The organism is Shewanella sp. S1-58-MNA-CIBAN-0166 (assembly GCF_040310085.1).
Taxonomy (GTDB): Bacteria; Pseudomonadota; Gammaproteobacteria; order Enterobacterales; family Shewanellaceae; genus Shewanella.
The window spans coordinates 1-91481 of record NZ_JBEOPN010000024.1 but is presented as its reverse complement, the minus strand read 5'-3'; the positions used below and the strand labels follow the sequence as shown (position 1 = coordinate 91481).

75 protein-coding genes, 2 tRNA genes and 1 pseudogene are annotated in these 91481 nt (G+C 41.3%); 54 read left to right on the top strand and 24 right to left on the bottom strand.

The features are described from left to right. The 6 genes from AAEY99_RS14930 to purF all read left to right on the top strand — a co-directional run. Window positions 1-2012: FimV/HubP family polar landmark protein (locus tag AAEY99_RS14930; protein WP_351011013.1), on the top strand; the 2012-nt coding region annotated here is incomplete at its 5' end. A 129-nt stretch (window positions 2013-2141) separates the two neighbouring features. Further along, on the top strand, window positions 2142-2927 hold the full coding sequence (truA, locus tag AAEY99_RS14925; protein WP_101086718.1) for a tRNA pseudouridine(38-40) synthase TruA: 786 nt from the start codon (window positions 2142-2144) through the stop codon (window positions 2925-2927). A 118-nt stretch (window positions 2928-3045) separates the two neighbouring features. Further along, on the top strand, window positions 3046-4323 hold the full coding sequence (gene folC, locus AAEY99_RS14920) for a bifunctional tetrahydrofolate synthase/dihydrofolate synthase (protein WP_351011011.1): 1278 nt from the start codon (window positions 3046-3048) through the stop codon (window positions 4321-4323). 71 nt (window positions 4324-4394) lie between these two features. Beyond that, on the top strand, window positions 4395-5033 hold the full coding sequence (locus AAEY99_RS14915; protein ID WP_351011009.1) for an SPOR domain-containing protein: 639 nt from the start codon (window positions 4395-4397) through the stop codon (window positions 5031-5033). Window positions 5034-5185: 152 nt separating this feature from the next. After that, window positions 5186-5674 (top strand): CvpA family protein, encoded by a 489-nt coding sequence (locus AAEY99_RS14910; RefSeq protein ID WP_101086721.1) that lies wholly within the window; start codon window positions 5186-5188, stop codon window positions 5672-5674. Window positions 5675-5707: 33 nt separating this feature from the next. Continuing rightward, the gene (purF, locus tag AAEY99_RS14905; RefSeq protein WP_011636872.1) at window positions 5708-7222 is read left to right on the top strand and encodes an amidophosphoribosyltransferase; all 1515 of its coding nucleotides are present in this window, start codon (window positions 5708-5710) and stop codon (window positions 7220-7222) included. A 333-nt stretch (window positions 7223-7555) separates the two neighbouring features. On the opposite strand, the gene AAEY99_RS14900 is transcribed toward purF, so the two are convergent. Then, entirely contained in the window at window positions 7556-8053 is a 498-nt protein-coding gene (locus AAEY99_RS14900; RefSeq protein WP_162023441.1) for a helix-turn-helix transcriptional regulator, read from the bottom strand. A gap of 187 nt (window positions 8054-8240) precedes the next feature. On the opposite strand from AAEY99_RS14900, the gene AAEY99_RS14895 reads away from it, so the two are divergent. The 5 genes from AAEY99_RS14895 (at window position 8241) to AAEY99_RS14875 (ending at window position 14384) form a co-directional block, all read left to right on the top strand. Continuing rightward, entirely contained in the window at window positions 8241-9482 is a 1242-nt protein-coding gene (locus AAEY99_RS14895; protein ID WP_335691465.1) for a metal transporter, read from the top strand. Next, on the top strand, window positions 9479-10510 hold the full coding sequence (locus AAEY99_RS14890) for an efflux RND transporter periplasmic adaptor subunit (protein ID WP_351011007.1): 1032 nt from the start codon (window positions 9479-9481) through the stop codon (window positions 10508-10510). The genes AAEY99_RS14895 and AAEY99_RS14890 overlap by 4 nt, the downstream gene beginning before the upstream one ends. A gap of 1 nt (window position 10511) precedes the next feature. Beyond that, window positions 10512-13565: an efflux RND transporter permease subunit gene (locus AAEY99_RS14885; protein WP_351011005.1), complete on the top strand. Its 3054-nt coding sequence runs from the start codon at window positions 10512-10514 to the stop codon at window positions 13563-13565. Continuing rightward, window positions 13562-13867 (top strand): DUF3240 family protein, encoded by a 306-nt coding sequence (locus AAEY99_RS14880; protein ID WP_101086726.1) that lies wholly within the window; start codon window positions 13562-13564, stop codon window positions 13865-13867. The genes AAEY99_RS14885 and AAEY99_RS14880 overlap by 4 nt, the downstream gene beginning before the upstream one ends. Before the next feature lie 97 nt (window positions 13868-13964). Then, window positions 13965-14384: a hypothetical protein gene (locus tag AAEY99_RS14875; protein ID WP_351011004.1), complete on the top strand. Its 420-nt coding sequence runs from the start codon at window positions 13965-13967 to the stop codon at window positions 14382-14384. A 150-nt stretch (window positions 14385-14534) separates the two neighbouring features. Here AAEY99_RS14875 and AAEY99_RS14870 read toward each other — a convergent pair whose 3' ends face one another. Beyond that, window positions 14535-15242: a tRNA (adenine(22)-N(1))-methyltransferase gene (locus AAEY99_RS14870; protein WP_351011002.1), complete on the bottom strand. Its 708-nt coding sequence runs from the start codon at window positions 15240-15242 to the stop codon at window positions 14535-14537. Window positions 15243-15413: 171 nt separating this feature from the next. Between AAEY99_RS14870 and AAEY99_RS14865 the strand changes: the two genes are divergently transcribed. Continuing rightward, complete coding sequence (locus AAEY99_RS14865) at window positions 15414-17375, top strand: DNA topoisomerase III (protein ID WP_182744992.1); 1962 nt, start codon at window positions 15414-15416, stop codon at window positions 17373-17375. A gap of 170 nt (window positions 17376-17545) precedes the next feature. After that, window positions 17546-18139 (top strand): peptide-methionine (S)-S-oxide reductase MsrA, encoded by a 594-nt coding sequence (gene msrA, locus AAEY99_RS14860; protein ID WP_351011000.1) that lies wholly within the window; start codon window positions 17546-17548, stop codon window positions 18137-18139. Window positions 18140-18405: 266 nt separating this feature from the next. Here msrA and AAEY99_RS14855 read toward each other — a convergent pair whose 3' ends face one another. Next, complete coding sequence (locus AAEY99_RS14855; RefSeq protein ID WP_182744990.1) at window positions 18406-19341, bottom strand: LysR family transcriptional regulator; 936 nt, start codon at window positions 19339-19341, stop codon at window positions 18406-18408. A gap of 122 nt (window positions 19342-19463) precedes the next feature. Between AAEY99_RS14855 and AAEY99_RS14850 the strand changes: the two genes are divergently transcribed. From AAEY99_RS14850 to AAEY99_RS14830, 5 genes are all read left to right on the top strand, one after another. Next, window positions 19464-20489, top strand: a complete 1026-nt coding sequence (locus AAEY99_RS14850; RefSeq protein WP_351010998.1) for a zinc-binding alcohol dehydrogenase family protein — start codon at window positions 19464-19466, stop codon at window positions 20487-20489. Between the two features lie 79 nt (window positions 20490-20568). Further along, complete coding sequence (locus tag AAEY99_RS14845; protein WP_182744989.1) at window positions 20569-20859, top strand: putative quinol monooxygenase; 291 nt, start codon at window positions 20569-20571, stop codon at window positions 20857-20859. A gap of 157 nt (window positions 20860-21016) precedes the next feature. Continuing rightward, window positions 21017-22486 (top strand): ATP-binding cassette domain-containing protein, encoded by a 1470-nt coding sequence (locus AAEY99_RS14840; RefSeq protein WP_351010997.1) that lies wholly within the window; start codon window positions 21017-21019, stop codon window positions 22484-22486. Window positions 22487-22708: 222 nt separating this feature from the next. Then, window positions 22709-23254 (top strand): thioredoxin family protein, encoded by a 546-nt coding sequence (locus AAEY99_RS14835; protein WP_351010996.1) that lies wholly within the window; start codon window positions 22709-22711, stop codon window positions 23252-23254. Window positions 23255-23592: 338 nt separating this feature from the next. Then, window positions 23593-24249: a nitroreductase family protein gene (locus AAEY99_RS14830; protein WP_350979453.1), complete on the top strand. Its 657-nt coding sequence runs from the start codon at window positions 23593-23595 to the stop codon at window positions 24247-24249. Between the two features lie 119 nt (window positions 24250-24368). Here AAEY99_RS14830 and AAEY99_RS14825 read toward each other — a convergent pair whose 3' ends face one another. After that, window positions 24369-25658: an alpha/beta fold hydrolase gene (locus tag AAEY99_RS14825; RefSeq protein ID WP_351010994.1), complete on the bottom strand. Its 1290-nt coding sequence runs from the start codon at window positions 25656-25658 to the stop codon at window positions 24369-24371. A 276-nt stretch (window positions 25659-25934) separates the two neighbouring features. On the opposite strand from AAEY99_RS14825, the gene AAEY99_RS14820 reads away from it, so the two are divergent. From AAEY99_RS14820 to AAEY99_RS14780, 9 genes are all read left to right on the top strand, one after another. Then, a complete protein-coding gene (locus AAEY99_RS14820) occupies window positions 25935-26579 on the top strand; it encodes an MBL fold metallo-hydrolase (protein WP_101086738.1) in 645 nt (214 codons plus the stop codon). Between the two features lie 123 nt (window positions 26580-26702). Beyond that, entirely contained in the window at window positions 26703-27725 is a 1023-nt protein-coding gene (locus AAEY99_RS14815; RefSeq protein WP_351010993.1) for an XdhC family protein, read from the top strand. A 21-nt stretch (window positions 27726-27746) separates the two neighbouring features. Further along, the gene (locus AAEY99_RS14810) at window positions 27747-28355 is read left to right on the top strand and encodes a nucleotidyltransferase family protein (protein ID WP_351010991.1); all 609 of its coding nucleotides are present in this window, start codon (window positions 27747-27749) and stop codon (window positions 28353-28355) included. A gap of 2 nt (window positions 28356-28357) precedes the next feature. Continuing rightward, a complete protein-coding gene (locus AAEY99_RS14805) occupies window positions 28358-28810 on the top strand; it encodes a (2Fe-2S)-binding protein (RefSeq protein WP_101086741.1) in 453 nt (150 codons plus the stop codon). A 2-nt stretch (window positions 28811-28812) separates the two neighbouring features. Beyond that, entirely contained in the window at window positions 28813-31056 is a 2244-nt protein-coding gene (locus AAEY99_RS14800; protein WP_182744981.1) for a xanthine dehydrogenase family protein molybdopterin-binding subunit, read from the top strand. Window positions 31057-31314: 258 nt separating this feature from the next. Further along, a complete protein-coding gene (locus AAEY99_RS14795) occupies window positions 31315-32760 on the top strand; it encodes a methyl-accepting chemotaxis protein (RefSeq protein ID WP_101086743.1) in 1446 nt (481 codons plus the stop codon). A 256-nt stretch (window positions 32761-33016) separates the two neighbouring features. Next, entirely contained in the window at window positions 33017-33691 is a 675-nt protein-coding gene (locus tag AAEY99_RS14790; RefSeq protein ID WP_351010989.1) for a cupredoxin domain-containing protein, read from the top strand. 2 nt (window positions 33692-33693) lie between these two features. Next, window positions 33694-36027 carry an EAL domain-containing protein gene (locus AAEY99_RS14785; protein ID WP_101086744.1) on the top strand — a complete coding sequence of 778 codons (2334 nt, stop codon included), beginning with the start codon at window positions 33694-33696 and terminating at the stop codon, window positions 36025-36027. Between the two features lie 53 nt (window positions 36028-36080). Next, window positions 36081-37316 (top strand): hypothetical protein, encoded by a 1236-nt coding sequence (locus AAEY99_RS14780; RefSeq protein ID WP_351000042.1) that lies wholly within the window; start codon window positions 36081-36083, stop codon window positions 37314-37316. 246 nt (window positions 37317-37562) lie between these two features. Here the strand turns inward: AAEY99_RS14780 and xthA are convergent, their stop codons facing one another. The 10 genes from xthA to AAEY99_RS14730 all read right to left on the bottom strand — a co-directional run bounded on the left by xthA (window position 37563) and on the right by AAEY99_RS14730 (window position 47050). Continuing rightward, window positions 37563-38369 (bottom strand): exodeoxyribonuclease III, encoded by an 807-nt coding sequence (gene xthA / locus AAEY99_RS14775; RefSeq protein WP_101086746.1) that lies wholly within the window; start codon window positions 38367-38369, stop codon window positions 37563-37565. Then, window positions 38369-38668 carry a YciI family protein gene (locus tag AAEY99_RS14770; protein ID WP_101086747.1) on the bottom strand — a complete coding sequence of 100 codons (300 nt, stop codon included), beginning with the start codon at window positions 38666-38668 and terminating at the stop codon, window positions 38369-38371. The genes xthA and AAEY99_RS14770 overlap by 1 nt, the downstream gene beginning before the upstream one ends. A gap of 35 nt (window positions 38669-38703) precedes the next feature. Next, a complete protein-coding gene (locus AAEY99_RS14765; RefSeq protein WP_162023420.1) occupies window positions 38704-39255 on the bottom strand; it encodes a septation protein A in 552 nt (183 codons plus the stop codon). 120 nt (window positions 39256-39375) lie between these two features. Next, window positions 39376-40245, bottom strand: coding sequence for a transporter substrate-binding domain-containing protein (locus AAEY99_RS14760; RefSeq protein WP_351010987.1), 870 nt, complete (start codon window positions 40243-40245; stop codon window positions 39376-39378). 91 nt (window positions 40246-40336) lie between these two features. Further along, window positions 40337-41140 (bottom strand): tryptophan synthase subunit alpha, encoded by an 804-nt coding sequence (trpA, locus tag AAEY99_RS14755; RefSeq protein ID WP_351010985.1) that lies wholly within the window; start codon window positions 41138-41140, stop codon window positions 40337-40339. Further along, entirely contained in the window at window positions 41133-42344 is a 1212-nt protein-coding gene (trpB, locus tag AAEY99_RS14750) for a tryptophan synthase subunit beta (RefSeq protein ID WP_101086751.1), read from the bottom strand. Before trpB ends, trpA begins: the two co-directional genes overlap by 8 nt. A 57-nt stretch (window positions 42345-42401) precedes the next feature. After that, complete coding sequence (gene trpCF, locus AAEY99_RS14745; RefSeq protein WP_335691497.1) at window positions 42402-43805, bottom strand: bifunctional indole-3-glycerol-phosphate synthase TrpC/phosphoribosylanthranilate isomerase TrpF; 1404 nt, start codon at window positions 43803-43805, stop codon at window positions 42402-42404. Then, window positions 43798-44841, bottom strand: coding sequence for an anthranilate phosphoribosyltransferase (gene trpD, locus AAEY99_RS14740; RefSeq protein ID WP_101086753.1), 1044 nt, complete (start codon window positions 44839-44841; stop codon window positions 43798-43800). Before trpD ends, trpCF begins: the two co-directional genes overlap by 8 nt. Before the next feature lie 2 nt (window positions 44842-44843). Beyond that, window positions 44844-45443, bottom strand: coding sequence for an aminodeoxychorismate/anthranilate synthase component II (locus AAEY99_RS14735; protein ID WP_182745063.1), 600 nt, complete (start codon window positions 45441-45443; stop codon window positions 44844-44846). A 29-nt stretch (window positions 45444-45472) separates the two neighbouring features. Next, a complete protein-coding gene (locus AAEY99_RS14730) occupies window positions 45473-47050 on the bottom strand; it encodes an anthranilate synthase component 1 (RefSeq protein WP_350979487.1) in 1578 nt (525 codons plus the stop codon). Window positions 47051-47505: 455 nt separating this feature from the next. On the opposite strand from AAEY99_RS14730, the gene rnm reads away from it, so the two are divergent. The 4 genes and pseudogenes from rnm to scpB all read left to right on the top strand — a co-directional run. Further along, window positions 47506-48366 (top strand): RNase RNM, encoded by an 861-nt coding sequence (gene rnm, locus AAEY99_RS14725; RefSeq protein WP_351010982.1) that lies wholly within the window; start codon window positions 47506-47508, stop codon window positions 48364-48366. Beyond that, window positions 48363-48983: an L-threonylcarbamoyladenylate synthase gene (locus AAEY99_RS14720; RefSeq protein ID WP_101086756.1), complete on the top strand. Its 621-nt coding sequence runs from the start codon at window positions 48363-48365 to the stop codon at window positions 48981-48983. The genes rnm and AAEY99_RS14720 overlap by 4 nt, the downstream gene beginning before the upstream one ends. 39 nt (window positions 48984-49022) lie before the next feature. Further along, window positions 49023-49811, top strand: a complete 789-nt coding sequence (locus tag AAEY99_RS14715; RefSeq protein WP_162023413.1) for a segregation and condensation protein A — start codon at window positions 49023-49025, stop codon at window positions 49809-49811. Window positions 49812-49833: 22 nt separating this feature from the next. Next, window positions 49834-50430 (top strand): annotated as a pseudogene (scpB, locus tag AAEY99_RS14710) (SMC-Scp complex subunit ScpB); the annotation flags it as partial. Window positions 50431-50567: 137 nt separating this feature from the next. Here scpB and AAEY99_RS14705 read toward each other — a convergent pair. Further along, window positions 50568-51494 carry a LysR family transcriptional regulator gene (locus AAEY99_RS14705; RefSeq protein WP_351010980.1) on the bottom strand — a complete coding sequence of 309 codons (927 nt, stop codon included), beginning with the start codon at window positions 51492-51494 and terminating at the stop codon, window positions 50568-50570. A gap of 191 nt (window positions 51495-51685) precedes the next feature. Here AAEY99_RS14705 and AAEY99_RS14700 point away from each other — a divergent pair, with 191 nt between their 5' ends. From AAEY99_RS14700 to AAEY99_RS14680, 5 genes are all read left to right on the top strand, one after another. After that, entirely contained in the window at window positions 51686-52765 is a 1080-nt protein-coding gene (locus AAEY99_RS14700) for an efflux RND transporter periplasmic adaptor subunit (RefSeq protein ID WP_351010978.1), read from the top strand. Window positions 52766-52768: 3 nt separating this feature from the next. Continuing rightward, entirely contained in the window at window positions 52769-55834 is a 3066-nt protein-coding gene (locus AAEY99_RS14695) for an efflux RND transporter permease subunit (protein ID WP_351011015.1), read from the top strand. Window positions 55835-56273: 439 nt separating this feature from the next. Further along, on the top strand, window positions 56274-57146 hold the full coding sequence (gene rluB, locus AAEY99_RS14690) for a 23S rRNA pseudouridine(2605) synthase RluB (protein ID WP_101086762.1): 873 nt from the start codon (window positions 56274-56276) through the stop codon (window positions 57144-57146). Window positions 57147-57340: 194 nt separating this feature from the next. Further along, window positions 57341-57670 carry a hypothetical protein gene (locus tag AAEY99_RS14685; RefSeq protein ID WP_101086763.1) on the top strand — a complete coding sequence of 110 codons (330 nt, stop codon included), beginning with the start codon at window positions 57341-57343 and terminating at the stop codon, window positions 57668-57670. Between the two features lie 214 nt (window positions 57671-57884). After that, window positions 57885-57970: transfer RNA gene (locus tag AAEY99_RS14680), tRNA-Leu, on the top strand. A 286-nt stretch (window positions 57971-58256) separates the two neighbouring features. On the opposite strand, the gene AAEY99_RS14675 is transcribed toward AAEY99_RS14680, so the two are convergent. Beyond that, window positions 58257-58532: an HU family DNA-binding protein gene (locus AAEY99_RS14675; protein ID WP_101086764.1), complete on the bottom strand. Its 276-nt coding sequence runs from the start codon at window positions 58530-58532 to the stop codon at window positions 58257-58259. Between the two features lie 293 nt (window positions 58533-58825). Between AAEY99_RS14675 and AAEY99_RS14670 the strand changes: the two genes are divergently transcribed. The 3 genes from AAEY99_RS14670 (at window position 58826) to rplY (ending at window position 61830) form a co-directional block, all read left to right on the top strand. After that, a complete protein-coding gene (locus AAEY99_RS14670; RefSeq protein WP_351010976.1) occupies window positions 58826-60247 on the top strand; it encodes a L,D-transpeptidase family protein in 1422 nt (473 codons plus the stop codon). Between the two features lie 253 nt (window positions 60248-60500). After that, window positions 60501-61052: a peptidoglycan L,D-endopeptidase MepK gene (mepK, locus tag AAEY99_RS14665; RefSeq protein ID WP_101086766.1), complete on the top strand. Its 552-nt coding sequence runs from the start codon at window positions 60501-60503 to the stop codon at window positions 61050-61052. Between the two features lie 490 nt (window positions 61053-61542). After that, complete coding sequence (rplY, locus tag AAEY99_RS14660; protein WP_011636915.1) at window positions 61543-61830, top strand: 50S ribosomal protein L25; 288 nt, start codon at window positions 61543-61545, stop codon at window positions 61828-61830. A gap of 113 nt (window positions 61831-61943) precedes the next feature. Here rplY and tamB read toward each other — a convergent pair whose 3' ends face one another. Both tamB and AAEY99_RS14650 read right to left on the bottom strand, forming a co-directional pair. After that, window positions 61944-65858: an autotransporter assembly complex protein TamB gene (gene tamB / locus AAEY99_RS14655; protein WP_351010974.1), complete on the bottom strand. Its 3915-nt coding sequence runs from the start codon at window positions 65856-65858 to the stop codon at window positions 61944-61946. Then, window positions 65855-67645, bottom strand: coding sequence for an autotransporter assembly complex protein TamA (locus AAEY99_RS14650; RefSeq protein ID WP_351001136.1), 1791 nt, complete (start codon window positions 67643-67645; stop codon window positions 65855-65857). Before AAEY99_RS14650 ends, tamB begins: the two co-directional genes overlap by 4 nt. Window positions 67646-67833: 188 nt before the next feature. Between AAEY99_RS14650 and AAEY99_RS14645 the strand changes: the two genes are divergently transcribed. From AAEY99_RS14645 to hrpA, 3 genes are all read left to right on the top strand, one after another. Further along, the gene (locus tag AAEY99_RS14645; RefSeq protein WP_351010972.1) at window positions 67834-68868 is read left to right on the top strand and encodes an isoaspartyl peptidase/L-asparaginase family protein; all 1035 of its coding nucleotides are present in this window, start codon (window positions 67834-67836) and stop codon (window positions 68866-68868) included. Between the two features lie 171 nt (window positions 68869-69039). Beyond that, window positions 69040-69456, top strand: coding sequence for a CBS domain-containing protein (locus tag AAEY99_RS14640; protein WP_182744032.1), 417 nt, complete (start codon window positions 69040-69042; stop codon window positions 69454-69456). 77 nt (window positions 69457-69533) lie between these two features. Further along, a complete protein-coding gene (gene hrpA, locus AAEY99_RS14635) occupies window positions 69534-73409 on the top strand; it encodes an ATP-dependent RNA helicase HrpA (protein ID WP_351010970.1) in 3876 nt (1291 codons plus the stop codon). 1024 nt (window positions 73410-74433) lie between these two features. Here hrpA and AAEY99_RS14630 read toward each other — a convergent pair. Further along, window positions 74434-74886, bottom strand: coding sequence for a nuclear transport factor 2 family protein (locus tag AAEY99_RS14630; protein ID WP_101086772.1), 453 nt, complete (start codon window positions 74884-74886; stop codon window positions 74434-74436). Between the two features lie 552 nt (window positions 74887-75438). Then, window positions 75439-76218, bottom strand: coding sequence for a hypothetical protein (locus tag AAEY99_RS14625; RefSeq protein ID WP_101086773.1), 780 nt, complete (start codon window positions 76216-76218; stop codon window positions 75439-75441). A gap of 389 nt (window positions 76219-76607) precedes the next feature. Here AAEY99_RS14625 and cysB point away from each other — a divergent pair, with 389 nt between their 5' ends. Continuing rightward, window positions 76608-77585 carry an HTH-type transcriptional regulator CysB gene (cysB, locus tag AAEY99_RS14620; protein WP_162023403.1) on the top strand — a complete coding sequence of 326 codons (978 nt, stop codon included), beginning with the start codon at window positions 76608-76610 and terminating at the stop codon, window positions 77583-77585. 97 nt (window positions 77586-77682) lie between these two features. On the opposite strand, the gene purN is transcribed toward cysB, so the two are convergent. Both purN and purM read right to left on the bottom strand, forming a co-directional pair. Next, window positions 77683-78327 (bottom strand): phosphoribosylglycinamide formyltransferase, encoded by a 645-nt coding sequence (gene purN, locus AAEY99_RS14615; protein ID WP_101086775.1) that lies wholly within the window; start codon window positions 78325-78327, stop codon window positions 77683-77685. Continuing rightward, window positions 78327-79364 (bottom strand): phosphoribosylformylglycinamidine cyclo-ligase, encoded by a 1038-nt coding sequence (purM, locus tag AAEY99_RS14610; RefSeq protein ID WP_101086776.1) that lies wholly within the window; start codon window positions 79362-79364, stop codon window positions 78327-78329. Before purM ends, purN begins: the two co-directional genes overlap by 1 nt. A gap of 241 nt (window positions 79365-79605) precedes the next feature. Here purM and upp point away from each other — a divergent pair, with 241 nt between their 5' ends. Continuing rightward, entirely contained in the window at window positions 79606-80232 is a 627-nt protein-coding gene (upp, locus tag AAEY99_RS14605; protein ID WP_101086777.1) for a uracil phosphoribosyltransferase, read from the top strand. Window positions 80233-80365: 133 nt separating this feature from the next. Here upp and AAEY99_RS14600 read toward each other — a convergent pair whose 3' ends face one another. Then, window positions 80366-81688 carry a Na+/H+ antiporter family protein gene (locus AAEY99_RS14600; RefSeq protein WP_101086778.1) on the bottom strand — a complete coding sequence of 441 codons (1323 nt, stop codon included), beginning with the start codon at window positions 81686-81688 and terminating at the stop codon, window positions 80366-80368. 390 nt (window positions 81689-82078) lie between these two features. On the opposite strand from AAEY99_RS14600, the gene AAEY99_RS14595 reads away from it, so the two are divergent. After that, window positions 82079-82684 (top strand): peroxiredoxin, encoded by a 606-nt coding sequence (locus tag AAEY99_RS14595; RefSeq protein ID WP_011636928.1) that lies wholly within the window; start codon window positions 82079-82081, stop codon window positions 82682-82684. Window positions 82685-82808: 124 nt separating this feature from the next. Here the strand turns inward: AAEY99_RS14595 and rnt are convergent, their stop codons facing one another. After that, the gene (rnt, locus tag AAEY99_RS14590; protein WP_162023402.1) at window positions 82809-83474 is read right to left on the bottom strand and encodes a ribonuclease T; all 666 of its coding nucleotides are present in this window, start codon (window positions 83472-83474) and stop codon (window positions 82809-82811) included. A gap of 187 nt (window positions 83475-83661) precedes the next feature. Between rnt and AAEY99_RS14585 the strand changes: the two genes are divergently transcribed. The 9 genes from AAEY99_RS14585 to AAEY99_RS14545 all read left to right on the top strand — a co-directional run bounded on the left by AAEY99_RS14585 (window position 83662) and on the right by AAEY99_RS14545 (window position 91481). After that, window positions 83662-84531: a flagellar protein MotY gene (locus AAEY99_RS14585; RefSeq protein WP_350979414.1), complete on the top strand. Its 870-nt coding sequence runs from the start codon at window positions 83662-83664 to the stop codon at window positions 84529-84531. Window positions 84532-85860: 1329 nt separating this feature from the next. Further along, window positions 85861-86262: a tol-pal system-associated acyl-CoA thioesterase gene (gene ybgC / locus AAEY99_RS14580; RefSeq protein ID WP_101086782.1), complete on the top strand. Its 402-nt coding sequence runs from the start codon at window positions 85861-85863 to the stop codon at window positions 86260-86262. Next, window positions 86252-86941, top strand: coding sequence for a protein TolQ (gene tolQ, locus AAEY99_RS14575; protein WP_101086783.1), 690 nt, complete (start codon window positions 86252-86254; stop codon window positions 86939-86941). Before ybgC ends, tolQ begins: the two co-directional genes overlap by 11 nt. Beyond that, window positions 86941-87369, top strand: a complete 429-nt coding sequence (tolR, locus tag AAEY99_RS14570; RefSeq protein WP_101086784.1) for a protein TolR — start codon at window positions 86941-86943, stop codon at window positions 87367-87369. Before tolQ ends, tolR begins: the two co-directional genes overlap by 1 nt. Next, window positions 87370-88332, top strand: coding sequence for a cell envelope integrity protein TolA (gene tolA, locus AAEY99_RS14565; protein ID WP_101086785.1), 963 nt, complete (start codon window positions 87370-87372; stop codon window positions 88330-88332). A 43-nt stretch (window positions 88333-88375) separates the two neighbouring features. Further along, entirely contained in the window at window positions 88376-89704 is a 1329-nt protein-coding gene (tolB, locus tag AAEY99_RS14560) for a Tol-Pal system beta propeller repeat protein TolB (RefSeq protein WP_011636935.1), read from the top strand. A gap of 23 nt (window positions 89705-89727) precedes the next feature. After that, complete coding sequence (gene pal, locus AAEY99_RS14555) at window positions 89728-90264, top strand: peptidoglycan-associated lipoprotein Pal (protein ID WP_101086786.1); 537 nt, start codon at window positions 89728-89730, stop codon at window positions 90262-90264. Window positions 90265-90319: 55 nt separating this feature from the next. Continuing rightward, window positions 90320-91057, top strand: coding sequence for a tol-pal system protein YbgF (gene ybgF / locus AAEY99_RS14550; protein ID WP_059745509.1), 738 nt, complete (start codon window positions 90320-90322; stop codon window positions 91055-91057). 366 nt (window positions 91058-91423) lie between these two features. Next, a tRNA-Lys gene (locus AAEY99_RS14545) sits at window positions 91424-91481 on the top strand.

Below are 91481 nucleotides of genomic sequence, written 5' to 3'. Positions count from 1 at the left end.
ATGCATTGTTAGCTGAGTTTGATATGCCTGCAGAGCCAGATGATGTGGCTGCCGAAACACCGGTAAAATCAGCTGAAGCAAAAGCGGATGACGATATCGATGCATTGTTAGCTGAGTTCGATATGCCTGCAGAGCCAGATGATGTGGCCGCCGAAACACCGGTAAAATCAGCTGAAGCAAAAGCGGATGACGATATCGATGCATTGTTAGCTGAGTTTGATATGCCTGCAGAGCCAGATGATGTGGCTGCCGAAACACCGGTAAAATCAGCTGAAACAAACGCGGAAGAGGACCTAGATTTATTACTATCAGAGCCTGATTCGGAACAAACTGATGTTGATGCTCCTACTGCAACGGATGAAGATATAGATCAACTCCTAGCCGGCTTATCTGCAACCAAGGATGAGAACGAAGAAGATAGCTCAACAGATAGCTCAACAGATGATGGGGATACAGACCTTCAGCCGCTAAACCGTGATTCAATTGACAACGATGATGACATAGCCGCGTTAATTGCAGCTGAGTTGCAAGATGATACTAACGAAGATATCCAAGATATAGAGTCGAGTGATGATGACATTGATGCATTGCTGTCTAGCTTGAATGAACCTGTTATTGAATCAGTGTTTGACGAAAAAAGTGATGAACTGTCAACCGGTGAACAGCAAACTTCCGATAGTGATGATTTAGCGGCGCAAATTGCTGCAGAGTTAAATGATGAGGATGTCGTAGATTTTATTGATGATAATGAAACCAGTGATGATGACATCGATGCATTATTAGCGAGTCTTAACGAGCCAGTGATTGAGTCAGATGCCGACATTCAGGAAAAGGCTGCCGTCCAAGCACAGATAGCTGCTGAATTAGATGATGATATTTCCGATGAAGAATCAATATCTGATGATGAGTCCCTCGATGATGACATTAATACTTTATTGGCAAGCTTTAAAGAAGATATAAAAGACGATACTCCATCAGAAAATGACACTGAAAACCCACAGTATGGCAGTGCTCCGCAGGTTGACAACACTCAGCCTGACAATGAAAGCATCGACGATAACGCATTATTCGATGAGTTTGATGAATATCTTAATGATACCGATTTAACTAACACAGATGATACTGCTGATATTGAAACGAACAAGTATATTGAGCCTGAAGCGGATGCTGATAAAGCAGCAGACAGCGATGACGAAGATAACAGCTGGTTAGATGCTGAACTTGAAGCCGCGTTAGCGTCAACGAGCAGTAATGATATTAAGTTAGATCATGATTCTACAGCTGCACAAGCTCCTACATCAGAAACGGATGATGGTCTTGATGCCTTGTTAGCACAAATGGATGATGAAGAGGCTGCTTCGTCTAGTGCGAAAAGTAAAATAAATAAAGATTCAGGCTTCTTTAATGACCTAAAATCAAGTAAACCAAAACCTGAACTTTTAGATTGGGAAAGCGATTTACTTAAAGCTGCCGAGTCAGCCGCTGACGAGATAGAAGTCGATGAAGCAGATGTGAGTGACGATGATCTACTGGCTGCATTTTCACAATCACTCAATGATGACAACGATGATGACTTTACCTCAGAAGATGAGTATATCCTTAGCGATGACAACTTAACTGTTGATGAAGCATTGGCTGCACTCGATCAAAAAGAACGAAGCCAATCAACAGAATATAAAGCCAGTGACGATGACTTAATGCGTTTTGAGCGTGAAAACGGTTATATCGACATTGATAAACTGTTGAACGATGCTGATGAAGATGACGATAAAACCGATCAGTATAAAGACGTTAATGTTGATATGGGCTCTGCAAGTTCATTAATGGGCAATCCGAATATGGTTGATGTTGATGATGAAGAAAACTCCGTTAATGCAAAACTTGATTTAGCCAGGGCGTATATTGAGATTGAAGATCAAGACAGTGCCCGAGCGTTATTAAAAGAAGTGCAAATGGACGGTAATGAACGTCAGCAATTAGAAGCCAAAAATTTACTAAAAAGTGTCAGTTAAGCCGATAATTTTTTGCCTGCATAGGTAAAGAAATAGGCTTATGTTAACCACATAAAAGCAAACGGCGCAGATACATGCGCCGTTTTTTTGTGATAAACTGCGCGCCATTATTGAGTAGAGGATATAGGCATGCGGGTCGCGTTAGGTGTTGAATATGATGGTAGTGGTTTTTGTGGGTGGCAGCGCCAACTCGAGGTCGATTCAGTGCAAGCCCAGATTGAAAAAGCGTTAAGTTATGTGGCTAATGAACCTATAACCGTTTTGTGTGCCGGAAGAACAGATACTGGTGTACACGGTACCGGGCAGGTGGTTCATTTTGACACCGATGTTCAACGTCCAATGACGGCGTGGACACAGGGCGTTAATGCTAATTTACCAGACAGTGTGGCGATACGCTGGGCAAAAGAAGTCGATGACAGTTTTCATGCTCGTTACAGTGCGACAGCCAGACGTTACCGCTATGTGATTTATAATCATAAACTGCGCCCGGGTATTTTAAGTGCCGGAGTGAGCCATTATCACGGTGATATTGATGAAACCTTGATGCATAAAGCGGCACAGCTTTTTGTTGGCGAACACGATTTTACCAGTTTTAGAGCATTGCATTGTCAATCTAAAACGCCGTTTCGAAACGTGCATCAAGTCAATGTGACTCGCCAAGGCATGTATGTGATGGTCGATATTCAAGCTAATGCATTTTTACATCATATGGTGCGTAATATTGTTGGTTCATTACTGCAAATCGGCTTAGGTAATCAACCTATAGAGTGGATAACAGAATTGTTTGCCCTGAAAAATCGTAAGCTAGCGGCACCTACTGCTAAACCGAATGGATTGTATTTGGTCGATGTGACTTACCCTGAACAATATCAATTGCCTAAGTTAGCGCTGGGTCCATTGTTTATGCTCGATTAAGCCCTTTAAGCTATCTATGTTATTTAAGTTAGCTAAGTTATCTTTATTGAAATGTAAAACCCATGTTCTGTATTCGCAGCGCCGAGTAAGGTTTGAATAAGTTAAATGGTATTGAATTATGTCAATCGTGTCTGAAATTACTGTACCCAATCAACAGTCAAGCTTAGCTCAATGGCTGGATTATTTGCTGGCAATTCATCCTAGCGAAATTGACATGGGCTTAACTCGAGTCAGCGCTGTTGCCGAGAAATTAAATGTGCTTGATTTAGCGCCAGCGAAAGTCATTACCGTAGCCGGTACCAATGGCAAAGGCACAACCTGCGCTATGCTTGCTTCGATTTTACGTCAAGCTGATTTGTCTGTCGGCGTGTATAGCTCGCCTCATTTGCTGCATTACAATGAACGGGTACAAATAAATCAACAAGATGCCAGTGATGACTCCCTTATCGAAGCTTTTTGTGCGATAGAGACGGCGCGAGGTGATATTTCATTAACCTTTTTTGAATATGCCACCTTAGCAGGTTTATATTTGTTTAAAGCTGCTAAAGTCGATGTGATCATTCTTGAAGTGGGTTTAGGTGGGCGATTGGATGCAACCAATATTATCGATTCCACTGCCACTATTTTGACCTCTATCGATCTTGATCATCAAGAATATTTAGGCGATACCCGCGAACTGGTTGGCAGAGAAAAAGCTGGCGTGTTTCGCTCAGATTGTGTTGCTATTATCGGTGAGCCAGATTTACCGTTGAGCGTCACTGAATATGCTAATCAACTCCGTACAACTCTTTATCGTGTTGGGCATGAGTTTGATTACCATAAAGATCAGACTCAACCAGCATTATGGCACTTTGAATCTGCGCAGCAGTCATATACTGGCTTAACGGTGCCAAGGTTACCGTTAGCTAACGCTGCAAGTGTTGTTGCGCTGCTAAGCCATATTTGGCCGCAAATAAGCCAACAGCACATTAATCGAGGATTACAACAAGCTCAACTGGCTGGACGACTAGAGCAGGTGAGTCAGCAACCATTAGTACTATTAGATGTTGCGCATAATCCCCATGCAGCCAGATATTTAGCACAACAATTACAGGCGTACCAAGGTCGGCGTATTGTAGCCTTGTGTGGCATGCTTAAAGATAAAGACATTAAGTCAGTATTGGCGACATTAGATCAACAAATTAGCCATTGGAACTTGGTGAGTTTAGATAATCCACGAGGCGCATCAGCACAAGTATTGCGTCAAGCATTGCCCAATGACAGTAGTCGTGAGTATGTTAGTGAGTTTGCTGACATCGCTAGCGCATGGCAAGCCATACAAACTACGGTAAATGCCGATGATGTGGTTATTGTCTTCGGTTCTTTTTATACTGTTGCAGGCTTTAAATCTTTATAAACACTATTTATGTCCGACGTCGGTTGTACAAGCCATCATTAACGTCATTTGGTTAAAAAAGGGAATTAGCTTTGAATCGTCAATTTCAAAATCGTTTGGTGGGTACCATCGTATTAGTGGCCTTAGGCGTGATTTTTTTACCCGACTTATTAGACGGTAAAAAAACGCAAGTGGTTGAGGAGTTCACTGAAATTCCTTTACGTCAAACTCAGCCAAGTGCTTCCAATAAAGTTAATTCTGACAATACCGCAGAACCAGTAGAAGAATTCCAAGTGTTAACGATTGCTGAACCACAAGATCTCAGTAACGATATCGTTGCATTAGGGGGAGCTGAACCGAACAAAGAGCCGACCAAAGAAGTCAGCCAAGCCGTTAAGCCGCCAGCTCCAGCTCCAGTTACAGTAGCAGTGGCAGTTAAAAAGCCTGAAACCCAGGTTGCAAATAAAGTGAAATCACCTATTACTGCTGGTTTTACATTGCAGTTAGGCGGGTTTAATAATATTACCAATGTAAAAGCGTTGATTACTCAACTGCGAAAAGCGGGGTTTAACGCTTACACACTGCCTAAAGTACCCGTTGAAGGGAAACTAACCCGAGTGTTTGTTGGCCCTGAAGTTTCAGAAGAAAAACTTAAAGCTCGTCAGCAACCTATATTCAAATTAACCGGATTAAAAGGCAAAATCGTAGCCTATAATCCACAGGAACAATAACCTCTTCAGACGGTATTTTGCATGCGTGATTAATATTTACAATTTGATTGTTCTTAATCACGCAAGAATAATTTGTGCAATCAGAGGTGAGAAACATCTCTGTCTCTGTTAGAATCCCGCCGTCTTGAACCCTATACCGGATCCCCATCTCCATGGTTTGGATTGATTACGCAATAATTATTGTCATCGGGTTATCAACTATTATTAGTTTGATCCGCGGATTTGCCAAAGAAGCCATGTCTCTTGTGGTTTGGTTTGCCGCTTTCTTTATCGCTAGCCAGTTTTATCTTGATCTTGCAGCTCATTTAACCCAAATGCAGGACGAGTTAGTTAGAAATGGTGTGGCGATTGCTATTCTTTTTATCATTACCCTGATCATAGGGGCACTCGTTAATTATTTATTAGGCCAGTTAGTGGCTAAAACCGGATTATCGGGCACAGACCGTGTTTTAGGCCTGTGTTTTGGTGCCATTCGTGGCGCGTTAATCGTTAGTGCATTACTGTTTTTTATGGATGCTTTTACGGCATTCCCTGACACTAAATGGTGGCAGGACTCTGTTCTTGTACCTGAATTTGGCGTGGTTATTCAGTGGTTTTTTAACTACCTTGAAAATACCTCTAGCTTTGTACCCAAAATATAAACATAAAACACTTTACAGTGAGGAACCTTACCCATGTGTGGTATCGTCGGAATAGTAGGAAAATCAACAGTTAATCAGACCATTTATGATGCGCTGACTGTGCTCCAACATCGTGGTCAAGACGCAGCAGGTATTGTGACGGTTGACATGAATGCGTTTCGTTTACGTAAAGCAAACGGCTTAGTCAAAGATGTGTTTGAACCTAAACATATGCAGCGTTTACAAGGCAATGCCGGTATTGGACATGTTCGTTATCCTACCGCTGGCAGCTCGAGTGCATCAGAGGCACAACCGTTTTATGTTAACTCGCCATTTGGTATTTCGTTAGCACACAACGGTAACTTGACTAATACGATTGAACTGGCTGCAAGCTTAGTCACAAAGCGTCGTCATGTTAACACCACCTCAGACTCAGAAATCTTGTTAAATCTGTTAGCCGATGAGTTACAAGAAACGCGCAGTTTAACCTTAAGTGCCGATGAAGTGTTTGATGCAGTTGCTAAAGTGCATGCACAAACTCGTGGTGCTTACGCGGTAGTTGCGATGATTATTGGCCAAGGTTTAGTGGCATTTCGTGACCCATTTGGTATTCGTCCTTTGGTATTGGGTAAACACGAAACCGCAACGGGTACTGAGTACATGGTTGCTTCTGAAAGTGTTGCTTTAGACGCTGTTGGTTTTGAAGTGATGCGTGACGTAGCACCTGGTGAGGCTGTTTATATTTCACTTGATGGACAATTGTTTACCCGTCAATGTGCAGCAGACCCAAGCTATGCGCCATGTATTTTCGAATTCGTGTATTTTGCACGTCCCGATTCGAGCATTGATAAAGTGTCTGTTTATGCAAGCCGTGTAAACATGGGCGCTAAGTTAGGCGAAAAAATTAAGAAAGAATGGGAAGATCACGACATTGATGTTGTTATTCCTATTCCTGAGACATCGTGTGATATCGCATTAGAAATTGCACGTTGCATGGATTTACCGTACCGCCAAGGGTTTGTGAAAAATCGTTATATTGGTCGTACATTTATTATGCCTGGTCAGCTAGAGCGTAAAAAATCTGTACGTCGTAAACTGAATGCGATTAATACCGAGTTTAAAGGTAAAAACGTATTATTGGTTGATGATTCGATTGTACGTGGTACTACGTCTGAACAGATCATTGAAATGGCGCGTGAAGCCGGTGCAAAGAAAGTGTATTTTGCTTCAGCTGCACCTGAAATTCGTTTCCCGAATGTGTATGGTATTGATATGCCGACGTCTAATGAGCTTATCGCTCATGGTCGTGATGCTGACGAAATTGCCAAAATCATTGGTGCCGATGGTATTATTTTCCAAGACTTAAGCGACTTAATTGAAGCGGTAAGAATGGAAAATCCAGAGATTAAGCGTTTCGAAACATCTGTGTTCGACGGTCATTATATTACCAACGACGTTGACCAAGCTTACTTGGATCATTTAACGCAATTACGTAATGATGATGCTAAAGCCAATCGCTCAAAAGACATTGGTACTAACTTAGAAATGCACAACGAGTGTCATCCATAAGTTAACCGGCCTTGTTAGCAATATTTGTTAACAACAAAAATCCAGCATGAAAATGCTGGTTTTTTTATGGGTTTAAATCATTAAATCATTAAGTCAAAAGTCAAAAGTCAAAAGTCAAAAGTCAAAAATCAAAAATCAAAAGTCAAAAGTCAAAAGTCAAAAGTCAAAAGTCAAAAATGGATCCCTCCCAATAAGGTATTTAAGCCGGGATCTAAGCATGTGCGGATAATGAAGACGAAGGGCAAAAGCTAAAATAATGATCCTGACTACTACGTTATTCACCCTGTAATATTTTTAAGCCGGGACCTATATATTTTTTGGGCTTAGTGAGTATTACTCTTGAATAAAATCTTCCATAAACCAGGCGCATAGGGTGTGGCGGCCGTCAACTTGTGCCTTGCTGTAAATTGTTGATGCTTGTTGGCGGACCGTTTTTTCTTTGGTGAGTCGTACCTCGGCAATTTCTTTAAAGCTGAGGCCTTTCAACAGTAATAAAGCGACTTGTTGTTCACTTTTTGTAAACTGCCATGCATCGAATTGTGTTGCGATTGTTACGCTATATTCTTGTCTTGCTGATCGCATTTGTGCTGACATGTGATCGATTTCTTTATCCGCTTTTTTAAGTTTCGATTTGAGTGCTTTGACTTGGCGAGAACTGCGGATCAGGTCATAACCTAAAAAAATACTCGCTGCAATCGTTAACAATACCAGCATGGCTTCTTGGGCAATGTGCCAAGCGGGAATGTCCAGTTGAAAATCGGCAAATATGTCGAACAACTTAAATAAGGTGATTAGCAGTAGCAGTATAATAATGAATACATCTTTTCTCATGACAGCTGTCCAAAAATGAGTGTGTTACGTAAATAAAACTAAAAAGGGTAAATGATTACGCATTAAAATCATGAGTTTACATTATGGTACATATGTACCATAGCGACATTTATGATACATACTCCCCATGTGTTCTCTACCTAAAGATAATAGTCTAACTATATCTTTTGGGTTAGTGAAATCACATATGTCTGCCGTGAAGTTTAGTATCAAAATATGTCTTATTATTGCGCTAGCGATTAGCTCTTATAGCTATGGCGCTACAAGCAATGACCTGTCACCACTGTTGCAGTTAAGTCAAACGCGATTAAACAAGACCACCTTTAATGCCATGCCACTCAACGATAACCGCTCAGTACAATTGAGCAGTTCGACTTGGTTGACGGGCTTACCGAGCATTAGTTTAAGTTACCTAGGCGATCTGGATAATAGTAACATTTATGAACAAGAAGTATCACTTAACTTACCCATTAAATCTTTTAGTTTGCACCAAAGCGATAACAAATTAAAACGGTTAACAAGCTCTCTGCTTGAGCAACAGGTGGCACTTCAAAAATTATATTTATCTGGTTTGCTTAGACAAAGCATGTGGGATTTTCGCATCGCTTTAGTTAAGTCTAACCAACTGCAACGTAAAGCATCACTATTAGAACAGTTACATGTGCAGCAAAAACAACTGTCTGCAGCGGGTGAGTTTCCTAAAGTCAATTTATTGCTATTAGATCGTGAACGCGTGGATATTGATTTAGCGCAGATTGAACTAAAACAGCAACAAGATGAAGCAATGGCATTATTTCAATCACTCACTGGTTTGAGTGAGATCCCCGAAAATATAGAAGAAAGTGGCCATAATATGGCTGAATTAGACGTGCAATCTATTCATGGTGCTGATGTGGTATTGATGCAGCATCCTTTGTGGCAATTACAGTCGCTGCAACAACAGTTTCAAGACGTCATGATGACAAGCCAGCAAGCGGGTGAACAAGATCCGTGGACTGTGTCATTAACCGCAAAGGAAACGGCTGGTGATCTCTCTAACGACCAACATTTAGGTGTTGGGATCAGTATTCCACTCGGTTTTGGCTCTGCTTTATCTCAACGTGAGCTGTCGGTTTGGCAGAAAGATTATCAAGATCAACGCATCAATAGCGAAAGACTTTATCTGGAACTCAAAAATCAATCACAAAAGCTGTTATTACAGCAGCATAATCTCAGAAAACAGCAGGCCTTGTTACAACGAGGGGTATCACTGAGTCGCACCATCACTGAAGATTTGGCCAAGGTAAAAGACCAAAACCAAATGGGTTATGAAATTTGGTTACGCCGCTACATGGATGCATTGGATACTGAATCACGTTTAGCACTTAACCAAGTGGCCCAGCAACAACTTCATTCTCAGCAACTGCAAGCTTTAGGGATTTCATTATGATGGCCAAATTTGGCACCAGCCTTTTATGTATCACAATCGGTTTATCATCGGCGTTTGTTCGTGCTGAAACCATATCTCTTAGCGAGTTAGGTCACTTAGACGTGAGTTATATGTCGCCTAAAAAAGTGGCCAGTTATGAAGGTAGTCCTCTTCCTGCACAAATAGCCCGTTTACCCGGTAACGATTATTGGGTTATGACGCCTGAAAATATTCAGCAAGTGACGTTTTTAGTGGGGCAGGGGCAAGTTGTCACCAAAGACCAAGCCATTGTCAGATTAACTGGACCAGAAGTGTTTCATTTTTTAGCTCAAATAGAGGCGGCCAAAAGCCTATACGACCTAGCTAAACAGCGTTATGACCGTAATCTGCCTTTATTAAAAAATGGCAGCATTGGCTCAGATAAGTGGCGCGAGATCAGCCAAGATTACTTTAGTGCTCACCTTGAATACGAACACATGCAGCACTTTATGGAGATGGTGCAAAGCATTGATGCAAATACTGAATCGCTGGTGGTCATGGCTCCTGTGGCGGGCATTGTTAATCTTAATTATCTCAATAGCCCCTACAGTGCTGGGGTGCAATTATTCTCGCTTATTCCTACCGATAGTATTCGGGTGAAAGTCAGTGTGCCTATGAGTCAGTCAACCTCGTTATCTGCGGTGAACATTAATCAATGTCATATTGCCATTGATGAAGTGTCTGCAATTGCTGATGGGGTATTTTTAACTGCTTGGTCTACCCCTGTACCACAAACGTGCAATTTACTCTTAGGGCAACAAATTACTGTGATACCTGAATATCAAAAAGCCGTGTATTTGGTGCCTAAAATTAGTGTGTTCACTTGGCAACAAGATAGCCAGATTTTTACCCAAAAAGACCAAACATTGTCTTCATTGAGTATCGATGTATTAGGCTCTACTGCAGATGATTATATTGTCGCGAGTGATCAAGATTTGAGTCAAATTAAAGTGTTGTCTCAATCTGTCGCGGCAGTGAAAGGTATACTGCTTGGTTTAGGAGGCGAATAATATGCTCGCTTCTGTGATTCGTTTTTCACTAACTCAGCGCTTGTTTGTGTTGATCGTAGCGTTGATTTTAATGTTAGCGGGTACTCGTGCCTGGTTTAATATTCCTCTTGATGCCTTTCCTGATATTTCGCCTACGCAAGTGAAGATTATTTTAAAAGCACCGGGTATGACGCCTGAAGAAATTGAAGCGCAAATTACTGTACCGGTTGAAACAGAGCTTTTAGGGATCCCAAATCAAGCCATTTTACGCTCCACTACTAAGTATGCCATTAGTGATATTACCTTAGATTTTACTGAAGGAACTGATATCTATTGGGCTAGGCAGCAGGTCAGCGAGCGACTAGCGGCGGTATGGGACAGTTTTCCTGAAGGTGTCTCTGGTGGTGTAGCACCGATGAGTACGCCGTTAAGTGAAATCTTTATGTTTACACTTGAAAACCCTAACTTATCGTTAATGGAACGTCGGCAGTTGCTGGAATGGGAAGTCAGACCCTTGCTGCGTACCGTTGCTGGTGTGGCGGATGTGAATATTTTAGGTGGCTATGCCAAAAGTTTTAGTGTTAGTCCTAATCCTTCTGCCATGGCTGCCGCTGGCGTCAGTTTTGCAGATCTGCAACAGGCGATTACTGACAATAATCATAATGAAGGTGCCGGTAAATTAACCATTGGTACTGATACCATTATTGCGCGTTCAGAAGGGCGAGTCGATGATATTGATGAACTAAAACAGTTAGTGATTAAGGCGGATGATGCGCAAGTTTATCGCTTGATAGATTTAGCTGACGTACAGATTGGCCATTTAGCCCGCTATGGCGCGGTATCAAAAGACGGTGAAGAGGCGGCTGAAGCCTTAATTATTGCACTTAAAGATGCCAATACTGCCCAAGTAGTCACCAATATTAAAGCAAAGTTAGCGCAAATTAATACTTCGTTGCCTGAAGGCAGCGAGCTTAACGTTTTTTATGATCGTGCTAATTTAATTAATACCGCGATTGATACCATTTCAAGTGCGTTATTTGAAGCCGTGTTGTTAGTGATTGTATTACTAGCGCTGTTTTTAGGTAATGTCAGGGCCGCTTTAGTTGTGTCATTGTCTTTGCCTCTTGCGGCATTAATGACGTTTTTGATGATGGATTTATTTAATCTGTCAGCAAATTTAATGAGTCTAGGTGGCTTAGTCATCGCGATTGGTATGTTGGTTGATTCATCTGTGGTAGTGGTTGAGAACATGGTCAATCTTATTGCGACTAAGCAACGTTTGCCACGTTTACACCTTATTTATCGTGCGACTAAAGATGTGGCTATTCCAGTTGTATCTGGCACTGTCATTGTGATGATTGTGTTTTCTCCCTTACTGACATTAACCGGCTTAGAGGGCAAATTATTTACGCCCGTGGCTGTCACGATTGTCTTTGCCATGTTATCGGCATTGGTGTTGTCGCTTACGGTTATTCCGGTCATTGCATCTTATCTGGTTAACGAAAAGTCTGCACAAGAGCCTAAAGCGATAGAGAAACTAAAAGCGGCTTATTTGAGCAGTTTAAAAAAGACGTTTACCTATAAAAAGCCGTTTATCATCGTGTCGTTTACGCTATTAGTAGTGAGTTTAGGGCTATTTAGTCTTGTCGGTAAAACCTTTATGCCGACATTGGATGAAGGCGATATTATTTTACAGCTAGAAAAATCACCTTCTATTTCGCTTGAGGCGTCGATTGCTATCGACAAGCAAATTCAAATTACCTTGCTTGAAAAGGTGCCAGAAATTAAACAAATGGTTGCGCGGACCGGTTCTGATGAAATTGGTTTAGATCCTATGGGGCTAAATGAAACCGATGTATTTTTGGAACTCGCACCGCGAGACGAGTGGCGCTTTGCTGACAAGACGCAACTGATTGATGCAATTCGCACTGAACTGCTTAATTTTCCTGGAGTAAATTTTAATTTTACTCAACCTATTCAGATGCGCGTCTCTGAAATGCTTACTGGCAGTATTGGTGATGTGGCCATCAAAGTCTTTGGCACCGATATTGATACACTTGGGCAATTAACGGCCCAAATTGAGCAGCTTGTCAGTGACACCAGTGGCAGTATCGATGTGAAAATGGCCATGATTGAGGGCAGTCCATTTATTAACTTAACCCTAGATAATGAGCTGGCACGTGGCTTTGGCATGAGCACCATGGAGTTTTCGCGGTATTTGAAAAGCCAACTTGAAGGTGTTGTTGTGACCGAAGTGCTGCAAGGTAAAAAGCGTACCCCAGTATTGATCGCCAATAATCAAGGCGGGTTGAGTAGTATTAATGAGCTGCAGAATCAGTTGTTGGTAATGCCTGATCATTCATTAAAACGCCTTACCGATATCGCTAAATTAACCTACAAAGAAGGCCCTATTTTAATTGAACGCGAACAAGGTGATCGTTTCTCGGTGATTACGACTAACGTGCAAGGCCGAGACATAGTCAGTTTTGTTGAAGAACTCAACGCGAAAATTGACGCTGAGGTTAAGTTACCTAGCGGTTACAGTGTCAGTTTTGGTGGCGAGTTTGAAAATCAACAACGTGCCACTAATAACTTATTACTGGTTATTCCCGTCGCCATTGCGCTTATTACTCTCATTTTGTTTACCACTTTTGGTTCGCTTGCTAAAGCGGGCTTGATTTTGGCTAACGTCCCCTTTGCTATGATGGGCGGGATCGTGAGCTTGTATGTTTCGGGCGAGTATTTATCTGTGCCTGCTTCGGTTGGTTTTATTGCATTACTCGGCGTCGCAGTACTTAACGGTGTGGTGATGGTGAGTTATTACGAGCAGACCAAACATATTTTTAGCAGTTTATTGGCGCGAGTCGAGCAAGGTGCAGCAAGACGTTTACGACCTATTTTGATGACCGCCACGACAGCCATGTTTGGCTTGATGCCATTGGTGTTTGCATCGGGCCCTGGTGCTGAAATCCAAAAGCCATTAGCCATTGTTGTTATTGGCGGTTTGCTGACATCAACCATTACAACCCTTTATTTGTTACCAATCCTTTATTACTGGCTGGAGAAACGTCAATGATCACGGAGCAATTGTTAGTGCTGATCGCCCAAAATGATATTAAGGACGACATCGTTGATACCTTGATTGAGCTTGAGTTTTTATCTGGTTTTAGCCTAGGTAATATTTGCGGTTTTAGCCGTGAACACAGCCATTTTAATATCAAAGAGCAAGTTGAAGGCTACAGGGAATTTTGTAAGTTTGAAATTATGCATCCTGTGGATCATCAAGATGCGTTATTAGGTGCCTTGTCTGCGGTTTGTAAACATAATCCGTGTCGATATTGGATTACACCCATCATTCATACAGGCACTTTGTGCTAGCCGCAAAAGAAAAGTACTAAGTCGATAAAGGAAATCGTTGCTGTGTTTGGACCATGCGGTCAGCTCATTAAATTTAGTTATAAGAAAGGATATTGAAATGAGAGTTTATCGTTGCCTAACCATGATCTTTTTCGCTTTGCTGGTATCAAATAATATATATGCTAGTGAGCTTTCTGCGAAGAATAGCGATGTGACGATTGAGTTTACTATCGAGCCTACGCGATCTTTGAAGGTAACGTTTGAAAGTAGTGTGACTTTGCATTCAATAGTCATTAGAAATAATGATGGTTATTTACTTAACTTAGATGTTCAAGTGCCAAAAGATCCTGGGACTATTTTTTATTTTAATCTTCCTAAGTTACCTCCAGCTAAGTATCTTGTTAGATGGAAAAGTCAGCTTAATGGTGGCCCAATAAGCCTTGGTGAAGCAACGTTAACCTTAAATGATGACACCTATCCACGGCCTTCTACTAAAAAACCAAAGTACGATATTTTACATAGAAAACTACATGGGTAGTCATACTGCAATTACGTCATTCCTGAGATGCAGCTGATCGGGAATCCAGCTCTTTATTGCAGGACGAAGTCCGTCCTTGTCATTTGCGGCGTAGCGTCCTTGATACTTTATATACCCAGAAATGGACTGCCAATTGAAGCGTTTTAGGCATTATTTTAAAGCGATGTTTACCTGTTGATACTCTTTTAGTGCTTGAGAGGTGTTTCCTGAACGAGATTGATTGATGCGACTGTAGTGCGCAATCGTTTTAGCTAAATAACGCATAGCAATGTCTTGCTGTACAGCATCACTCGCTTGCCAAATTACACTGCCTATAGGGTCAATGTCTGTAAGCGAATCATTAGCAACATTCGCGGGGAGTTTGGGATCACGTCTGATATAAAGGATTTCGTAGAAACGACGGTTTTCTTCAATCAGTTTTTCGTCAATTAATTCACAATCAAGCTTGATAAGTTGTTGGCGTAACTCATATTGATGATGAACTGGACACAAGATAAAATCGATTTTTCGGTTCGAATATTGCTGGCAAAGTGACCTAACAAACTCGATCACCAAATCTCCACCCACTCCGGCAATAATCACTAAGGGTGTATGCTCATCTTGATCCAAAGGGATCGCTGACACATCAACACAATGTACTTGCCATTTTGGTGGGTTTTGCTGTGGGTAAAAACGTTCGAGCTTGGCGGTTAACTGCTGCATCAATGCTGGCACAATGTCGACAAAATGAATCGTGGCAGCATGTCTGTCAAGCAACGCGGCGCCGAGTAATCCATGGTCGCAACAGCAATCCCAAATATGAGTGTAACCATTGGGGATCATCATGTTGATATGTGCTAAGCGGTGGCCGAGTTTCATCTGTTTGTCGTGTTTTAAAGTGAACTTGCGCATTGTAATGATTTAAGTGACTAAGTGGTTAATTATTTCATATTTGCAGCTTGGCGTATTTAACGCTAATCTATACTGTAAATTTATACAGTTAAGTGGCGCGGTTCATTTCATTGAATATTAGCGACCCACCAGTGGATTATGATTTTATATATTGCTGAAAAACCCAGTCTAGGTCGTGCTATTGCCGATGTTCTGCCAAAACCACATAAAAAAGGTGATGGCTTTATCACAGCCGCTAATGGTGATTGCGTCTCATGGTGTATTGGCCATTTATTAGAGCAAGCCGAACCCGATGCCTATGACGATGCATTTAAGTCGTGGAAACTCGAACACCTTCCCATCGTGCCGCAAACGTGGAAGCTACAACCTAAACCTAAAACGCGCAGCCAACTTACGGTGTTACGAAAATTGGTCAAGCAAGCATCATCGATCATTAATGCTGGCGATCCAGACCGTGAAGGGCAGTTGCTGGTCGATGAAGTGATTTCTTATCTGGGTGTAAAAGGAGACAAACTCAGTCAAGTTCAACGTTTGTTAATCAGTGACTTAAACCCACAAGCGGTAAAACGTGCATTAGGGCAATTACGCAGTAACCGAGAGTTTATTCCATTATCGACTTCTGCATTGGCCCGCAGCCGTGCTGATTGGCTATATGGCATGAACATGACCCGAGCCTACACGATTCAAGGTCGTAAAGTGGGTTACCAAGGTGTGTTGTCGGTTGGCAGAGTGCAAACACCTTTGCTGGGGCTCGTCGTTCGTCGCGATGATGAGATTGCCGATTTCAAACCTAAAGCTTTTTATGAAGTCTTAGCGCATTTACTCACCGACCAACAACAAGCCTTTACTGCCAAATGGCAACCTAGCGAAGCATGTCAGCCATATATGGATGAAGACGGACGAGTATTAGCTAAAGGTTTAGCCGAAAATGTCGTTGCCCGTATCAATGGGAAACCAGCGGAAGTCACTAAAATTGAAGCTAAAGATAAGCGCCAAAACCCACCATTACCTTACAGCTTATCGGCACTGCAAATAGATGCAGCTAAACGTTTTGGCCTGTCAGCGAAAGAAGTACTGGATACTTGCCAAAGTTTGTATGAGCGCCACAAATTGATTACTTATCCGCGCTCAGACAGTCGCTATTTACCTAAAGATCAGCATGCTTTGGCGCCAAAAGTATTGGACGCCGTGCTCAAAGGCGCTTCAGGCTTAATTGAGGGTTGTGAGTCTCCGAATAGTAAACTTAAATCTAAAGCGTGGGATGACACTAAAGTAGATGCTCACCATGCGATAGTGCCAACTGAAAAGGTGGCTAATTTATCGACATTATCAAGCAATGAAGCCAAGTTATATCAACATGTGGCAAGGCAATATTTAGCCCAGTTCTATCCCGCTTATATCTATGCAGAAACCGCAGTTGAAGTGACCATTGCCGGTGGGTTATTTACCACTAAAGCACGTCAAGATAAAACCTTAGGCTGGAAACAACTGTTTAAACGTTCTGCCACTGCAAATCAATCTAGTTCTAATTCAACTAGCAGCGACGACGACAATGAAGACGCGGTACAGTCTTTACCGCCACTGGTTAAAGGTCAAATTTTGCATTGTCAGCGTGGTGAATTACTACAGAAAATGACCCAAGCGCCGAAGCATTTTACCGATGCCACTTTATTAGGTGCAATGACCGGCATTAGCCGTTATGTGACAAACAGCGAGATTAAAAAAATCCTTAAAGAAACCGATGGCTTAGGCACAGAGGCCACACGTGCAGGAATTATTGAATTGCTGTTTAAACGCGGATATTTAATTCGCCAGGGTAAATCGATATTGGCCACCCCTGTGGGTACTGGCTTAATCCGCAGTTTACCCGAATCAGCAACCACGCCCGACATGACCGCATTATGGGAAAACAGCCTCGATGCTATCAGCCAAAAACGCTTAAAGTACGATGCCTTTATGCAGCCATTGTTGAGCCAATTAGATGGTCTTATCACTCAAGCATCGAGTCAATTACCCTCAGCATTACAAGGTGTTGCCAGTACTGCACCAAAACGAAGTTTTAAGAAATCGTATAAAAAGAAGGCTAAAGCGAAAAGCTAAATTGGCAAGAGTTACTTGCATTGCAGTCTAGGTATTTCGGGAATATAGCTGCCTTAACTCACCATTAGGAACTTTGTAAATGTCATTGTGAACTTTTAAACCATTAAGTTCATATAGTAGATATTTACAGACAAACATACTAATAACCTAGGAAAATAAAGGAGAGTGTTATGAAAAGCACACTAGTGTTAACGATATTTGCAGCAAGTTTATTGTCTTATGCATCGAATGCCACCGCAGATAAAACCATTTTAGCTGGCGGATGCTTTTGGTGTATGGAGTCAGATTTTGAAAAACTTGATGGCGTAACCGATGTGATCTCTGGGTTTACTGGCGGAAACATCAAAGACCCTACCTATAATGGCAACCACAGTGGTCATTATGAAGCGGTTGAAATAACATACGATCCTAGCAAAGTGAGCTACACCGAGCTGTTAGAACATTACTGGGTCAACATTGATCCTTTTGATGCAAGCGGACAGTTTTGCGATAAAGGTTCTAGCTATTTAAGTGCGATTTTCGTGGCAAACGACACCGAACGACAAATTGCCCAACAGTCTAAAAAAAAAGTAGAAAAGCAGTTTCCGAATAATAAAGTGGTCACGCCAATTTTAAATGCGTCTACATTTTATCCTATAAAAGGCGATGAAAGTTATCATCAGGATTACTATAAGAACAACCCAATTCGCTATAATGCTTATCGCTGGAATTGTGGCAGAGACCAAAGGTTAAAAGATATTTGGGGAGATAAAGCGACACATTAATTTATTGGTTTTCAATCGAACTCCTGTGAGTTCGATTGATAGTGGCTATGTTTAGCTTATGTTTGACGCCTGTTTACAACATAGCCCTGCGACTAAAAGCTATTCTTGATGAAGTGCAACAGTAATGAAGTTTATTTAGCGCTAATTTATTGTCCGCTAATTGTGATACAGATAACTTATCAATAATGTATTGATTCTATTCAGTCCGGATTAACATCACGGGATTCTATTTTACCCGTATGCGTTTGAACATTTAAAACGAGCATTTAATCCAACACGCTTTTATCGAGTATGCCTTTCTCTATTAGTTGCAGTAAAATACTGCGAGTTTTGTCTTTAAGCATGTCACGCAGTAATCGCGCTGCGGGTGTAATAGATTGTCTGCTAGGAAATACCAACCAGAGTTCAGTGGATTTAACGGGATAGTCCGCCATTATCCTCACTAGGTTATTGGTCAGTAAGTCATGTGACATGTCTAAGCATGACTTAGCTGATATTCCTTTGCCATTAACGCACCAACGTCTAACTAAGTCTGCATCATTGGCAACCCGGTCACCGGATACTTTTACTTTAATACTGTTGTCAGCTTGGGTGAACTCCCAGATGTCGTGAGTTAAGTTTTGTAATTGATATAGCAGGGCATTATGTTCTGCCAATTCTTGTGGATGTGTTGGGGTGCCAAATTTATCAAGGTAAGTTTGTGATGCACAAATGAGCCTTGGCACATTACAAATTTTAAAGCCGTATAAATTAGCATCATTAGGTGAACCATAACGTAAAGCTAAATCGACAGCGTCGCGATAAAAGTCAACGTTGGCATCACTAATGCTGACTCTCAAACTCACTTTTGAATGAGTATCCATAAATTCATCAAGCCAAGGGATTACAATATTACGCCCCAGATCCGATGATATGGCTAAGCGTAAGTCACCATCAATAATGTCCAGCTCACCTTTCATGTTTTGCTTTGCTTGCTCCAGCATTAACATGGCTTGCTCACACTGCGGTATATACTTTTCGCCAGCGCTCGATAAACGAAGTTGCCGGGTGGTGCGAATAAAAAGTTCAACGCCTAAACTGGCTTCAACGCGTTTTAATGCAGCACTAGCGGTGGCGGTGCGCATGTCTAGATTGGTTGCCGCGGCAGTGATGCTGCGAAACTCTGCGACTTTAAGCACCACATAAAGGTCTTCTAATAACATGATTATCCATTTTTAATTGATAATGTTTCAATTATTATGCTGTTTATGGGAGATAAAACAAGCGCTAATATGGCTTCATCAAGTTTGAGCAACCTTATTTTATATATCACAGGAACAATCTTATGAAAGCTATTGGATATAAACAGTCTCTTGACATTTCGAACCCAGAATCATTAATCGATGTGACATTGGATCAACCCATTGCAACAGGCCGTGATTTATTGATTAAAGTGAGTGCCATCGCCGTTAACCCTGCCGATTATAAAGTGCGCTTAAACATGCCACCGGCAGACGGTGAAGTAAAAGTGATTGGTTGGGACGCGGTTGGCGAAGTCATTGCAACGGGTGATAAGGCAAGTCAATTTAAACCGGGTGATGTGGTGTACTATGCTGGTGATATTACTCGCACAGGAAGTAACGCTGAATATCAGTTAGTAGATGAACGCTTAGTGGGCATGAAGCCTAAGAGTTTATCGAATGCAGAAGCTGCTGCACTACCTTTAACGGCGATAACAGCATGGGAATTGTTGTTTGAACATTTATCGATTAAGCAGCAAAGCCCTGGCGCTGTAGAGAAATCAAACGAAGTGATTTTGGTTGTTGGCGCAGCGGGTGGTGTGGGTTCTATATTTGTACAATTGGCTAAAGCCATTACGGGTGCAACCATTATTGGTACCGCATCACGTGCCAGCTCAAGTGAGTGGGTTAAGAAATTGGGTGCGGACTATGTTGTCGACCACACTAAACCGCTTGTTGCGCAAATAGCGGCATTAAACATTGGCCCTGTTACTCATGTTGCGAGCCTAAACAGCACCGATACTTATTTTGATAGTTACACAGAGTTATTAGCACCGTTTGGTAAGATTGCGATGATTGACGATCCAGTTGCGCTTGATGTGACTAAATTAAAGCTAAAGAGTTTGTCATTACATTGGGAGTTTATGTTTGCTCGTTCGATGTTTAACGCAGTCGATATGGATGAGCAGGGACGTTTACTTAACCGAGTAGCGGATCTTGTCGACCAAGGTTTTATTCAAACTACGTTAGGCCAGCACATGGGCGCAATAAATGCTGCAAATCTTCGTGCTGCACATGAGGCGTTAGAAGCTGGCCGTGCGATTGGTAAAATTGTGTTAGAAGGGTTTTAATTCAGACCTTAAATTATATTATTGAGTAATGTTAAATACTTATATTATCGAACACTTATATTATCGAACAGGAATCAACATGTCACATTTAACGATTGTAGCCAATATTAAAGCCAAAGCGGACAAAATTGAATTGGTGAAAACTGAGTTACTGAAGCTGATTGACGTTACACGCGCTGAAGAAGGGTGTATTAGCTATGAATTACACCGAGACAATGATAACTCTGCTCACTTTATGTTTTATGAGACTTGGCAGACCCGTGAATTATGGCGTGTGCATATGGAAAATCAACATTTAGCCGATTTTGTGGCTGCAACACAAGGCGCTGTTGATGAATTTACGTTGAATGAAATGACCGTTATCGACTAGTTTTATTCAAGTTGGCGATTCAATTGAATGACATCCAAAAGCAGAACATAAAATGTTCTGCTTTTTGTCGATTTTTTTTAGTCTCTTATGAGACACTCAAGTGATAAATCGACTTGATTAAACCTAGTTCAGGTTAAATATTAGGATAAGTGGCAAGATGGAAATCAGATTTACGCAGTTGCAGTGTTGTTCATCGAGTGTCACTATCGATATTGATGATTGGGTGATTGAATCACAACAATCTTGGGGGGTATTTAGCACCGAAGGTGATGTCGGTGCATTACTTGGTCAGTTATTAACCCAACAAGTTGATGCACAAACCTTAACGTATAGTGGCGATATTAGCGGTGTCACGCCAGCTTGTGTGGCATTGGTGTCATTGCTTGAGCAACAATCACTGCTTGAAGCTATTTTACAGCAAGATGACAGCGAGTCACTGGGATATACCGATCCTAAAACGACCGTGTTTGGGGTTGTTTTTAATCAATGCCATGACAATGACTTAACCCATCAATTGCTGCAGCAATTAGATTTAACGCATTTAAGCTTAAGTCCTTTTGCTCAATTGTCTACCGGTGAAGGCCGCCGAGTCATGCTTGCCCGTGCAGTAGCAACCCAAGTGCCTTTTTTAGTGCTCGACGAACCTTATGCAGGTCTTGATGTTGCACACAGACAGACCCTGACTAAATATTTACAACAATTATCTCAAACCAAACAGATACTGGTCGTGGTGTCGCGTGAAGAAGATATGCCAGATTGGATTGAACATGTTGCTATGTTTAGTCATGGTAAATTAGACACTATGATGACCAAATCACAGTGGGATAACCATCCTGTTATTGCCCAGTTAACGGCGCAAGCGGGTCAACAAAGTGATGATATATTGGCGCTAATTCGTCGTCACAGACACAAGCCATTATTTGCTAACCCGGTTTTTCAGTTAAACAATGGACGAGTGGCTTACAGCGATAAAGTGATTTTTTCGGGCGTGAACTGGCGTATTGATAATGGCGTGCATTGGCAAGTAAAAGGGCCAAATGGTTGCGGTAAGAGTACTTTGCTTGGGCTTATTTTTGGCGACCATCCACAATGTTACAGCAACGACATTGATATTTTTGGCAAAAAAAGAGGGTCTGGCGAAAGTATTTGGGAAATTAAAAAACACATCGGTATGGTGTCTTCGGCATTACATCAGCAATATCGGGTTAACTGTAGCGCACTGGATGTGATTGTTTCTGGTTTTTATGATTCTATTGGTTTGTATCAAAAACCGACGGCACAACAAATATCTGTCGCTACAGAATGGTTGGCCATTTTACACATGGGCCATTTAAGTAAAACCGCTTTTCGACAATTAGAATATGGCCAACAACGCTTATTACTCATTGCTCGCGCCATAGTGAAACAACCCACCTTATTGATCCTCGATGAGCCTTATCAAGGTTTGGATTATTTGGGACGCCGACTGATTAAAAATGCCCTTGAACTCATTGCCAAAGAACACTTAAGTCAATTGTTGTATGTCTCGCATTATCAAGAAGATAGCCTAGACAGTATTCAGCATTATATTGAGTTTGTGCAAGATGAAAACCAAGATGGTTATCGGGCGGTGGTTTCTCAGGGGTAATTCCATCGTGTTTAAAGAGTCTCTAAATAGCTAACTTAGGTTGGCTATTTTTGTTTGTGAGTTTATTTTCTAATAATAATTGATAATGTTTCAATTATTATGCTGTATATGGCGATTAAACTTTTGTATATCATAACCACATTAACGCCGATAGCCTTGAATATTGAGTGAATTGAGCTGTAATAGGGCTATAGACATACAGCGACACGCTTAAGGAAACTGATGCTACTTGATACACCCATTTGCGATTATGGCTGGAAAGCCCCAGATTTCACCTTGAAAGATGCCAATGGTAATGCTTTTACCATGAGTGAGCACTTAGGAGAAAAGGGCTTATTAATTATGTTTATTTGTAATCATTGTCCTTATGTTAAAACCATTGCGACGCGTTTAACTGCGGATACAAAGCAATTAATGGCTGAAGGCATCAATGTGTTAGCGGTCATGTCTAATGATTATCATGATGTTGAGGCCGACTCGCCGCAAAATATGCTGCGTTTTGCCAAGCAACATGGTTTTGAATTTGCTTATTTAGTGGATGAAGATCAGCAAGTGGCTAAGCAATATGGTGCAGTGTGCACTCCTGACTTTTTTGGTTTTAATCATTTCGGTGAATTGCAATATCGTGGCCGCTTAGATGATGCCCGTTTGCAAGATGCGCCGAACAGAGAACCTGAACTACTACAAGCCATGCAAATGATTGCTGCAATAGGCAAAGGGCCTAAACAACAAACAGCCAGCATGGGTTGCTCTATTAAATGGCGATAAGCCATTTTTGTTAGCTATAAATTTAATGAGCTATAAACCTTGAAAAATTGTTTTTAAGCACAATAGTAATGCAAAGAAATTTCTAAGTTAACTGTGTTGTTAACTAATTGTATTTATTGTTAATTTGTATTTTGTTTTTTTGAGTTTAGTTTGAGTTTAGTTTGAGTTTAGTTTGAGTTTAGTTTGAGTTTAGTTTGAGTTTAGTTTGAGTTTTAGATGTTATTTACGACCAATGGTTGTGACTAACAAGGTTAGTTACTCGATGATATTAATCAACAGCATTAATCAATGTCGTTAACTGCCAGTCCTTTTAATGATTGTTAAAATCGAGATATCACATGACCAATGCCATTATTGCTGATTTAGAAAAACGTTACACTGCCAAACGCTATGATGCGACTAAACGCGTGCCTAAAGAAGATTTAGCCGTGATTTATGACGCTATGGTGTTATCGCCGTCATCAATTAACTCTCAACCATGGAAATTTATCGTGATTGAAAGTGACGAAGCCAAGCAACGTTTACATGACTCTTATGCTAATAAGTTTCAGTTTAATCAACCGCATGCTAAAACGGCTTCACATACTATATTGTTTGCATATAACCCTAAGTATACCCGCGAAGACTATGCCAAAGTGGTAGATCAAGGCATTATTGATGGCCGTACTAAGCCTGAAGATCGCGAAGCTGCATTTGGTGGGTACGCATTTGTAGATTTAAACACTGATGAAGCGGGTAATAATGCGGCTTGGACTAAGTCACAAACCTATTTAGCATTAGGTAACACTATGCATACGCTAGCGCGTCTTGGTATCGACTCTACGCCAATGGAAGGTGTTGATAGTGAAATGCTAGGCCAAATATTTGCTAAAGAGCTGGACGGTTATGTGTGTGAAGTTGCATTAGCATTTGGTTATCATCATTCAGATGAAGACTACAACGCCAAGTTACCAAAATCTCGTTTAAACATTGAGCAAGTATTACAAGTTTTATAATTGATAAGTCGCTATTTACGCGACTGATATTAATGAAAAAGGGGCATAAGAGTAATCTTATGCCCCTTTTTTTATGTTATTGAAGCTAAAAGCTGAACACGTTGACCAGTATTGAGTCACTAGCGTAAACAGTGGCCACGATTGAGGCTGATCAATTTATCGAGTACGCGTTCGCCGTCCATACGAATACCATTGTGCTCATATTCTGATGTGAGCCAGTACTTAAGGTTAGCCACTTTTTTAGTGGTTTCTAAACTGTATTGCATTTCGACAAACATATCTTCGCTGTATATCGCGGCTGCAACCGGGACTTTATTATTCGCCAGTTTCTCTAGGTCATATAACGCAGGCCAGTCTTTTTTCGCTGCGATAAGTTCAGCGGCTTGTTGCAGTGGAATGAGTTGTTCAAATTGGGCAAACATCCACGGATAGACCATTTCGCCAGTGAACAATAATGGTTTGTCAGGACGATAGTTAAATTGGCTGTATTGTGCTCGTACTCTGTATGCGGCCCAAGCTGATGCTTGTTGCTGACAATAAATAGACTCATGCATTAATGCAAAAATAGGGTTGGTGTTATAGTCGAGAAATTGACTGAACTGATGTAAAAAAAGTGGATTAATGTCGATACCATGCGGCGTTTCAATTAACGCTTGTTCAAGCAGATAGTAAACCGCTTCAGGGCCTTGTTCCATACCGATATTAATGCCTAGCAACTGCAACATTTCGACCGTGAGTTGCTCGCCAGTGGCTAAGTAGACTTTGTTTTCGTAAAGGTATTTTGCTAAGTCATCGACTAAGGTGCGTGCATCACTAAAACGCTTGAAAAAGTCATTGTTTTTGGCGATGACACGTTGATAAGTGGCTTGATAAACCTCTTCGGCAGGGCGGTCTAGTGAAGGAATACCACCAGTAATGTATGCCTCTTTTAGGCCTTCTGGCGCAGCAGACAAATAATGCAATACACAAAACCCACCAAAACTTTGGCCTAAAATACTCCAAGGTTGGTCTGGCGATAATTTTGCGCGAATATACTCCGCATCTCGAACAATATTGTCTGCACGGAAAAAGCTTAGGTAGTCCGCTTGGTCTGTTGAACTCATGTAGCTTAAGCTGGTGGCATTAACTGGGCTTGATAGTCCGGTGCCCCGTTGATCGAGTAATAATACTCTATATTCAGTTAACGCACGTTTTATCCAACCGTTATTGCTGATCGGTCTGACGGCACCAAATCCTGGCCCACCTTGAAAAAACACTAAATAAGGCAACTTTTTATGTTGGTTCTCAACGCTGACAATTTCCCGAGCGAAAACTGTAATCTGTTTACTTGGACTTTGTTGATAGTCTAACGGCACAGAGAAAAAGTGCTTACGAGCAACAATGTCTGCTAAGGTGAGTTCTGTGTGCATATAATGCCTATTCAGTGTTGATTAATGGGACAGCAAATTTCTTCAAACTCTGATGTACCGGTGCTATTTTTTGGTGCTAGAGGCGCATCTATATGGTTTGACTCATACGGTGTTTGGGCACTTATTTAGGCGCGAATGGTACTATTTTATGAGCCATCTTAACGATTAACAATCGGTAACTCGATGGAAATCACATTAAATAGGTATCTAGATCAAATCTGCCTAGGTAAAATTAACTGATAATTAACCGAATGATCATAAAGAACGAGGTTGTCGATGAAGTATCAAATCATCCCCGTAACGCCTTTTCAGCAAAATTGTAGTGTTATATGGTGCGAAAAGACCTTAAAGGCTGCGGTTGTTGATCCTGGTGGCAATATTGACCGAATTTTAGCTGAGGTGGCTAAGTTAGGGTTAAGTGTTGAACAAATATTATTAACCCATGGTCATATAGATCATGTTGGTGGAGCAGCTGAATTAGCCAAAAAATTAGCTATTCCGATTATAGGCCCGCACATAGCGGATAAATTTTGGTTAGAAAATTTAGTTAAACAAAGTCAAAACTTTGGTTTTCCACGCGCTGAAGCTTTTGAGCCGAATCAGTACCTTAATGAAGGTGATGAGGTGAGTGTGGGAGAACAACATTTACAGGTGTTGCATTGTCCAGGGCATACACCCGGACACATTGTTTTTTATGATAAAATGGCTGATTTAGCTTGGGTTGGCGATGTGCTTTTTAGAGGCTCAATTGGTCGAACTGATTTTCCGCAATCTAATCATCAAGATTTACTTCACTCCATTACCACCAAATTATGGCCATTAGGGCTCAATGTCAGTTTTATTCCCGGTCATGGGCCTATGTCGACGTTCGCTGATGAGCGACAACATAACCCTTTTGTTGCCGATCAGTTATTTGATTAACAATTTGTTATGTGATCAGGTCATTGAGGTTATTTATTAATAAGTTGAAACCATTGATTCTTTGCATTGTAAACGCAGTCTGTTAGCTTAAGATAATGCGTTTACAAATGATGGACAGCCAACATGGTTCAACACCTCGTTGATTTACTCGATACCTGGTTACCTTCTTATCAAGAAGACTGGGTACTCGCCGTTCTTACCCAAGTACAAGGGTCTTCTTACCGCAAACCTGGCGCCATAATGCTATTTCATCCAATGGGTAAAAGCCTAGGGATGTTAAGTGGTGGTTGTCTTGAGGCGGATTTACGTCGTCACGCCCAACGTGCGATTCAAACTCAGCAAGTTATTCAGTTAACCTATGACGCAACCGATGAGTCTGATACCAGTTATCAGCTGGGCTGTGGTGGTATTGTTAATATCATGATGGTGTCGTTAAATAAATCGAACAATTATCTTGGTTTGGTGAGTGTCCATGACGCCTTAATGCGTGGTCATGCAGGTGTGTATCAAATTGATGTTGTTGCAGATGGCACGCCGGTCAATAAACTAAGTGGTCACTTTGTCGAACAAGACGCCGAGCTATCAACATCTGTCACTCTCAAGAGTAAAACTCGCGCAGTAGTCGATCAAGATAATACTGTGTTGCATATTCCAGTTAGACCACCAGTACACATTGGTATTTTTGGTGGTGGCTTAGATGCACAACCTATTGCACAAATGGCGCAAACACTTGGTTGGAAAGTCAGTGTGTTTGATGAACGTACTGCTTATGCGCGTACTTATGATTTTCCTGGATGTCAGATCATCAAGAAACCAACAGCAGAAGTGTCTACAACACTTTTGGCTAGTTTAGATGCCGCCTTTGTGATGAGCCATAATTTACAAATTGATGCTAAAACATTACAGGTACTCCAAACCATACCTTTGGCTTATATTTCGTTATTGGGTCCTACCCATCGTCGTGACAAGGTGTTGAGCATGGCTGAACTCAGTGTCGATGATTTTAGTGGCTATTTTTCGGCACCTGCAGGGTTAGCATTAGGCGGCGAGTTGCCTGGTTCGGTTGGGCTCAGTATATTATCCCAATGCCATGGCGTGCTGTATCAAAGTCAGTTAACCAGCCTTGACACGGTGATGTTGTCATAAACTCTCAGAGTACATGCATTCATGAAGCCTAAAATTGTTACTGTAATCTTAGCCGCTGGCGCTAGCAGCCGTTTTAACGGTGCTAAAATTGTCGCCAAAGTACAAGGCGAACTAAGCTTACTTGAGCATTGCCTGCAGACTCTCGATCGCGTCACCACCGCAGTGGGTATCGCCCCAGCGGTGGTAATATTAGGTGCACATCAAACGGATGAAGTATTGGCGATCACTGCGGATCATCATCGGCTCATCAATGATAATTGGCAGTTAGGCTTATCAAGCTCGGTAAAACTTGCAGGGCGTTATGCTCAAAGCCAACAAGCGGATGCAATGTTAATCGTATTAGCCGACCAAGTGGCTTTGCAAGAGACAGAGTATTTGCAATTGATAGAAGCTTATATTCGTAATAACTTAACTACTTGCGCTTTTTACCTGCAAAATGTGGGTGTTCCAGCTATTTTTTTAGCTGAAGATATTAATGTTTTGATGTCGATTGATGGCGATAAAGGTGCTAAAAGCATTTTAAAACAACATGATAAAAATAATAGCTTGAACGTTGTTCAGATGGAACAAGCGCAATTTGATATTGATACACCAGCTGACTTAGCTCGTTGGTTAGATAATAAGGATTAATTATGACAACCCCAACACAAAAACTGATGGTAAATGGAAAGGATTTCACCCTCGATGCTGACCCTAATATGCCCGTTCTTTGGGCATTGCGTGACATATTAGGCCTAACTGGCACCAAATTTGGTTGTGGCGCAGGGCTTTGTGGGGCATGCACTATTCATGTTGACGGTAGTCCTATGCGCGGGTGTTTAACCAGTTTAAAACAAGTACAAGGCAAGCAAGTTACCACTATTGAAGGTCTTGAGGCTGAAAAGTTAAAGCAAGCTTGGTTAGAACATAATGTACCGCAATGTGGTTATTGTCAGGCGGGGCAGTTAATGTCTGCTGCTGCGTTATTAACCTCGACGCCCAAACCTACTGAAACACAAATAGCCGATGCCATGTCGGGTAATATTTGTCGTTGTGGGACTTATCCACGGATAAAAGCCGCTATTCAATCGGCTTCGGAGGCGTGATCATGACCACATTCACAGCAGTTGAAAATATTAGTCGTCGTAACGTATTAAAGATATTTGGTGCAGTCGGTGGTGGATTAGCGTTAGGCGCAACAGGCTTAAGTTGGAGCCCAATGGCGTTAGCTCAAGACAAGCAAGCAATGATGAACTTGTTTGTGGCCATTGGGGAAGATAATAAGGTGTATTTGACTTGTCATCGATCTGAGATGGGACAAGGGATCCGAACGGGCATACCACAAATTTTAGCTGATGAATTGGAAGCTGATTGGGATAAGGTTGTCGTGGTTCAAGGTTTAGCAGATAAACGTTACGGCAGCCAAAATACCGATGGTAGCCGCAGTATCCGTAAGCATTATCAACGTATGCGCCAAATGGGCGCAACCGCCAGAACCATGCTTGAACAAGCCGCAGCACAAATATGGCAAGTTCCAGTGACTGAAGTGTACGCTAAAGCTCATAAAGTCCATCACAAAGGCAGTAAAAAGAGTCTTACTTACGGTGAGTTAGCACTAGTTGCAGCGACATTAGCGATGCCAGAGTTAGATTCGGTTGTGCTCAAGCCCGAAAGTGAATTCACTCATATCGGTCAATCCCACACCATTGTCGACATGGATGCGATGCTAACGGGTAAAGCAATATACGGATATGATATTAAACTCGATGGAATGTTGTATGCCAGTATCACTCGTCCGCCAGTGTTAGGCAGTGATGTGGTTAGTGTTGATGATGCAAAAGCCCGTAAGATTGCTGGGGTGGTTGATATTATTACTTTGCCAGTGCCTAAAGGTGCGCCATTATTCCAAGCTCTAGGTGGGGTTGCCGTGATTGCAACAAACAGCTGGAGTGCAATTGAAGCACGTAAAGCGTTAACCATTACCTGGTCTAAATCGATTAATGATAGTCATGACTCAGAGACATATTTGCAAGGCTTGGTCGAGCGAGTTAACCAACCGGGTAAAGTGATGCGTCAATTAGGTGAGTCTGTTACTGATTGGCCACAAGCTTCTACGGTTAAGGCCGTTTATACCGTTCCGTATTTAACTCATGCAATGATGGAGCCGCCAGTAGCAACGGCGAATGTGACGGCTGAAGGTTGCGAGTTGTGGGCTTCGAGCCAAACACCACAAAGTACCCAGCAAAATGTGGCAGGTGCGTTAGGGCTTAAAGAAGAGCAAGTTACGGTTAATGTGACTTTGTTGGGCGGTGGTTTTGGACGTAAATCTAAGCCGGACTTTAGTGTTGAAGCCGCTATTTTATCGCAAAAACTCAATAAGCCGATCAAAGTCTGCTGGAGTCGAGAAGACGAAATTCAAAACGGTTATTACCATGCGATCAGTGCACAGATGTATCAAGTTGCATTAGACAGCAATAAGATGCCGACAGCATTATTAGCGCGTACTGGTTTCCCTTCAATTAGTTCAACATTTGCCGAAGGTGTTGAATATCCTTCAGCTGGCGAACTTGATTTAGGTTTTAGCGATGTACCGCTAGCCCTTAAAAATATCCAACTTGAAGCCGTTAAAGCTCCTGCACACACTCGTATAGGTTGGATGCGATCAGTATGTAATATTCAACATGCTTTTGGTATTGGCAGTTTTGTCGACGAAATAGCGGTAAATGCTAACAAACCCTGTGTGCAAATGTGGCGTGATTTATTAGGTCCATCTCGAATTGAGCCGTTTGAAAATCAAGCTTTTACTTATGGTAATTACGGTGAGGAGTTAGCGGATCATCCCGTTGATGTGGGCCGTTATCATAAGGTGTTAGATAAGTTAGAAGCGGTAATGGCAGATGCGCCTAAAGCGGCTGAAAACCAAGGTTGGGGTATGGCTGTTCATCGCAGTTTTGTTAGCTATGTTGCGGTAGCAACATTAGTTGAAGTGGTGGATAAACAGCTTAAAGTATTGAAATCCATAGCGGTGATTGACGCCGGTAGAGTGGTTAATCCTGATCGGGTTAAATCACAACTAGAAGGCGCAATCATTTTTGGGTTAAGTTTAGCCATGATGGGCGAAATCAGCTTTAAAGATGGCAAGGTTGAACAATCTAACTTCCATGATTATCCGTTATTGCGTTTACCGCAATGCCCTGATATTGAGACCTATATTATTGAGTCTACGGCAAAACCTGCCGGTGTTGGTGAGCCAGGCGTACCGCCTGTTGCACCGAGTTTAACCAATGCAATTTTTGCGGCCACGGGGATCAGATATCGCGATTTACCGCTTAATAAGTTTTTATCGATCTAGCCATTTTCGTGAGCTATAGCACTTAAGTTTTATTATCTTAAGCCGATAATAAATAAGCCAAATGCCTAAGTGTATGCGCACTTAGGCATTATTATTGTGTGCAAACAAAAAATTTAAAAATGTTGGTTATTGAATAGTAATTGAATCTGAATAATCAGACTCTTCTATAATATTAATTGGCGTTTGTGTGGGTGTTATTCGTTTATGTCGTTTTGTTCTCACTGTTGAGATAATGGCCAATTGCCTTAGGAAGCTTATATGAAGCAAATCCAGTTTAGAAAAATTGATGCAATCTTGATTAAATTCAGCCTAAATGGAAAATTTTGGGTGGTGTGTTCACTTGTGGCATTGATCACCAGTGTTGTAGCGCTAATGAATTACCAACAAACAAACGACTTAATTGAACAAACATCGTTACAACGTGTTAAAGCAAGTATTGAAAGTTATGCTTCGGTTGCTAATAATCAAGGTTTAGCAAATGATGCCCTTAAGCAATTTGCCCAAGAAAATCAATTGCAGTTATCTGGGCGCGACAATACGTTACGTAGCGGCGATGTAGTGACGGCATCGGCGAGTGTGGGCAACCAATTTTTAACGATGAGTCAAAATGTACAACCGTCGGAACAAGAGCCGTTAAGCCAAACTAGTTTTATGTTAATAATCGCATTGGTGGGTTTATTACCCTTATTTCAGTTGAGTTACTGGATCTCAACCTCATTAGGGGGAGGTTTATGGGAAATGTACATGGCAATCAAGCGTCTAGCTGACGGTGATTTAACCATGAGGTTAAACTTTTTTGGTACAGACGACTTCAGTTTAATCGCCAAAGATATTGATCGTTGCGCCGATAATATGAGTGAAATGGTCAGTGCTATCCGCAGTAATGCTGAAACCTTGGCTGTTGCCGCTAACGAGTTTAATCATCAAGCCAGTACCAACGACGAGCTGATTGATCAGCAACATCACTTTTTAGACTCAGTGGCACACGCCATGGATCAAATGACGGCCGCCATAGCCGATGTGTCACATCACGCGAGTGATACATCATTAAATACTAAGCAAAATGCAACGCAAATGGATCAAAGCCAAAGTAAGATTAACGATGCCGTCAAACGTATTAGCTATTTGTCTGAGCGTATCGCTGAAGCGTTTTCATCTGTCGAGCAGCTCTCCCGCGATGCCACCCAAATTAATGATGCTGTTACTACCATTGATAGTATTTCTGAACAAACCAATTTATTGGCATTAAATGCTGCCATTGAAGCGGCGCGTGCCGGGGAGCAAGGTCGTGGTTTTGCTGTGGTGGCGGACGAAGTGCGAACCCTTGCGGGGCGTACCCAAAAAGCCACCGTAGAAATTCAAAACATGATTGAAGGGTTGCAACAAGGTTCTAAAAAACTGACCAGTATTACCAATGTGATTGTTGCTGAAGCAGACCAAGGGAGTGCGAGCATTAAGGCGGTCGGTGATGATATTACTCATATGGCTGAGTCTATTAATGCGGTGTTCGATATGAGCAGCCAAATAGCCGCATCCGCGGAACAACAAAGCATGTCTGCGAGGGATATCGCCTCACAACTTAATCAAATTCGTCATCAATCGGAAACGATTCGCAGTACTTCCAAACAAGCTGGTGTATTAGCTAAAGATTTGAATCAATCGTCTAAAGGTTTAGCTGCGATTTTAAGTCAATATAAAATCTAGCGCTTACAGCCTTATCATTAAAGAGGAGATCGTTGATATATTTTTGATTAGCTTGAAATAAAGTACTAAGGTATCTGGTCTGTTACTAAGTTGTTAAGTGGTGGTTTAAGTGTATTGACTCTAATTAGTCGTCGAACACCACTTGAGTTAGTCGCATTATACTATTAGATATCTGTGAATAGCATGGTGTATGTGTCATCGCCACCTTATTGCGGCGCTTTATTGTGCTATTCGGCAAACATCATTAGGAGTATCAATGATTATTATCTCTACGCGCGTTTTTATAGCGCTGACCTTAAGCTGTGTATTATTGAGTACCTCTGCCGCGATCGCAGCACCGCAGAGTATTGCGGTGTTAAATGCCCAAGGCCAACCAGCACAAAACATGGTGGTGTATTTACTCCCCAGCGACCCTGCCAATATTGTTACCACCGTTGCTCCGCCAAAAGCTGAAGTTCATCAAAAAGATAAGCAGTTTTCTCCCTATATTACTGTTGTACAAAAAGGCAATGATGTGGCTTTTGTCAATGAAGATGATATTACTCATCATATTTTTTCTGCATTAGGGCCGAAGCGTTTTTCATTCAAACTTCGTCATCAGCAACAACAGCAAATATTGAGATTTGAGCAAACAGGGCATGTGTCTATGGGCTGCAATGTTCATGACTGGATGTCTGGACATTTATTGGTGGTCGACACCCCGTATTATGCTGTGACCAATTTAGAAGGGATAGTAACATTTGCGGATTTACCTGCTGATGACTTCAAGCTGGTTGTGTGGCATCCACAGCTAAAAATGCCTGATAATCAGCAAGTGAAAACTGTTCATTTCCCTAGAGATAACGCTATGACTATCACCTTACAGGCAGAATTTGATAATATTCCTAGCCAGCAAAGTTTAGATGAATTTGAATTTTTAGAAGGATACTAGTATTGCTATTTTTTAATCGGTTGCAAACTCGGATTTTTGCTTTTTTTGTATTGCTAATCATTGCCGTACTGAGTTTGTCTTTTTGGTTAACGTATCAATCTAATCAAAGGTTAGAGCAACAGTATGTGGCCAATCAACTTGAAGTAGCGAGTTTAGTTTTCGAGTCGCAATATGATAACCGAAATTATTATTTGGCTGCATTTGCCGCGACGGCCGCAAAGGATTTTGGTTTAAAAGATATCTTTATTGATGGCGATAATCGTAGTTTTCTAGTGGCGTTAAATAATCATCGCAGTCGGATTAATGCATCTTTAGCAATGGCGGTGTCTGCTGAAGGTAAAGTTATTGGCCAGCTGGTGGCTTCACAAGGTGAATTAGGTCGTGAAGCCGTTGCGCTGGGCTCGGAGCAGAACGAGGTGTTTCGATACAAGTTAGGTTCTGAATTTGAAACACTAAGTCCATTCTATTTATTAGATAATAAACTGTATCAAATTAAGTTTTCACCACTCACTAGTGGCGGTAATAGCGTTATCGGTTGGGTGGGTTTTGGGTTTCTTATCGATGATACCTTAGCTAATTCGTTGCAGAAGCTCACCGGCTTAAACAGCGGTTTTATGTTAACAACTGAAAGTAAAGTCACTGAAATTGGTCATTCAGGTCTGTCGTTGCCTGAAGATGAAAGCTCATTATTATCGCGTTATATCATTGAAGAGAAAACCAACCACGATTATATTCTCTGGAAGCAATCTTTAGGTGAAGTCGATGGTCAGTCTCTACATGCCTATATGTATAAATCACGCTCTGATTTGTTGGCTTCAATAGAGTCACAGTGGTTACAACAAGTTGCGGTGTTAGTCATGATGTTACCGGTGTCCTTACTGTTGGCGTTTTGGATATCGGGCAGTATCACTCGACCTATTACACAGTTAATTGCCCAGGCACGTTTTATCGCACAAGGTAATTATGATTCTAATGTGAGTGTCGATTCCAGTATTGAGCTACAGCAATTAGCCAATGAATTTACCTCGATGCAGCAAGCTATTCTACAACGAGAAAAAGCCATTGCTCATCAAGCCTATCATGACCCATTAACCAATTTAGGCAATCGTAATGAATTACAGCGCATGATTGAACCTTGGTTAGTATCGGGGTCAACCATGGGTCTGTGTTTAATTAATATTCGCCGTATGACTGAAATTAATGTCACTTTAGGTCACGCTGTAGGTGATGAAGTAATTAAAGAAGTGGCTAAACGTTTATGTGAGGTTAATCCCGATGCCTTAGCTTATCGATTGTCGGGTGATGAGTTCGTTTTAGCATTTAAGCATTGTGAACATCAATCGTTTGATGTGCTTCTCAAAAAGCTCCAAGATCAGATTGGCCAAGATTATCACTATCAAGATGTAATGTTACATTTGCAGTTTACTGCTGGTGTCAGTTTTTATCAGCCAAACGTAGATATTGTTACCCTGCTAAGACAAGCTGACACGGCTTTGCAGCACGCTAAAATAAATAAGCGTGATTATCAAATCTACGATGCCAATATCGATAAAAATAGCATTGAACGTTTTCAACTCATTAACGAGCTTAAAGTGGCGATTGAGCAAAATCAGTTAGTGCTTTACTACCAACCAAAATTAAACTTAGCCAAACAAAAAATTACCCATGTTGAAGCGTTAGTTCGCTGGGATCATCCCGCTAGAGGCATTATTCCACCGGATACGTTTATTCCTATCGCTGAAAAAACCATGCAAATGGATGCATTGACCCGCTGGGTGATTACCGAAGCGATGGCTCAATATCATCGTTGGCAATTACTGGGCATTGATATGTGTATAGCAGTAAATATTTCGGCTGAAAATTTAAAAGACGAGCAATTTTGCCACTGGGTCATTAATGCCCTCGCTGAGCATAATGTACCTGTTACCGCGATGACGTTAGAAATAACTGAAGATGCGGTGGTATCTGATCCCGAGCTGGCAATAAAACAGCTCACGTTATTGCGTCAAAATGGACTCACGTTATCAATAGATGACTATGGCACTGGCTATTCTTCATTGGCACAATTGAAACAGCTGCCGGTCGATGAACTTAAAATTGATAAGTCGTTTGTGCAAAAGTTACTTGAAAATGAAGCAGACCAAATCATTGTGCAATCGACGTTACAATTAGCTCATAATTTAGGCCTTAAAGTGGTTGCCGAAGGCATTGAAGACAAGGCTACTTTAGAATGGTTAACCAATCTAAACTGCGAAATGGGCCAAGGCTTTTATTTGTCGCGACCATTGCCTGAACAGCAGTTTAATGACTGGTTAGGGCAATCTGATTACCTGTAGGAGAATTGATTATTTGCGGCTTACGTACAAGGATAGTGTGTTGCTTACTGTGTGTGAGTAGCAGTATTTATGCCGAACCATTGGATAATGACGTGATTGGTCATGCAGATGTTGAGCATGATTTCAGTGGCGTGATAGATGTCCGTGTTGGTTATGCCGATAGCATCGATTCTTATTTGGATGGTGGATTGGGCAAGTTTGGCGTTAATAATGGCGCGCACTTAGCCTTATCACAACTGGGGTTAAGTTATCACAGCCAATGGGGCGATGCCTGGTCGAGTCGTATTGTGGCGAATGGATATGTTGATGGTATCAATAATGGGTTAGGTATCACTGAAGCCATTTTACGTTATCGGGATATTCCGAGTGAGCAAGGTATTCGGTTTGATGTTCAGTTTGGCTTGATGTATCCGCAAATATCGTTAGAAAATGTTGCTACCGCATGGGCATCACCTTTCACCTTAAACTATTCAACCATGAATAGTTGGCTGGCCGAAGAGGTTAGGCATATTGGCCTGTCGACAACGGTTGAATCATTAGGGAAATATCGGCAATCAGAGCATGATTTTTCGTTAACTGCAGAAGCCTTTATGTTTAACGATACCACCGGCGCGATGCTGGCTTGGCACGGTTGGACTCAAACCTCAAGACAAACATTAGTGCAAGAAACCATTCCCATCGCTGCCATTCCTGCAATGGAAGAGGGGGGTATGTTAGAGGCCCAAGCCGCTAACTCAGACCCTTTTACTGAACTTGACGACCGTATCGGTGGGCATGTACTCGCAAAGTGGACTTGGCGTAATAAAGGCAGTATTCAAGCGGGGTATTATGACAATAACGCCAATACGCATATTGTTAAGCAAGGTCAATATGTGTGGTTGACCCAGTTTGGTCATGTTGGCGCAAAATGGCGTTTGCCTTTTGGTGTCAGTTTAATCAGTCAATTTATGCAAGGAACCACCTTAATGACCAACACTGATGGTTATCCTGTGGTCGATAATGATTTTCAGTCGGGTTACGTGTTATTGAGTAAACGTTGGGACAAGCACAGATTAAGTTTAAGAGTTGAAGACTTTTCTGTTACCGATAATGATCTTACTCCTGAAGATAATAATAATGAAGATGGCCAATCATTGACCCTTGCATATCAATATCAACTCGATAGACCGTGGTTTATTCAATTTGAATACAATGCTGTTGATTCAACTCGTCCTGCTAGAGCGTATCTTAATGAATCGGTCGAACTGCTTGAGCAACAATGGCAAGTGTCTAGCCGTTACTTTTTTTAGTTAAGCCTACTGCAAGTTAATTCAATAAAGTTAGCAAGACAAAGTTAGCAAGATAGGGAGCAGTTTGAAAGGTGTTTATTATTCCAAGTTTAGGTTAGTTAACGGCTAATATGGGTTAACTACAAGCATGGGCTAATGGCTAATGCAGAGTTAACAATCATAAAAAAACGCTATGCTGTTAGGCATAGCGTTTTTTGTTCAAGCATCATGTCGTTTAATCTAAGGGTCAGTTAACATCCACTTAGATTAACTAAATGTGCTCCAAATTGGCGCATGGTCTGATGGTTTATCAATACCACGTAATTCGTAATCTACATCTGACTCAACTAAACGTGGCAACATTGACTCTGTGACCAGAATGACGTCAATTCGAAGTCCACGGTTATCATCAAAACCTTTACTACGATAATCAAACCATGAATAACGTTCAGTGCGAGTAGGGTGTAATTGACGGAAACTGTCGATAAAGCCCCATTGCTGTAAACGTGCTAACCATTCACGTTCTTCTGGTTGGAAACTACATTTACCGGTTTTTAACCAACGTTTGGCGTTAACCTCACCAATACCGATGTCTAAATCGGTTGGCGAAATATTAATGTCGCCAATAATCGCGATGTCTTCACTTGGATTGTGATGTTTATCTAAATGCAGCATTAAGTCTTGATAAAACTTGCGCTTAGCTGGATATTTCGTTTCGTGATGGATACTTTCACCTTGTGGGAAGTAACCATTAAAAACGGTTAATATACGGCCATTATCTTGTGTGAACTGACCAATAATAAGACGGCGTTGCGCGTCTTCATCATCGGTTTCATACCCTTTAATGATTTCAAGAGGTTCTGCTTTTGACAGCATAGCGACACCGTAATGTGCTTTGCCACCATGATAATGGACTTTGTACCCCATAGCCTCAACGTCAGCAACAGGAAAAGCTTCGTCATGTACTTTGGTTTCTTGTAAGCCAATTATATCGGGTGAATGACTGTCGATGAGAGCTTGCAGTTGATGCAAGCGAGCACGAATACCATTGATATTAAAAGAAACTATTTTCATTAAGGAAGCACTCGTTTAAATGGCTTAACGATAACGCTTTTGTACACGCCAGCACCAATATAAGGATCCACATCTGCCCAAGCTTGTGCATCTTCTAATGAAGGGAAATCAGCAACCACTAATGACCCTGTGAAACCCGCTTCACCAGGATTTTCATTATCAATAGCAGGATGTGGTCCAGCGGTTAATAAACGGCCTTCATCGGCTAAAACTTGTAAACGGGCTAAATGTTCAGCACGAACAGATAAACGTTTTTCTAAACTGTTTTCAATATCTTGAGATGAAATCATATACCACATATAGCTGCTTCCTTTATTTGATTTTACATAAACAATTATTGGTTATCAGTAGGTTGCGAGTTGTCATCTTGCATATTTTTATACAGATACACTACCGTTATCACTGTGTTAATTAAGGTAAGGGCGGTTAAGCCAAATACTTTGAAGTTAACCCAGGTTTCTAAAGGTAAATTAAACGCAATATAAATATTGGCGAAACTACATAATACAAAAAATCCAACCCAATACCATGTGACTTGAGTCCATATTCTATCGTCTACTTTCATTTCTTTGCCTAACATGCTCTTAAGCGCTGATTTTCCCATGATTTGTGAGGCAATTAACCCTATAGCAAACAAGGCATAAACAATACTGACTTTCCATTTGATAAAAGCATCATCGTGGAAAAATAGGGTGAGCGAACCAAATACAGTTACCATGGCGAAGGTGGCTAAATGCATTTTTTCAATATGTTTATAAATCAGATACGTAATGACGAGTTGAATAGCCGTGGCAGCAATCAATACTCCTGTTGCGGCGTAGATATCATAGAATTTGTAAACGGCAAAAAAAATGACCAGTGGTAAAAAGTCTAACAGTTGTTTCATAAAAATCTCTTGCAGAAAAAGGACAACAAACAGCTGTCACTACGACAATATACGCCGATTGTAACATGATGAGATAGTGTTTATGAACCATAAGCAGTTGTGCAATTGCAACCTTAGTGATCATTGTTGTTTTAAGGTGAGCCATAACTGAGTTTCACTTAGTAGATCAGCACTTTTTTTAGATAAAAAGGGATTATGCAGCACAAATTCGGTGCGGTTATCTAATTCGGATTTACTGAGCATACCTTGAGTGATTGGGTGGTTATAGAATAAGTCATCGAAGCTACCGTCATCGATGCGCTGAGCTAAGGATGTGTTGTCTTTACTGACAAAAAAATAAATGGGCGCGGGATACTTTAATAAGATTTTTTGTTCAAGTGCTAGGTCTGGATAACGGTCCAAGTCTCGCCATGGTTCGTGTATTGAGCGGGGATAGTAGTCAAAGCGACCTTTCAGTAACATGGCTATTAAACGACTATCACTGCCAGATGTGACGGTAAAACCATTACTGTGCAAAATAGGTACATCTGGCCAATCAGCGCCTTGGCCAATTAAGGTCTTTTTGATGTCTTCTATGGCGTTTATGTTGTCAAATTTAGCTTGATCATTTTTACGGATTAGCCCAATTCGGTAACCCATTAGTCCTTTAAGTAATGGCACATAAATAGCTTGTAATTGATCTTCTCGTTCAATGCTGGTCATGGTCCAGACAACATCAATAATCGTGTTATCAGCCACCATTTTAAGTGCTCGACCCTGTGGCATTTGGATCATGGCGGCATTCATTTGAAAGTCACCATATTTATCGCGACTTTTTTCTAACGCAAGTTCAAGTAATGAGACAAAATACGCTTGTTTTGGGTCAATCCCATGAATTGCAGCATTATAAGTGACGATAGTTTTAGGTTGTGCGGAAGGGGCTACAGCCTTAAGACTGTAGCTAACAAATAGAATGGTAATCGTTAAAATCCCTATTAACGAACTTTTCATATAATACCGAATTGGTTGATATTTGTCCTAGTATAACGGACATAAAAAAAGGAGCAATAAAATCGCTCCTTTTTCAACCTGAAAGTGGCCGTTATGTAGCCGCTTTCATTGCTGCGGTAAATTCGGCGAGTTTGGCCAATAATGTCACTTCATCATGTTGTTGCGCTTCAATGATTTTAACCACGGCAGAACCTGAAATAGCACCCGCGGCTCCAGCCTTGATGGCGGCGCGTACTTGCTCCGGTTCAGCAATACCAAAACCTAATAGTGGCGGTGGGGCATTAAATTCGACCAGTTGCGCCAGAATATTCTCAATTGGCTCACCCGCTTTGGATTCAGTGCCCGTTACGCCGGCACGAGATAATAGGTAGGTATAACCTTCACCTTGTTCACTAACCAGTTTTAAGGTGTCAGCATCAGCATTAGGCGGTGCAATAAAGATAGGCGCGATACCATGTGCTTTTGCAGCCAAACTAAAGGGTTTTGATTCTTCTACAGGCACATCGGCAATCAATACAGAATCAACACCAGCAGCTTGTGCTTTGGCATAAAATGAATCGATACCATTAGCAAATACTAAGTTGGCATATAGCAATAATCCGATAGGCAGCTCAGGATATTGCGCACGTATTTTAGCGATAATGTCAAAGCAATCACTTTGTTTAGTACCTGCCGCTAATGAGCGCAGGTTAGCACCTTGTATCACCGGGCCATCGGCTAATGGATCTGAAAAAGGAAAACCTAATTCAAGTGCATCAGCGCCATTATCAACTAAGGTCTGAATGATTTTCATCGATAATTCAGGACTTGGATCGCCAATGGTCACAAAGGGAACAAATGCGCCTTGATGTTGTGCTTTCAGTGCAGCAAATTTTGCTTGATAACGGTTACTCATTGCCGCTCTCCTGTTGTTTTTGTTTGGCCTCTAAAATATCTGCCACTGTGAAAATATCTTTGTCACCACGACCTGATAAATTAACCACTAAAATGGTTTCTTTAGTGGCTTCCTTTGCCATGCGAACGGCGTAAGCAAGTGCGTGGGCTGATTCTAATGCAGGAATAATGCCTTCACAACGAGCGAGTGTTTGGAACATTTCAAGTGCTTCATCATCGGTTGCAGACTCATAACGAGCACGACCAATAGCGTTTAAATGTGCATGTTGTGGGCCTACCGATGGAAAATCAAGTCCGGCAGAAACTGAATACGATTCTTCAATTTGTCCGTCACTGTTTTGCATTAACGGTGATTTCATGCCAAAGAATATACCTGTTTTACCGTGTTTAAGCGGCGCGCCGTGCATTGCCGTATCAAGGCCTTTACCTGCAGGTTCAACGCCAATCAACTCAACCGATGCTTCGTCAATAAAGTCAGCAAACATACCAATAGCATTTGAGCCTCCGCCAACACAGGCAATAACGGCGTCGGGTAAACGGCCTTCTTTTTCAAGAATTTGTTTTTTAGTTTCTTCACCAATAATGCGCTGAAACTCGCGCACAATTGTCGGGAATGGGTGCGGTCCAGCAGCGGTGCCTAATAAGTAATGTGCTTTATCATAGCTGCCCGACCAGTCGCGCATGGCTTCGTTACACGCATCTTTTAGGGTTGATGAACCTGAGGTAACCGGTATAACTTCAGCGCCCATTAATTTCATGCGGAACACATTTGGCGATTGACGTTCAATGTCTTTAGCGCCCATGTAGACTCTACATTTTAAGCCTAAAAGCGCACAGGCTAGAGCAGTGGCTACGCCGTGTTGACCCGCACCGGTTTCAGCGATGATTTCTTTTTTACCCATGCGTCTGGCTAACAACGCTTGTCCCAATACCTGGTTGGTTTTATGGGCGCCGCCATGAAGTAAGTCTTCACGTTTTAGGTAAATTTTTACCAACGGATTTGGACTTAAATTACGGGTCAGTGTTAGCGCTGTTGGGCGGCCAGCATAGTTCTTTAGCAGGTCGGTAAATTCAGCGATAAAGCTTTCATCTTGTTGTGCTTCAACAAAGGCCGTTTCGAGTTGTTTTAATGCAGGCACTAAAATCTGCGGTACGTACATCCCACCGTATTCGCCGAAATAAGGGTTAAGCTTGAGCTCGGTCATAAATATTCCCTTCGAGTAATCATGTTTTTAACTAAAAATGGTGTGGTAAATAGAAAATTAATTACGGCGTAATTGAGTAAATGCAGCAATCAGTTTTTGATGGTCTTTATGGCCAGGGGTAGATTCTACTCCTGAATTTAAGTCGACCCCATAAAATCCTTGTTGGCTTGCTAGATAAACATTGTCAGGGGTTAATCCACCGGCCAACATCGCATCTTGTTTATCATTAATATTGGCTTGCCAGTTGAATGTTTTTCCGGTGCCGCCAAATTGTTGTGCTGATTTGCTGTCGTATAAATAACGATCGGCGCCAGCAGGTTGTTGACTCACTTCGCCGCTGTTGCTATCAATTGCAACGGCTTTCCAAATCTCGGTTTTTAGCTGCTGTTGATTCAATAACGCTTTTAATTCGGTGATTTCAAGTTCAGTTTCATTGCCGTGTAATTGCACTGCAAAAAGATTCAGTGTTTGGGCCAATGAAGCGATATCTGCAACGGGGTGATTAACAAACACACCCACCATATTTAAGCCAATATTACGTTGCTGCATTTGGGCGACTAATTCACTTGCTTGTGCTGGTGTTACGGCTCTAGGTGATTTGGGATGAAAAATTAGCCCACCAAATACCGCCCCAGCAGTTGCCACCGCCTCAATATCGTCAATTCGAGTCAAACCACAGACTTTATTGTTTCCAAAAATAAGTTGTCTGCACGCTAAATCAATATCGTCTTGCGCCATAATTGAACTGCCAACAAGATAACCGTCAACCAATGGATTTAGGCGGCAAACTTGTTGATGGTTATAAATACCTGATTCGCTAATAACGACTCTGTCTGCTGGGATCTGTGGCGCTAATAACTCAGTTGTCGCCAAATTAGTACTTAAGTCGCGTAAATTACGATTGTTAATACCAATTATTGGGGCAAGGAGATCAATCGCTCGGATCAATTCCTCTTGGTTACTCACTTCAGTTAAGGTATCTAATTGATACTTAGCCGCTTCGTTGGCTAATAAACGATATTGCTCATCATCAAGCACTGACAACATGAGTAAAATAGCATCAGCACCTTGATGGGCCGCCAATTTCACTTGATACGGGTCGACAAAAAAGTCTTTACAGATAATGGGCTGAGTCACTCTGGCGCGGACTTTTGGTATGTAGTCCATGTCACCTTGGAAAAATTGTTCATCGGTGAGTACAGAGATGCCTGCAGCGTAATTGACATAAATATCTGCGATGGCTTCAACATCAAATACAGGGCGAATAAGCCCTTTAGAAGGACTGGCCTTTTTACATTCAAAAATAAACTGAGCATTAGGTGCTTTCAGGGCATCGTATAAGCTACGGTCAGATATTTTAGGCTGTAGACTGGCTTCAGGGAAACGCAGTTTTAGCGCGGCGATATGTGCCACTTTAGTATCAACGATACGGGTTAATACATTACTTTCTGGCTTACTCATGGTGTTCTCCAGCTTGGCTCGCGGCAGCTAAATCGGTTAATAAGGTAAAAGCTGTACCGCTGGCGAGTGTAGTGAGCGCTAGCTGAGTACCGGCTTGAACTGAGTCGCAAATACCACTGATATACAAAGCACAACCTGCATTAATCGCCACCGCATCTCTATGTGCTGGTAGACCTTTACCTTGTAAAATGGCTTGGGTGATTAAGGCATTATCAGCTGGTTCTCCACCCGTTAACTGCGATATGTCTGCACGGTTAACGCCGAGATCTTCAGGGCTCAGTTGGTAAGTACGCACCACACCGTCTTTTAGTTCTGCCACATGAGTATTATCATGAAGCGCCACTTCATCTAAGCCACTGCCATACACCACCATTGCGCGTTTAACGCCAAGGGCATGTAACACTTGTGCAATAGGTTCGATGAGTTCAAGTGTATATACGCCCAACAGCATAAATTCTGGGCTTGCAGGGTTAATTAATGGGCCTAACACATTAAAAATAGTACGGGTTTTTAACGCTTGCCTTACAGGCACAGCATGTTTCACCCCGCCATGGTAATGCGGCGCAAATAGAAAACATAAGCCAAGCTTATCTAAACACTGGCTTGCTGCGTCTGGCGCCATGGTGAGCGCGATACCGCAATGTGACAGTAAGTCAGAAGAGCCAGACTTGCTTGAGACGCTGCGGTTACCGTGTTTAGCTACTTTTGCTCCTGCTGCTGCTGCAACAAAAGCGGCAGTAGTAGAAATGTTGATGGTGTTATGGCCATCGCCGCCAGTACCGACAATATCAACAATGCCAGTTTGCTTTGAGGCATCACTTCGTGGAAAGGGTTTAGCTGCTTGGCGCAATGCGTCAGCCGCTCCGGCTATTTCATCAATGGTTTCGCCACGCATTTTTAGCGCCACTAACATACCCGCCATGGTTGCAGGTTGCATATCACCTTGAATAATAGCGCTAAACACTTGTGCCATTTGTTCACGAGTTAATGGCTTACCTTGATACAGATGGTCGAATAACGTTTGCAGATTATCCATTATTATCCTCCAGTAAAGGCATGGTCTTGGGTTAAATACGCTAATGTCTGCGTGAGTAACTGGCTGCCTAGGGTGGTTAAAATTGATTCTGGATGAAATTGAAAGCCCATAGCTTGATGTTGTGGATGTAATATTGCCATTGGCATGTCATCTGTGGTGGCAATAACGTCTAAGCAGTCAGGTACCTTAGTCGCAACTAAGCTGTGATAACGGGCCACCGGTAATGGTGAGGGTAAGTTTGCAAATACGCCTTGACCATTATGGAAGGTCGGGCTGGCTTTACCGTGGACAACAAACGGCGCTCGCTCTACTTTGCCGCCATAATATTCAACCATGGCTTGATGACCTAAACAAATGCCAAGCATCGGGACTTTACCAGCCACTTTGCCAATGAGTTCCATCATGCAGCCAGCCTCGTGAGGAGCTCCAGGTCCGGGTGATAGCACTAATGCCTTTTTACCCGTTTCATTCATGAGTTTTTCAGCAACATAATCGGCACTGACATCATTACGATAAATGACAACTTCACAGCCAAGGCTGCGGAATTGATCGACTAGATTGTAAGTAAACGAATCGAAGTTATCGAGTAAATATATTTTCATCCGTTGATCGCTTTGTGTGGTTGCGGTGCTCATAGCCCACCTCCCATTTTTATCGCAGAAATGACCGCTTGGGCTTTTTGACGTGTTTCATCTGCTTCGGCTTGTGGATCTGAGTCAAACACCACTCCAGCACCTGCTTGTATATGAGCAACATCATTTTTAACAAACGCTGAACGGATAACAATGCAGGTATCCATGTCGCCGAGACCATTGAGGTAACCCACTGCGCCACCATAACTGCCGCGACGAGCTTGCTCCGCTTGGCGAACTAATTGCGATGCACGCACTTTTGGCGCACCCACTAAGGTTCCCATGTTCATGCAAGCTTGATAAGCGTGCAGGGCATCTAAATCTAAACGTAATTGACCAGTGACGCGACTGACTAAATGCATCACGTGCGAGTAACGATCAACTTTTAGCAGTTCGGCCACTTTACGGCTACCGCTTTGGCTGATGCGAGCAATGTCGTTACGTGCTAAATCGACCAGCATTAAATGTTCTGACAATTCTTTCTTATCTAAACGCAGCTCGAGCTCTATACGGCTGTCTAGGTCAAAATCAATCTCACCTTGAGCATTTTTACCGCGCTTACGCGTGCCAGCAATGGGATACACTTCAACTTGGTTACTGGCCGCATCGTATTTCAGGGCACTTTCTGGCGACGCACCAAATAAGGTGAAATCAGGACCTCTAAAATAGAACATATACGGACTAGGGTTGGTTAAGCGCAAAGCCCGATATGCCCCGAGCGTATTTGGGCAAGGTAAGCTGAAACAACGAGATGGCACAACTTGGAAAATATCGCCGGCGACAATGTGTTCTTTTAAATCAATCACGGTTTGCTTAAATTGCTCGTCGGTGATGTTAACTTCTTCGTCGGTTGTCACTGGTGTTAATTGAGCAATGTCACCTAGATCGGCACATTGTTCGATAACGTGTTGCAGTTGCTGAACTAATTGTTGTGCAATCATTTCATCTTGACCGAATTGGTGGCTAACAATCTCGGCTTGCTGAGTTTGATGGTCAATTAAAATAAGTGTTTCAGCAAGATAGAATAAATAATCTGGGCAATCATTGTGAGCGTTGGGCGCTGCAGGGAGTGGCTCGACAGTATCAATTAAGTCATAGGCTAATACACCACCTAAAAATAAATCTTCAAATTTAAGCGGATTATTGGTTTGAATGTGTTTAATAAACATTCTTAAGCCATCAAGAGGAGATGTTGACTTTAAACGTGCATCTTCATCTTGTAACTCGGTGGCCTTTTGCAGCGTCACGATGAGAGTATTATTATCTCGTTGTTGCTGTGTATCGCTGAAGAAGTTGGCTATTGGCGTTAATAACGCTGCACCATTTTGAGTTAATGCGCTGAAGCTGAGCTGATAACCGTCGCAACGTATCATCATTGCCGCATGAGTGAGTACGATGCTTTTTAAATGGTCTTTACTTTCGACCTCTGCTGATTCTAACAGCATGGTATGAGGCGCATTATTAGTCACTTGCTGATACAATTTTAGTGGATCAGTATGGTAGGTTAATGCCTGCTTTTGCGTGGTAACCTGAGCGAGTTGGTTTGGTGTGCTCACTGTTGTCGTCACTGTTGTCATCACTATGTCGCCGCTCCTTGTATCATGTTTGTTTATCATCTGTTGGCCTTTAATATTATGTAACCCGAGTGACTAAAGTGAGTGGGCCAAATAACAAGAAAGCCCACATCTCTGCGGGCTTTTTGGTAAAATCTTGTCTCTTAAAAATGAGCACAACGCTTCACACCACCCGTTAATTTGGGAAGTGCCACCACCAAGTAATGTGTAATGAAGCTAAAGAGTGTGTCATTGTTAATCGCTATGTTGTGTCTGTGTTTAATGCCTATAGGAAAACCCAGCTGGAGATTAATGTCAATTGAATATTTCTCAAAAGCTAACAAAAAATGGCAATATGGACAAATCTAGTCTACTTATTGAGCCCTCTAACTAACTTATGCATAAATAATTCATCAATTGCCATCATTTATTCATAAATCCAAGCAGTATTTTAATCGCCACTCTAGTACAATAACCACATGATTACAGAGACTCTCTTGGCCGATCTTCACAGCCACACGACCGCATCAGACGGTCAATTAACACCAACAGAATTATTAACTCGCGCTATTGAAAAAGGCGTTGAGATGTTTGCTATTACTGACCATGACACTGTCGGAGGGTTAGCGGAAGCGCATCTTGCTAATCAAAACCATGCCACGCCATTAGTATTAATTAATGGTTGTGAGATTTCGACTCGTTGGAACAGTTTTGATATTCATATCGTCGGATTAAACTTGGATATCGCTCATACGGGATTATTGGATTTTTTAACTCATCAACGTGAGTTGCGTGAAGTCCGAGCCCAAGAAATTGGTGAACGTTTAGCTAAAGCGGGGATAGAAGGTGCCTATGACGGTGCTAAAGCTATTGCCGGCGATGCAGCGCTGAGTCGTGGCCATTATGCTAGATGGTTAGCCGATAATGGTCATGCGACAGATATGCCTAGTGTATTTAAACGCTTTTTAGCTCGTGGCAAAACAGGTTATGTACCCAATAATTGGGGCGATATGGCCAATGCGATAGCGCATATTCATCAAGCCGGTGGTGTTGCAGTATTAGCTCACCCTAGCGGTTATAAATTATCGGCCAAATGGCTTAAGCGCTTAGTGCGTGAATTTGCAGAGGCCGGTGGCGATGCGATTGAAGTTATTTTAGGCCAGCAAACATTAGACGACCGTAATAACCTTATCGCATTAAGTAAGCAAAATAACCTACTTGCTTCTGTGGGGAGCGATTTTCACTTCCCGAGTAATTGGATCGAGTTAGGTAAAAACTTATTCCAACCACAAGGTGTGGAATGGGTTTGGCAATCACAACATTGGACGAAAAGAGCATGAGTCAATTTTGGTATATTCATGATGAGAACCCACAGGCACGATTAATTAACCAAGCTGTGGCGATTCTTAAACAAGGTGGAGTCATTGTTTATCCCACTGACTCAGGTTATGCATTGGGTTGTATGATTGGCGAAAAAAATGCCATGACGCGTATGGCGCGCATTCGCCAGATTGAAAATGACACTAATTTTTCATTAATGTGTCGTGATCTCTCTGAGCTGGCCAATTTTGCCCGCGTTGATAACCAAGCATATCGTTTATTAAAAAGCTGTATGCCTGGTCCATATACGTTTATTTTCAAAGCCACTAAAGAAGTGCCACGTCGTTTACAGTGTGACAAAAAGCGCACCATTGGCATTCGCGTGCCTAATAATGTCATTGCACTCGCGTTACTCGAAGCATTGGGTGAACCAATGATGACCACCAGTTTAGTGATGCCAAATGAGCAATTTGCTGAATCTGACCCTGAACATATTCGCGATATACTCGATAACTTGGTAGACGGTATTATTCACGGTGGTTATTTACCTGAAAATCAAACGACAGTGATTGATATGTCTGAAGATGAGATGGTGATATTACGTCATGGTGCTGGCGATACCAGTGCATTTGAATAAACCAACGTGATACCCGCAGACGAATCATCTAAGATAAACATGCCAGGCAGTCAGCAAAGCCTGCCATTAGCAATGGTTCGTGGCCAAGCGCTTAATAGCATGCCCCTAGACTTGTTTATTCCGCCTGAGGCTTTAGAAGTGTTTCTTGAAACCTTTGAAGGCCCATTAGATTTATTATTATATTTAATCCGCAAACAAAAATTAGATGTGGTTGATTTGCCTATTCAACAAATCACCCAACAATATTTACTCTATATTGAAATTCTCACTGAAGCGCGCATTGAACTGGCTGCCGATTACCTTGTGATGGCGGCAACATTAGCGGAGATTAAATCCCGATTATTGTTACCTAAAATGGCCAGTGAAGATGATGAGGAAGAAGATCCTCGCGTGGTGCTTATACGGCAATTAAAAGCCTATGAAGTGATCAAACAAGCAGCAGTAGATATTGATACGTTACCGCGGATTGAACGAGATGTGTTTCAAGCATCTGTTAGCGCAGCCCCAGACATTAAACCGGTGACGGTACCACCAGATGTTTCGCTGGTGGATATAGCTCGTGCGTTTGGCGAAGTGTTAAAACGCATTGATGCCAACGAAGATCATCATGTAAAGCGCGAACATTTATCTACCCGTGAACGCATGAGCCAAATTTTAGCTAAATTATCCAGTACAGAATACATTGGTTTTGAGTGTTTGTTTGATGTCAGTGAAGGTCGAGCTGGTGTGGTGGTGAGTTTTTTGGCACTCATGGAGCTGGTTAAAGAGTTACTCGTTGAGTTAGTGCAAAATGAACCGTTTTCACCCATCTATGTAAAAGCGTATTAATTAACGATATTCGAAGAGATCCATGAAGCCCATTAATCCTATTCAGTTAAAACAGCTTATTGAAGCCAGTTTGTTTGTCTTAGCTAAGCCGTTGTCGGTAAAAGCCATTAAAGAAACGGTGTTAGCTGACTTTAGTGTATCGCGCACGCGCATTCAGGAAACGCTTGATGAATTACAGCAAGATTATCAAGAGCGGGGCGTACAGCTAGTTAAAGTCGCTAGTGGTTATCGTTTTCAAACTCAAGAAATACTCAGCCCTTATTTACAACCTCTGTGGCAAGACAAATCCCCTAAGTACTCTCGTGCAACGCTTGAAACGTTGGCGGTGATTGCATATCGGCAACCAGTAACGCGTGGTGATATTGAATATATTAGAGGCGTGGCGATTAGCAGTAATATCATAAAAAGCTTAGCGGATCGGCAGTGGATTAAAGTGGTTGGCCATAAGGAAGTACCTGGTAAACCAGCATTGTATGCGACCACCCCTGCATTTCTGGATTATTTTAATTTAACAAAACTTGCCGATTTACCTGCATTAACCGATGCCGCATCACTGCAAGGGTTATTTGATAAAGTGCAAGTTGCTCTCGATGAGCCTACAGATGATGCCAGTAGTGATGATCACCAAGACGATGGTCAACAAGTTAATGACGAGCAAAACGATAGCGAAAACAGCAGTGATACAACCACAAATGAACTTGATGATGTAGACGACGAAGCCGTCGATGTTGTTAAAAACAGCCAAAATCTAACCCATTAAATCCACACTTTAGTATTGTTTGCCGCCCCTTTGTCGCTAGTTTGATCAGGGAGCTGGGCGAGCATGTAATCGAGTAAGCGCTGACCCGTTAGGCTTAAAAATCGTCTTGACGGATACACTAGAAATACCACGCCAGTATAAGGCGCTAAATCATTAAATAAACGCACTAACGCCCCTTGCTCTACGTCATCCTGACATAATTTTTTGGGTAAATAACCAATCCCTCGGCCTAATTTTGTAGCTTCATAAGCCAGTTGAATGCTATTGGTGCATAAATTGCCTTTTACGGCCTGCATAGCGTCATTGGCGAGTGGCACTTCACTGAAGGTTTTACCATTTGGGAAGCGAAATAAAATTGAGTTGTGTTGTTCAATATCACTCAAGGTGACAGGCATGCCAGCTTTGGCTAAGTATTCTGGGCTGGCAAAGAAACACATATCTTCACTGATAACCGGTTTGGCCACCATGTCGAGCTCACTAAACGTTTCATTCACCATAAATGCGATATCAATATTGTTACGCACCATGTCTAAGGGCTCGGTACTGGTAATGATCTCAAGCGAAAACTTAGGATTTTCATCCATAAAGGCAAATATTTTACTCACGATATCCATTATCTGCGGGATAGGAAATATCAAAATCCGTAAGTGGCCAGTCAACTCTGCTTTGTTGTCGGTAATATCTGCAAGAGTTCTATCTAAGTCAGCTAACATTACCAAGGTTTTTTCGTAGAAATGACTGCCTGCAGAGGTCAGTGTTATTGCGCGACTTTGGCGATGAAACAACTTTAAATTTAATGACTCTTCTAACGATTGTAAGCGTCTGCTGACAGTCGATTTAGGTAAATTCAACAAATTAGCGGCTTCAAGTATGCTGCCGGTTTCGACAATTCGATGAAATAATGCAATGTCTTCGGTTTTCATGTGGATTGCTCTGATTATGGCAAATAAGTCAAACTCAAATAATGGGATTGATGTTCCCAAATAAACCCATTTATTGCAACTATGATTCAGGGTATTGTTCGGCCCAATTGTGAATTAACTGTTATCCCTGAAAAGGGAAATATTGTTGTCACCACGTCTTTTTAATGCTTAGTTCCCAAGGATCATAGTCGATGAAATATCACTCAACGTTGCCGTTGGCATTGCTTATTTCTCTTATTTTAGTCGGTTGTACGCCTGATGAAAGCGCCGTACAAGATGTACTGGTGCGCCCAGTAAAATTGTTTGATGTGACACAGTCATCAAGCAATACCATTCGTCAGTTTCCTGCAAGAGTCGAAGCCAATAGCCGTGCAGAATTATCATTTAGGATTTCAGGCCAACTTGTCAGACTGGATCTTGTTGAAGGGCAACATGTTAAACAAGGTTTTTTACTGGCTCAATTAGACGATCGCGATGCGCATAATAATTTAATGACTCGTGAGGCCGAGTATGACTTGTTGCTCGCAGACTTTAGCCGTAATCAAACCTTATTAGAACGTAAATTAATTTCGCAAGCGCTATTTGACAGCAGTAAAGCCCAACTTAAATCGGCCAAAGCAGCGTTAGCTGCTGCCAATGATCAAGTCAGTTATACCCGTTTAGAAGCGCCATTTAGCGGCACCATTGCAAAACGTTTGGTAGATAACCACCAAATTGTTCAAGCAAACCAAGGTGTGATGACCCTGCAAAATAATCAGTTACTTGATGTCAGCATTCAGGTACCTGAAGCAATGGCGGCAGTATTAACTCAAGATATTGCCAATGGTTTAGCTGCAAAAGTTCGTTTTAGCGCATTAGATGACATGGTGTTTGATGCAAAATTTAAAGAATACTCAACTCAAGTGACACCAGGCACACAAGCTTACGAAGTAGTGTTTTCATTACCACAACCTGACAATGTACAACTATTGCCAGGCATGAGTGCCGAATTAACTTTAGCGACGCTAAATGACTCCCCAAAAGGCTTTAGTACCATAGTGCCTATTTCAGCCGTAGACAAACAAGACCAAAATGGTGATGTAACCGTGTGGCGTTATCAGCCAGAGAGTGGAGATGTTAGCCCGGTAAAAGTGACTCTCGGGCGGGTGAGTACTGACGGCGTAGAAGTGTTAACTGGGCTCCAAAAAGGCGATGCTATTGTTGCCGCAGGATTATCGCAATTATCTGAAGGCATGAAAGTAAAACCTTTACGCTGGCAACGAGGAGTGTAATTGATGAATGTTGCTGAGTATTCCATCAATCACAAAGTCATTAGCTGGATGTTCGCGTTTTTACTGCTTATTGGCGGCAGTGTTGCTTTTACTGGATTAGGACAATTAGAATTTCCTGAATTTACCATTAAGCAAGCGTTGGTGATCACCGCTTACCCTGGTGCGTCGCCTGAACAAGTAGAAGAAGAGGTGACATTACCGCTTGAAGATGCATTACAGCAGCTTGATGGTATTAAACATATCACCTCTATTAACAGTGCTGGACTATCACAAATTCAGGTTGAAATTAAAGACAGTTATGACAAACATCGCTTACCACAAGTGTGGGACGAGGTACGTCGAAAAGTTAATGACACTACAGGGCGTTTACCACCCGGCACCGCAAAGCCACAAGTGATTGATGACTTTGGTGATGTATACGGTATTTTACTTAACTTGTCAGGTAACGATTTTAGTAACCGAGAACTGAGCAACTATTCAGATTATTTACGCCGCGAACTGGTGCTTGTTCCCGGGGTAAAAAAAGTCTCTGTGGTGGGTGATGTGACAGAGCAAGTGGTGATTGAGATTTCACAACAAAAATTGTCAGCGCTAGGCTTAGATCAAAATTACATCTATGGATTAGTCAACAATCAGAACGTGGTGTCTAATGCTGGCAGTATTGTCATTGGTGATAATCGTATCCGTTTACATCCTACCGGTGAGTTTAGTTCGGTAGAGGAATTGTCTCGTTTAGTGGTGAGCTCACCTGGCAGCACTGAGCTTATTTATCTTGGGGATATTGCCAACATTGAAAAAGACTATGACGACACTCCCAATGTGCTTTATCACAATAGTGGTGAGGCGGCGTTATCGTTAGGTATTGCGTTTTCTGGCGGCGTAAACGTAGTCGATGTGGGTCAACGTGTTAGTGAACGCTTAGTTGAGCTTGAATCACAACGACCGTTAGGGATGAGCCTTGATACCGTTTATAACCAAAGCTCTGCTGTCGATAATACCGTACAAGGTTTTTTGATTAACCTTTTAGAGTCGATTGCGATTGTTATCGCGGTATTATTATTGTTTATGGGCCTTCGTTCTGGATTATTGATGGGCCTAATTCTGCTACTCACTATTCTAGGTACTTTCATTGTGATGAAAGTATTAGACATTGAATTACAGCTTATTTCTCTGGGCGCGCTGATCATTGCCTTAGGCATGTTGGTCGACAACGCCATTGTGGTGACCGAAGGTATTTTGATTGGCTTACAACGCGGTAAAACCCGTCTTGAAGCGGCCAAGCAAGTGGTATCGCAAACGCAGTGGCCATTGTTAGGTGCCACTGTGATTGCCATTATTGCTTTTGCACCCATTGGTTTGTCACAAAATGCTGCCGGTGAATTTTGTCGTTCATTGTTCCAAGTGTTGATGATTTCACTGTTTATCAGTTGGATAACGGCAATCACCTTAACACCGTTTTTCTGTAATTTACTATTCAAAGAGACCTCGCCACAAGCTGAGCAGGTAGACCCTTATAAAGGTTGGTTATTTACCACTTATCGCAGTTTTTTGTACTTTGTATTGCGCTTTCGTCTCGTTACATTGTCAGTGGTGTTGGCGATGTTAGTCACAGCAGTAATAGGCTTTGGTCATATTAAAAACGTATTTTTTCCCGCATCTAATACGCCAATATTTTTTGTTGATGTATGGATGCCAGAAGGGACAGACATTAAAGCAACTGAACGTTTTACCGGCGAAATAGAGAAAAAGCTACTGCAAGAAAGTGAGCTTAATGACACAGGTTTAGTGCACCTGACATCTGTCATCGGCCAGGGTGCCCAGCGTTTTGTATTACCTTATCAGCCTGAAAAAGGTTATCCAGCTTTTGCTCAGCTTATCGTCGAAATGCGTGATTTAGCAGCCGTTAAGGCTTATATGCCGCAAGTTGAACAGCTGTTAAATAGCCATTTTCCCCAAGCACAATATCGCTTAAAAAATATGGAAAATGGTCCGTCTCCAGCGGCTAAAATCGAAGCCCGTTTTTATGGCGAAGATCCTCAAGTGCTGCGCAATTTGGCCGCACAAGCTGAAATTGTTTTTAGAAATGAGCCGACAATGGATGGTGTTCGCCATAATTGGCGCAATCAAGTGCCACTCATTCGCCCGCAACTGCAAAATGCTCAAGCGCGTGAAACTGGCATCAGTAAGCAAGATTTAGATAATGCCTTGCTGGTTAATTTTAGTGGTAAACAAATTGGCTTGTATCGTGAAACTAGCCATCTGTTACCGATTGTTGCTCGTGCACCTGCAGCCGAACGTCTTCAAGCTGATAGCTTGTGGAAAATGCAAATATGGAGCACAGAGAACAATATATTTGTACCCGCAACACAAGTTGTTAGTGAGTTCAGCACTGAATGGGAAAACCCTCTCGTGATGCGCCGTGACCGAATTCGTATGTTGGCAGTATTGGGCGATCCCAAATTGGGATCTAATGAAACCGCAGACTCGGTACATAAAAAAGTCAGAAGTAAAGTGGAGGACATTCAGCTGCCGGCAGGTTATCGCTTAGAGTGGGGCGGGGAGTTTGAATCAGCAGGAGAAGCTCAAACAGCCGTCTTTAGCTCGATTCCGATGGGTTATTTAGCCATGTTTTTAATCACGGTATTTTTGTTCAATTCAGTTAGGCAACCTTTAGTCATTTGGTTCACTGTACCATTAGCGGTCATCGGTGTTTCTGCGGGATTACTGTTGTTCGATGCCCCATTCAGCTTTATGGCGCTACTTGGGTTGTTGAGTCTCTCCGGGATGGTGATTAAAAATGGCATTGTATTAGTGGACCAGATCAATCTCGAACTTGAAGAAGGTAAAGAACCTGGATTCGCACTGGTTGATTCGTGTGTGAGCCGTGTTCGCCCGGTGATGATGGCGGCCATTACTACTATGTTAGGCATGATCCCATTAATTAGTGATGCTTTCTTTGGTTCTATGGCCATCACCATCATTTTTGGTTTGGGCTTTGCTTCTCTACTCACCTTAGTGGTGTTGCCGGTAATGTATAGTCTTGTGTTTAATCTTAACGTGACTCGCTAAGCGCTACGTTTTATATTTAATCGTAATATCGAATTGTTTATTAAATGATTAAGGCTGCTGACGGATAATGTTAGCAGCTTTTTTTATGGGCTGAATAAATCTATTGGCTTGGGTTAGGCAGGCTGATAAAAGTATTAAGCAATCGTAACTCGATGTATGGACTCCACCACTCTACGGTCGTAGATTGGTGGAGTCTAAAACAAAAGGAGTCCATACATCGAGTTCAGGTTAAACAGCCTGATTTCTAAGCGTTTATGGCATCTGTTATCCTGAGTTAAGCTTAGTGATGGTATTTTTTGCTCACAAGCCCCATTCAGCGTATAATCTACGCACTTTTCTAATTGTATGCGCCATTGGCGGGTACAATCCTAAAAAGACAATAAAGCAAGAGTAATTAACCTTTTGTTTTTTATAAAATTTCTTTAAAGAGTCCCCGCTAATGAGTGAAAAATTGCAGAAAGTCTTGGCCCGTGCAGGCCATGGCTCCCGTCGTGAGATGGAGGCATGGATTGCTGCAGGCCGAGTTAGTGTTGACGGTGAAATTTCTGGTTTAGGTGATCGTGTAGAGGTTGACGCCAAAATACGTATTGATGGCCGTGCTATTTCATTAAAATCAGCTGACGACATTATTTGTCGTGTACTGGCATACCATAAACCTGAAGGTGAGATTTGCTCGCGCAAAGATCCTGAAGGCCGTACTACCGTGTTTGAACGTTTACCTAAAGTGCGCGATGCTCGCTGGGTTGCGGTAGGGCGTTTAGATATTAATACTTCAGGGTTGCTGTTATTTACCTGTGATGGTGAATTAGCTAACCGTTTAATGCATCCTTCAAATGAAGTAGAGCGTGAATATGCTGTGCGTACATTTGGTGAAGTGCCAGAAGCAGCTGTACAGCGTTTACGTACCGGCGTGACTTTAGAAGATGGTCCAGCACAGTTTGATACCATTAAAGCTGCTGGTGGCGAAGGCATAAACCAGTGGTGGCATGTCACTCTTCGCGAAGGACGTAATCGTGAAGTTCGTCGTTTGTGGGAATCACAAGACGTGCAGGTCAGCCGTTTAATCCGCGTACGTTATGGCAAAGTTGAGTTACCAAAAACATTACCGCGTGGTGGTTGGATTGAGTTGCCAATGGACCAAGTTAACTATTTACGCCAACTTGCTGGTTTAGAAGCTGAAACACGATCTGTTTTAGGTTCGGATAAACACAGTGTTGCTCGTTCTAAAGTTAAAAGTGCTAAAATCCGCCGTGCAGTTCATAAGCATAAAGTGGTTGGTAATCACGGTAAACCAACTCGTCAGCGTAGCTAATATTGATATTTAGGTTACTTTATAGAAGGTCGCGGATGCGGCCTTTTTTGTTAGTTTTTTTCGATGAAAATTAATTATTGCTCACCTACTTGTCAAAAGTTTTTTCTCAGATATGATTCTCAAAATTTACGACTTATTGTGCTGTTTTTCGACGATTTATGCGCCGCAGCATTTACATTGGTTATTAGGACTGTATGAAAAAATTATTGTTAGGTTTGTTAGTATCGTTATTGGTAGCATGCGCGTCAGCTCCTAGCTGGCAAGGAATGTCTGAACGTGAGATCAGCCAATGGAAAGCAATAGGCTTTGATTCAACCCAAGCGCAAAATTGGCGCGTAAGAGGTTTTGGCCCTACAGAATCTGATGGTTGGATAAAAGCCAACTTCAATTTAGATACTGCGACCATTTGGGCTAAAGAATCGTTTAATGTTGAAGAAGCACAAGTGTGGAGCGAAGCAGGTTTTGAAATTGAGGAAGCTGTCACCAATCGCAGTAAAGGGTTAACCCCTGTTAGAGCTAATTAATCATTTTTGTGCTAAGCATCTTGTTTTGTTGGATTTTACATCGGATTGACGTTTTTTGAAGCGTTCAGTTCGATGTGATGAATATTTTAGTTGCTTGGCCAAAAAAAAACAGTAAAGTGTCACCAAGTTAAGCGGGACGCGAAAGTAACCCTGTTTATCTTATGCAAATATGAATTAAGTGATTTGATGTTTGTTATCAAGACACGCTCAGTTTGCCCGAGTGGTGGAATCGGTAGACACAAGGGATTTAAAATCCCTCGCTGAATAAGCGTGCCAGTTCAAGTCTGGCCTCGGGTACCATTATAATCTCTAGCAATAGAGAGTGGTGTAAAAAAGCCTCAACTTATGTTGGGGCTTTTTTACGTCTGAAATTTGGTTGTGAACGGTAACAAACGCTAAAAAAGGTGAGAGCGATAAGAGCGAACGAGCCTAGATGCTAGGGCGGACTTCGTCCTACTAGTTCGCTACGCGGCTATAAGAGCGTGTGATGCCTGAATACTACATAGTTAGCCTAGCTACTGCAGTTATAGCCTCTAGCCGCGAAGCGTTCTAGTACCTAGGCTTATAAGGTTTCTACCACTTTGGCTTAAGCGTTAATCAATGCTTTTAATGCGGGTGATACTTTAAAGCTGGGTTGATTAAATCCGTCAATTTCTATGGTTTCACCGGTTTGTGGATTACGACCTAGTTTTGGTAAGTAAAAACGTAATTCAAATGTACCAAATTGGGGGATGTAAATTTTTTCACCTTCTGCTAAACCTTGATGAATAACCGCTAGGATTTGTTCAAGTTGTTGCTTAGCTTGAACTTGAGGAATGTCCATTTTGTTGGCCATGGTTTGAGTGAGTTGTTTTTTATTCATGTGATTCTCTATTGCTTCAGTACTTCTTATTCACCTTATAACAATTCAGCATGGCCCTTCCTAGTTGTGTATTCATAAATTAATGTTAACTGGTTACTTTTCATCTAGATGATTAATTTTCACTGACTTAGGTAAGGCTTAGGTAGCTAATAGGTAACGCTTTGGTATTCACTTTTGTTGATTAATTGTTTCTTGCACCTAAGCACATTTATTATTAATCATAATGGCTATATTCATTTCACTTACGTGAAAAAACATGACAATATCATTGTGTGGGGCCAATGGGGAATAGCATGTTCAGCAAACTGAAACTGTCTGTAAACGTTAGCATAATGGGTATATTGCTTTTGTGTGTGTCGCCATTTGTGTTGGCTAACACTGAAGAGCAATACGGCAATTTGACTCAACATCTGCAATTACAGTATTTGGCTGAGCCCACAGTACAGCGGGCACAATATTTAGCGATATTACAGACAGGGTCCGCTGCTGAACAATTAGAATATATCGACAACATTCAACAGAGTGTGGCCGCTTTTTGGCATAATAAACAAGTACCCCTGCCATTTGATTCAATAGCTAACACCACTTCGTTACGTGATAAAAACATTGCACTGGAGCCTGCTGCAGATGATTACCTTGGGGTAATAAATGATCTGCGTAAGTTAATGTGGTTATCGCAAACGCAAGATTGGCCAACCATCACGCTTGAAGGGCTGTTGCGCCCTGGAGATAGTCACCCAAGCATTAAGCAAATTAATCAACGTTTGTGGTTGTTAGGTGATGCGTACGCATACCTTGCGGATGAAGATAAATATCAACCGGCTTTGGAGCAAAGTGTTAAACGCTTTCAGTCTCGGCATGGGTTAAAGGCCGACGCGGTTATTGGTCCTAAAACCTTATTCTGGTTAAATCAAACTCCACAACAACGAGCCTCTTTATTAGCAAAAAGCTTTGTCGAAAAAACGACCTATTTAAGCCAGCTCCCTCAGTCTTATCTGTTGATTAATATTCCGGCTTTTCAAATGGTATTAGTCGATCAAAATAAAGTGGTGTTGACGTCGAAAGTGATTGTGGGTAAGCCATATCGACAGACTCCGGTGATGACGGGGCAAATTTCTAATATAGTTATCAATCCCACCTGGACAGTACCTCGACAACTTTTACGTAAGGATATTTTACCGCAAGTTAGATTAAATGGTGCTTACTTTACCGATAGACATTTTGATGTGTTTGATTATGAAGGTCATCGTGTCGATAAAACACCTCAACAGTGGCAACAGGCTGCAAAAGGGACATTCCCGTACAGAGTGGTTCAGCGCCCCGGTAACGGTAATGCATTAGGCCGTTATAAATTCCACTTTAACAATGATCAGAGCGTGTATTTACATGATACGCCAACACCTGAAATGTTTGCACATGTGGAGCGGGATGTATCATCAGGTTGTGTGCGAATTGAAAAAGTACAACAGTTAGCCGACTGGTTTGCCAACCATTTAGTTATTGATAAGCGTACTTGGGCTCATTTGCAGTCTAATCACACTCAAACTCAATGGTTTGCCTTATCATCAACCTTGCCTGTTCACATGGTATATTGGCGCGCTTGGGTCGATGAACAGCATGTTGCGCAATACCGAGATGACATTTATCAATTAACCCCAGTAGAGTCGATGAAGTTATTAAGCCATAAAGTCACCAGTAAAGATATTGTGCAATAATCACAATTGATGAAACAAAGTTAATGAGGTTTTACTTCATCCCTAAGTACTTGAGCTATATCACACTCTTATGTAAGTTAGTGTGTTTAATGCACATCTCAACATAGGCATACTTGCATTTATCAGCATTAATGGTTAATTTAATCGCCAGTTGGATAAAAAAGCAACAACGCAATGAAAAGCGCTGTGAAGATGAAATCGTGCTTTTAAAGCCGATAAGTATCGTAATTTAGATAATTTAAGTGGTGTATAAATGACAATAGAGTGCCTAACTCGTCGGCAGTTATTATTAGGCTTAAGCGGTGCCGCAGTGGTAACTCTGTTACCGAATACCGCGCAAGCAAGTCGTTCTACTCTTGGTGTTAAAGATTTACGTTTTTATAATTTGCATACTGGTGAAAGAAGCCAAGGAAGTTTTTGGGTTGATGGTCAATATCAATCAGAAACGTTGACTGAATTTAATCAAGTATTACGGGATCATCGCCAAAATTTAGCCGCACCGATTGATAAAAGATTATTTGAATATTTGTATAAATTACAGGTTACATTAGATAATCAAGATGAAATCCATGTTATTTCAGCTTATCGTTCACCCAAAACAAATCAAATGCTCGCATCGCGTAGCAATGGGGTTGCCAAGAAAAGTTATCACATGAAAGGCATGGCGATGGATATTGCTTTACCCGGAGTGAAAACTAAACACTTACGCGATGCTGCTGAGTCGCTTAAGTTAGGTGGTGTAGGATTTTATCCTCGAGATGGGTTTGTGCATATTGATTGTGGGCCAGTGAGGCGTTGGGGTTAATTAATACCAATCTCATTAAATATCTGGTCAGTTCAGAGTCTGTCAGGTTTTTCATTTCAAGGCGCATTGATGTAGAAATGGTTGTTCCCTTTTAAATCGATGCAACACAGAAGTGGCATACCTGAGAGACTATATTCTGGCGGGTTTAAAAGTACTTTATGCTTCATTAGATGCTTTCAAAATACGACTGCATGGTCTATTTCCATAAAAATAAGACATTCCCACTATTCATGGCGGTCAGATGCTAGCGGTTAGATGCTATAGGTAGAGTAACGCATGAGCTTGTTACCGATCATCACTATTCGTTTCAATCATCTGCCTTGCCTACAGCACTTTGAACTCCCGCTGAAATATCACATATTTAATAGGATTGGTATATCTTCTTGTGGGTTGATAATGGCTGTGGTAATATCCGCGCGCTTTATTTGAGTCATCGTTGGTCGAGAATGATGACGCCTTCATACTTTATTAATTATTAAGTGAGTGACTAATGTCTTACACAATCAACGCAGTAACCCGCACAGAAATCGGGAAAGGTTCGAGCCGCCGCCTACGTCATGCCGGTAAAGTTCCTGCAGTAATTTATGGTCCAGGTAAAGAGCCTGTATCAATCAAGTTTGAACACAAAGACATCATTAACATCCAGTTAAATGATGACTTTTACACAACTGACTTAACCGTTTCTATTGAAGGTAAAGAAGTTAAAGTTCGTGTAAAAGCTATCCAACGTCACGCATTCAAGCAATTGGTTGAACACATTGACTTTATGTTTGCTTAATCGCAAATGTGAAAAAAAAGCGCCTTAGGGCGCTTTTTTTATGACTGAATGTTTATCGCTAAATTTATTCTTATAATGCCAAATGCCAAATGCCAAATGCCAAATGCCAAATGCTAATCGATTTCGAAGCTGTAGTAGATATCCAGTGATTGACTTAAGGTGCTAGACACACTCTCTAAATATAATTGTGAAAACAAATAATATCGTACGGTCATTTCATAACCGGGGTTAAATACTCCCACGCCATACTTAATCATTAAGTCTTCACCTATATACCCACTCACGGCCACTTTTCCGTCATCATTAGTATCAAGTTGTACATTCGAAAATCCAAACTTTTCAATCAGTCCTGTCGCAGTACTGCCAATGCTATTCATTGCTCCACCATCAAATTGTGAACCTAAACTGAGCGCGGCTCCCATCATTAGTGAGTTACTTTGTTGGTTGGTTGTACTGGTAAAACCTTTACCCGTCAAAATATAAGAAAGCACCTCGGCTTGCTCTTTTGCTGGATTAGAGAATAAGGTGACCACTGGGCGCATTGGGGTACCCGTGACTCGAACACCGGCGGTGATATCACTCTCTTTAATGTCTCTAGTTGCTTCTATATTTAGGTTTGGCAATTCTGTTGGACCAATAAATTGGACTTCACCAGTATTAATACTTAAGGTTTGCCCCATAAACTTATAAGTCCCTTTGTTGACTTTAATATCACCAAATAACATGGGCGGCTTAAAAGCTTGCTGTTTTAGTACCAGATCGCCTTCTAGCTTTCCCTTAAGACCCATACCATCAATAGTAAGGCGTTTACCGACACTGATATTCAAATCGGCTGTAACGGCGTAAGGACTGGTTTTAACGGTTTGTTCAGACACTGAATCGTTAAATACCACATCGTTCGATACCGCAACGCCTCCTTCAGCTAACTGAGTAATTTTTATTTGTCCTGATGGCACGTCAACTTTGCCTTTTATCGCAAACAGTTGCTCATCAAAGGTCATATTAATATCTGGAGAGACATTTAATATTGCCATTGGTGGTTGAATTACCGCTAAATTTTCACCCTTAATATCAATGTCACCACTAAATTTCCCTTGAGGCCAAGCAAGGGTACCTGTCGTGCTCACTTGCCCGTCACCCATATGCCATTGGCCATTGAGTTGTCCTTGCTGACCTTCTAGAGCCAGTGACAAATACAGTTTATCGATTAATGTTGGGTTGGTGGATAAGGCAAATGCACCGTCACTGAGTTTGATATTACCCGAAACATTAGGGTCCATAAGGGTGCCGGATAAATTTAATCGACTGGATAACATGCCTTCTAAGGTTTCTAGCCTTGGAAAGAACTCTCCAAAAGGCGCGAGATTAAGTTCATTAACATTAATGGTACCTTGTAAGGTCCGATCGGGCGTGATATTGACACTCAGCTGACTTTGCCAACTTGCTATGCCGGACGAATCAAAACTCAATGAGCTAGTAATTTGTTTCTCATCAAGCGATGCTTGTAATAGTAACTGCTGGTAGTCGATGCTGATGGTGTTGTTTTTGGCGCGGCTTAGCTTAATATTGCCCGGTAAAAGCGTAAACTGAAAATTGGCAGTGGGCTTTTTACCTTTAGCCCAATTAACTTGACTGGTTAGCGCTGCTTCACCGCTCCAAGTGATTTTTTTAGACAACACAGGTGCCAATGATTTTCCGGGATTACCGGTAAAGGTGATATTGGCCTGGCCGGTGTGACCCAAATTAACATCATTGATTAAGCACAATTTATTGTGGGGATGTACTAAGCAAAAACTGCTTACACTGCCACTATGATTGAGCTGATCCCAGCTGAAGGTAATGTGTTTATCTTGTTGCCATTGCCCAAGAGCATTACTGATATTGAATTCTGTTAATGTGGCATTGAACTGTTGTTTATCAATATTACTACTACTGGCCATTTGAGTATTGATGACCACATCACCTTGAGTATTAAGTGTGCTTTGTTGTTGATGTTGATTGCCTTCACTGATGAATGCGATATCTGTTAGCTTATAGCTGTCCCATACAAGATTATTATTATGCAGTTCTATCCGATATTGATGCTGCGAATAAGGACGATAATTAGCCAGTAAATCAAGGCTGTCAATTTTACTTCCTTGGTAACTGAATTGACTGATTTGCGCATTAATATCCACAATTGGGTCGGCACTATTACCCGTAACATCAACTTTTGCAAAAATATTGCCGCGGCCGCCTTTTAGCCACTGACTGACATCGGGAACGCTAAGTTCGGCATCGATGTCCCATGTTTTGTCGGCTTGGCCATTGATGATTAATTGAGCGCCAAGGGCATTGGCCTGCAGGTTTGTCGCGTTAATCGCAAAATCTTGATTTAATGAAATATCGCCTTGCAAGTTCAACGGGTACCCATTTAATCGACCGGTTAAATCGGCGTCTTGAATGGCCACTTGCCACTGCTTATCGGCAATGCTGCCCGTGCTATTAAAATGGCCACTGAATTTACTTTTGATCGGATTTTGATGATTAATATAGTCAATATATTGCAACTGAATGTCGTTGGTAAGCACGTTGGCCTGCCAGGTTATTTTATCTTTATATGATAGCTGTCCAGTTAGATCTAGGTTGCCAGCGATTGACTGTAAATTGAGTGTATTGATGGTCAACTTTTGATTGTTGTTAACAACATCTGCAATAACTGCCAAAGTAGGGTGGTAAGGTGTTGTCAGTTGCCCTTCAAACTGTGCCACTTGGTCTTTTATATTACCTTTACTGGTAAAGTGACTAATATTACTGGTGTATAGCGGATTTTTTAACGGCCACTGCAAAGCGGCATCGGTCAGTGTTACTTGGTATTCAAGCGCCGGCGTGGTGAGATTAATGTCGGCTGCAAGGTTGAAATGGCTATCGCCTTTAGCGATGGCATTGATATTTAATTGGCTTAAGTCTTGGGTAAGATCAACACGGAGTTGTTGCTGTTGAAGCCCTGGCAACTCAGGCAGGTTTTCGACATTGGCTAGTAGTTTTAATGTCAGTGGATAATGATCGTGTAAGCTAATATCACCGATAACACTCACATCACCGTCATCATGTTGAATGTCTAGTTGGGTTATTCCAAGTTGAAATTGACGAAAACTGGCAGCTAACGCGATATGGCTAAAATGGTCGTTGCGCTGGCCGATAATGAGCTGACTGTCGGTGGCATTAAACTGTCTCACATTGACAGGAAAAGGCATAAACACCTGTGGTAAGTTAGCCAATGGCCATGAAGTTTCATTGGGCGCGGCGGTTTGGTTTGTTGCTTTATTATTTGGCTGAGAACGTGTTTGGCTTGTTGATGTTGCATCTGGGATGTTGACGATTAGCCCTTGGCTGGTGAGTGATTCAACCACAAGGCCAGCGTTATTCCAGATAGCTTGAGTCGTTAAATTGTCGGCATAAAAAGTCATACCATTCACATCTACATTAATATTGGCCAATTGGGCGTGGCTGAGATTAATACTAATCGGTAATTTAAGCTCGGTAAAGGGATCGACGATATCCCCCGTTTCAACGGTATTTTTGGTTACAGGAATATCATCACTGATAATGTTCACATCAATACTTGATGCCAGCAGATTTGTGACACAAAGCTGTTTGTTAATCAGACATGTTGGCACCCATTCTAAAGTTAAATCATCAGCTTCGACGCTAATCCCTGGCATTGACCATGACAAGTGATGCAACGTGATATCATCATTTAAGGTGCCTGAAGCATATTCAACATCGATATCACTGACAAATTGATTAACGAACATCACCCCCATTTTACTGCCAAATGGGGTGCCCATGATGATGGCAAACAGCATCAATAATACCAAAGGGACATAAATCAGTATTCGGGTAGAAAGCTTAATACTGCGCCAAATTCTTGCAGATAGACGGGTTGATTTAGGTGCTTTTTTATTACTTGGCTTGAGTGATTCTTCTGACTGAGCGTTTTGCTCATTATGTTGCAAAGTACTTTGTTCAGTATGTTTATCTATCATAAGTCAGTTCCCATGGTTAAATGGAAACGATATGAACGTGCAACTGTCTCGGTTTCTTTTAAGCCAAAGCCTAAGTCCATTCGAATCGGGCCAATGGGTGATATCCAGTGTAATCCTCCACCAACCGATACTACTGGTTCAAACTGCTGTGTATCAAAAGCATTACCTGCATCGACAAAGGTGGCAACCCGCCATGTCGGGGTTAGATAATATTGATATTCAATACTGCCAATCGCTAAGTAGCGCCCACCGACAACCTGTCGAGATAAGCCACCTTCACTGTTGGTGTAGTCAATGTAGGGACCTAATTCTTGGTAACTGTAACCTCGTATGCTTTGGTCGCCACCGGCAAAATATCGTAACGATGGCGGTATATTAGCCATATCGTTTTTGTCAGCAATATTAGCTCCTAAATCGACTCGAGCAACAAAACGATGTTTATCGAATATAGTATCTACCCATTTAAATCGGGCTTGTAAACGTGCTAGGCGGATGGTGGAGCCTAAGGACGGGTCGGCGTATTCAACACTGTAAGTTTGACGATACCCAGATTTGGGATCGAGCGTGTTGTCACCACGAACTGTTTTGGTGAGGTTGAAACCCAACAAATAAAAACGTGGATCGTAATCTGTATCGAGTTGATTATAAAACTCTCTAACGGATTCAATTGAATATCCATGTAACCAATTACTTTTAGATCGCCTTTGACGCGTTAAGCCAACGAGATACTTTTTAGACTCTAATTGCCCGGTATTATTAAATTGGCGTTTATCAGCGTCGTAATCTTGGGTGACACCATAGGTGTCGCGTAATAATCCGAGTTTTATTTTCAGTTGATCATCTAAGGGGTGAGTTAACGGAATAGTATAAGTGGTTAAAATCTTAGGTCGCTCAGGTGACCATTCAGCAGTGGTTTCTTGATAATGGCCATAGCGATTGATTTGCGGCGTGCGCCAGGTGACTCGCACACGAGGATCAACACTGTTTTCTGTACTATTACCTATATCAGCACCTAAACCCACTTCAATAAGATGGCTAGGTCGAGGGCTTAGCTCAACTTTAATCGGAACTACCCCAGTATCTATTTTGTTTAGTTGTGGCAATACTTTGATATTACTAAAATAACCAGTATCTAATAAATTGCGATTAAACTCAGTTAATAGCTGTGTGGCGTAAGGCGCATCAGCATCAAAAGGAATCAATGATTCAACAACGTCATCATTGAGAGTACTGCCTTCAAAGTGAACATCACCAAATAAATAGCGTTTACCAGAATTAAACTGTAGGTTAATTTGGGCGGTATTTAAGTCACGATTAATGTTGATTTCTGATTTGGTGTATTGACCATCAAAATATCCTCTTGCCAGCGCTAACGTGATCAACTGTGATTTTATCGAATCATATACACCGTGGTTTAAGGTATCACCAGGTTTTATTTTCAAGCTATTAAGCCACAGCGAAAAAGTATTATCTTGGAGCATGTCACCTTGAAAATTAATATCCACCCATTGAATAATGACCGGTTCGCCTGGGGTTATATTGAGGCTTAACTCCCAAGGGCCTTTATCATTCTCTTTGACATCAATATCTAAAATTGCATGGTAGTAGCCCATGGATTCAAGGGCATCATGGGTGTTATCGTCAACGGTAAATAAAAATGCTCGCCGCTGAACATCGTTATCTGGCAGTGTGCCTAAATGAGCAAAAATGTTCTTTTCAATTTTTTTCGGCACGCCGGTAACGTTAATCGTTAACCAATTTTCGTCGGCCAGCACCAAGCCTGACATCAGTAATGTCAACGAAAGCAATAGAAATTGGCTAATTTTAAGGCGTTTTGTCGACAAGTTAAGCTAACTTTTCCAAAATTGATGATGATGACCATTGTCGCTACAAAGTATAAAAGTCGCAAGGATATGATTGAAATTACAAACAGAAATGGTTACAAAGATAAACCACCTTCAAGGATTTTTCTAACATGAATAAATTATATTTAACGATTGCGCTATGTTTAAGCTTAACGTCCAATAGCAGTTTTGCTAAAGACGATACACCTTTTGCTATAGCAATCCATGGTGGCGCCGGCACTATTTCAGCAGCCAGTCTAAGCCCTGAGCAAGAGAAAGCCATTCGCGACAAACTTAAACAGGCAGTTGATGCCGGATATAAAGTGTTAGATAAGGGTGGTGACAGCCTCGATGCGGTTCAAGCTGCGATAAATGTGTTAGAAAATAGCCCATTATTTAATGCTGGGGTTGGCGCTGTTTATACTTTTGATGGTGGCCATGAACTTGATGCCTCCGTCATGGACGGTAACACTATGAATGCAGGTGCCGTTGCTGGGGTTAAACATATTAAAAACCCGATTGATTTAGCAAGAAAGGTGATGGAAAAATCACCCCATGTGATGCTTTATGGACAAGGGGCGGAAGAATTTGCGCTAACACAACAATTTAGTTTAGTGCCTAACAGTCATTTTGATACCCCACATCGTTATGCACAGTTGCTTGATGCTAAGGCGAGTATCATTGAAGCCGAGCAAAATAATGGCGGAGATTATCAGGCGTCAGTAGAACAGTTAAAAGCCAATTATAAATACGGCACCGTGGGTGCTGTTGCACTTGATAAGCAAGGTAACCTTGCTGCAGGGACATCAACTGGCGGCATGACAGCAAAACGTTTTGGCCGTATTGGTGATTCTCCGGTCATTGGCGCCGGAACGTATGCTGAAAATGGTGTCTGTGCGGTATCTGCAACAGGGCACGGTGAGTATTTTATCCGTTATCAAGTGGCGGGTGACATATGCGCTAGAGTTAAATACCAACAAGTATCGATTATTCAAGCGGCTGATGAAGTCATTAATCAACGTTTAATATCAGCTGGTGGAACTGGAGGCGTGATAGCAATTGATCAGCGTGGCAATATCGCAACGCCATTTAATACCGAAGGTATGTATCGTGCAACTCGAAGCCAAGGCCAAGCTGCCACAGTCATGATCTGGCGTGACAAGTAAGTCCTAGCTGTGATGATAAAGACCGATTAAAACAATCGGTTTTATTTTCTATCCACTGAGCCATTATTGACTAAACTTAAATTAAGTCAGTACTTGAATGTTGATTCATTTTGAATTGATTGACGAGATTTATTAAGCACGTAGTCAATTAGCGTGCATTTAGGGGGCAATATGGATTCAATCAAAATTAAAGATCACATGGATAGACGTCCGATACTGTTAACCGCAGATATGTCACTGGCAATAGCGGTTGAGAAACTACTCGAAAGTAATAAGAGCGGCGCGCCAGTTGTGGATAGTGTTGGAAAGTTAGTGGGGTTCTTATCCCAACAAGATTGCTTGTCAGTGATGTTAAAAAGTAGCTACCACTGTGATATGACCAGCACAGTGGCAGATTGTATGAAAAGCCCTGTATTATCAGTTACTCCCGATGAAAGTATATTGGAATTAGCTGAACAAATGTTAGGCTCTAAACCAAAAATTTATCCTGTATTGAGTGCCGGAAAAGTCATTGGAACCATTAATCGGACCAATGTGCTTAAGGCGATGAATATTTATATGCAACAGTGTTACTTATCTCCAGCTTAACAATCGTTAAAATCAATACCATTCTGCTGTTTTCCTTGCTAGGATCGCTTTTTTTGATGTAAGCAAGGGAATCAGATTTGAATTCGGACCTTCACCCGCTATCTAAGGCGTATCTCAATCTTTGTTATCAAACCGATGCTGCTAAAATTCGTCGTCGTTTGTATCGTGTCAATAAAGAAGCCGAGTCTGAAAAAAAATCCCAAACGTTAGCGCAGTTAACGGAAGCTGCGCAGCAAGCCTATCAAAAAGCGCAGCAGCGCTTGCAGTCTAGACCTATTATTAGTTATCCAGATGAACTTCCTGTGTCGCAAAAACGTGACGATATTGCTTCTGCTATTGCCAATAATCAAGTGGTGATTGTGGCGGGGGAGACAGGATCTGGTAAAACAACCCAGTTACCTAAAATCTGTCTTGAATTGGGGTTAGGAACTCGAGGCTTAATTGGCCATACCCAACCTCGTCGTCTTGCTGCACGAAGTGTCGCGAATCGTATTGCTGATGAACTTAACAGCCCATTAGGTGAAGTTGTTGGCTTTAAAGTTCGTTTTGCTGATGCCATGAGTGACAACAGTTATATTAAACTGATGACCGATGGCATTTTGCTCGCCGAACTCACCTCGGACCGATTTTTAAACCAGTACGATGCGATTATTATTGATGAAGCGCATGAACGCAGCTTAAACATTGATTTTATATTGGGATATCTGAAGCAGGTACTAAAAAAACGTCCTGACTTAAAAGTCATTATTACTTCGGCTACCATAGATGTAGATCGTTTTTCAAAACACTTTAATAATGCACCTGTTATTGAAGTGTCTGGGCGTACTTTTGAAGTTGAAACGCGTTATCGTCCTTTAGTGCGCGACACTGATGCTGATTTAGATGTCAGCGATGGCATTTTTGCCGCCGTAGACGAGTTAATGGCCGCGGGTCCTGGCGACATATTGATATTTATGAATGGTGAGCGTGAAATTCGCGATACCGCTGATTTACTCAATAAACAGCAATATCGCGATACTGAAGTTTTACCACTATATGCGCGCCTTTCTTACGGTGAACAATCTAAAGTCTTTAAAAGCCACATTGGCCGCCGTATCGTATTAGCCACCAACGTTGCCGAAACGTCATTAACCGTGCCTGGGATCCGTTATGTTATCGACCCTGGTACCGCACGCATAAGCCGTTATAGTTACCGTACGAAAGTACAACGTTTACCGATAGAACCCATATCGCAAGCCAGCGCCAATCAACGTCAAGGACGTTGTGGTCGTGTAGGCCCAGGTATTTGTATTCGACTTTACGATGAAATGGATTTTATTCAGCGCCCTGAATTTACTGATCCTGAAATATTACGAACCAATCTTGCTTCAGTGATTTTGCACATGTTGGCGATTGGATTAGGTGACATTGGCGGATTTCCATTTATTCAACCACCGGATCAAAAACACATTCGAGACGGTTTTTTATTGCTTGAAGAATTACAAGCGGTTAAAAAGTCTGGTAATGACCTAGTGTTAACGCCATTAGGCAAAGATTTAGCTAAAATCCCACTCGATCCGCGTTTAGCCCGAATGGTCATTGAAGCGAACAAATTGGGTTGTTTACACGAAGCATTAGTGATTACTGCAGGTTTGTCGATTCAAGATCCGCGTGAACGTCCCGCAGAAAAGAAACAAGCAGCAGACGAGTGTCATCGCCGTTATGCTGATAAAGATTCAGACTTTGCCAGTTGGGTGAAGTTATGGGATCACGTAAAAGATCAAAAGCATGAGCTATCAGCCAGTCAGTTTAGAAAACAATGTCGTGACGAATATCTCGCCTATTTACGCGTACGTGAATGGCAAGATTTATACACTCAAGTGAAACAAGCTGTTCATGAATTGAAATGGCGTATCAATGACAGTGCAGCCAGTTATGAACAGTTACATCGAGCATTATTATCAGGTTTGTTAAGCCATGTTGGTTTTAAAGGCGAGAACAACGAGTATCTAGGGGCGCGTAACCGTAAATTCTTTGTGTTTCCAGGATCGCCTTTAGCGAAAAAAGGTCCTAAGTGGATAATGGCTGCTGAGCTGACTGAAACCTCACGTTTATTTGCGCGTTGTTGTGCCAAAATAGACCCTGAATGGTTAGAATCACTCGCCTCACATTTAGTGAAAAAGAATTATCTAGAACCGCATTTTGAAGCCAAAGCGGCAAGCGTTATAGCACTTGAGAACCAAGTTCTTTATGGCTTGACCATAGTCAATCGCCGTCGAGTACAATATGGGCCGATTGACCCTATAGAAGCTCGAGAGATTTTTGTGCGTAGTGCTTTAGCCGAAGGGCAGTTACAGACGAAAGAAACGTTTTTTGTTAATAATCAAAAATTGCTTAATGACATAGAGTCGCTAGAACATAAATCTCGCCGGCGAGATATTTTGGTCGATGAGCAAGTGTTGGTGGATTTTTACGAACCACTAATACCCGTTGGCATTTATAATGGGCCACTATTTTTTGCCTGGTGGAAAAAAGCGCGTCAACAAACGCCAGACTTGCTCGATTACAGCCAAGCCTTATTAATGCAGCGTAGTGCCGACCATATATCTGCGCTCGATTTTCCAGAAATATGGCATAAAGGTAATCTCGGCTTGACTGTCAGTTATCATTTTGAACCGGGTAGTATTGATGACGGCGTGTCAGTGCATATTCCTGTTGCACTGATTAATCAAATTGATGACAGTGACTTTGATTGGCTAGTGCCTGGGTTACGACAAGAAAAGTTGATTGCACTGATTAAATCTTTGCCTAAAAATTTGCGTCGTAATTTTGTGCCTGCTCCAGATTATGCTCGGGCATGTTACCAAGCGATGAAGCCGTTTGAGTTATCGATGCTTGATACCATGTGTAAACAGTTACTGCGCATGAGCGGTGTACGCATTTCTGCTGACGACTTTGATGTAACTCAACTGACAGAACATCTTAAGATGAACTTTAAGATTGAGGATGACCATGGTCGTTTAGTTGCCCAAGGTCGTGATTTAGAGCTATTAAAAGGCCAACTGCAAGGTGTTGTGGCTAAAGCAATACGTAAAGTAGCTGACAAAGGCATTGAGCAAGAGGCAATAACCACATGGTCATTTGGTGATTTACCCGCTCAATATCAGCAGCGCAAAGGTAATTACGAAGTTAAAGCATATCCGGCATTGATTGATAATAAAACCGATGTGGCGATTAAGTTATTTGATGATGAACATGAAGCAAAGCGTCATCATCGAGTAGGCTTACGCCGATTACTGTTGATAAACATTCCTTCGCCAGTGAAACATTTGCAACAAGCTTTGCCTAATAAAGCAAAGCTAGCAATGTACTTTAATCCATTTGGACAAGTGCAGATATTAATCGAAGATATTATTAATGCAGCGGTACAGCAGTTGTTAGATCAAAAGCAACTAGACATTCGCAATGAGCAGCAGTTCGAGCAAGCAAAAGAGTGGGTTCGCCAAGAGCTTAACCCAACAGCAGAGAGCATTGCGCTCAATGTAGAGCAAATTTTGACAATTTATCAACGTATTAAAAAACGTCTAAAGGGCAAAATTAGCTTAGATATTGCATTTGCAATGAGTGATATTCAAACTCAGCTTGATAGCCTTGTGTATAAAGGATTTGTCGAAGACTGTGGCTGGCAACGATTAACGGATGTTGTTCGTTATTTAAAAGCCATTGAAAATAGACTCGATAAGCTACCTGTTGACCCAACACGTGATCGATTACACATGCACAGTATTGCAAAAGTACAAGAGGCGTTAACGGCTCAATTAGCCAAAGTGCCACGTTCACAACCGGTCCCAGAGGCACTCATTGAAGCTCGCTGGATGATAGAAGAGTACCGGGTATCTTGTTTTGCTCAGGTATTAGGTACCGCTTATCCTATTTCAGAAAAGCGAGTATTGAATTCCATCAGCCAAGTGTAACCTTGATGCGTTGCTCCATCGCATGACGATGCGAATAAAACCGATATCACTTAGGTGATGTCGGTTTTTTATTATCCCAAATTGATTCATTTTCTAGTGATGTCTGTAAGATCTGTCATTTCTTAACTATTAATTCAAAACCAAAAGCTTAGCCATATTCGTTAAATGCTTTGATAGTGCAGGCTGAGTGCAGGGCATTATTTTTGAGTGAGGCACTCCAGTATTTCATTATGTTGTGGCCTCATCTTTTAAGGGCATTATTCTTTCAATAAATAATCAGAACTATAGAGTTTGAGTTGCCGTTATAGGGGCATAGTAATAGGTATTTAGCCTTAACAGCAGCAATGGAACCGTCGACTTGTATCGCAATGCGCTAGTACGTTGTCACGTCGAGTATGTTGTAATTTCTGAAAGACTTTCTGTTTTTAGTGTAAAATCTCAATTTAAAGACACATTTAGACTATCCGCAAAACAGAACTGAAAGTTTTTCGTAATTGTGGTTTGAAAGTGATCTGACTATTGATATACTTAGCGCCAAGAAGAAAGTGATTGGTACTCTTCTCTCTGTAAGGCAAATGTCATCCCCCCAGCATTAACACGATGTCGTCAGTATTAAGGATTCAATATCGTGTTGTTGTTTATAAAAAGACAGGCCTACACCTACAAAACGACCTAAAAGATTGGAGTTATTATGGAAGTTCATGAATACGAAAACGCTTACTATCAAGTGAAAGATGACGTGTTAGAGTCTTTACCTTCTAACGAAGAATAAGACGATTGAACGAGCTTATTAATGCTTTGGCAACTCAGTTGATGCATTAAATACTCCGACAAAAAATAAAAATAGCAGCCTAGGCTGCTATTTTTATTGGTTATTGCTCATTGTTTATTTTATCAATTATTTATAATGCTTAAACATATCGCATAGTGGTGAGTATCTGAAATGAACGATAATTGTTTTTGATCTCCCATCATGATTAAACACTAAAATTAGCTAATTTTGGTAATCTGTTTTGACTCAATACTAACCTTCAATACGACCTTTTTCGGGTAGTATCTCAACAATAATCCAGGTATTGCCTTGTTTATGCAGACGAATGGTTCGATCATCAATCCATTGTCTTCCACCTTTTAATCCTTGCATTTTAACGATTACAGTCACGTCATCGGTAAATTTTCGGAAAAAATCGATATCAATTTCATCAATAGACATCGTCACTTGCTTCATGGATAAGCCTAATACGTGTCGTTGCACCGCTGATGCTATATGATAATGATCCATAACATCCTGTATATCAGGTGCGACAAACTTTTTAGCTTTCTCTACATCACGATCGACATAAATAGCTTCGAAGAAACCCAAAGAAACTTGTTCTGGTGTGAGTTGAGGTTGACCAAATTCATCTGATTGTCCGCAAGCAGTGAGAATGAACAGTAGAAATACAGAGAATATTTTAATGGAAGTCATTTTTAACATAAGGCTTTTTTACTGCTGATATTATAATTTTTATCTAGTATCTCGATTTATGCTATAGCTTACAAGGATAGGCTCGATTTAAATAATATCATTATCAATAATTGTAGCGTAAAGCCTTATATGCTCATATTTTGTAATATATTGAAAGTATCAATGGTTCATTTCAGTTTACTGATAAGCTATTATTTGTTCGATTAACTACAAATGAGGATACTTTTGTAGTTAATGGCTTGACGTAATCAAAATGACATGTCATAAGTTAATTGTATCAACGCACAAGACTTGTATAGAAACAACGATAGAGAGTGTTTGTTCGTACCGATTTATTATTGCTAATAAACATAGTGATAAGGAATGTCTCACACAGTTATCCACAGATTCTGTGGACAACTGTGTTGACGAACGTAAGTTATTTTACTAACTCACTGTATTACTGCATTTTTTATGTGTGGTTAAAAAATAACGCAGTTTTTATATTAAATAGATTTAGCGTATAAAAAAACCAAGGCTCCTAAGGAGACTTGGTTTTTTAGTTAGCGAAGATAAAGATAATTACCATTTCTTTTTCGGTTGAAACAGCATATCAAGATCATCGCCTTCTTTTTTCGGTTTTGGAGCACTCGGTTCACTGTGTTTTTGAGCGCCCATTATTTCATCGAGTAACTGCTTAGCTTCATCGACTTTACGAGCAATAAAAGGATCATTTGGCGTTTGCGCTTTAATAGTGTGCAACGTGTTTAATGCTTTTGTGACCATTTGTTTACTGGAACCGTACTGCTTCATAAAGCATGCTGCACGAGCGCGGCTAATCATAGAATCAACATTAATCCTTAATTGCAGATTGTCGATACGCATTTCTTCTTCAGCAAAAATAGACGGATCAACTTTTCCCTTATTATGTTCTGCACGTAAAATAGCTTTAAGTTTCTTCAGTGTTTTTACTAATTCTAAAACTTGTCTATCATTATCAGGTAAACGAAAATTCTCAATTGCAGGGACTTGGCTTGGTGAATTCGATACTGTGGCTATTTGCATTTTAATGTCAGCTAGGCGACGCTCATAATCCGATTTTAATTGGCCTGATGCATGGATAACAGATTGTTCTAAAGCATCTTGAATGCGGCGATAGAGTACTAACATAATGTGGCTAGAAGACGGGGTCATACCTGTGTTGGATAATACTGCATCGGTTTCATCTATAATGGCGCGTTGGCGAGATACTTCTACTCGACGTTCAGCTTCAGCACGCTCTTTTTGTTGTTGGACAATACTAAAGCCGATAATCAGCAATAAGAGTGCACCAATAAGAATTAATACCAAAATTAAGGACATAAAGGTTCCATTTTATCTTTCATATCTCATGGTAAATATAGCCAAACGACAATGGCTAAAAGTTATTTTGATGCTGGAATAAATTATTGCAATAAAACTGCATCAAAATGATTCTATATCTTAGCGTATGTTATCGCGGCTGTCGTTGAATAATAAGTCGTTTTGTTGATAAATCATTAAACATTTGAGTAAGGATGTTTATCAAAAGCTAAGTCAATTAAATTGCAGGTGATTTTTACTTGCTCGTTATTCCTATTTATATTACATTTCAATTGTCATATAACGTTTTATTATAGTTGAACAACTGTTCTTGCCATGTGAAACATCGATCGATTTGTTCTTATTTGCATATTTTGCTGATGAGTGCTGGTTAAATAAAGGATAAAACCATGAAGCTGCAACAACTTAGATATATTGCAGAGGTTGTTAAACACAACCTAAATGTGTCATCAACGGCTGAGAACCTCTATACCTCACAACCCGGCATTAGTAAGCAAGTTAGAATGCTAGAAGATGAATTAGGTATTCAAATATTTGGTCGAAGTGGTAAGCACTTGACTCACGTGACTCCAGCAGGTCAGCAAGTTATTGATATTGCAAATGATATACTTGGCAAGGTCGATAGCATTAAAAAGGTATCTGAAGAATATACTCAGCCTAATCAGGGTGATTTAAATATTACCACCACCGATACTCAGGCTCGATATGCTCTGCCACAAATTATTAAAGAGTTTATTAAACGATATCCGAAAGTTAATTTGCATATGCATCAAGGTACGCCGTCACAAATTAGTGAACAAGCGGCTAGAGGTGATGCTGATTTTGCCATTGCTACTGAAGCAATGCACTTGTATACCGATTTAATTATGCTGCCTTGTTATCATTGGAATCGCTCAATTGTTGTGACTCGTGACCATCCATTCGCGACTCAATCGACAAAAATTAGTATTGAAGATTTAGCCAAATTTCCGCTGGTGACTTATGTGTTTGGTTTTGATAAAGCCTCTGAAATTGAAAAGTCTTTTAAGCGTGCGGATCTTGATCCTCGGGTGGTGTTTAGTGCAACCAGTGCTGATGTACTTAAAACATACGTACGTTTAGGGTTAGGGGTAGGGGTTATTGCTTCTATGGCTATCGATCCAGCAGTAGATAAAGATCTAGTCGCGATTGATGCGAGTCATTTGTTTGCTCATAGTACAACCAAAATTGGTTTTAGACGTGGTAGCTTTTTACGCAGTTACATGTATGACTTTATGCGACATTTTGCACCGCATTTAACCCGAGATGTGGTAGAAAAAGCGGTCGCGCTTCGTGATCAACAACTGATTGATGAAATGTTTGCAGACATGACATTACCGGTACGTTAGCACTGTATATCGACAATGTTTATTGCATAAAAAAACCTCGCGAATTAGCGAGGTTTTTTGTTTTTAACATAGTAACATAGTAACTTAGTAATCGATATTAATCTGGTGCGTAACCAGATGGACCAATTAACTCGCCATCTAAGTAAGCTTTACCATCAGCCATCGCTAAACGACCTAAGCTGAACCATTTTACTACAAGAGGATAAATGGCATGTTCTTGTTCATGAACACGCTCAGCTAATACTTCAGCATTATCTTCAGGGTAAATAGGGACTTTAGCTTGTAATATTACCGGTCCGGCATCGAGCTCTGGAATAACAAAATGCACACTAGCGCCATGCTTTTTATCGCCGGCATCAATAGCCCGTTGATGCGTGTGAAGCCCGGTATACTTAGGTAATAATGATGGATGAATATTAATCATCTTTCCAAGGAAGTGACTTACAAAATCATCTGTCAAAATACGCATAAAACCTGCAAGAATAATCAGATCCGGTTGGTATTTTTCAATTGATTTCAATAAACGCGCATCATAATCACTGCGTACTTCATTGGTATAAGGAATAACGCAACTGGTATCAATCTCGCTTTGATGAGCGCGAATTAACCCATAAGCATCCGGCTTGTTACTAATCACACCAACAATGTCAGCTTTTAGGTTATCGTCACAGCCATCAATGATAGCTTGAAGATTACTGCCATTACCGGAAATCAGTACCACAACACGACAGCTTTGGCTCATTAGATGATCTCCACTTGCTCTTCGTCACCTTGACGCGTAGCAATTTCACCTATCAACCAAGCATTTTCGCCTTCTGCTGTTAATAATGCCAATGCAGCATCGACTTTGTCTGTTGGCAGCGCAATAACCATACCCACACCACAGTTAAATGTTAGGAACATTTCGTGTTGTGCTATGTTACCGTTTGTCATTATCCAATCGAACACCACTGGCCATTGCCAAGAGTCACCCTTGATTACAGCTTTACAATCATCAGGAAGCACTCGTGGGATATTTTCCCAGAATCCACCACCGGTAATGTGCGCCATAGCGTGAATGTCTGATTGTTCAATCAGTTTCAACAAAGGCTTAACATATATTCTTGTTGGTTCTAATAAATGGTCAATCAATGGCTTACCAGCAAGATCTTGCTGAGGGTCTGCTTTGCTGACTTCTAATACCTTACGGATTAATGAGTAACCATTTGAATGAGGACCACTCGAACCAAGTGCTATGAGTGAGTCACCGGCTTTGACTTTGGTACCATCAATGATGTCTGCTTTTTCAACAACACCAACACAAAATCCGGCAAGGTCGTAATCTTCGCCTTCGTACATGCCCGGCATTTCAGCCGTTTCGCCACCGATTAATGCGCAACCAGATTGGAAACAACCTTCTGCAATGCCGCTAACAACTGAGGTTGCCGTTTCAACGTCAAGCTTACCAGTCGCGTAGTAATCGAGGAAGAAAAGCGGTTCAGCGCCAGAAACAATCAGGTCATTAACACACATAGCAACTAAATCAACACCGACGGTGTCATGCTTTTTGTAATCAATGGCTAATCTTAATTTAGTGCCAACACCATCAGTGCCCGAAACAAGCACTGGATGTTTGTATTTAGTTGGTAATTCGCATAATGCGCCAAAACCACCTAAATTGCCCATAACTTCTGGACGGCGAGTGCGTTTTACCGCAGATTTAATGTTGTTTACTAACGCATTACCTGCATCGATATCAACGCCGGCGTCTTTGTAACTTAGGGGGGTAGGAGTGGTCACGGAGGATCCTCTAGGGTACATCGTTTTATGGAATTTTATGCGGCAATATTCTACCAGTTTGTGCTGCTAGTCGGAAGCCATGTTTTTACTTTATCCTATAAAGAAAACGATGAATTGCCTATTTTTTATTGGTTTAGGTCACGATTTACTGCAATTTTGAAACTTTATGTTTTATAGAGAGGATAAATCGACTAACATTTGTCAAATTTGCCTGAAATAGTCAGAAATCTAGGAGAAAGAAATGAAAGTCGTTGAAGTAAAGCATCCACTGGTACGTCATAAAGTCGGTTTGATGCGTGAAGCTGATATCAGCACCAAACGATTTCGTGAACTTGCCACTGAAGTTGGCAGTTTATTAACCTACGAAGCTACCGCTGATTTTGAAACTGAAACGGTGACAATTGAAGGTTGGAATGGCCCTGTTACTATTGAGCAACTTAAAGGTAAGAAAGTGACCGTAGTGCCTATTCTTCGTGCGGGTTTAGGTATGATGGATGGCGTTCTTGAGCATCTTCCTAGTGCGCGTATTTCTGTAGTGGGTATTTATCGTGATGAAGAAACACTACAACCTATACCTTACTTTGAAAAAATAGTCAGTAATGTTGAAGAGCGTATTGCTTTAGTGGTTGACCCAATGTTAGCGACTGGCGGTTCAATGATTGCGACTATCGACCTGCTGAAAAAACGTGGTTGTACTTCAATTAAAGCGTTGGTTTTGGTTGCTGCGCCAGAAGGCATTAAAGCACTTGAACTCGCGCATCCTGATATTGAATTGTATACCGCTGCGATTGATGATTGCTTAAACGAGCAAGGTTATATCTTGCCAGGTTTAGGTGATGCGGGCGATAAGATATTCGGTACCAAATAGTTCGTTATCCGAGATTATAGATACCCAGGCTCGATATGATTAATATCATGTACGAGACCATAAAAACGGGAGCCTTTAGTGAGGCTCCCGTTTTTATTTTTTATCTTGATAAGCCGTAGCTATCTGTTGAATGTTAAAGCACCATCGCAGCAATCCAACCAAAAACAAGCAGTGGAATATTATAGTGAATAAACGTTGGGATCACGCTGTCGCGAATATGATCATGTTGCCCATCGGCATTAAGACCCGCTGTGGGACCTAGTGTCGAATCTGATGCTGGCGAACCCGCGTCACCAAGCGCTGCAGCGGTACCCACTAGCGCAATTGTTGCAGCGACAGAAAAACCAAAACTGAGCGCTAAAGGCACGTAAATAGTGGCAATAATGGGAATGGTTGAGAACGAAGAGCCAATTCCCATGGTGATCAATAATCCAACAATAAGCATCAGTAATGCGGCTAACGCTTTGTTGTCACCAATGATGTCACCTAGAGAGGTCACTAGTGTGCCAACTTCCCCGGTAGATTTAACTACTGCAGCAAAGCCTGCTGCTGCAATCATAATAAAGCCGATGCTGGCCATCATGTGCACACCTTGATTAAACAGGTCTTTGCTTACTTCGTGTTTAATGATTCCAGAAAAACGAAAGATAATAAATCCACTTAATGCACCAAATATCATCGAATCAGTTTGTAATTGAACAATTAAAGTGACCACTATTGCTGAGAGTGATATCACTAGGCTTTTTCGACTTATCGTGGTTTCAATATTGTCGCTTACCACTGGTTCTTCAATCATATATTGTCTAGGTTTGCGGTAACTAATAAATATTGCGGTGAGTAAACCTACAACCATGCCCATAGCAGGTAATAGCATTGCGTTAGGAATTTGTTCACGAATTGCATTTAGCCCATTTGTATTTAAATTTGCCAACAGGATATCATTGAGGAAAATACCGCCAAAACCGATGGGTAAAATCATGTACGTGGTGACCAAGCCAAATGTGAGAATACAGGCTATAAGACGGCGGTCGATATGTAGCTTTGAAATGACATGTAGTAATGGTGGAATAAGAATGGGTATGAAAGCGATGTGAATAGGCAAAATATTTTGTGATGAAACCGCCATCAATAATATTGTGACCAATAACAACCAACGTACAACTTGAGTATTACTACTATTAGGTTCTTTACCGAGTTTCTTTATAATTGAATGAGAAATCAATGTTGTTAAGCCTGAATGTGACAAAGCTGCTGCAAATGCACCAAGCAATGCGTAGCTTAGGGCTATTTGAGCGCCGCCGCCTAGGCCATCATTAAAGGCTGCAATTGTTTGATGAATATCTAATCCACCGACTAAACCGGCGACAACAGCACTGATGGTTAGTGAGACCACAACGTTAATTCGAATAAAGCTTAAAAACAGCATTAAGCAAACCGCGATAACAACCGCATTCATAATCATTTTTCTTAAAAGTAAGTGAGGCCGCTATTCTTGACTGTCTAGTGTCTATTTGTCCAGCGCATATCGCTTTTTTAGGTATTTTTTGCTGATAGTTAGCTCAGAATTATTTGCTGTTTAACATATGGTTGTTGATAGTGATGAGTGAAATCTTGTTATCAAATCATTTTGTCATATTTGAAACTTATTATTTAATGGGTCATCATGTTTTATTTTTCAGCAAGTAAACCAACTTTCATCTGAAATGACTTATAAGTCCGTTAATTTAGATGTATGGTATACGACTGATATAAGTCCCAACGGTATGGGTAATTGCTTGGTGGATCATCATTTTGCGATACGCATATACCGTTGTTGAGTGTTTAAGCCATTAAATGGAGATAGATAATGAGCGTATTAGTAGGCCGTCCAGCCCCAGATTTTACCGCAGCAGCCGTTCTTGGTTCTGGTGAAATTGTTGACACATTTAACCTTGCTACCGCAATTAAAGGTAAGCCTGCAGTTATTTTCTTCTACCCACTCGATTTTACTTTTGTATGCCCATCAGAGCTAATTGCTTTTGATCACCGTATGGAAGAGTTCACTAAACGTGGTGTTGAAGTGATTGGTGTTTCTATTGATTCACAGTTTACTCATAACGCATGGCGTAACACTCCAGTAGACAAGGGTGGTATTGGCCAAGTTAAGTACACTCTAGTTGCTGATGTTAAGCACGAAATTTGTAAAGCATACGACGTAGAGCATCCAGAAGCTGGTGTGGCTTTCCGTGGTTCTTTCTTAGTAGACAAAGAAGGCCAAGTTCGTCACCAAGTGGTTAACGATTTACCACTAGGCCGTAACGTTGATGAAATGATCCGTATGATTGACGCACTTCAGTTCCATGAAGAGCACGGTGAAGTTTGTCCAGCGGGCTGGTCAAAAGGCGAAAAAGGTATGACTGCAAGCACTGAAGGTGTTGCTGCATATCTAAAAGATAATTCTGACAAGCTATAATCTAGCAAGTCAGAGATAATAAAAAAGCTGCTTCGGCAGCTTTTTTATTGGATAAAATTAATACTTTGTTATCGCACTAGCTGAGTGTAGATGGCTGGCATGAGATCAAAGGGCTGAGTATTCATTATTCGCTTGCTGAGTCGGTATCATCTTCCACAGCCGCTAATGGCCAACCACCCAATGCTTTCCATCGATTGACTATAAGGCAAAATAGTTCGGCGGTACGTTCGGTATCATATAATGCTGAATGGGCTTCATTGTTGTCGAAATCGATCCCTGCCATTTTACAGGCTTTAGCTAATACTGTGTGTCCAATAGCCAGGCCTGCAAGTGTCGCGGTATCAAAGCTAGCAAAAGGATGAAAAGGAGAACGTTTTAAACCATTTCGTTCAATAGCCTTGTTAACAAAACCTAAATCAAAAGCGGCATTGTGCGCGACAATGATACTGCGATGACAATCTGCTGCTTTTTGGGCTTTTTTTACTTCTTTAAAAATCTCTAAAAAAGCGACTTTTTCGTCTACTGCACCACGAAGTGGATTAGTGGGGTCTATACCATTAAAAGCTAAAGCTGCAGGCTCTAAGTTCGCGCCTTCAAAAGGCTCAATATGAAAATGAAGGGTTCTATCAAGTACAATGATCCCATCACTATTCATTTTTAGTAAGCTGACGGCAATTTCAAGCAACGCATCGGTATTAGCATTAAACCCAGCAGTTTCGACATCGATAACAACAGGGAAATAACCACGAAATCGGTGTTTAAACTTATTAGCGTCGCAAATATCAGTCATTACAGTTTTTATCCTCAATAGCTATCATTCATCGGTGCAAATGATATAAGCCGAGTATTATGCGCAAACTCAAGCGCAGTGTCATGTTTGATTGTGGTTTTTATCATCGATTAAACATGATTGTTTACTAAAGGAACTGACTTTATGGCCGATAGAACAAATGTAATCGGGTATAAAGGGTGGTTTTATGTGGCGAAAACTGATGGTCCTCACAAGTTTGTGTCTTTGCTCAACGGCTAATGCCGATTTGAGGCACTACGTTGCGTCACTGGAAAACTCAGCATGGCGTATCGGTGAGAACAATCCGATAGAATGCCGTCTTGAACATGATATTCCTGACTATGGGCGTGCTGTGTTTACCAGTAATGCCGGTAAAGAGCTAAATTTACATTTTACGTTAGATATGTGGTTAAAACCTGATTCGGTGACCAACGCGACATTAATTAGTCGAGCCCCTAGTTGGCGTCCTGGACACAATTCTAAAGAAATCACTCAACTGACTTACAATAAGCAATTTAATGGTGAAGTACCCAAAAAAGCCGCTTGGTCGATGTTGAATGAGTTGAGTCAAGGAATGGAGCCCACGTTTTATTATGCGGATTGGTATAATCAAAACGCTAAAATTGCCGTGGGATTGTCGTCAGCTAATTTTGGCGGTAAATACCGTGAATTTCGCGCCTGCTTGGCTAATTTACTGCCTTACAGTTTTGATGATATTGCTTTTACAGTGTTAAATTACCAAGAAGGTGGGGTAGAGCTGACTCGTTTTTCTACCCAACAATTACAGAAAATACAGCGTTATTTGTCTTATGACCCTGAAGTCGAGCTTGTACTGATTGATGCTTACACCGACAGTTACGGTGGACGCTCGGTTAACCAAAAGGTGTCAGATAAACGTGCGGACTCAGTGAAAGATATTCTCATTGCTAGTGGTATTCCTAAGGATCGGATTCATACATCGGGTCATGGTGAAAAACGCCATGTAACAGGCAATGATCTTGCAGAAGAACGTAAGATGAACCGCAGAGTCGTGATTAAAATAACCAAGCCTATATAAACCCATTCATGTATCACTCACTGCTCAGCCATGGGCAGTAGTCCTTATTACTGGATATGATTGAGATATCAATTTACTTGAGTCACGATGTTGCTAGTAACTTGAGTCAGCTATTTTTCTAATAAATAGTATTGATACGACAGCCAAAGTCTCCCTGTGTTTATCAGTCTGCTTTACTCGGCATTTATTCAACATTCGTAACACTAAATTGAGCCAAATCGACAATACTCTTTTATAAATGAACCATCGTTCCTTTAAGAGCCTAATCAATAAAACATGTAAGGGTATTTTGCGTGGTGATCATTTGAAAGGGTTCAACCTATCAGTAGCGCTCGAATTTACAATTTTTTTCGCAACGCTTCTCATTTGGGTTTATAAAGATGCTAAAAAAAAGGTAAAAAAAACCCACTTAATCCAAGTGGGCTAAATAATTTGCAATCAACAAATTTAAGGAAGGAAGTCAAGCATAAGAACTAGGGATAACTGAGGTATTGGGTTACATCAGTTTGGAGTTCTTGGTTTTCAACATCTGAATCAGATGTGTCCTGAAAACGAGGCAATAATAGAATGTATACACTAATCTGACAAACTAGAAAAATTAAGCGTTAGCATTAGTAAAACTAATGCTTTGTGGCTGTGGTGATATGTTATTTATACTCTAATCGTCTTATATAGCGCTTTATTAGGTTATTACTTATATTTTATGCATAACTATTCGGATTAGTTAATTAGGCAACAATAATATTTAACAAATAGTATATATCCCGTCATGCTGTAAAGTCAGCTTACTCCTTTTAATATGTTAAATATTACTCTACACCACTATGGATATGATTATTCTATCCATATTTAAGGTGGGATTTTACGGTTATCTCTTCTTGATGTTTAACACACAGCATATGGTCATCAAGACGAGTAAGATAATGCTATTAACTTAACAATTGATAATGTATTTGCTAAAAAGAGGTTGCTGAATTTTACCGGCTTAACATTTATTCACGTTTACATTTTGCAAAGTGTGCGATGGTAAGGGGGATTCGCAGTTTACTTTTACCTGATTATTGTCTTTTTGTGAGTTTTAGGCCGTAAAAGTAGGCTGTTGTTACCAGGAACAATTCTATTTATATGACATGTTTTGTTTAATAAATTGTTAAATTTTTGGGTAAACACATTAATAAAGCTTCATCTCTTACAGTTCCTGAGGTTTTTAGTGTGTTTTAGCGCATTTTGAGCAAAATAAAGTCTGCTTTTCCCTCGGTACAATATTCACAAGCGTGTTGGTACTCGGTATAGTAAGCCAACTTTTACAACCTAAAAATTGATGTTCAGATTATGTTTGTTTGGCCTATTTCAATCTATTACGAAGATACCGATGCCGGCGGTGTTGTGTACCATTCGAATTACTTAAAATTTTTTGAACGAGCCCGAACGCAATGGTTAAAAGCAATGGGTGTTCGCCAAGCTGAACTGTTGGCAGAAGATATTGCTTTTGTCGTCAAACATGCAGAATTAGATTTTCGTAAAGCTGCAAAATTTGAACAGGATTTCGTGGTTGAATCCAAGGTTATAGAATTAAAAAAAGTGTCGTTGGTATTTCACCAGCGCCTAGTTGATCATCAAGGTGATTGCTATTGTGAAGCGACTGTTGTTGTCGCGTGTATATCTTTATCACGTATGCGTCCCCGTGCTATTCCCCTAAATATTGTTCAGGAGTTTGACAGTGCACGCTGAAATTTCATTTATTGGTTTGTTTTTAGAAGCCAGTGTGTTGGTAAAGTTAGTTATGCTGACCTTGTTGGCATTATCGATTGCCTCATGGGCAGTGATCATTCAACGCAACAAATTATTAGGCTCTGCAAGAGTTAAGTCATTACGTTTTGAAGAAACGTTTTGGTCTGGTGTTGATTTAAATCGTCTTTACAAAGAATTAATTGCGCGTGGTAGTGCTATCTCTGGTTTAGAATCGATGTTTGTGGCTGGTTTCAAAGAATATACTCGTTTGAGCAAAGTAAACAGTAAAGCTCCTGAAGCGGTTATGGATGGAACGTCTCGAGCAATGCGAGTGAGTTTGTCGCGCGAAATGGAGAAACTTGAAAACCATTTACCGTTATTGGCAACGATTGGTTCAACCAGTCCATACATTGGCTTGTTTGGTACGGTATGGGGAATTATGAATTCCTTTATTGCACTGGGCGCGGTAGAAAATGCCACATTGGCAATGGTTGCACCTGGTATTGCAGAAGCATTGATTGCAACTGCAATGGGCTTGTTTGCTGCAATACCTGCCGTTATTGGTTATAACCGTTTTACAACGCAAGTTGATAAAATTGAAATGAGTTATGCTAACTTTATGGAAGAATTCTCCAACATATTGCAACGTCAAGCGTATAGCGAGAAGGAAGCTGTTTAATGTATCAGCGTAAACGTCGTCGTCCAGTTGCAGAAATCAACGTGGTACCTTACATCGACGTGATGTTGGTGTTGTTGATTATTTTTATGGTGACAGCGCCTATTGTATCGCAAGGAGTCAAAGTAGAATTGCCTCAAGGTAATGCGGAGTCGTTGCCACCTGATAGTAAGCCTCCTATCGTTGCATCGATTGATGCAGAGGGACAATATTTTTTGAATATCGGCAGTAGTTCTAACTCTGAAGTTATGGACTTAGAGCAAGTATCAACTGAAGTTGGAGCATTAATCCAACTTGAACCGTTAAGGCCAGTGGTTGTAAAAGCGGACCGCACGATACCTTATGAAAGCGTTATTCAATTAATGATTAGCTTGCAAGGTGCTGGTGTGCCTGCCGTAGGGCTAATGACCGATTCACCAAAGGAGAAATAGGTGGCTGGAAATTCAGATTTAACCGTACCAGTTTCTATTTCTGCTGGTATTCATATTGGATTTATCGTCATTCTTGCTTTAGGCATTAGTTTTGATGATAAGCCCAAGCAAATGCAAACGGCAGCAGCAAGTGCACCTGCTGTACAAGCAATTGTAATTGATCAACAGAAAGTGAATGACAGAGTTGAGCAATTAAAGAAACAAAAGCAAGATGTGGCCCAGCAAGAAAAAGCCCGTCAAGCAGAACTAGAACGTAAAGCATCAGAAGCTCGCCGTGAGCGTGAACGTGAACAAGAAAAAATTAAAACTTTAGAGATCCAGCGTAAACAAAAAGAGCAGGAAACTCAAAAGGCTAATGACGCCGCTAAAGCCGCTCAAGCAAAGCAAGTGCTAGAAAAAGAGCGAGCAGATAAAGCTGAAGTAGTACGCAAGCAAAAAGAACAAGAGCAAAAAGCTTCTGAGGACGCAGCTAAGAAAGCCGCTGAAAAACGTAAGCAAGAAGAAGCCGCTGCGAAAAAAGCTCAAGAAGAACGTCAACGCGCTGATGACGAACGTAAACGTAAAGAAGATGCTGAGCGTAAACGTAAAGCAGAAGCTGATACTAAAGCGCGCCAAGAACGTGAAATGGCAGAGGCAATGGCTGCTGAACAAGACTCACTTTCTAAAACACGTAACAAGCAAGTGTTGTCAGAAGTTGATAAGTATAAAGCCATGATTATTGCCACTATTCAACGAAATTTAGTTGTTGATGAGTCAATGCGTGGGAAAAGCTGCAGGGTCTTTATTCGTCTAGCGTCAGATGGTTTTGTCACAACAAGCCAAACGTTAGATGGTGATCAGGTAGTGTGTCGAGCAGCCAAAGCGTCGATAAATAAAGCGGGACGGTTACCAGTATCGCCTGAACCGGCTGTTTATCAGCAATTAAAAGAAATTAATTTAACCGTTTCACCGGAATTTAATTAATATCAATCGTATTTAATGATGGAATGGAGTTAAAAGGAGTCGCATGAATAATTTGGCTAAATGGCTAACACTGGTATTAATAGTGTTAACTACACCCGCTCGCGCAGCGTTAGATATTGTGATTACAGAAGGGGTTGATGCAGCAAGACCGATTGCTGTTGTACCTTTTGTATGGCAAGGTCAAGGTCCAGCTCCTGCATCTATTTCTGATGTGGTAGCATCTGATTTGTCTCGCAGTGGTACATTTAAGACACTTGATGTGCGTGCATTGCCACAATCAACTATTTCGTCTGTAAATGGATTTACTGCTCAAAATTGGGCTAATGTAGAAGCGGAAGCGCTTGTGGTTGGTACGGTTAAGCCATATGGCGCCGATCAATATTTAGTGAGTTTTGAGCTGATTGATTTAGTCAAAGCACAACTTCAAGCGGGTAAAGGGCCTCAGAATAACAATGAGTTATTACTTGAAAGCCGTGAAACGGTTATTAGTGCAAACCAATTTAGACAGTACAGCCACCGTATCAGTGATATTGTGTATGAAAAGCTCACCGGTATTCGTGGTGCATTTTTAACCCGTATCGCATATGTTGTGGTTAAACAAGGTCAAAAAGCACCTTACCATCTAATGATTGCGGATTACGATGGCTACAATGAACAAATGTTACTACGTTCACCAGAGCCATTGATGTCACCAACGTGGTCTCCTGATGGTCGTCGTTTAGCTTATGTGAGTTTTGAAAATAGAAAAGCTGAAATCTTTGTTCAAGACATTTACAGCCAAACACGTACATTAGTGAGTAGTTTTGACGGTATTAATGGTGCACCAGCATTTTCTCCTGATGGGAAAAAATTAGCTGTTACACTGTCAAAAGATGGCCAACCAGAAATTTATGTCGTCGATATTGCGACTAAAGCAACTCGACGTATTACAGAGCATTACGCAATCGATACTGAACCTTCTTGGTTCCCAGACGGTAAATCAATTTTATTTACCTCTGAACGTGGTGGGAAACCACAGTTATATCGCGTAAGTTTAGATACAAATAAAGTCTCGCGTATGACTTTTGAAGGTGAATGGAACCTAGGCGGTTCAATTAGCCCAGACGGTCGTAGTATGATTTTTGTAAACCGTACTAACGGTAAATTCCATATTGCTAGAATGGATCTTGCAACACGCTTTATGCAGGTGCTTTCATCAACTCAACTTGATGAATCACCAAGTGTTGCTCCAAATGGCACTATGGTTATCTACGGTACAACCCATCAAGGTAAACAAGTGTTAGCTGCTGTTTCTATGGACGGCAGATTTAAAGCAAGATTGCCTGTCGGCCAGGGCGAGGTGAAGTCACCAGCATGGTCTCCGTTTCTCTAAATAGATATTGATAAGGATTTAAAATGGATCTGAATAAGTTGTTTAAAGCTATGTTGGTTGCAGTTCCGCTTATGGCACTGGGTGCCTGTAGCTCAACTTCAGACTCTGAAACTGACGCTAACGGTTCTATGAGTGGTACTGGTAGTGAATACGGTAATGGTGGTATTGAAACTGGTGGTGTAGCTCCTGTACTGAGCTCTGCAGAACAGCAGCGTTTAAAAGAACAAGAATTACGTCGTCAAAATATCATTTACTTCGACTTTGATCGCAGTGAAGTTCAAAGTGAAAATGCTGAGATCATTCAAGCTCATGGTAACTATTTAGTTGAGCATCCAAATGTTCGAGTGTTGATTGAAGGTCATGCTGATGAACGTGGTACTCCAGAATACAACATCGCACTAGGCGAACGTCGTGCTAAAGCGGTTGCTAAGTATTTACAAGGTATGGGTGTGCAACCTAGCCAAATGAGCATCGTGAGCTACGGCGAAGAAAAGCCATTAGATTATTCACGTAACGATACTGGTTTTGCTAAAAACCGTCGTGGTGTGTTAGTTTACTAAAGCGTAAGAAGTGTAAGGCCAACCGTTATCGGTTGGCCTTTTTTAGGAGATAAAAATGAAACTAGCCATATTAGTTGCGGCGATGTTCTTTACAACGGCCACGGCTTTTGCTGCACCAGCACCGGTTTCGGATGCATCTGGTGGTTCAAATGATGACAGAATTTCAAGATTAGAACGCATCATTAAAGCAAAGCAACAAGGCGAATTCGACATGCAACGTCGTATGGATGCATTGCAAAATGAAGTGTTAGATTTAAGAGGCATTACTGAGCAACAAAATTATCAAATGAATCAGATGTTACAGCGTCAACGACAGCTGTACGAGGAAATTGCTAATCTTACTGCTAAGTCATCAACCCCAGCAGCGCCAGCTCAAGCTGATGCCACTACGGTTGCCGCAGCCAGTTCAACGTTAGGTGAAACAGGAAGCTATGAGGCCGCCGTTAACTTGGTTCTTAAAGAACGCAAGTATGATGAAGCCATTCCTGCTTTTCGTAGTTTTATATCGACATACCCAGAATCTAATTATGCAGCTAATGCAAACTATTGGTTAGGCCAATTGTTGTACAATAAAAGTGAGTACAATGATGCGAAACAAGCTTTTAGTACAGTTGTCAGTAAATTTGCAGATTCAAATAAGCGTGGCGATAGTTTAGTTAAGCTTGGCATGATTGCAGAAAAAGAAAATGACTCTGCGGGTGCAAGAGCACTGTATAACAAAGTATTAAAAGAGTACGCAGATAGTGCCTCCGCACGCCTTGCACAACAGCAATTATCAGCATTGAAAGGCTAATTAAGCCAAAAAACAGCCTCTTAGTCTGTTTTTCATGCAAACAACAAGAAATTATAAATTTGGGCTTGCATGAGAAATTGAAAAAGGTATTATAGGCGCCCTCAGAACGGCAGAGCCTTCTGGGGTGTGTTGAGGTGATAATAACTTAGTCTACAGTTACTGTAATATGAGTTGTTATTAACAAACAACAAAATGGGATGATAATTTAACAAGACTTGAAATATAGGCAGTTTGTTTCATTCCAGTAAGAACCTTAAGTTCTTGCAAAACCAAGATGGGTCGTTAGCTCAGTTGGTCTTGAAATAGAGACAGTTGGCTTTTGTTCCAGTAAGAATATCAGTTCTTGCAAAACCAAGATGGGTCGTTAGCTCAGTTGGTAGAGCAGTTGGCTTTTAACCAATTGGTCGAAGGTTCGAATCCTTCA

Coding starts and splice junctions, on each gene's coding strand:
- truA (WP_101086718.1), top strand. CDS start 2,142: ATGCGGGTCGCGTTAGGTGTTGAATATGATGGTAGTGGTTTTTGTGGG.
- folC (WP_351011011.1), top strand. CDS start 3,046: ATGTCAATCGTGTCTGAAATTACTGTACCCAATCAACAGTCAAGCTTA.
- AAEY99_RS14910 (WP_101086721.1), top strand. CDS start 5,186: ATGGTTTGGATTGATTACGCAATAATTATTGTCATCGGGTTATCAACT.
- purF (WP_011636872.1), top strand. CDS start 5,708: ATGTGTGGTATCGTCGGAATAGTAGGAAAATCAACAGTTAATCAGACC.
- AAEY99_RS14900 (WP_162023441.1), bottom strand. CDS start 8,053: ATGAGAAAAGATGTATTCATTATTATACTGCTACTGCTAATCACCTTA.
- AAEY99_RS14895 (WP_335691465.1), top strand. CDS start 8,241: ATGTCTGCCGTGAAGTTTAGTATCAAAATATGTCTTATTATTGCGCTA.
- AAEY99_RS14890 (WP_351011007.1), top strand. CDS start 9,479: ATGATGGCCAAATTTGGCACCAGCCTTTTATGTATCACAATCGGTTTA.
- AAEY99_RS14885 (WP_351011005.1), top strand. CDS start 10,512: ATGCTCGCTTCTGTGATTCGTTTTTCACTAACTCAGCGCTTGTTTGTG.
- AAEY99_RS14880 (WP_101086726.1), top strand. CDS start 13,562: ATGATCACGGAGCAATTGTTAGTGCTGATCGCCCAAAATGATATTAAG.
- AAEY99_RS14875 (WP_351011004.1), top strand. CDS start 13,965: ATGAGAGTTTATCGTTGCCTAACCATGATCTTTTTCGCTTTGCTGGTA.
- AAEY99_RS14870 (WP_351011002.1), bottom strand. CDS start 15,242: ATGAAACTCGGCCACCGCTTAGCACATATCAACATGATGATCCCCAAT.
- AAEY99_RS14865 (WP_182744992.1), top strand. CDS start 15,414: ATGATTTTATATATTGCTGAAAAACCCAGTCTAGGTCGTGCTATTGCC.
- msrA (WP_351011000.1), top strand. CDS start 17,546: ATGAAAAGCACACTAGTGTTAACGATATTTGCAGCAAGTTTATTGTCT.
- AAEY99_RS14855 (WP_182744990.1), bottom strand. CDS start 19,341: ATGTTATTAGAAGACCTTTATGTGGTGCTTAAAGTCGCAGAGTTTCGC.
- AAEY99_RS14850 (WP_351010998.1), top strand. CDS start 19,464: ATGAAAGCTATTGGATATAAACAGTCTCTTGACATTTCGAACCCAGAA.
- AAEY99_RS14845 (WP_182744989.1), top strand. CDS start 20,569: ATGTCACATTTAACGATTGTAGCCAATATTAAAGCCAAAGCGGACAAA.
- AAEY99_RS14840 (WP_351010997.1), top strand. CDS start 21,017: ATGGAAATCAGATTTACGCAGTTGCAGTGTTGTTCATCGAGTGTCACT.
- AAEY99_RS14835 (WP_351010996.1), top strand. CDS start 22,709: ATGCTACTTGATACACCCATTTGCGATTATGGCTGGAAAGCCCCAGAT.
- AAEY99_RS14830 (WP_350979453.1), top strand. CDS start 23,593: ATGACCAATGCCATTATTGCTGATTTAGAAAAACGTTACACTGCCAAA.
- AAEY99_RS14825 (WP_351010994.1), bottom strand. CDS start 25,658: ATGCACACAGAACTCACCTTAGCAGACATTGTTGCTCGTAAGCACTTT.
- AAEY99_RS14820 (WP_101086738.1), top strand. CDS start 25,935: ATGAAGTATCAAATCATCCCCGTAACGCCTTTTCAGCAAAATTGTAGT.
- AAEY99_RS14815 (WP_351010993.1), top strand. CDS start 26,703: ATGGTTCAACACCTCGTTGATTTACTCGATACCTGGTTACCTTCTTAT.
- AAEY99_RS14810 (WP_351010991.1), top strand. CDS start 27,747: ATGAAGCCTAAAATTGTTACTGTAATCTTAGCCGCTGGCGCTAGCAGC.
- AAEY99_RS14805 (WP_101086741.1), top strand. CDS start 28,358: ATGACAACCCCAACACAAAAACTGATGGTAAATGGAAAGGATTTCACC.
- AAEY99_RS14800 (WP_182744981.1), top strand. CDS start 28,813: ATGACCACATTCACAGCAGTTGAAAATATTAGTCGTCGTAACGTATTA.
- AAEY99_RS14795 (WP_101086743.1), top strand. CDS start 31,315: ATGAAGCAAATCCAGTTTAGAAAAATTGATGCAATCTTGATTAAATTC.
- AAEY99_RS14790 (WP_351010989.1), top strand. CDS start 33,017: ATGATTATTATCTCTACGCGCGTTTTTATAGCGCTGACCTTAAGCTGT.
- xthA (WP_101086746.1), bottom strand. CDS start 38,369: ATGAAAATAGTTTCTTTTAATATCAATGGTATTCGTGCTCGCTTGCAT.
- AAEY99_RS14770 (WP_101086747.1), bottom strand. CDS start 38,668: ATGTGGTATATGATTTCATCTCAAGATATTGAAAACAGTTTAGAAAAA.
- AAEY99_RS14765 (WP_162023420.1), bottom strand. CDS start 39,255: ATGAAACAACTGTTAGACTTTTTACCACTGGTCATTTTTTTTGCCGTT.
- AAEY99_RS14760 (WP_351010987.1), bottom strand. CDS start 40,245: ATGAAAAGTTCGTTAATAGGGATTTTAACGATTACCATTCTATTTGTT.
- trpA (WP_351010985.1), bottom strand. CDS start 41,140: ATGAGTAACCGTTATCAAGCAAAATTTGCTGCACTGAAAGCACAACAT.
- trpB (WP_101086751.1), bottom strand. CDS start 42,344: ATGACCGAGCTCAAGCTTAACCCTTATTTCGGCGAATACGGTGGGATG.
- trpCF (WP_335691497.1), bottom strand. CDS start 43,805: ATGAGTAAGCCAGAAAGTAATGTATTAACCCGTATCGTTGATACTAAA.
- trpD (WP_101086753.1), bottom strand. CDS start 44,841: ATGGATAATCTGCAAACGTTATTCGACCATCTGTATCAAGGTAAGCCA.
- AAEY99_RS14735 (WP_182745063.1), bottom strand. CDS start 45,443: ATGAAAATATATTTACTCGATAACTTCGATTCGTTTACTTACAATCTA.
- AAEY99_RS14730 (WP_350979487.1), bottom strand. CDS start 47,050: ATGACAACAGTGACGACAACAGTGAGCACACCAAACCAACTCGCTCAG.
- rnm (WP_351010982.1), top strand. CDS start 47,506: ATGATTACAGAGACTCTCTTGGCCGATCTTCACAGCCACACGACCGCA.
- AAEY99_RS14720 (WP_101086756.1), top strand. CDS start 48,363: ATGAGTCAATTTTGGTATATTCATGATGAGAACCCACAGGCACGATTA.
- AAEY99_RS14715 (WP_162023413.1), top strand. CDS start 49,023: ATGCCAGGCAGTCAGCAAAGCCTGCCATTAGCAATGGTTCGTGGCCAA.
- AAEY99_RS14705 (WP_351010980.1), bottom strand. CDS start 51,494: ATGAAAACCGAAGACATTGCATTATTTCATCGAATTGTCGAAACCGGC.
- AAEY99_RS14700 (WP_351010978.1), top strand. CDS start 51,686: ATGAAATATCACTCAACGTTGCCGTTGGCATTGCTTATTTCTCTTATT.
- AAEY99_RS14695 (WP_351011015.1), top strand. CDS start 52,769: ATGAATGTTGCTGAGTATTCCATCAATCACAAAGTCATTAGCTGGATG.
- rluB (WP_101086762.1), top strand. CDS start 56,274: ATGAGTGAAAAATTGCAGAAAGTCTTGGCCCGTGCAGGCCATGGCTCC.
- AAEY99_RS14685 (WP_101086763.1), top strand. CDS start 57,341: ATGAAAAAATTATTGTTAGGTTTGTTAGTATCGTTATTGGTAGCATGC.
- AAEY99_RS14675 (WP_101086764.1), bottom strand. CDS start 58,532: ATGAATAAAAAACAACTCACTCAAACCATGGCCAACAAAATGGACATT.
- AAEY99_RS14670 (WP_351010976.1), top strand. CDS start 58,826: ATGTTCAGCAAACTGAAACTGTCTGTAAACGTTAGCATAATGGGTATA.
- mepK (WP_101086766.1), top strand. CDS start 60,501: ATGACAATAGAGTGCCTAACTCGTCGGCAGTTATTATTAGGCTTAAGC.
- rplY (WP_011636915.1), top strand. CDS start 61,543: ATGTCTTACACAATCAACGCAGTAACCCGCACAGAAATCGGGAAAGGT.
- tamB (WP_351010974.1), bottom strand. CDS start 65,858: ATGATAGATAAACATACTGAACAAAGTACTTTGCAACATAATGAGCAA.
- AAEY99_RS14650 (WP_351001136.1), bottom strand. CDS start 67,645: ATGTCAGGCTTGGTGCTGGCCGACGAAAATTGGTTAACGATTAACGTT.
- AAEY99_RS14645 (WP_351010972.1), top strand. CDS start 67,834: ATGAATAAATTATATTTAACGATTGCGCTATGTTTAAGCTTAACGTCC.
- AAEY99_RS14640 (WP_182744032.1), top strand. CDS start 69,040: ATGGATTCAATCAAAATTAAAGATCACATGGATAGACGTCCGATACTG.
- AAEY99_RS14630 (WP_101086772.1), bottom strand. CDS start 74,886: ATGTTAAAAATGACTTCCATTAAAATATTCTCTGTATTTCTACTGTTC.
- AAEY99_RS14625 (WP_101086773.1), bottom strand. CDS start 76,218: ATGTCCTTAATTTTGGTATTAATTCTTATTGGTGCACTCTTATTGCTG.
- cysB (WP_162023403.1), top strand. CDS start 76,608: ATGAAGCTGCAACAACTTAGATATATTGCAGAGGTTGTTAAACACAAC.
- purN (WP_101086775.1), bottom strand. CDS start 78,327: ATGAGCCAAAGCTGTCGTGTTGTGGTACTGATTTCCGGTAATGGCAGT.
- upp (WP_101086777.1), top strand. CDS start 79,606: ATGAAAGTCGTTGAAGTAAAGCATCCACTGGTACGTCATAAAGTCGGT.
- AAEY99_RS14600 (WP_101086778.1), bottom strand. CDS start 81,688: ATGAATGCGGTTGTTATCGCGGTTTGCTTAATGCTGTTTTTAAGCTTT.
- AAEY99_RS14595 (WP_011636928.1), top strand. CDS start 82,079: ATGAGCGTATTAGTAGGCCGTCCAGCCCCAGATTTTACCGCAGCAGCC.
- rnt (WP_162023402.1), bottom strand. CDS start 83,474: ATGACTGATATTTGCGACGCTAATAAGTTTAAACACCGATTTCGTGGT.
- AAEY99_RS14585 (WP_350979414.1), top strand. CDS start 83,662: ATGTGGCGAAAACTGATGGTCCTCACAAGTTTGTGTCTTTGCTCAACG.
- tolR (WP_101086784.1), top strand. CDS start 86,941: ATGTATCAGCGTAAACGTCGTCGTCCAGTTGCAGAAATCAACGTGGTA.
- tolB (WP_011636935.1), top strand. CDS start 88,376: ATGAATAATTTGGCTAAATGGCTAACACTGGTATTAATAGTGTTAACT.
- pal (WP_101086786.1), top strand. CDS start 89,728: ATGGATCTGAATAAGTTGTTTAAAGCTATGTTGGTTGCAGTTCCGCTT.
- ybgF (WP_059745509.1), top strand. CDS start 90,320: ATGAAACTAGCCATATTAGTTGCGGCGATGTTCTTTACAACGGCCACG.